The sequence below is a fragment of the Nonomuraea angiospora genome, assembly GCF_014873145.1.
Classification (GTDB): domain Bacteria; phylum Actinomycetota; class Actinomycetes; order Streptosporangiales; family Streptosporangiaceae; genus Nonomuraea; species Nonomuraea angiospora.
On sequence record NZ_JADBEK010000001.1, the window covers coordinates 3,811,992 to 3,924,834 of the forward strand.

Consider the following 112,843-nt stretch of genomic DNA (forward strand, 5'->3'; position numbering starts at 1 on the left):
AGGCCGCGGGCCACGGCCACCCGGCGTTCACGATCAGCAGCAGCGTCATGACGTGCCACAGGCCCAGGCCGTAGCCGAGGGACAGGTCGAAGTTCCCCGTGACGATGGGGATCATCGCGCCCAGCGCCAGGACCGCGGTGATCGAGTAGGCGGAGACGATCGCGGTCAGGTTGGCCATGGTGGGGAACGTGTCCGGCAGGGCGAGCGCGAACGCGGCGAACAGGATGACGGCCAGCGCGAGCAGCCCGTACCCGCCGATCAGCCTGCCGGCGGAGGGCCGTCCGCGGGGCGTGCGGCCGTTCGTCAGCAACGGCCCGTCCCAGGGGTGGCCGTGGCCGCCCGGGTGAGGGCGGCGACGGTGAGGGCGTCGCCGCCCAGCTCGGCCGTCACCGTTCCGCGCGCGAACACGAGCGCCCGGTCGCACAGGTTCGCGACCTCCTCGAAGTCGGCGGAGACCAGGAGCGCGGCGGCCCCGGCCGCCAGGGCCTCGTCGAGCAGCCGGTGGATTTCGGGCTTGGCGCCGACGTCGACGCCGGCCGTGGGCTCCTCGAGGATCAGGAGCCGGCGGCGGGCCCCGAGCCAGCGGCCGATCAGCACCTTCTGCTGGTTTCCGCCGGACAGGGCGGCGAACGGCGCCTCCGGGTCGGCCGGGCGGACGCGCAGGCGCTCGACGATCGCCGCCGTCTCGGCGCGCTCGCGGCGCGGGCTCAGCGGGCTCAGCGGCGACCGGCCGCGCGCGCCGGGGTTGGCCAGCAGGTTCTCCCGCACGCTCAGGTCGGCGGCGGCCCCTTCCTCCTGCCGGTTGCCGGACACGAAACCGACCCCGGCGCCGACGGCCGCCGCGACCGAGGGCGGCCGGTACGGGCTGCCGGCCAGCAGCACCCGGCCCGCAGCCATGGGGTACGCGCCGGCCAGCGCCCGGCCGAGGTCCACGTGCCCGGCTCCGGCGAGCCCGACCAGGCCGAGCGCCTCGCCGGACCGCAGGTCGAACTCCACCGGGCCCGCCCGTCCCGCGCGCACGCCGTCCAGGCTCAGCAGGACCTCTCCCTTTGTTCCGCGGGCCCGGCGCGGGTGGACCCTTTGCTCTCGCCCCACGATGTCGCGCACCAGCTCGGCCGGCTCGCGGCCGGCGAGCGGGCCCTGGCTGACCAGGCGCCCGTCGCGCAGGACGGCGACCCGGTCGGCGACCCGGTAGACCTCGTCCAGCCGGTGGCTGACGTACAGGATCCCGTGGCCCCGATCGCGGAGCGTGCGCAGGACGCCGAAGAGGCGTTCGCGCTCGGCGGCGGACAGAGCGGCGGTCGGCTCGTCCAGCACGATGATCCGCGCGTGCGTGGCCAGCGCGCGGGCGATGGCGACCAGCGAGCGCTCCGCCCGCGTCAGGTGGGCGACCGGCTCGTCCGGGTCGAGGCGGGCGGCGACGATCCGGAGGGCGTCCACGCAGCGGCGGCGTACCGCGCGCCAGGAGATGAGGCCGCCGCGCCGGGCGTACCCCATGCCGAGGGCGATGTTCTCGGCGACGGTCATCCACTCCACGAGGCCGAGGTCCTGGTGGATGAACGCCATGTCGGCGGAGGCGGCCTGGCTGCCCAGGGGGTGGCCGGCCACGACGACCTCTCCCCCGTCGGCGTGGTGGACGCCGGCCAGGATCTTGATCAGCGTCGACTTGCCCGCGCCGTTGGCGCCGAGCAGGGCGAGCACGTCGCCGCGGCGGAGGTCGAGATCCACGCCCCGCAGGGCGTGGATGCCGCCGAAGCGCTTGCGCAGCCCCCGGATCCGGACGAGCGGTTCCGGCTCCGCCGCTCGGGGGCGCGGGTCACTCGCCATCGGGCCGGCGCGATTCCCACGCCTTGACGATCTGCGACCTGGAGGAGAAGTTCAGCTTGCGCAGGACGTTCTCGACGTGGCACTCCGCGGTGCGCTGGGCGATGACCAGCGTCTCGGCGATCTGCTTGTTGCTCAGGCCCTTCGCGACCAGCTCGGCGATCTCCCGCTCCCTGCGGGTCAGGATGGACGTGGCGTCGGACTCGGGCTGGGCGCTCTCCGCGCGCCGCGCGGGCTTCTCGTCCAGCGCGTACGCGGCGGCCTGCTCGGGGGTGAGCTCCGCGCCGCGGTCGAAGGCCGCCTTGAACGCCCGCTCCGTGAGATGCCGCCGCAGGCCGGACTCGCACCGGTCGTGGGCCCCGGTCAGGTGCCCGAGCCCGGGCAGCGACGTCCCGATCGACTTCCAGACCATGTGGGCGGCGCCCAGCATCTGGGCGGCCTGCTCGTACTGCTCGTCGTCGGTCAGGATCCAGGCCAGCCCCTCCAGGCACTGCGCCAGGCCGAGGTGGTCGTTGCAGCGCACCTTGAGCCGCATGGCGTCCCGAATCATGGTCACGGCCTCCCGCAGGGCGCCCTGGCGCCGCCGGTCGAGGGCCGCGACCCACAGCGCGTACGAGATCGACCATTCGGCGTTCGCGCGCTCGGCCGCCTCCAGCACCTCTTCGCAGAGGGCCGTGGAGCGCGGGTGGTCCATGAGGACGGCGGTCATGGCCAGCTGGAAGAGGGCCACCCACGCGTGTCCCCGGTGGCCGAGGGCGCGGCGGCGGGTCAGCGCCTCGTCCAGGAGCTCCATGGCCCGGGAGAAGTCGCCGGCCAGCAACGCGGCGAACCCGGTGATGTGCAGCGCGCCGGCGAGCTGGGCCTCGTCCCCGAGCCGCTCCGACAGCGCCTGGCACTCCTCCAGCAGCGGCTTGGCGGCCTGCGGGTCGCCCCGCAGCAGGACGAGCCACGCGTCGACCCACAGGGCCTTGGCCCGCCCGGCGCTGGGGCCGGACTCCTGCGCCAGCGCCCGTTCCAGCCAGTGGTGGCCCTCGCTGGGGGAGCTCCACGAGAGCCGGTGGCTCCACATCGCGGCGGCGATCTCGAGCGCGGCCCAGGCCTCGCCCGGCTCGCCCAGGCAGAACTCCAGCGCGGAGCGCACGTTCCCCTGCTCCTGGCTGAGGCGCCCGAGCCAGTCCATCTGGTGCTCGCCGAACCACTCCTCCTCCGCCCGCGCCGCCAGCCGGCGGCACCAGTCGCGGTGACGCCGCCGCAGGGCCTGGTCCTGGCCGGAGGCGACGAGCCGCTTCCATCCGTACTGGCGCAGCGTGTCGAGCATCTCGAAGCGCACGTCGGTGGCCTGGCCGCGGCGCTGCACGATCGACTTGTCCACCAGCTGGGTCAGCAGGTCCATGAGGCTTTCCGGGGCGATCCCGTCCTCCGAGCACACGTGCTCGATCGCGTCCAGGCCGCAGCCGCCGGAGAAGACCGACAGCCGCTCCCACAGCGTCCGCTCCTCCTCGGAGCAGAGGTCATAGCTCCAGTCCACCAGCGCGCGGAGCGTCTTCTGGCGCGGCGGCGCGGTGGTGGGCCCGGTCGTCAGCAGCCGGAACCGGTCGTCGAGGCGCTCCAGGATCTGCTCCACTGACAGGACCAGCACCCGTACCGCCGCGAGCTCGATGGCCAGGGGGATGCCGTCCAGCCGCCGGCACAGCCGCGCCACCGCCGCGCTGTTGGCGTCGGTGACCCTGAACTCGTGCACGGCCGAGGCGGCCCGGTCCTCGAACAGGCGCACCGCCTCGTTCTCCAGCGCGCCGTCCATCGAGATCTCGGCCGCCCCAGGCACGTTCAGCGGCGGGACCTCCAGCACCAGCTCCCCCGGGACGTGCAGCGCCTGCCGGCTGGTGGCCAGGACGCGCAGCTCGGGGGCCATCGCCAGCAGGTCGCCGGCCAGCGCGGCGACCTGGGGCAGCAGGTGCTCGCAGTTGTCCAGCACCAGCAGCAGCCGCTTGTCGTGCAGGTATTCGGCGAGGGAGGCCGGGTCCTGCCTGGGGCATCCGACGGCGTCGGCGACCGTCTCGGTGAGCAGCGCGCCCGCCACCAGCGGGGCCAGGTCGACCAGCCAGACCCCGTCGCCGAACTCCCGCGCCATCTCGGCGGCGATCCGCCGCGCCAGCCGCGTCTTGCCCACCCCGCCGACGCCGGTGAGCGTCAGGAACCGGCCGGTGGTGAGCAAGCGCTTGCCCTCGGCGATCTCGTTCCTGCGACCGACGAAGCTCGTGAGCTCCAGTGGCAGATTCCCCGCACGTGACCGCGCCATCGCCCCCATAGCTTCCACAAACCTCGTCACCCGTGCGCGCCCTCGCAGGCCTCGGCTTATTGCTACCCGTGGTGGGCAACGTCATGGCACTGAAGACGCAAACCCTGCGCCAGTGGTGAGCGGGCCGGTCATGCCCGGCCCAAGCGCCCTTGGGCCGGGGCCGACCTGCGGGTTCGGGCCTGTTTCATGAGCTCCGTACGGGGAGGCCGGTCAGGCCGTGCATGAGCAGCCCCGGACGCCACGACAGCCGCTCCTCGGGGACGGCGAGCCGCAGACCGGGGAAACGCTCCAGCAGGTGGCGGAAGGCCACCACGCCCTCGGTCCTGGCCAGCGGGGCGCCCAGGCAGTAGTGGATGCCGTGGCCGAACGCGACGTGCTGGCCCGCAGGCCGGGTGACATCGAGGCGATCGGCGTCGGCGAACTGCGCCGCGTCCCGGTTGGCCGACAGGAACGACACCAGCACGAGCTGCCCCGCCGGGATCTCCGTGCCGCCGATGGTGACGCGCTCCTTGGTGAACCTGAGGGTGGACGTGCTGACCGGCCCGTCGTAACGGAGGAACTCCTCGACCGCCGCCGGCAGCAGCCCGGGGTCCGCCCGGAGCTTGGCGAGCTGGTCGGGGTGGCGCAGGAGCGCGAGCGCCCCGTTGCAGATCAGGTGCACGGTCGTCTCGTGGCCGGCGACCGTGAGCAGGAACGCGGTGTCGACGAGCTCCCGCCCGCTCAGCGCGCCCTCCTCGTCCTGGGCCTGCACCATGGCGCTGAGCAGGTCGTCGGCCGGCGCGGCCCGCCTGGCCTCGCAGAGCTCGGCGAGGTAGGTGGTGAACTCGGTGGCGGCCCGCACGACCACCTCCGGATCCAGTACGGCGCCCTCGATGGTGGTGTTGGACCACTTGATGAGCTGCGGCCAGTCCTCCTCGGGGATGCCGAGCAGCTCCCCGATCACCATGGCGGGCAGGGGCACGGCGTAGTCGTGCAGCAGGTCGAACTCCGGCCCCAGCTTGTCGAGGAGGCCCGCGCTGATCTGCTCGACACGGGGACGCAACGCCTGGACGCGGCCCGCCGTGAACACCTTGCCCACCAGCCGCCGCAGGCGCGCGTGGTCGGGCGGGTCGACGAAGAGCATGTTGTGGGGCACCACGGCCTCGTAGCCGCTGCTGTCGCCGCCCTCCAGCTCGTTCGACTTGATCATGTCCGGGTTGTTCGTGAAGTCCTTGCTGAGGCGGGGGTCGGTGCAGGCCGCCTTGACGTCCTCGTACCGGCTCACCACCCAGACCCGTACGCCCTGCGGGGTCGCGGTGCGAAAGACCGGGCGCCCTTCGCGGAGCCCCGCGAACACGGAATGCGGGTCACGCAAATAGTCCTCATCGAACAACGTCTCGATCATCGTCACCCTTTCGCGCACGGAATGGCAGGCGTCCACCTTATGTTCGGGCTCCGTCCCCTGCCATTTCCGTTTTCCACCCCCTAATTTCGGCCACCCGAAAACAGGGGCTCGGCCTGGCGAACCCCGCCCACCAGCGGCACCACCGGGCCCGGAGATACCGCGTCCTCGTGGTAATAGCCGTGGCTTCCGTATATCCAGGTCACGACACAGATGAGGTGAGCCCGGAACGCGATTTCCGGGCCTCAGCGGCGCCCGCGAAAAGCCGCAAGCTCCCGGGAGACCAAGGCTCCGGAGCCGAGCACGCGCGCGGCCGCGCCGTGATCCTGATCAGGGCCTGCCGGCACCGGGTGCGGAAACGGCGAGGGTCAGGATCTGTCCGGTGCGAGGTCCGGTGGTCAGCCGCTGGAGGTTGTCCGTGACGCCGTCGGACCCGCGCCACTCGGCCGTCATGACGAACAAGGTACGCCGGTCCGGGCCCCCGAGCATCAACGCGAACGGGGCCTGGTCCTCGGAGAGTTCGACGCGTTCGAGGATGCCGCCGCCCTCGGCGACGCGGACGATCGCGGACGCGCCGGTGGAGACCCATACCGCGCCCTCGGCATCCAGGCAGATGCCGTCCGGGGCGACTCCGTCGGCGAAGATCCGCCGGTTGGACAGCCCTCCGTCCGCGTCGATGTCGAACGCGGTGAGCCGCCCGGCGAACGACTCGGCGATGATCAGCGTCCGGTCGTCGGGCGTGATGACCATGCCGTTGGGGAACTGGATGTCGTCGGCGACCTGGCGCAGTTCGCCCTCTGGCGTGACGAGCTTGATGTAGCCGGGCTTGGGCGCGCCGCCACCGGCGAAGTCGAAGTCCGCCCCGTTGATGTAGATGTTGCCGCGCCCGTCCACGACGATCTCGTTGCCGCCCTGATCGGCGACGGTGACCATAGACCCGTCCGGCTCTTGACGGCGCAGCTTGTCCCCGGTCATCAGCAGCCTGCCGTCGGGCAGCCAGTCGATGGAGTACCCCATCGGGACCGGGCCCCGTACGGATGCGACCTCTGACTTGCCGTCAAGATCGACGGCCACGACCTCCCGGTCGATCCAGTTGCAGAACCACAGCCGGTCCTCGTGCCACCGCGGCGACTCAGGAATTCCCAGGCCCGTCAGCAGAACCTTCGGCTTGGACATGACGCCTCCTCACTTCGCCCGACTGCGCCGACCGCAGCCCGGCTTTCCTGCTTTTCACACGAACAGCCCCCTCCCCGATCGACACGATGACCGCGAACGTGCGAATTTTTCTGGGAGCTCTGCCGGCAGCCGCTCGACGGGCCGGCCGTTCAGGCGGGTCCGTCCCGTCGGTCCCGCCGGTCGCGGCGCGCCGCGGCGCGATCAGCCAGGCGGCCCCGGCCGTCCCGTCCCGTACGCGCTGCCCCTCATCGGCGATCGGCGGGTGAGCCTCGCAGGCAGGCCGAACGTCCGATGCCCCTCCTCCCGCCGGCTCGCATCGCCGCGGACGTCGAGCCTCCGCTGCCCTCCGGAAGCCGGTCAGCGGGGGTTTTCGTCCTGTGTCACCTTCTCCGCTCGCCGCCGCGGATCGGCGGTGGCACGCCGCCTACGATCCCGAGCCGCCCATGGAGCAGGCGGGATTCGGGCCCCTGGCGGACGCCGCCTCGGGTCATGATCCCGACCCCGGCTGTTCGACGGCATCGGCTCGATCACGCGCGCCCGCGGCATTGAGGCGAGCCACATTCCCCGGCGCCTCACCTCGACGAGCCGCCGGTCCGGCCCCCGTCCGCGAGGAGATCGCCTCGGCTCCGGCCGCGTCGACATGCTGCTGAGCGAGCGAAAAAGACCTGCCCCGACACCGTCGCGCCAGGCTCGAAACTGTCGGTGCCGACCGGCATGGTGGTGCCATGACCGAGACGCTCCCCTTCACCGTCCTCGCCGATGACACGGCCTACGCCGAGGCCGTCCAGCTCGCCGTCGACTCCGCCGCCGCCTACTACGCCGACGGCACCTCCACGCTTGACGACGACGCCTACGACCGGCTGGTCCGCGGCATCCAGGCGTACGAGGAGGAGCATCCCGAGGCGGTGCTGCCGTCGTCGCCGACCGGCAAGGTGGCAGGCGGGGCCGTGGTGGGCGACGTGCCGCACACCGTGCCGATGCTGAGCCTGGACAACGTGTTCGGCGCCGAGCAGCTCGCCGACTGGGCGGCCGGGCTGGAGCGGCGGCTGGGCCGGCCGGTGACGGCGTGGAGCGTGGAGCCCAAGCTCGACGGCCTGGCGATCTCGGCCCGCTACCGGCACGGGCGGCTCGCGCAGCTGGTCACGCGGGGCGACGGCAGCGCGGGCGAGGACGTCTCGCACGCCATCGGCACCATCGTCGGGCTGCCCGACCGGCTGGCCGACGCGGTCACGGTGGAGCTGCGCGGCGAGGTCATGATGACCACGGCCCAGTTCGAGGAGGCCTGCGCCAAGCGGCAGGCGCACGACGGCACCACGTTCGCCAACCCGCGCAGCGCCGCCGCGGGCACGCTGCGCGCGCAGGACCGGCCGTACGTGTGCGAGCTGACCTTCTTCGGCTACGGCGTCGTGCCGGCGCCCGACGACCACTCCGAGCTGGCGGTGCGGCTGCGCGAGCTGCCGCACAGCCAGATCATGGACTGGGTGGCCACCCAGGGCGTGCAGACCACCGCCGCCACGCCGGTCGCCGGGATCGTGGCCGCCGGTCTTGAGCGCGTGCAGGAGCGGGTGGGGGAGATCGCGGCGGTCCGCGCCGAGCTGCCGTTCGGCATCGACGGCATCGTGATCAAGTGCGACCTCGCGGCCGACCAGGCCGAGGCCGGGTTCAGCTCCCGCGCGCCCCGCTGGGCCATCGCCTACAAGCTGCCCGCCACGGAGAAGATCACCAAGCTGATCGCCGTGGAGTGGAACACCGGCCGCACCGGCATCATCGCCCCGCGCGCCGTGCTGGAGCCGGTCGAGCTCGACGGCAGCATCGTCACCTACGCCACCCTGCACAACGTCGCCGACATCACCCGGCGCGGTCTCATGCTGGGCGACAGCGTGACCGTCTACAAGGCAGGCGACGTCATCCCGAGGGTCGAGGCACCGGTCGTCCACCTGCGCACCGGCGACGAGCAGCCGATCGAGATCCCGCAGGTCTGCCCGTCGTGCGGTGACGGGATCGACAGCTCGCAGGAGCGGTGGCGGTGCGTGCGCGGGCGCGGCTGCCGCGCGATCGCCTCCATCATCTACGCGGTCGGCCGCGACCAGCTCGACATCGAGGGGCTGGCGGAAAACCGCGTCAAGCAGATGCTCGACGCCGGCCTCATCGCCGACTTCGCCGACCTGTTCTTCCTGACCCGCGAGCAGTTGCTCGGCCTGGAGCGCATGGGCGAGACCAGCACCGACAACCTGCTGGCCGCCATCGAGCAGGCCAAGACCAGGCCGCTCAGCAGGGTGTTCGCGGCGCTCGGGGTGCGCGGCACCGGCCGGTCCATGAGCCGCCGCCTCGCCCGCCACTTCGCCACGATGGACGCCATCCGCACCGCCGACGCCGAGGCGATCCAGCACGTGGACGGCATCGGCCCGGAGAAGGCACCGGTCGTGGTGGCCGAGCTGATCGAGCTGGCCCCGCTCATCGACAAGCTCGTCCAGGCCGGCGTCAACATGACCGAGCCCGGCGCCACACCGCCCGCCGAAGGCGAGGAGCCCAAGGTCGAGCTTCCGCTGGCGTCGATGTCGGTGGTGGTCACCGGCACGATGACCGGGCCGCTGGCGGCGCTGTCGCGCAACGAGGTCAACGAGCTGATCGAACGCGCGGGCGGCAAGTCGTCCTCCAGCGTCTCGGCCAAGACGTCCCTGCTGGTGGCGGGCGAGAAGGCCGGCTCGAAGCGGGCCAAGGCCGAGTCGCTCGGGATCCGCATCCTCACGCCGGAGGAGTTCGCCACCCAGGTCCACGCCTTCCTGTAGGCGCCCTGCCCTGAGGGCACGCAGCGCAGGGACGCGGGGTCCCGGCCGGTCAGCTCCAGGGCCGCACGGCTCTTGGCGCCGCGGCGTCGGCGGCCACGACCGGCTGGATCCTCAACGAGCACGCCGCGCGCAACCCGGTCATCGGCAGGGCGAGCTGGAGCATCGGCGTCGCCCTCACCGAGGGCGTCACCCCGTGACTTCCTACTGGGCCGCGTCGTCGCCCCGCACCCGTCCGCCTACCTGGTGCCCGTCAACGCTGAAGTGCCCGATATGGGCATGAGCCTGCCCTCCTTTGGTGATCTCGATGGCCCGTGCCAGGCTGGAGCGCTCGGGCGGCGTGGGGGTTGCTGGGCGCGGGTTGGCGGGCGAGGGTGCCGTGTGCCACCGCGCCACATGAACGTGATGCACTGAGTAGCGCCGCCCGCAACGGGGAGTTACCGGGTATGGATGGAACCATGATCCTTTTGAGTCGGACAGTCCACGTGGCCGTGCTCACCTTCTTGGTCCTCCCGATCGTCGCCGTCCCGCCGGCGGCGGCCGACACCCGCAAGCAACCGCAGGCCGAAGCCGGCGCCGCGCTCGCCCGCCATATGTTGTCCCAGTTGAAGGTGGCCAGGGCATTATCGATCCGCGGCTATGCCCACCATCGCTTCCTGCCCCGATGGGCGCACCACAAGGGCGCGTGCGACACCCGGGAGACGGTGCTGGCCCGCGACGGGCGACGTGTGCGCAAGAACGCCGCGTGCCATCCCGTCAAGGGCTTCTGGTACAGCCCGTACGACGGCAAGTGGCTGAAGAGCGAGAAGCATGTGGACGTCGACCACATAGTGCCGCTGTCGTACGCCTGGCGTTCCGGCGCCAGCAGATGGAGCCAGGCACGCAGGCGCGCCTTCGCCAACGACCTCACCCGGCCCGAACTGATCGTCGTCAGCCACTCCGCCAACATCGCCAAGGGCGGCCAGGGGCCGCAGAGCTGGCGTCCTGCGCGCCGCGCCTATTGGTGCCGCTACGCGACCTCATGGATCACCGTGAAGCACCACTACCGGCTCTTCGTGACGAAGAAGGAGAAGAAGGCGCTGCTCAACATGCTCCGCACCTGCCGAGGACGCTGACAGACCGCCCGTTCGGGGTTCGGGATCGCGGACGAGGTGGGGCTGCCGCTGCCGGGACCACCGGCGGCGGCCGGTGTTAGCCTGCTCGTCATGTCCAGCGGCGATCATGACTTACCCGGCCCCGGCCGGGCACGTACCTCGGATGAGGCGTCGGCCGACGGGACGCTGAGCGATGCGCGTTTCTTGATCCACGGCGACCCCGACGAGACGCTGAGCGATCCGCGTTTCCTGATCCACGCCGACCCCGACGAGGTGATGGCGCTCGCGTCGCGAGCACGCGGCGGCGAGGCGCGGCTGGCCGCGGCGGTCTACCGCACGTCCGCCGGCCGGCATCGTGACCTGCCTCCCGCCGAGCGCCGTCAGATCCTGGCCGTGGACGCCGCCCGGTGGCAGGCCGCCGATCTGGGGCGACGGCTCGCCGAAGTGCCGGACGAGCACGGCGCGGCCGCTCCGTACCGGGTGGAGTGGGCGACGGGCACGTCGCTGGAGGGCGCGCTGCTGTGGTCGGCCGATCTGCCGGACCACGACAGGCTCGGGCCGGCCGGGGTCTGGGCGATGGCGGCCGGCGGGCCGCCGGGCCGAGCCGTGGTGACGGTCGCGGCCTTCGGCCGTGACGGCTGGACCTGGGACCTGGCCTCGGGCAGCTGCGTCGGCAGGCCCGTGTTCGGCGACGGAGGAGTCGAAGCCCTGGAGAGCGTGGTGCTCGACGGTCGCCGGTCGCTGGTCGTCAGCGGGTACAGCGTCGTGGGCGACCTCGTACGGGCGAGCGTGTGGGTGATGGACGCCGGCTCCGGGCAGCGCGTCGGCTCGCCGTTCGTGACCGAGGGTCACGTACGCGATCCGCTGGCCGTCGCCACGGTGGCGGGCCGTCCGGTGGCGATCTCCGCCGGGTCGGCGGTGAGAGCCTGGGATCTGCTCGCGCAGCGCCCGCTGGGCACGCCGTTCGAGGCGCACGGCGGCACGAGCGTGATCTCGATCGCCACGACGACCCTGGACGGCCGCGCGGTCGCGGTCACCGGTGACTACGACGGCCTCGTGCGGGTGTGGGACCCCATCGACGGGACGGAGGCCGCGGCGCCGATCGAGACTTCCGGCAGGCCGGAAAGCCTGCTCGCCCTGTCTCTCGACGGCCGGCCTGTCGTGGTCGCCGGCGGCTACGACGGGCCGGTCGAGGTGCGGGATCTGCGCGAGGGGACTCTCGTCCACGAGCTGCTGCCCGAGGACGTGGCGGCGAGGGGCGGCGGTTCGCTCGCCGCCGCCGAACTCGACGGCCGCCCGATCGTGGTCGCCCTCGACCGCGACGGGCGCGTACGAGTGCTGGACCTCGCCACGGGCGAGCCGCTGTGCGCGCCCCTGCCTCCAGGGCGCGGAAGACCCGACGCGATCCGCGTGGCCGAGGCCGGCGGCCGTCCGATCGCCGTCACCAGCGGGTTGCACTCGTCCGTGGTGCAGGCGTGGGACCTGGCCGCCGCGTGCGCCGCACCGGCCGTCGGAGCGCCGCGCAGCCTGTCGGGCGACCTCACCGCCCTGGCGGTCGGCGAGGTCAACGGCCGCGAGGTCATCGTCACGGCTCATCACGACGGCCCCGCCGACGAGCCCAGATGGGGCGAGGGGTACGTGTGTGTCACCGACCTGGCCGACGGCACGGCGATGGCACCCGCCATCCCCACCGGAGAAGGACGTACGCAGCTCGCCCTGGCCGACCTCCACGGGGACCCCGTCGCGGTGATCACCTGCAACGAGCGATTCGTGCCGCGGCTGCTGCGCTTGCCTGAGGGTCAGGAACTGGACGTCACGTTCACCACCTCGGACCACCGGCAGGACCACAACGGCCGGATCACCGCGCTCGCCACCGGCCGGCTGGGCGACCGCCCCGTGGTGGTGACCGGCGGAAGGCACAACCAGGCGCGCACGTGGTACCTGGACAGCGGCGCCATGCGCACGGCCGTCAGCGGGCGGGGCGACGGGTACACCCATGTCACCGCCGCAGCCGTCGGCTCGCTTCGAGGCCGCGCCGTGGCGGTCACCGCCGGACACGGATCCGGCACGCCCGAGATCCGCGTGTGGTGGCTGTCCAGCGGCCGCCCGGTCTGTCAGCCGGAGCCAGGTCACAGCGGAGCCGTGAACGCCGTCGCGATCAGTGACCTGGACGGCTCCCCGGTCGCGGTGACCGCCGGCGCGGATCAGACGGTCCGGGTGTGGGACCTGGACAGCGGAAAACTGATCAGAGACCCCCTGATCGGGCATACGGCACCGGTGCTGGCCGTGGCCGTGACCGAGCTGGACGGCCGCCCCGCCGTGGTGACCGGCGGCGCGGATCGGACCGTCCTGATGTGGGACCTGGACAGCGGACGCCACCTGCGACGGGTGGACCTGCCCGGCGCGGTCTCGCAGGTCGCCGTCGCGTCGGGCGGCCGGCTGGTCGTCGCGTTTGATGACGACCTCGCCGTCATGTCCCCCCAGCACCTGATGGCGGAGCGGTGAGATGTGAGATGCGAGACGTGAGGAACCGCGGATCAGCGCCGACGACCGCCGCCGGACCGTGGCCGCCACCTGCGGGATGTCCGGCAGCCGTGGTCTCCGTCCGCAGGAAGTCCGACAGCCGTGGCCGCCACCTGAAGCGAGCCCGGCAGCCGTGGTTGCCACCTGCAGCGAGTCCGACAGCCCTGGCCGCCACCTCCAGCGAGTCCGGCAGCCGCCTGGCGGGCATGTCCTCGGTCAGTGCCCCACCGGAGCGAGCGCGTGGCCGGGCGTCATGAGGCTTTGGTGCCCCAGCCAGCTCCCCGGGCTGGGGCATGTCGAGATTATGGCCTTAAGTCCGATTTGTATAGCTTTGGTGAGTAATTTTCCTTGACGAGCCTTGCAAGGACGCCCCGAGGCCCCGCCACGGCAGGTATGACTAGATCATGACCGCGCGTTATGACGGCCAGGCCGAGTGGTACGACGAGTACATCGGCTCCAGCGCCCACGTCACCACGCAGGACATCGTCGACCTCCTCGGCCCCGGCGAGGGGCCGTGCCTGGACCTCGGCTGCGGCACCGGCCTCTATCTCGACGCCATCCGCTCCACCGGCCGGACCGTCATCGGCCTCGACCGCTCCGCCGACCAGCTGCGCCTGGCCCGCCGCCGGGACCCCGCTCCCCTCCTCCAGGGCGACGCCACGGCCCTGCCGTTCGCCGCGGGCACGTTCGGCACCGTCACCGCGATCTGGGTCTCGACCGACATCCCCGACTTCGCCGGGCTGCTGCGGGAGGGGGCCAGGGTCCTGCGCCCGGGCGGCCGGCTGCTGTTCTACGGGGTGCATCCGTGCTTCAACGGCCCCCACATCGAATCCCGCGAGGACGGCGCGGTGATCATCCATCCCACGTACCGGATCAAAGGGTGGCACAAGCGCTCTCCGTGGTGGCGCGAGGGCGGGGTCCGGGACCGGGTCGGGATGAGCCACGTGCCGCTGTCCGACCTGATGAACGCCTTCGTCGACGCCGGGCTGGCCATCGAGCGCGTGTACGAGCCGCAGGAGCGCCCCGTACCGTCCGTCCTGGCCGTCCGGGCGTTCCGGCCGGGCCGAGGTCAGCGGCCGGGCACCGGCAGCAGGGCCAGGTGCTCGCCGGTCACCAGGTCGAACCTCAGCGCCAGCGACACCAGCGCGTGCCGCTGCCAGTCGGCCTTGCCCGCACCACCCTGCGGGCTTTTGACGTGCAGCTTCTTCTCGGCCAGGTAGCCGATGTGGAAGCCGATGGCGGTACGGCTCAACTCCAGGTCGGGGAGCCTCTCGGCGATCTCGGGGATCGTCGGTATGCGCGACGTCGAGGGGTCGCGCAGGCGCGGCTCGCACAGGGCCACGAGGATGCGGAAGTACTTGGCGTTCCGGTCGAGCGGGTAGGCGACCCGCGTGGCCGCTCCCCCGTCGGCGCGGTGCGGCGGCACGTGTACGTGCTGCGGCGCGAACACCAGGAACGAGACCGTGCCGTCGACCGCCGGCAGGCTCACCCTGGAGAACTCGAACGGGATCGGCGCCCCCATCCGCCCCGGCGGCACCTTGACGAACTCCCCGCCCCCTTCCGGGTTCTCCACGACGTACGTCTTCGACGTGCTGAGGTTGGACAGCAGCCAGTAGTCCCCCACCGCGACGATCTCGCCGGCGCGCCGCGAGACCGCGGCGTCGTCCAGCCGGAGGTCCACGGGAGAGCCGGGAGCCCCGCGCCCGAAGAGCGCCTGCTCCCCGGGCGCGAGCTCCAGCGAGTACGGCCGGTCGTCGGTCGGCGCCGCCGCCATCTGGATCAAGATGGTGCTGTGCATCCGCGGGACCCTACTCGCGTGCCGGTGAAGGTGTCCAGGTCATACGGGCAACGTCCTGCCACCCGGGCGCCCGCACTCCCGCAGGCCGCCGTCGGACTCGTCGTTGCCGCCCCCGCGGAAGTAGACCTCGCTGACGTACCCCCACCTGTCGTTGTCGGCCATGGTGGCCGCCCACCAGTAGTTCCGGTACGAGCCCAGCGTGTAGCTCGCCCCGGCCTTCTCGCACAGGTACCAGTCGTCCCCCGCCGGGTCGATGTAGCCGACGATCTTGCCCTTGGCCGGCGACTCGTAAACCGGGATGCCCCCGCTCGGCGACCAGTCGGGGCACGTCTGAACCGTGTAGTCAGCGTGCCGGTACGGCTTCCCGCACGGGCTTGCATCGCCCGCGGCGGCCCCCACAGCTGGGCCGGCGACCCCCGCGATCGCCAGCCCCAAGGCCGCGACGAACGCGGCCCGTCGGATACTCATCATGCTTTTCCTCCCGATGTCGGTATCCGCGTCGATCCTCCGGGACCCCGGGCCGTTTCCGTAACCTGGTAGCTTCCAGGGCGCGTGGACGGATCCACGATGATCGGCGATGATGAGCTGAATGACGGCTCCGTCCCAAGCAGGTCGCTACCGGATCGAGCAGCTCATCGGTGTCGGGGGGTTCGCCTCCGTCTATCTCGCCCATGACGACGAGTTGCGCTCGCCGGTGGCGGTCAAGATCCTCGCCGACAACTGGGCCCGCCGGCCCGACGTGCGCGAGCGGTTCCTCCAGGAGGCGCGGCTGCTGCGCAGGGCCGACTCCCATCTGCTCGTGCAGGTCTTCGACGTGGGCGAGCTCGACGACGGCCGCCCGTACTTCGTGATGACCTACGCCGACCGCGGCACGCTGGAGGAGCGCCTGTCCGGCGGGGCGCTCGCCGTCGAGGAGGCGCTCGGCCTGATGCGCGACATCTGCCAGGGCGTGGCCGTGCTGCACAGCATCCGGGTCGTCCACCGCGATCTGAAGCCGTCGAACGTGCTGTTCTGCTCGCGTCCCGAGGGCGGTGAGCGGGTGATGGTGGCCGACCTCGGCATCGCGCGGTCCACCGACCACCTGAGCGGGCTGACGCTGCCCGCGGGTTCGCCCGGCTACCAGGCCCCGGAGCAGCTCTACTTCGACGGCGCGCCGGACGCGCGCGCCGACGTCCACGGCCTGGGCGCGCTGACCTATCACATGCTCACCGGCAGGGTGCCCGCCAAGCCGGAGCAGCGGGTGCCGCCGAGCGCGCTGCGCCCCGAGGTGCCGGAGGCGGTCGACGCCGCCGTGATGCGCGCCCTGGATCCCGGCAGGGAGGCACGCTGGCCCGACGCCGCCGCCTACGCCGCCGCCCTGTCGTCGTCCACCGCCGTACCGCCACCGGGCGGGGAACCGCAGCTGCGGCCATCCAGCGAGGAAGCGCAGGTGCGGGTGCCCGAAGGGGGCCGCCGGCCGGGCCGGCGCCGGGCGATCGCCGGGGGCGCGGCGGCCGTGGTGGCCGCGGCGGCCGTCACCGCCGTGGCCGTCAACGTCGCCCAGAGCCCCCAAGCGCCCGGCGGAACCCATGCGCCCGGCGGCACCCGCGCGACCGCGAGCCCGTCGCCCGCGGGCGGCTCGACCAGCCAGTGGCTACGGGACGACTCCGACATCCCGGGCCAGTACCGCGACCTGATCGTGCGGGCGGGCACGTACTGCCAGGAGCCCGGCCTCAGCCCCGCCCTGATCGCCGCGATGCTCAAGGCGGAGTCCGGCTACGACCCCGGCCTGTCCGATCCGGTGAAGGACGAGTACGGCATCTCCAGGTGGACCCCGTCGGTGCTGTGGTACTGGCAGCCGGGCGGACTGCAGAGCCCGAAGCCCACGCCGCCGTTCAGCCCGGAGCTGTCGATCCTGTCGATGGGGCGGTTCCTGTGCACGCTGGGCCCCAGGGTCGCGGACCTGCCCGGCGACCCGGCGCTGAAGCTCGCCGCCCTCTACCGCAGCGGCGTCGACCCGCTGAGGCGGGCGGGCGGCATCCCCGAACGGTGGCGCGACTACACCGAGAAGGTCTCCCGCTACCTGCGCGACTACCGGCCGGTCTGAGCGCGCTCGACACATGCTCAACGCGGGCTCAACACTCCTTGATCGACTCTTCCACCCGTGACCGACCGCGCCGCCGCCACCCCGTCCATCGCATTGCGTACGCCCGCCGAGTTCGTGTGTCAGGAGTGCTCGGGCACCGGGAAGACGGCCACGAAGCGGGCGCCCGGTGAGTGGTCGGCGAGGTTGAGGGTGCCGTCATGGGCCGCGGCGATGTCGCGGGACAGGGCCAGGCCGAGGCCGCTGCCGCCCTTGTCCTTGGCCCTGGCGGGGGCGAGACGGGTGAAGCGTTCGAAGACCCGCTCCCTGTCCTGCGGCGGGATGCCGTCGCCGTCGTCGGTCACCGTGACGATCACCTTGTCGCCTGCCACCGCCACCTCCAGGTCGATCCGGGTGGCGGCGTGCCGGGCGGCGTTGTCGAGCAGGTTGGTCAGCAGCCGGTCGAGCTGCATGGGCGAGCCGTAGACCGGCGCCGAGGCGCACAGGTCGGCGACGATCGGCACCCGGCCGCCCGCGCGGCGGCGGATCTGGTCCTCGGCGACGCGGACCAGGTCCACCACGCGGCGCTCGCTGAACGCGCCGGCGTCCAGCCGGGCCAGCATCAGCAGCTCGTCGATGATCCCGGCCAGGCGGTCGGCGGCGGCCAGCGCCTGCTCGCCGGTGGCCCGCCAGTCCGTATCGTCGGGATAGGCGCTGGCCACCTCCAGCTGGGTGCGCAGGGCCGAGATGGGGCTGCGCAGCTCGTGGGAGGCGTCGGCGACGAAGCGGCGCTGGGTCTCGACCGTGCGTTCGAGGCGGTCGAGGGTGTGGTTGGTGGTGGTGGCCAGATCGGTGATCTCGTCGCCGGTGTCGGGCACCGGCACGCGCCTGGTGAGGTCCTGACCGGTGATCTCGGCCAGCTCGGCCCGTACGCGCTCGACCGGGCGCAGGGCGGCCCCGACCACGGCCCACGCGACGCCGGCCACGCTCAGCAGGATGAGCGGGATGCCGAGGAACATCAGGACTTCCACCCACTTGAGAGCCTTGTCCACGTCGGTCAGCGAGGCCGCCCCGTAGACCGTGGTGACGCCGATCGGCGAGCTCACCTTCATGGCCATGACCAGGTAGTGGGCCTCGGGCTCGGTGAGGTGGCGGGACAGCGTGAGCTCGGTCGTGTAGATCTTTTCGGGCTGGTCCGCCCGGAACCTCATCAAGGTCGGGATCTCGCTCACGCCGGGGCTGGTCGCGACCACGTTGCCGCGGGCCGAGACCACCTGCAGGAGCTGGACCCGCGACGGCGTCCGCAGCACCGTGTGGAACTCTCCCGACTGCAGCTCGCCGGCCACCCGGCGGACGGCCAGCTCCAGTCTGGTCTGCACGGCTCCGCGCAGATTGACGGGCGCGGTGGCGAGCGTGATGGCGGCCGTGATGGTGAAGACGACCGCCGCCGCCAGGGTCGCGACGGTGGTCAGCCGCGCCCGGATCGAACGTGGAAACAGCCGTTTCGCCATCTCATTCCGACCTCCCCGTATCACCACGAGTGACGCTCACCCGTGGATCCCCTCAGAACATGATGGCTGATCTGCGGATATACGGGTACCCGGGCCGCTTGCGAATACTCTCCGTATTCAGGAGTGGCCGGCCATCGCGCGCTCCCGCCAGGGCAGGAGGGCGCCGGTGCCGATCAGCAGGATCCCGGCCACCGCGATCGCCGTGCGCGGGCTCGTCAGCCAGGCCAGCCCGCCCCACAGGGCCGTGGCGGCGGCGGTGACCGCGCGCCCGCTGATGGTCCAGGCGGTGAGGACGCGGGCCAGCGCGTCGTTCGGGGCGCTGCGCAGCCGGTAGGTGACGTAGACCGGGTTGTAGACACCCATGCAGAAGATCATCGCCAGCTCGACCGCGATCACGACGAGGAGCCCGCCCGTGCCGGGCCCCACGAAGACGAGCCCGACGAGCCACAGGGCCCTGGCCACGCCGAAGCCGAGCAGGATCCGGCGCTGCCCGAAGCGCCGGACCAGCGGCGCGGACAACCGTGAGCCCGCCAGTCCGCCCAGGCAGGGAATGCCGAAGCCGAGCCCGTACTCCAGGGGCGTGAAGTGCAGGTCGTTCAGCATCAGGTACGTCAGCAGCGGCGCGGTCGCCATGATGAGCGCGGAGACGAGCGCGGTGTTGGCGAACAGCAGGCGCAGCACGGGGTCCCTGGCGATGACGCGCCAGCCCTCGACGACCTCGGCCAGGCGCGACGCGCCGGCGACGCGCTCGGGTGGCGCCGGCTCGGGCGCGGAGATCGCGCGCAGGCCCAGCGCGGACAGCAGGTAGCTGGTGGCGTTCAGAACGGTCGTGACGACGGGTCCCAGCATCCCGACGAGCGCGCCGCCCGCCGGCGGTCCGATCGCCGTCGAGATCCACGTGACGGCCTCGAACCGGCTGTTGGCCCGCGTCAGGTGCCGCTCGGGGACGAGGGCCTTCAGATGCGCCCCGCCGGCACCGACGAAGACGATGTCGGCCGCGGCGACGAGCATGGCCACCACCAGCAGTTGTACGTAGCTCAGCACCCCCAGGCCGTAGGCGGCGGGCACGGTCATCAGGGCGAGGAAGCGCACCAGGTCGGCCCGGATCATCAGCGGCCGCTTGGGCCGGAACTCGACCCAGGGCCCCAGCGGGACCGCGAGCAGGGCGCCGGCCGCCCCGCCGGCCGCCGAGATCCAGGACACCTGGGTCGCGCTGACGTCGAGGGCGAGGATGGCGATCAGCGGAATGGCGTCCAGCGCCAGCCACGTCCCCAGGCTGCTGACCGCGTAGGCCCGCCACAGCCACCCGAAGTCGCGCCCGAGCCCGGTGTCTTCTGCCACTCCGCCCCCTTTGCCGGAGGCGATCCAACACCCGGGGCTGCCCGGGAAACAAACAACCGACGCGCCCGATGGACAACCGCCGGTTGTACGTCAGCTGCGGGCCCCCGGATCAGCAGCGTCCACTGGTCGCCGATCGCCGGCAGCGCCTGCCCGATCGCGCCCGTCCGCGTGCGGTACGCACCTTGAGGTGCGCACTTCCCAATGGAGAGCAACTCTCCCTAGGTTTGTGGCAACGAAACCTGATGAGGGAGTCATCGATGCGCGCAGTCGTCATTCACGTTTTCGGCGGACCCGAGGTGCTGCGGATCGCGGACGTACCGGTGCCCGCGGTCCGGGAGCGGCAGGTCCGCATCCGGGTCGAGGCCGCGACGGTCAATCCCGTCGATCTGGCCACCCGGTCCGGGGCGCTCAGCGAGGCGGGCCTGCTGCCGGCCCGGGACGTGATCGGCATCGGCTGGGACGTGGCCGGGACCGTGGACGAGGTGGGCGCCGGCGTGACCGGCGTCGTGCCGGGCGAGCGGGTGATCGGCCTGAAGGACCGCCTCGACGTGCCGCTCGGCGCCCAGGCCGAGTACGTCGTCCTCGACGCGGACGCGGTCACCCGCGCGCCGTCAGGACATTCGCCGGTGCAGGCCGCGACGTTGCCGCTCAACGGGCTCACCGCGGTGCAGGCGCTCGACCGGCTGGAGCCGGCCGCCGGGCGGACGCTGCTGGTCACCGGCGCGGCCGGGGCCGTGGGCGGGTTCGCCGTGCAGCTGGCCGCCGCGCGCGGGCTGCGGGTGGTCGCGGTGGCCGGCGCCGAGGACGAGGCGCTGGTGCGCGGGCTCGGCGCCGAGTGGTTCGTGCCGCGTACGGCGCGGCTGGGCGAGGCCGTACGCGCTCTCGTGCCGGGCGGCGTGGACGGGGCGCTGGACGCCGCGGTGACCGGGGCGGCGGCCCTGGACGCCGTCCGCTCGGGCGGCGTCTTCGCCGCGCTGGTCGCGGGCGGAGCGCCGCTGCCGTTGCGCGGCACCCAGGTGTTCAACCACTGGATCCGCGCCGACGGCGCCCGCCTCGCGGACCTGGTCGCGCTGGTCGAGGCCGGCTCCCTCACCCTGCGCGTGGCCGAGACCCTACCCCTGGACGAGGTCGCCGCCGCCCACCACCGCCTGACCAAGGGCGGCCTGCGCGGCCGCCTGATCCTCGTCCCCTGACACCCGCCGGGCCCCGACCGCGCTCAGGCGCGGGAGCGGCCGGCGGTGAGGGTGAGAGCGGCGGCGAGGGCGGCGATGACGGCGTAGGCGACCGTGGTGACGTCGGTGCCGTGCCGCCAGCCGAGCGCGCCGATCGTGGTGGCCATGGCGGCCACGCCCAGGGAGGAGCCGACGTAACGGGCGGTGTTGTTGGCGCCCGACCCCATGCTCGCCCTGGCGAGCGGCACGCTCTCGATGGCCAGATGGGTCAGCGAGGCGTTGATGAGCCCGCTGCCGACGCCGCCCACCACCAGGCCCGCCACGACCCGCGTCCAGGGGGCGGCGTCCGCGACCCCGAGCGTGAGCAGGGCCCCGGCGGCGGACAGGAGCAGGCCGAGCGCGAGGCGGACCCCCGAGTGGACGCGCAGGTGCCGGGCCAGCAGGGAGGCCAGGAACGACATGCCCGACCACAGCGAGAACAGCACGGCGCTGGTGAGCGGGGTGAGCGAGCGGGTCACCTGGAGCACGGTGGGCAGGTAGCTCATCATCCCGATGACGGCGATCCCGGTGACGAACGCGCCCGAGGTGGCCACCAGGAAGAGCGGGCGGCGCAGCAGGCCGAGCTCGACGAGGGGCTCGCGGCGGCGGTTCTCGATCAGCGTGAACGCGGCCAGCAGCACGAGCGCGGCGGCGAACGACACGTACACGACGGGCCGGTTCCAGCCCAGCCGGCCCTCGGTGACCCCGGCGAGCAGCGCGGCGGTGCCGAGCGCCAGGGTGATCGCGCCGGGCAGGTCGTGCGGGCGGCGGCGGTCGCCGCGCGACTCCGGCAGCACCCGGCCGGCCGCCACGGCCAGGACCGCGCCGGCGACGGCGATCAGGACGTGCACGCCGCGCCAGCTCCAGGCGGCGGCGATCGAGCCGGACAGCAGCGGCCCCAGGGCGATGCCCAGCCCCAGCATCGCGCCGTAGCGGCCGGTCACCCGGACGCGGTCCGGGCCGCCCGGGTAGGCGTGGCCGAGCATGCCGAGGCTGCCCGCCAGCATGGCCGCGCTCGCCCCGCCCTGCACCAGCCTGGCCACGACGAACATCGCGGTGTTCATGGAGAGCGCCGCCAGCAGGGCTCCGGCGGCCAGCGCCCAGGTGCCGGCGACGTAGGCGCGACGGCGGCCGTGGTCGTCGGCGAGGCCGCCGGCGACCAGCAGGAGCGCGGACAGGCCGAGCGAGATCGAGTTGAGCATCCAGGCGGGACCGGTGGGGCCCGAGCCGAGGTCGGCGGCGGTCTGGGACAGCGTGACCATCGGCACCGTGTAGTTGACCAGGGCGAGCAGCGCGGCGGCGCAGGCCGCCACGGCCACCGTGCCCGCGGTGTGCTGGGCCGCCGGGGCGGGAGCCGATCTGGTGAGTGTCACGGCATCTCCTTGGTTCATTCATTGAACTGTGGAGGCACACGCTAACACGCCAAGGTTCAATGAATGAATTACCCTGGAGGTCATGGCGCTCGGCAAGAACTACGACGGCCAGGACTGCTCGCTCGCCCGCTCCCTGGAGCTGGTCGGCGAGCGCTGGACGATGCTCGTCATCCGCGACGCCCTGTACGGCGTGCGCCGCTACGGCGACTTCCTGGCCCACCTGGACATCCCGCGGGCCGTGCTGTCCCAGCGCCTCACCACGCTCGTGGACGCCGGGGTCCTGCGCCGCCACCGCTACCAGGACTCGCCACCGCGCGAGGAGTACGTCCTGACCGCGATGGGCCAGGAGCTCTGGCCGGCCGTCCTCGTCCTGAGCAGCTGGGGCGAACGCCACCTGTCGACCAAGCCACGGCGGATCTTCTGCCACATGCCCTGCGACACCAGGATCGACGGCTACGGCATGTGCCCGGCCTGCGGCCTGCGCCCCGAGCTGACGGAGATCGAGGTACGCCCAGGCCCCGACGCCGACCTCCTCCGGGACGACCCCGTCAGCCGCGCCCTCCGGCGACCGCACCGCATGCTCGACCCCCTGCCGCACACCGCCTGACCACGCGCCTCACCGCACGTCCGCGAGCCGCTCGGCGCCGTCGATACCGAGCGGAGCCGGCGCCGCGTGCCCGGGGTCGCTGAAGGTGCCCTCCCGTCGTACGGTGTGCCAGCGCAGCCGCACGCCCAGCAGGGCCGTCGCCAGGGACTGGATGACCACGAGGTACATGAGCTGGCGGTAGACGAACTGCTGGAGCGGCAGCACCCAGAGCGCGGAGGCGCGTTCGCCGTCCAGGCGGAGGGCGTACCAGCCCGTCAGCGCCTGCACCACCACGAAACCGGCCCATACCGCGACGACCGGGAGCGGGTCGCCCAGGACCGTGTTGTAGATCGCCATGAGGTCGACGACGGGGGCCAGCAAGGGCAGCAGCACCTGGAACAGCGTCAGGTAGCCGAGGCAGCGGCGGCCGAACGGGCCCGGCTCGAGGACGGCGCGCCGATGCTTCCACATCGCCTGCACGGTGCCGTAGCACCAGCGGTAGCGCTGCTTCCACAGCTGGCCGAGCGAGGTCGGGGCCTCGGTCCAGGCCAGCGCCTTCTCCTCGTAGACCACGCGCCATCCGGCCCGGCACAGCGCCATCGTGAGGTCGGTGTCCTCCGCCAGCGTGTCCGCGCTCACGCCGCCCAGCGCCACGAGCGCCGAACGCCGGAACGCCCCGATCGCGCCGGGCACGGTGGCCATGCAGTCGAGCAGCTCGAAGGCGCGCCGATCGAGGTTGAAGCCGATGACGTACTCGATGTGCTGCCAGCGCCCGATCATGCCGCGCCGGTTGCCGACCTTGGTGTTGCCGCTCACCGCGCCGACCGCGGGGTCGGCGAGCTGGCGGACCAGGTGGCCGATCGTGGCGGGTTCGAAGACGGTGTCGCCGTCCACCATGATGAGCAGCTCATGGGCGGCCTGGGCGATGCCGGTGTTGAGCGCGGCCGGCTTGCCGCCGTTGGGCCGGCGGATCACCCGTACGCCGGGCAGCCCCAGCGACTGCGCCAGCTCGGCGGTGCCGTCGGTCGAGCCGTCGTCGACGACGAGGATCTCGAGCGGGCCCCGGTACGTGGTCTCGACCAGCGAGCGCACCGTCGCCTGGATCCCGGCCGCCTCGTTGTAGGCGGGCACGATCACGGTCACCGGCGGGGGCGCGGACCACACGGGCGCGCGGCCCTTGCGCCGCTTGCCGCCCCTGTTGCGGGCCGCGTGCACCCAGGCGAGCACGGCGAAGAAGCCGAGCCGCCCCACCGTGAGCGCTCCCGCGGCCAGCAGCACCCATGACAGCACGCCGGCGAACGTCTCCGAAGCCCGCTGGGCCAGGTTGAGCGCGGAGCCGGCGAACTGTTCCACGCCACCGGCCGGCTGGTGCGCCGAGGGCATGCCGAGCGCCCTGGTCACCGTGACGGCGCGGTAGCCCTCGCCGGTCAGCTTCCGCAGGACGGCGCCGACGGCCTCGACGGTCTGCCGCCGGTCGCCACCCGAGTCGTGCATCATGACGACGGCGCCCCGGCCGTTGGCCGGGAGCGAGGAGGCCACGATGTTCGCCGTGCCGGGGCGGTTCCAGTCCCTGGTGTCGAGGTCCGTCAGCGTGACGAGGTAGCCCTCGGCCGCCAGCGCCTTCATGCCGGCCCACTGCGGTCCGGAGATCGCGGCGGGGGTCGAGGAGTACGGCGGTCGGGCCAGCGTCGTGTGCAGCCCGGTGGCCCCGGCCAGCGCCCGCTGCGTCAGCGACAGCTCCAGCTTGAGCCGCCAGGCGGGCAGCGCCGCGAGGTCGGCGTGCGAGTAGGTGTGGTTGCCCAGCTCGTGCCCCTCGGCGACGATGCGCCGCGCCAGCTCGGGGTATTTCGCCACCTTGGAGCCGACGGTGAAGAAGGTCGCCTTGGCTCCGTACTTCTTCAGCATGTCGAGCACCTGCGGCGTCCACGCCGGGTCGGGGCCGTCGTCGAACGTCAGCGCGACGGTCCTGGCCGGCAGGCGGGCGCTGGCGGGCCCGTTCGCCGTGATGTTGAGTACGGGGCCGCCGCGCCGCACCTTCTCCAGCTCCGGGGACGGGGAGCCCGTGGCGGGCGGGGGCGCCTGCGTCTCTCCGACGACGTTGGTCACATATCCGTTGAGCACCAGCGCGGCGGCGGCCAGCAGCATGCAGACGGCGAGCGGGAACCAGTGGCCCTTGGGGTCGGCCGGGGGTCTCGCGGTCGGCGCGGCCGGGTCGTGCGGCCGCTCGTTCCCCTGCCGGGCGGTGTGGTCCTGCCAGGCGGGGAGCGGCGCGGCCGGCCAGACCAGCTTGTCGTACTGGTGCGGGCCGCTCACTTCTTCGGGCCCTTCGTCCGGTTCGGGTCGAGTCCCGGCGGCGTCTTCGCCTGGCCGGGCGGCTCGCTGTCCGTGGGGCCGCCGGTGGGATCCGCGGTGGGATCGGCTGTGGGATCGGCCGCGGGATCCGTGGCGGGACGGGTGCTCGGCGCCGGATCCGTGCTCGGCCGGGGCGTGGGCCGTGCCTGCTGCGGCGCTGCCTGCCCGGACGTCGCCGACGGCCGGGCCTGGCGGGTGACCGTGGGGGTCGGCCGGCGCGACGGCGGGCGCGTCACCTCCGGGCGCGTCACGGAGGGGGTCGGCCGCTCGGACCGCTTCGGCGAAGGCGAGGGCGTGCGATCCGGCGAAGCCGTGCCGTCGGCCGCTCCCGAGCGGTCGCCCGGCCAGCCGTTCACCGAGAGCGTCGTGCTGGAGAACATTCCGGCGATCACGACGGCGAGCAGCGCGAGAGCCAGGACGCTCGCGCCGATCGAGCCGATCATGATCAGCCTTCGACGCCGTCCACTCTGGTTGACGAAGACGGCTGTCGGGTTCTGTTGCTCAGGAGGCACGCGGAAATCGTAGTGACAGGGAGCAAACTAGAGAAACTAGGGCATTTCTTGACATCGACCCCAAATTCGCCAGACACGCCTGGTCAAGCGGTCAGGGCCTCAGCCACGCGCCAAGGGCGGCCGTCAGCGTGACCGTGTCGGCGGGACCGGGGCCGGACACCCACGCGAGCGCCCCGTCCGGCCGGACGAGCGCCGCCGCCAGGTCGTCGCGATCCTTCACGGTCGCCGCGACCACCTCCAGCACCTCGCGCCAGGGCTCCGCCACCTGCGCGACCTCCGGCTGCGACGGCGCGTGGACGAGCAGCGCCCGCCCGCTCCCGCACAACTCCGAGATCGTGCGGGTCTGCCCCGGACTCGTCACCAGCCGCAGGTCCGGACAGGCGCGGCCGGTCAGCGGGTGCGTGGCGGGGTACGGGAACGCGTACCGGGTGCCGAGCCCGTTCAGCATCCGGCCGAAGTGGCGGTTGACGTCCGGGAGGTCGAGCAGGTCCGACACGATGTCGCGCATGGCCGCCGCGTGCTCCCCCGGCAGCGACAGCGCGGACTGGGCGCGCGTGTTGTGCAGGACGGCGGCGCCGACGGGGTGGCGTTCCGCGGTGTAGGTGTCGAGCAGGCCCTCGGGGGCGCGCCCGGCCACCGTGGCGGCGAGCTTCCAGCCCAGGTTGACGGCGTCCATGAGGCCGAGGTTGAGCCCCTGGCCGCCGTTCGGCGAGTGGACGTGCGCGGCGTCGCCGGCCAGCAGGACCCGGCCGATCCGGTACGTGGCCGCCTGGCGCGCGCCGTCGGTGAACCGCAGCGGGCCGCGCACCCGCGGAAGCTCGACGTCCACGCCCGTCACCCGGAGCAGGCTCTGGCGCATCTCCTCGGCGGTCAGCGGCAGCCCGCGATCCTCGGGGAACCCGTCGAACTCGATCGTGGCCACCATCCCGGGCGCCCGCATCAGCCGGCCCGTGGCGGTCCAGCCCGACGGGGGGAGCCGGTCGAGGCCGGGGGCGTCGGTCAGGACCCGCCGTACGACGCTCGTGGGCTCGGTGCCGGGGAAGCCGAACCCGGCCAGCTTGCGCACCGCCGAACGCCCCCCGTCGCAGCCGACCAGGTACGGCGCGGAGAACCGCCGTTCCCCGGCCGGGGTGGCGACGGTGACGGTGACGCCCTGGTCGTCCTGCGCCAGGGCTGTGACCTCGCACGCCCGCCTCACGACCTCCTCCCCTCCGGCGAGCGAGGCGAGGTGCTCGGCGAGGACCCGTTCGAGGTCGCGCTGCCAGATCAGCGCGCCGACCCGGTCCGGCTCCTCCTGCAAAGCGGGGTCGATCTTGAAGATCTGGGCGAAGTGCCCCTTCTCGCTGCCGTGGTCGCGCGCCTTGTCGGCGAGCCCCTGCTCCCGGTACGCGTCCAGGGCCTCCCCCAGCCCCCGGCGGCGCAGCGCCTCGGCGGCCAGCGGGCCGATCCCGCGCGCCTTGGGCTCGGCGCTCGGCTCGGCGAGCCGTTCCAGCACCAGCGGCCTGGCTCCGGCGAGCCGTAACTCGGCGGCGAGCAGCAGCCCCACGGGCCCGGCCCCCACCACGATGACGTCGGCGTCCATCGTCGCTCCCTAAACTAGACTAGACCGTCTCGTCTCGTAGACTAACCCCCATCCGAAGAAAGTGGGTACGGACCATGGCCGAGCACGGCCCCCGACGCTCCCCGGCCAAGCGCCGGGCCATCCTCGACGCCGCGATCAAGGTGTTCACCGACCAGGGGTACGCCCGGGCCAGCGTGGACGCCATCGCCGCGGTGGCGGGGGTGGGCAAGCAGACGGTGTACGGCCATTTCGGGGACAAGGAGCAGCTGTTCCTCGCCGCGATCCAGGAGGCCAGGTCGGCGGTGAGCGCAGGCGACGCGGAGGGCACACCGGGCGTCGCCCTGAGCGGCGATCCTCGCGAGGACCTCACCGCGCTCGGCGGGCGGATCCTCGACATCGCGCTCTCACCTCGCGTGTCGGCGCTGCACCGGCTGACCATCGCGGAGGTGGCGCACCATCCGGAGCTCCAGCGCACCTGGCGCGAGAGCTCGGCGTCGGCGGACCGCGCGGTGGCCGACTACCTGCGCGACCGCGACGCCGACGGCCGGCTGCGGGTCCCGGACCCGGCCAGGGCGGCGCGCCAGTTCTCGCACCTGGTGATCACCGAGGGACGGGTCGAGACGGCGTACGGCATGCTGCCGCTGCGACCCGAACGGCGGCACGCCATCGCCGCCGACGCCGCCGACCTCATCATCCGCGCCCACCACCCTTGACAAGAAATGCCCTTTATGTCGGTTTTGCGAGTCAAGTGAATGATGGGGCTGGCGTGACCGGCGGATTCATCCGTCGCTCAATCGCCGCCTGACCCGCCATTTCTCCCTTTAGGATGGCAACATGTCTGCGTCGAAGTCGAATTCCGGACCCCATTAACCAGATTTATATTGCGTCCATAACTGCGGCCGAAACTTCTCACACCCTCTCTCCGTTCTGCGGATAGGTAAAACGGCAACTGTGAGGAAATGTGCGCGTCACTTCATCCCTCAGGTCCCTTCTCGCCCTGGCCGTGACCGCTGCCGTGGTGCTGTTACCGACGGCCGCGAGCGCTTCGCAGCCCTCTGACGTCAAACCCGTCCGCGTGGTCGTCCTGGTCGACGAGTCGGGCAGCCTGTCCGGCCCGGACGTCGCCCGCGAACGGGCCGCCTCCCAGCTCATCGCCCTCAGCGAGCTCTCGCCCCAGTCGCAGGTGGCCGTGGTCGGCTTCGGCAGCTCCAACGGCCCGGGACAGGCGGCCGTGGACATCGCCTGCCCGCTGACCGGCGTGCAGACGGCCCAGGACCGCGAGTCGCTGAGCCGGTGCGTGGAGAAGCTGCGCCGCCGCAACAGCGGCGAGGGCGGCGACACCGACCACGCCGCCGCCCTGGAGCAGGCGCTCGACATCATGAACACGCCCGACGACCAGCAGCGGGCGAAGATCGTCTTCTTGCTGACCGACGGCGTCCTCGACGTCAGGAACAGCCCCCAGTACGGCGCCGACGCCCAGGCCCGCAACCGCAACGCCCGGGCGCAGATCGACCGGAGCCTGCGGGACGCCGAGAAGGCGCGCGTGCAGATCTGGCCGCTGGGCTTCGGCTCGGCCGACAAGACGAGCCTCGACGCCTTCGCCGCGGGCGGCTGGCGGCAGCCCTGCGGCGACCAGGAGACGGCCACGCCCCGCGCGAGGGTGGTCGCGACCTCGGCCGACGTGGAGCGATCACTGCTCGAGGCGTTCGCCTACGCCCGCTGCGCGGGCATCGAACAGTCGGTCACCGACTCCCTGGAGCCCAACGCCACCGTCGACCTCCAGGTCAACATCCCGATCATCGCGACCGACGGCTCGATCGTGGTGGTCAAGCGCGACCGGCGCATCCGGGTGACCTACTTCGACCCCGACGGCAACCAGGTGCCCAAGCAGGGCGAGCAGAACGACTCGACCTTCCAGGTCGCCGGCGAGGCCGGCCCGGTGGAGTCGCTGCGCATCCGCAACCCGCTGCCCGGCAAGTGGCGGGTCCAGCTCACGTCGCCGCCGGGCGTCAGCCGCCAGGACGTCAGCGCGACCGTCGTCTGGCAGGGCGCGCTGCGCGCCTCGATCTCCCTGAGCAATCCCCGGCCGCGTCCGGGCGAGCAGGTGGCCGTACGGCTGCGCCTGCAGACCAGGACCGGCACGATCACCGATCCGGCGGCGCTGGAGGGCCTGCGCTTCACCGCCCGGATGTCCGGCGACGGCTTCCAGGAGCTCCCCGTCGACCTGCGCGACGCGGGTGACGGCCCGGACCGCGCCCAGGGCGACGGCGAATACTCCGGCCAGGTCGCCATCCCCGCCTCCGCGACCGGCGACCTGTCCTTCCTGGGCAAGGTCACCGGCCCGGGCGTCGCCGGCGACGAGCGCCCGTACGCGACCCGCGTCGCCGGGCCCGCCGACCGGCTCCGCGCCCAGGTGCAGCTCGACGCGGCCACCGTCGAGCCGGGCGGGGAGGTCTCCGGCACCGTGCGCGTGACCAACGACGCCGAGCCCGCCCAGCTCGCCCTGCGGCTCATCGACGTCCCCGGCACCGTGAGCCTGTCCCTCCAGCGCTTCCAGGCGCCGGCGGGCGCCTCCGAGCACGCCCTCAAGCTGCGGATCGGCGCGGACGCTCCCAAGGGCCCGGTCGGCGGCTCCGTCCAGGTGGTCGACGCGGCCGGGCAGGTGGTGGCCGAGGAGTTCGTCGACGTCGACGTGGAGCCGCCCACGCCGCTGTGGCAGCGGCTGCTCCAGGCCCTCCTGGTCCTCCTGCTGATCCTGGCGGTGGCCCTGCCGCTGCTGTTCCTCAGGAGGCGCGCGCGGATGCGGGCGGCCGATCCGAGCGAGCTGACCTTCTACCTCTTCGAACGGCCGGGCGAGCCGTACGTCAGCAAGATGCAGGCGCCCCTCGGCGAGGGGCCCGAGTTCACCTTCGAGATCTCCGCCGGCCGCCTGGTGCGCACGTTCGGCACCGGCTACACGGCCCGGCGGGGCGGCGGCCAGACCGTCCTGGTCCGCGACCCGTCCGGACAGGAGCTGGAGCCGCTGCGCCCGGGCCGCCCGGTCCCGCTGCCCGGCGGCATGTTCCTCGGCGTCGACGACGCCCGGGTCAAGGGCGCGGAATCCGTGTACGGCGCGCGGGAGCCGCACCAGAGCAGGACCCACAGACCGATGCCAGGCGACGACCTGTTGTGAGGGGCGCATGAGGATCTTCGATCCGATGATGTTCGTGGGACTCGGCGGCACCGGCTGCCGGGTCGGAGTGGAGCTGGAGCGGCGGCTGCGGGACGAGCTGTGCGGTCCGGACGGCATGGACCTGATCCGAAACTTCAGCTGGCAGAACTACCAACCCTACGAATTGCCCTCCTGCCTGCAGTTCGTCTACGTCGACCTCAACGAGGCGGAGCTGACCCGCACCCGGCGCCGGGTGGTGCCGACCGAGCGGGAGTTCGCGGCGGCCGGCCGGACCGCCCACCTGATCCACGACGTGGTGCCCGCGTTCGACTCCTACCCGGACGTGGCCCGCAGCCTGCGGGCGACGTCGAGCGACCACGTCAAGGACTGGCTGCCGCCGCGCGAGCAGGAGCCGCTGGTCTCCCCGCTGATGCGCGGCGCAGGGCAGCTGCCCACGGTGGCCAGGGCGGCGCTGTTCGAGCGGATGCGGCACGGCCCCGGGCCGGTGGTGCAGGGCATCGACGACGCCATCGGCGCGATCAGCAACTCGGGCAGCGAGCTCGCCGCGCTGGGCGGCCGGCTCAGACGCAGCTGCGACGTCTTCGTGGCCTTCTCGGTGGCGGGCGGCACCGGCAGCGGCATCTTCTACGACTACCTGCACCTGATCGGCGACGCCTTCGCCCGCAACCACATCAGGGCGCGGATCCACCCGCTGGTCGTCATGCCGTCGGCCTTCGCCGAGGGTAAGGGCGGCGGCCGCCGCGCCCGGCTCAACGCCGGCTCCAGCCTGCTCGACCTGTTCCGCCTGGTCGACGACCAGAACGCGCCGCACGCCGGCACGCAGGTCGACGAGCAGGGCATCGCCGGCGAGCTGGGCGTGCGCTACCCGGTCAAGGGCGAGGTGCGGCTGGCCACCGGCACCGTGCAGACGGCGTTCCTGTTCACCATGCCGCCCGGCGTCGAGCGGGACGACCTGCACCGCTCGATCGCCTCGCTGATCGTCTCGCTGGCCGGCACCCAGCCGCGCGCCTCGGGCGACGGCGGCGGCATGGAGGACCGCGGCGAGTCGTCCTTCGCCGACGACTTCATCAACCGAGCCGTGGAACGCGAGGTGCCGGCCGCCTCCGGCATCGGCAACCGGGGCGTCTCGACGGCCTTCGTCTCCTCCATGACCGTCCCCGTGGAGGAGCTGGCCGACCTGGTCAGCTCCCGGCTGCTGGCCCGCGCGGTGGCGCAGCTCGAAGCCGTGCCGCCGGGCGCCGCCGAGAGCAACGTCGAGGAGATCCGGCGCATGTTCACCACCACCAACCTGGAGGCGCTCAACACCCGCGAGCCGCTGCCGCTGCCGGAGGTGCGCCCCGCCACCGGCGCGGCCGAGATCCAGAAGTCGCTGGCCAACCGGATGCGGGCGATGGAGGACAACCTGGCCTCACTCGAACGCCAGCTCAACCGGGTCGTGCCGACCCTGGCCCAGGAGCTGGACGTGCGCCGCGGCGCGCTCGAAGCGCTCGGCCAGGTCGACCCGTTCCGGCTGCGGCGGGTGGTGGTCGGCCTGCCCGGCGACGTGCACGAGGCCGACCGGCTGGGCTTCGCCGGGCTCCTGGACCACCGCAGGGCGCAGCCGCGCAAGCCGTACGACAACATGACCGAGGCGCCGCCGCAACCGCGGCCGATGCGCGACCGGCTGCTGCGCAAGACGCAGTGGACCGACCCCGAGGTCCAGGCCTCGATCGCCGACCAGGACACCTGGTACCTGTGGCGCAGCCAGGGGCTCTGGCACCGGGCGTGGGCCGACCAGATGCCCCGCTGGGAGCCGCGCCGCAAGCAGCTCATCCGCGAGGTGCGCGAGTTCACGCAGGTCTTCGTCGAGCACGCCGAGGCCGACGCCGAGCGCTTCGCGCGCCGGGCCGGCGAGCTCTACGAGACCCGCGTGGGCGTCTACCACCTGCTGCCGCCCGCGGGCGCGGAGTCCTTCTACGACGCGGTCGTCCGCCGCTTCGTCGACGTCTTCGTCGCCCGGCAGCAGTTGCGCCCCACCGACGGGGAGGCCGCCGTGGCCAACGCGCTGATCGGCCCGGACGGCTGGCGGCACGCCTACGACCTGGCCTGGCGCACGGGCAAGCCGGCCGACGCGCTCACCTGGGTGCGCGACCGGCTCAAGCTGGAGGTGAAGAAGCTCTTCAAGGACCAGGACGAGGCCGCCGCGCTGGGCGAGCGGCCGCTGCTGCCCTCCCTGGCCGACATCCTCGCCCAGGCCGCCTCTGGCGGCGGCGACGACCCGCACGTGCGGCAGTTCCAGCTCAAGCTGGCCGACCTGGTGCCGGGCGGCTTCACCCCCGACGGCACCGGCGACCTGAAGGTGCTGGTCTCGTATCCGGCGCCGGCCAAGGACCCGGCCCTCGAACGGTTCCTCAAGGACCGGATCGACCTGCCGGGCGTGCCCGACTTCCGCAACATCGACGCCGACTCGGTGACCGTGGTGCAGCTGCGCACCTCGATGAGCGTCACCCAGGTCCGCGAGCTGCGCGAAGTGCTGCACAGCTGGGCCGACGCGCTGCGCGACGAACGGCCGCAGGACCACCTGAAGTGGCGCCAGCGGCTCGGCTACGACTTCGGCTACCTGGCCACGACCGAGGAGCACCGCGTCCGGATCCTGCACCGGCTGCTCTGCCTGCTGTGGAACGGCCGGGTCAGCGTGGTGGAGGGCGAGCCGAGCTCGCCGTCGCGGATCCGGATCGACGTCGAGGGCGGGTCGATGACGCTCCCGCTGACCGGGTACGGCAAGGCCTCCTCCTGGCCGAGCATGCTGCGGGCCTACGAGCAGTGGGTGATCGCCGGCGACGAGGAGTTCCGCAGCCTGGTCAGCGAGCAGCTCATGGACGCCACGCCGAAGGGCCTGGCGGGCGCCCCCAGCGCGCCGGACCCGCTCTACCACCTCGTCACCGGCATGTCCGCCGACCAGCTCGGCCTGCTGGAGATCATGGTGCCCAAGCTGCCGTCGGGCGCGCGCAACCGCGCCGACCAGCTGATCGCCTTCTGGGCGCACACCCTGCCCGCCGCCCTCGACCTGCCCTTCGAGCGGGTCGCCGAGGCGGTCGCCTACAACCTGCGCGACCTGGACGCGCTCCTCGGGGAGTGAGCATGGTCGTCGTGCTCGACCTGCGCAAGGGTGAGCTGGAGCGGCTCGGCGCCCAGGTCCTGGTGGTGGCCGACACCGAACGCCTGGCCGGCGCCCAGCAGGTGCTCCAGGACGTCTTCAGCTCACGCCTGGTCAGGTCGGTGCTCGTCCTGGCGGTGGGGCCCGACCTGCGCCTGCCCCCCGTCCTCGGCGGGGAGAGCCGCAGGGTGCTCTGGGTGAGCGACCCCTGCGGCATCCTGTGGAACGCCGACACCGGCGAGGCCGCCCACGGGCCCGGGGTGAGCGCGGAGGCCATCCTGATCGACCTGCTCACCCAGCCGGAGGTCTTCGACGAGGTGGTCAACAGCCTGGGCGACATCCCATACGGCACCGCCTCGCCCGGCTGGCGCATCGTGGCCGGGCGGATCGACCCCGAGGTGCTCGGCCAGGCCTTCCGCGAGGTGGCGGAACGCTTCGACGGGCCCGTCCAGCAGGACACGGCCACCTTCAGCTCGCCGCTGGCCACCGCGCTCCCCGTGCTCAGCGGCACCGTCGACCTGCCCTCCGACCTCCTCGACGCGCTCGTACCGGACGGCCCGCTGCACCGGCTCCACCGTGACGCCGCCGAGCGGATCGACCAGGCGGTCCGCGCCCTGGACGACCTCGGCTACGTCCACGACGCCCGCGCCCGGGCCGCGGTCGTCGACAAGGTGATCGCCGCCGGGCGGGCGCTCGCCGAGTTCCGTGACACCGTCGCGCGGCTCTTCGAGGAGATCGACCACACCGACGAGAACGCCGCCGAGCGGCTGGCCGCGCACGGGATCAGGTTCACCGTCCCCGCCGACATGGGCCACGCCCAGATCGCCGGCGAGCTGCGCGCCGACCTGGAGGCGGCCCTGGCCGAGCGCAAGAGCGTGCCGCGGATGGTCTCCCGCTTCCGCCTGCTGGCCGACCACAGCGCGCCCATCGGCAGCCGCGCCTTCGTCGCCGACCTCTGGCGGGCCTGCCCGGACGAGCTGCTCAACGCGCTGCACGCACCCGCCGAGTTCCCCGCCACGTTCCTGCCCCGCTTCGTCTTCTGGCGGCGCTCGCGGGCGTGGTGGCGCGAGCAGCTCTCACTCGGGCCGGCCAGGACCGCCCTCGACGACCTGCGCTCGATGCTCGAACGGGTCGCGGCCAGCGAGTGGATGCTCGGCCAGGCCCGCATGCACACCTCCGACGCCTCCCGCACGCTGGCGGCGGCGCTGAACGAGATCTGCGCGCAGGTGTCCTGGACGCTGACCGACTGGAGCAAGGCCGAGACCGGCCAGGCCGCCGCGAGCCCGGCGCTCGACGAGGAGGTCACCGTACGATTGCGCGACCGCGGCGGCCAGCTGCGCGAGGTCGTCACCGGCGACCTCGTCGACGCGGTCGCGAGCTGGCTGGAGCCCGCCTGGACCTCCCTCGAGCAGGGCGCCTACCGGGACGCGCAGGTGGGGCTGGAGCGCCGGGTCGACGAGACGCTGCGGCAGTACCGCTACCACCTGACCCACCGGGGCGTCCAGGAACGCCCCGACTTCGGCACCGGCGACACGGGCCGCCAGGAGCTCGTCGACGCGGTCTGGCGGCAGTCCCAGCAGGTCGTGCGCGCGCTGCGGGCCCAGGCCAACGGCCAGATGCTGCAACTGTGCGGCGACCGCGACCTGGCGATGCTGCTGCGGCAGGCGTACGCGGTGCGCTTCGCGCCCAGGGCCGTGCGGGGGCAGGGCAACCCGCCCGACGTCGTGTGGACCCGGTCAGGACAGTACGCCGGCACCCTGCGGCTGGTGCCGCTGCGCCCCGGGACGGTCGAGGAGAACTGGAGCGAGGATGGAACCTGAGCCGCTGACCTTCTTCACTCCCGACGGCGACCGCGTGACCTGGGAGGTGGAGGCGGAGCCGGACCACGACCCCTTCGAGCGCCGGCTGACCCTCGTCGTCCAGGGCGCCAAGATCGTGCAGCGGCGGGTGCCCCGCGCGGAGGGGCGCGACCGCGACCACCTCTACGAGCTGCTGGAGAACGAGGCCCGGATGGGCGCCAGGCTGCTCACCCGGCTGCGGCGGGCCTACCCCGTCGAGCTGCCCCGGCTGATGGGCTACAGCCTGGACGAGGAGGAGCCGTTCGTGCTGCTCTCCGACTACCGGGGCGAGCCGGTCACCCGCTTCGCCGGGGCGCTCCTGATCGCCGAGCAGCGGGCCCTGCAGGCGAGCCTCTTCCGCGCCGTGCGCATCCTGTCGGCCTGCGACATCGTCCACCGGCGCATCGACCCCGGCACCGTGCGCTGGGACGGCACCGCCGTGCAGCTCACCGACCTCAGCCACGCCACGCTGGCCGGCAGCCGCCGGCTGCGGCTGGGAGAGGCCCCCTACGCCGCTCCGGAGCAGCGCGCGGGCACCGGCCGCGCCGCCACCGCCGACGACCTCTGGAGCGCCGGCATGGTGATCTACCGCACCGTCACCGGGCGCGAGGTCGCCGACCGACCCGACCTCTCCGCCGCCCCGGCGCTGCAGCCCATCCACGACGTCTTCTCCGGCCAACCGCCGTCGGCGCTGGAGGTGCTCGACCGGCTGCGGGAGCCGGACCCGATGCGCTCCATCCCCGCCGAACCGGACCTGCGGCTCGAGGAGGGCCGCGTCGCCTTCGACCGGGCCCACGAAGCCAAGCGCGAGACCGAGGCCGAACCACCTCCGGCCGTCACCCGGATCGAGCAGGTGCCGCAGGAGCAGCCGCGGAAGTGGTGGGCCCGCTGGCTTCCGCTGGCCGTGCTGGCCGCCCTCGTCGTGGTCGTCTGGATGGTGATCCGGTGATCCTCTGCCCCATCTGCCTGCACGAGTTCGCCTGGAGCGAGGACGAGCTCTACGAACGCACCCCGGCGGGCCACTACCAGCGGCTCTCCCTGGAGAACGCGAGCGGGGCCCGCCGAGAGGACCTGCTGCGCGCCGCCCACGTCCGCTGCCCGGCGCCGGTGGCGGACCCGAGCCTCGAACACCACCTGCCCTACACCTACGTACGGCACGGCCGCCCGCTGGTGATCGGGCTGGTCGGCGGGCCGGAGACGGGCAAGACCCACCTGCTGGCCTCGATGATCGGCGCCATCGAGCAGGGCGGCCTGCGGCCGTACGGGCTGACCGCGGACGCGGTGGACATCGAGCGGCACGCCGAGTACGTCAACACGTACGTGCATCCGCTGATGGTGGAGCGGACCGCGCTCTCGCGCACCACCCACCGGGCCACCGCCGAGCCCGCCGACGCGCTGCTCGTCAACGACGGCCGGCACACCACCGCGGTGGCGTTCTTCGACATCGCCGGCGAGCTGCTGCGCAGCTCCACCCACGAGGCGACCAGGTTCGTGCCGGCCGTCGGCGGGCTGCTCTTCGTGATCGACGCCGCCACCAGGTCGGCCAGGATGGGCGACGAGTCCTTCCGGGCCGTGCTCGACCGGCTGCCCAAGAGCGGCGGCCGGCTCGACATCCCCGCCGTCATCGCGGTCACCAAGAGCGACTCGGTGCGCTTCGAGGCGCCGGTCGACACGTGGCTGTACGACGAGCCCGACCGGCTGGACCAGGTGGACGTCCTGCGGGAGAGCCGCGACGTCTACGCCTTCCTGCACCGGCGCGGCGCGCAGGCGTGGCTCAGCCCTTACGACAAATGCCGCAAGTGCACCCTGCATTTCGTCTCGGCGACAGGCTCCGCCCCGGCCGACGGGCGCTTCCCCAGGGGCGTGCGGCCGCGACGCGTCCTGGCGCCCCTGATCTCGCTCCTCGCGATGACCGGTGTCCTGCGCGGCTATCCGGAGGTGGGGATCTGATGGGGCGTTACTCCAGCGTCGACTGGATCCTGTTCGAGTGGGACGAGCGCCGCACCGGCCTCGGCCCCGTGCGCTCCTCCCTGGAGGACACCCGGGGCTGGTACCACCAGCTCGGGCCCTGGCTCGACCCCGGTCCCGCGCCCGGGGTCAGCCTCTGCCGGCTCATGGTCGACGGGCGCGTGGTGGTGCTGTCGCGCACGCGCACCGGCGGCTCGGACAGCAGGCGGACCATCCGGGTCCAGGCGTACCTGGGCGGCTCGGCCGCCAACGCCTCGGCGATGCCGAACGTCCGCCAGGCGCTCGCGCTCGCCCCCGGCTGGGGCTCGTTGCTGCCCGCCGACCCGGAGCCGCTCGACCTGGCCGTGCTGCTGCGCCCCTATGCCGACGCGAGCGCGGCACTCGACCGGCGGGCCCGCGCCGAGGCGGCGGCGCTCGCGCCGATCGTCTCCGAAGCGCTGCGCGGGCACCGGGAACCGCTGTCGGTGGCGGCCCAGGGGGAGGCCGTCGTGCAGCTGTGGGGGCTGGTGGACATCCTGGACCTGGTGCTCGGGCGCTATCCGGAGACCTTCTCCACCTACGAGAGCGACGACCTCAAGCAGGGGGCCGAGGTCATCTTCCTGCAGCAGTGGCCGGGGCCGTCGTCGCGGGCCGCGCACCGGCGGCGCGTGGATCTGCGGGCGCCCGACCAGAGCGACCTGTACGGCGAGATCGCGGCCATGGTCGTCGCGGCGTACGCGGACCGGCGGCTGCCGGGGCTGGTCAAGCGGCTGCGGATCCACGACGGGATGGCGCTGGAGGAGCGGGTCGAGCTGCTCGGGGCCGCCCTGCGCGAGCCGCCGAAGCCCGTACCGGCCGAGCCCCGGACACCTCCCCCTCCCGAGCCCGCAGAACCGGCGCCCGCTCCCCCGCCCTCGGCGTCCTCTCCCCCGCCACCGCCCCCGGCGTCGGCGGTGGCGTCGGGTCCGCGCAGGCGGGTGCCCTCGGAACGGCCCGGCCCCACGCCCGTGCCGCGGGAGGAGACGCCCGCGCCCGGGCCCAGCGCGCCGGTCTCGCCGCTGGCCCGCCCCGAGGCGCAGCCCGTCGCGGTGCGCGACGCCTTCGACTACTTCCTGGCGGAGCTGGCGGAGGCGACCACCGCCGGCGCGGCCCGGGGCATCCTGAGGGACGTCCACGCCTGGGCGCGGACGCGCCCGCCCGCCGACGTACGCTCCCGGCTGCACGCCCTGGTGCCCCAGCTGGAGCGGCTGCTGCCCGACGACGAGGTCAACCCGATCCTGCGCGACCTGCTGGACCCCGACGCCCCCGCCGAGGCCGTCAGGTCCGCCTGGCTCGATCCCCGCTGGCTCGTCCTGGCCGCGGTCCTGCTGGTCGTGCTCGTCCTCCAGGTCGTGACCACGGTCCTGCGGTGACCGCCGGTCAACCGGCCGGCCGGTTCAGGAGGGCGTCCAGGGCGGCGCGGTCGTTCACCCCGGTCTTGTCGTAGACGGCGTACAGGGTGTTGGCCACGGTGCGGACGGACACGAAGAGCCGCGCGGCGATCTCGCGGTTGGTCAGCCCCTGCGCGGCCAGCACCGCGATCTCGCGCTGCCGCGGCGTCAGGCTGGGCACGTCGAGGTCCATCAGCGCGAGCGTGCGGGCGCCCTGGCAGCGGTGCGCGAGCCGCCAGGCCCGGGTCTGCGCCGCCCGCGCCCCGCGCGCCAGCCCGGACTCGCGGTAGCGGGCCGCCGCCCGCGCCGCCGCCTCGGCCGCGTAGAGCAGCAGGCCGAGCCGCTCGAAACCCTCCGAGACCGCGTCGAGCTCCGCGCCGTCGCGAGCGGCGGCGTGCCGCGCGAACAGCGCCACCAGCGGGCCGTCCACGTCGAGCGCGGCCAGCCGCGCGGACACCAGGTCGGCGCGGCCCAGCCGGACGACGTCGTGCAGCAGGAACGGCACGTCGCACGGCAGCGCGCCCTCGGCGCTCTCCAGGCAGAGCTCGACGGCCCCGGCCGCGTCTCCGCGACCGGCCAGCGTCCACGCCCGGGCCAGGCGCAGCGGCACGACGACGGACGGACCGATCGGCGTCCCCGTCGCCTCCGCCCGCTCCAGCGCCTGCTCGGCCGCCGCGACCTCGCCGAGCAGCGCGTACGCGTGCGCCAGCTCGCCCAGGCACGACCCCGCCAGCACGCTGCGATCGGGCAGCCGCGCGGCGGTGTCGCGCGCCCACGCGAGGGCGTCGGTCACCCGGCCGCGCAGCCGCAGCACGCGGGCCGTCCACGTGCCGAACTCCAGGTTCGCCCGCGTCCAGGTGTGGAAAGGCCCCTCCAGGCCGTACCCCTGCCCGGCGAACCGCTCGGCGGTGTCCAGATCGCCGAGCAGCAGCGCGGCGTGCGTGGCATGGCCGGTCAAGGCGGCCGAGAGGCTGCGCATGGCGACCGGCTCCTTCGCCAGGCCCGCGCCCATCTCCGCAGCGTGGGCCAGGCATTCCGCGGCCCGCCCCTGCGCCACCAGGACGGCCGCCTCGGCCCCGCTGATCATTCGCCTGCCGTGCGGGCTGAACGGGCCCATGTCCCGCGCCCGCGCCATCAGGTCCTCAGAGACGGCGATGTCGCCGGTCAGCGTGGCCAGGACGGCCCGCATGATGAGCGCCGCCTGCCGCGACTGAACCTCGTGGACGAGCCCGCTGGTCTCCTCCAGGACGGCCCGCGCCCGTGCGACGTCCCCGAGCCCGACGGCCAGGTTCATGGCCCGCTGCACCCCGAGATCGGTCCGGGCCGTCTCGCCCATCTCCGCCGCCCACGCGGTGGCGAACACCTCCTCGGCCTCGGCGTACCGGTCGGTGTAGAACAGCACCGTGCCCAGCGCGGCCAGCGCGGGAGTCCCGCCGCCCGCGGCCACCGCCGCGCGCCCCAGCCGTACGGCCAGCTCCAGGTCCCGGATGACCCGGGCGCGCTCGCAGCCGGCCAACAGCAGCCCGGGATCGCCGGGCAGGCCGCCGTCCAGCCGCCAGACCGCCACCCTGAGCACGTCCTCGTGCCGCCGCAGCCCGGCCTCCGAGACCGCCTGCGCCAGGCGGCGCACCATCGTGCGGGCGCGCAGCACGCCGCAGCCGTCCCTGATGACCTCGCCGTACAGGGGGTGCGCGAGCCGCACCTGGAGCCGCCGGCCGTCCGGCTGCACCGTGACGAGCTGCCGGTCCTCCAGGTGCTGGACGGCGTCGAGCGACCCGAGTGCGGCCAGCAGGTCGGCGCCGAGCGGCTCGCCGTACGCCAGCAGCTCCAGCACCTCCCGCTCCCGCGCGGTCACCTCGCCGATGCGGCCCGCGACGGTCTCGCGCAGCGTGGGCGTGATCGTCAGCGGCCCGCTCCACCGCCACACGCCCCCGTCGGCGGCGAGCATGCCCGACAGCACGAGTTCGCGCAGGTAGAGGGCGTTGCCCTGGCTGACGCGCCACAGCCGGGCCACGGTCGCCGACTCCACCCGGCCGCCCAGCGCGGCCTCCAGGACGGCCGCCGTCTCCTCCAGGGAGAACGGCTCCAGCTCCAGCCGCGGCACCAGATCGTCCTTCCACAGCGCGAGCACCGCGTCCGGCACGGGCGTCCGGCTGCGCAGCGTCGCGATCACCCGGGTGCCGTCCCGCGTCACGAGATGGTGGACGAGCGCGGCGGAGACCGGATCGAGCAGGTGGGCGTCGTCCACCACCAGCACCGGCACGCGCAGCGCGGCGGCCGCCCAGCCCAGCGGGTTCCCTGCGGGCGGTGTGGCGGGGAGCAGCGGGGCGAAGGCGCCCAGCGGGACCTCCGCCGCGGCCGTGGTGGCCCGCGCCCAGGCGACCCCGTCCAGACCGCGCACCGCCTGCGCCGCCAGCCGGCTCTTGCCCGTGCCCGGCGGACCGGCCACGACCACGCCCCTGGAGGCGGACCTGATCTCCGACAATTGCGCCGCACGCCCGATGAACGGCCAGGAGCCTGCCACGGCGAAAGCGTATTTGAGTAGGCCATGCTCATGCGAGCGAGTTGTCCCGCCCGCCATGCTGGGGCCCATGACCATGGCGCCGACCACCGGCCTGACGGACCTCGTACGCGAGAGCCTCGGCGACCCCCTCGCCGAGATCGCCGACCAGCACGTCGACCTCCTCGACTCCGGCCCGGGGGCGTTGTCGACGACCTCGCTCCACCGCGTGCGCGGCACCACGACCGGCGGCATGAGCTGGTCGTTCTTCGTCAAGGCGATCCACGAGATCAGGCACTCGCCCGGGTACGCGGACATCCCCGAACCGCTGCGCGCCACCGCGCTCGCGCACTTCCCCTGGCGGGCCGACGCGGACATCTACCTGGCCCGCCCCCGGCTCCCCGGCGGGCTGCGCCTGCCCCGGATGTACCGGCTGGACGACCTGGGCGACGACCGGCTCGTCATGTGGCTGGAGGACGTGCGGGTCGCGCCCGCCGCCTGGGACCTGGACCGCTACCGCGCCGCCGCCCGCCGGCTCGGCGACCTGGCCGCCGCACAGCCCGTCGCGGGCCGTACGTCCGCGCCGCGCGAGCCGCTCAACCGCGGCCTGCGCTACTACTGCGGGGGCCCGCTCGCCAACCTGTTCCTGCCCACCCTGCGCGACCCGGCGACGTGGCGGCACCCGCTGATCGCCGCGAACGCCGACCCCCTGCTGCAGGCCGACCTGCTGGCCCTCGCCGACCACATCGACCCGCTGCTGGACGCCCTGGACCGCCTCCCCCACACCCTCGTCCACGGCGACGCGAGCCCCTCGAACCTGCTGATCCCGGCCGACGGCTCGGCGGAGTTCGTGGCCATCGACTGGAGCTGGCCGTACCCGGCGGCCGTCGGCTTCGACCTCGGCCAGCTCCTCGTCGGCCGCGCCCACACCGGCGAACTCGACCCCGCAGACCTGCCCGCCGTCCACGAGACGATCGAGGCCGCGTACACCGCCGCGGTGGCCGGCCTCGCCGACCCCGCCGAGGTCTCCTTCGGCTACGCCGCCACCCTCGTGCTGCGCAGCGCCTGGACCGCGATCCCCTTTGAACGCCTGGGCCAGGCGCCCACCCCCGAGCTGCACGACCTGTTCCGCAAGCGGGCCCGGCTCGCGCGGTTCGTCGTCGACCTGGGCCGCTCCCTGCTCCCTTAGACGCGCCGCCGCTGTCGTCACGGCGAAAGGATCGCGCTCGCGCCGCGCAGCAGCTCCTCACGGAGCTCGTCGTCCGGGACGTCCGGGAGGTGGCTGATCGGGTCGGTGGCGGCGGCGAACGCCTGGGCGGCCCGTACGCGGCCGCGCCAGTCCGGATCGGGGCCGGCCAGCAGCTCGACGGCCCGGCTGGTGACGCCCGCCACGCGCGACATGACCTCCGTGGTCTCGTCGCCGTGGACGGAAGCGTCGCGGAGCAGCAGCACCATGGTCTCGCGGTGGCCGAGCATGACGTCGACGCAGCCGCCGAGCACGCGTTGCCGGACCTCGGCGAGGGTGGGCGCGGCGGCGGCGTCCTGGATCGCGGCGTCGAGCCGGTCGATCGGTGGCCGCACCACCCCGATTGCCGACCGTCCGGTCGGTAGGCTAGCGTCCCGGCCGGTAGGTCGGCTCCGTGTCCTGGCGGCGCGACACCATCGCCCCCACCTGTAAGACGTTCGCCACGGGCGCGGCGCTCGTGCTGGCCGGACGCGGCGAGGTGGACCTGGAGGCCCCGTGGCCCTACTGGCCCGAGTTCGGCAAGGACGAGATCACCGTACGGACGCTGCTACCGCGCCGGCCTGCCCACTCTGGACACCCACCCCATCACCTGGGAGGACCTGCGCGACCGACCCCCATCACCGACGCCCTCGCGGCCGCCGCCCCCGAATCCCGCAGCCCGACGGGATCGACCAGACCCTGCGGGTGCACACCGCCTTCGGCTACGTCGCCAACCGCGGCTCAGAGCTGCTGGAAGGCGGCGACTTCCGCGTCCGCTCCCTGATCGAGGCGCTGTACTCCGCCCTGGACGACGTTCGATGACCGAGCCGGGCGGCCGGCCGGAACCCGGCCGCCCCTGCTCATTTCCTGAAAAGACCTACCGGAAGCCGGATCGCTCCCTCAGTGGGCCGCCTCGTACTGCTCCACGACAGTGGCGGCGATGCGGCCACGCTCGCTCACCGGCAGCCCCTGAGCCTTCGCCCACCGCCTGATCTCAGTGGACTTCTCACGGGTGACGGCCCGCGAAGTGCCGGCGCCACCGCGCCTGCCGCGAACACCTCGCTCGGCGCGGACCGCGCGAGCCTTGGTGATAAAGGGAGCGAGAGCCTTCTCCAGCTTCTCCCGGTTAGAGCCCGACAGGTCGATCTCGTAGCTGGTGCCGTCGAGAGCGAACCTTGTGGTCCCCTCGGCGTCACTGCCGTCGATGTCATCGACAAAGGACTCAACAATGCGTTTCGCCATGATGCTGCTCCGATTACGTTATGGTTGCAGGTACTGTAGCCCCCTTCAGCAGATCACGCACCTCCTTGCGGCGCCGTGCTGACACAATCGAAGTTCACGATCGGATCTCGCTCTACAACGCCTTTCGCTGTTGTGACGCGGTTTTCGCGCTTCTCGTGCCCGGCATTCACCGGCGCCGCCCCGGCGCACGGCCGGGCACGGAACACATCAGGGCCCGACCTGCGCGAGGCTCGCCCAAAGACCTGCACGAGATCCCTTCTGCCCTTCTCACCAGTGATAAGCCATCCACAACCGGCGACCTCCCCGGCGTCGCGGGCCTACGGCCGCCATCCCGCCTCCTCCCGCGCACAGCGCGCTCCCGCGAGCGCGAGACGCCCTTGCCCCGGACCGCCCGTACCCGCGCCGATCCCGCGCCCCGGCTCCGCTGTCAGCAACCTAGTCGCAAGTACGTCCGTCCCGCGGTCAATAGCTATGAATCCGCTATGTTGAAGTTCGATTCAAAGGTTTGCCGGGCCATATCAGGTATTGGCCAAGAACCGCAACTCGATCCTGGCGCATCGCACCGACGTTTACCAGATTCGCATCCGCCGGCTCAGCCGGATCCGCCCTTTACAAAGTAGATTTCCAGTCGTTTCGGGCGGCGCGCCCGAAAGCCGCCCGAAACGATCATGGTTGACGGCAGCGTGGCCGTTGAGCGGGAAGCGGTGGAACCTGCGCCGGGAGCCCGGTACGGTCTTCCGCTCTGACGGGCCTACTCTCGAAGTATGGGAGGGAGGCCATTATGGTTACCGAGATCATCCTGGGTTTCCTCGCGGCCATCGCCATATTGACCGGGTTCGGGGGCGTCAGGATCGTCAATCAGGTCGAGCGCGGCATCGTGTTCCGCTTCGGCCGGGCGCAGAAGGAGATCCGCCGGCCGGGCGTCACCTTTCTCATCCCGGTGGTGGACCGGCTGAAGAAGGTCAACGTCCAGATTGTCACGATGCCCGTGCCCACGCAGGAGGGCATCACCCGCGACAACGTGTCGGTCCAGGTCGACGCCGTCGCCTACTTCCGCGTCCAGGACCCGCTGCGGGCGGCCGTCGAGGTGCAGAACTACCTGTTCGCGGTGGAGCAGGTGGCCCAGACGTCGTTGCGCTCCATCATCGGCAAGAGCGAGCTGGACGATCTGCTCTCCAACCGCGAGGAGCTGAACAAGGGTCTCGCACTCATGATCGACAGCCCGGCGCTCGGCTGGGGCATCCACATCGACCGCGTGGAGATCAAGGACGTGCAGCTGCCCGAGTCCATGAAGCGCTCCGTGGCCCGCCAGGCCGAGGCCGAGCGGGAGCGCCGCGCCCGCGTGATCACCGCGGACGGGGAGTTCCAGGCCGCCCAGAAGCTCGCCGACGCCTCCGCGATCATGGCTCAGACGCCGAGCGCCCTGCAGCTGCGGCTCCTGCAGACGGTCGTCGAGGTGGCGGCCGAGAAGACGTCCACGCTGGTGATGCCGCTGCCGGTGGAGGTGCTGCGCTTCTTCGACCGGGGCACGCAGGGTTCCGCGGCGCGGGAGGGGTCGAAGGAGCCGGTCGCGGCAGAGAAGAGCGTGCCGCCTGCGCAGCTGCCGCCGCCGTCCGACGAGCTCACCAAGATCCTCGGCCTGCACGAGACGGCGAACCGCCCCGATTCCTGACCTCCGACCGCCGTCATACCGCCGCCGCGTTGCCACCGTCACCGCCACCAGCACCAGCCGGCACCACGCGTATCGGGGGCGTAGGGCGAGCCCTCGCAGCCGCTGCCGGTCGTGTCCGGGGCGAGTCGAAGCCTCGGGGAGAAGCTCAGGCGGCTCGGACGGCGAGGCCCGGGTAGTCGAGGACGAGGCCGGACCCGTCGTAGACCAGGCGGCAGGCGACGTCGAAGACCGGCGCCGCGTAGTCGTAGCGCTGCCGCCCCTCCTCGTCGGGCAGCCGGGCATAGCGCTGCTCGAGCCGCTCGACGGCCAGATCGGCGGCCCGGACGAAGGCCGCCGGAGCCGGTGAGGCGGCGCCGACGCCGAGGCGCATCCGGTGCACGGGGAACGCGTTGGTCAGGGCCGACGACTCGAGGTCGACGTCGAGGCAGCCGTCCAGCCAGGACGCCGACGCGCCGTCCACGCGCCAGCGGCCCGCGCCGTCGGTCTCCAGGAGGATCTGGCGCCCGCCCTCGGCGGAGCGGCTCGCGAGCCGGGCCGAGCGGGTGGCCCAGCTCGCGTCGAGCTCGATGACGTAGTCGACGACCCAGGTGCGCCCCTCCTCGACCGCGGTCGTGCACCCCTCGGCCCGGTGCCCGTCCGGCAGCGGCCGGAAGTGGACCACCTCGAAGCCGGTGCGGGCGTCGAGGTGCCGCCAGGCCGCGGCGCCGGGCGGTGGCGCGAAGGTCGTCATGGCCGGATCATGTCATCGCCCACCGACAAAAAAAGCTCGTCAGCCGGTGGACAGGCGGCGCAGGGTCTGCTCGGCCGCGCGGGTCATCTCGGCGGGCACGCCGAGGACGTCCAGGTAGGCGCCGGTGTCACGCATCTCCATGGCCCGCCGTACGGCATGCGTACGGGTGCCCGTCAGGAACCGGTCGATGACGGCCTGCCCGTCACCCGCGAGCTGCTTGGCGATCTCGCCCCTGATCCAGTCCTCATCCCCGGCCGCCCGCCCCGCCGCGACGGCCTCGCAGACCACGGAGGCCAGCCCCTTCATGAACACGCTGCGCAGCAGCTTGCGGGCCATGGCCGCACCCGGAGGCCCGTCGAGGACCTCCACGGAGACCTCGCGCGGGCCGCCGAGCGGGCGGACGAGCCGGGCGAGCGCCTCCGCCCCCGGCCCGCTGGCCAGCAGCGGCACCAGGTGCCCGTGCAACGGCACCGGGCCCAGGATCGCCACGTCGGCGAAGCCGGCGCGCTCGCCGACCATCCGGCCGAGCCGCTCCATGACCTCCGGGGAGGCCGAGGTGAAGTCGGCGTAGCAGGCGCCGGGCGCCAGGTGGGGCAGGCACTGCTCGGCCACGGCGGGAGCCGCGGCGGCCCCGGTCAGGACGAGCACGTACGCGGCCTGTTCGACGGCCTCCCGCAGGGTCGCCGTCCTGGTGACGCCTTCGGGGGTGGGGGTGTCGCCGGGGTCGTACCCGAGCACTTCGTGCCCGGCGGCGGCGAGCGCGGCGGCATAGACGCCGCCCGCCTCGCCCAGTCCGATGACGGCGCAACGCATGATCAATCTCTTCAGTCCTCTTGTGTCTGAACCATGGCTAAAGGTCGCTCGCCCGGCCGAGTGCCGCGGCGGCGCGGCGCAGCTCGGGCACCCAGCCGAGCATCTCGCTCTCGGGGTGGCGCTCGGCGGGGCCGGAGATGCCCACCGACGCCATGGGGTGGCCGTCCGGGGCCGGCACGGGGGCGCTGATGCCCGAGCTGCCGAGCACGCGTTCGTTCATGGAGAAGTGGTAGCCGCGTTCCCTGATCTGCTGCAGCTCGGCCCGCAGGTCCGCCTCGCTGACCGGCTTGCCGCCGGCGGTGCCCAGGTCGCGGACCTCGGCCATCAGGGCGTCGAGCTCGTCGTCCGGCATGGCGGCCGCGAGCACCTTGCCCGCGCCCAGGTGCAGCGGCAGCCGGCGGCCGATGGGGAGCTGGTAGCGCAGCGGGTCGGCGCCGTCGACGCGGGCGATGACGATGCGCTCCAGGCCCGACCTGATGTGCAGCGTCGTGGTCAGGCCGGTGGTGGCGGCCAGCTCCTGGAGCACGGGAGTGGCCGCGCGGCTGAGGCCGTCGGTGACGAGGAAGCCGTGGGCGATGGACAGGGCGGCCGGGCCGAGGTGGTAGGCCTGCTGCCCGGCGACCACGAACCCGCGCCGCTGCAGCACCCCGAGCAGGCGCAGCGTCGTGGCCGGGGACAGCCCGGCCCGCCGCGCGACCTCCGACAGCCGCAGCGGCTTGTCGCTGCGCTCCAGCACCTCGATCACGTCGAACGCGCGCTCGACCGAGCGCATGGACGGCTGCGGCTGTCCGGCGGTCATCGGCGGAACCCTTTCTCGCACGCGGATGAACCTGTCGTCACGCGGATTCAAGGATGGCAGCCCGTTTGCCCTCCTCGGTCACGAAGACGGCCTCGGCGGCCCGCGCGACCCGCTCGGCCTCGGCGAGCGGGACGACGACCACGCCGTCGGCGTCGCCGAGGATCAGGTCGCCCGGCGCGACGGCGACGCCGCCGACCGCGACGGTGCGGCCGAGGTGGCCGGGCCCGTTCTTGTACGGCCCCGCGGGCGTCACCGCGCGGGCGAAGACGGGCATGCCCATCTCCCCGAGCCCGTCGGCGTCCCTGACGGCCCCGTCGATGACGAACCCGGCCACGCCCTTGTTCTTGGCGCGCTGCCCGATCAGCTCGCCGATCAGCGCCCGGGACTCGTCGCCGCCGCCGTTGACCACGATGACGTCGCCGGGTTCGACGACGTCGAGCGCCTGGTGGATGAGCGCGTTGTCACCCGACCGGGTCCAGATGGTGAAGGCGCGCCCGGCCACGCGGGCGCCCGGCCAGATGGGGCGGATCCGGGAGTCGAGGACGCCGAGGCGGTCCATGGCGTCGCCGATGTTGGCGGTGGGCAGGGCGGCCAGCCGGGCCAGCGCGTCCTGGGAGGTCTCGCTCATTGAGGGCGCCTTTCAGCTCTTGGTGTTGCGGACGAGGGGGAGGGCCTGCTTGACCGTGGTCTCCTGGTCGGCCCAGTACGTGCTGTAGTCCTGGCCGGACTTGTAGGCGGTGGCCAGGCCGAGGTCCTTCATCTTGGCGACGACCGCCGGGTCCTCGATCGCCTTCTTCAGGGCCCCTTCGAGCTTGACGCGGACCGCGTCGGGCAGCCCGGCGGGCGCCGAGTAGCCGCGGGCGGTCGCCGCCTCGACCTGGTAGCCCTGCTCGGCGAAGGTCGGCGCGTCGGGCAGGAACGGGCTCCGCTCGGCCGACATGACGCCGAGCACCTGGATCTTGCCCTGGGCGACGAGGTCCTTGACGTCGCTGACGTTGCCGACGTACACCTCGACGTGCTTGCCGAGGAAGGCGGCGACGGCCGACGCCGCGCCCTCCGAGAAGTGCACGGTGGCGAACTCGGCCCCGGTCTTCTGCTGGATGTCGGCCAGGGCGAAGTGCTCGCCGGTCTGCACCCCGGTCGTGGTCGCGGTGACGCTCTTCGGCTTGGCCTTGACGGCCTCGATCAGGGCTTTCAGATCCTTGTACGGGCTGCCGGGCGCGACCCCGACCAGCATCGGGTCGAGCACCTGCATGCCCAGCGGCAGGAAGCTCTGCCGGGTGTAGGTGGCGCCCCGGCTCGGGTCGAGGGGCGAGACGACGACGGACGGCGAGCCGGTGGCGCCGATGGTGTAGCCGTCGGGCTTGGCCTTGGTGAGCGCGGTGTAGCCGATCTGGCCTCCGGCGCCCGGCTTGTTGAGGACTTCGACGTTCGTACCCAGCTCCTTCTCCAGGACGGGTGCGACCACGCGGGCCGCCGCGTCGACGGCCGCCCCGGGCGCGAACGAGACGATCAGCGTGACCGGCTTCCCCTTGCGCGGCCAGGCGTCCGCGCCGCCGCCGGGCTGCTGGGCGCCGCACGCGGCGAGCGCCGTCGCCACGGCCACGGCCGTAGCTGCGATCTTGACTTTCACGATGGCTCCTCTTTCGGGGGGTGGTGGCCTCAGGCCTCGGGGTCCTCGGCCAGGACGGCGGGCTTGCGCAGCCCCAGCAGCCGGCTCAGCAGCGGGCTCGCGGCGATGGCGAGCGCGATCACCAGCAGGACGACGCAGATCGGACGGGTCAGGAAGACGGTGAGGTCGCCTTGCGACAGCTCCAGCGACTCGCGCAGGGAACGCTCCATGAGGGGCCCGAGCACCAGGGTGAGCACCAGGGGCGCCAGGGGGATGTCCAGGCGGCGCAGCACGAGGCCGAGCAGCCCGAAGGCGACCATGACGAACACGTCGAAGACGGAGAAGTTGATCGTGTACGCGCCCACGACCATGAACGTGAGGATCAGCGCGGTCAGCACCGGGTACGGGATGCGCAGGATCGACGTCCACACCCGGACCAGCGGCACGTTGAGCACCAGCAGGATGACGTTGCCGACGAACAGGCTGGCGATGATCCCCCAGGCGACGTCGGCGTGCTCGGCGAACAGGGTCGGGCCCGGCGTCAGCCCCTGCTGCAGGAACGCGCCCATGAGCACGGCGATCGTCGGTGAGGCCGGGATGCCGAGGGTGAACAGGGGCACGAGCGCGCCGTTGGCGTGCGCGTTGTTGGCGGTCTCCGGCCCCGCGACGCCCTCCACCGCGCCCGACCCCAGCTCGGCGCGGTGCCTGCTGAACCTGCGCTCCGCGCCGTAGGCGAGCAGCGAGGAGACCGAGCCGGTCATCCCGGGGACGAGCCCGAGCGCGAACCCGATCCCGGTGCCCCTGGCGATCGCCGGGACGCTGCGCCGCAGGTCGGCGCGGCCCGGCAGGAGCGCCCGCAGCCCGGGGGCCACCGTCTGGGCGGTTCCGCCCCTGGCCGCCACGAGGATCTCCGACAGGCCGAAGAGCCCGATGATGACGGCGACGAAGCTGATGCCGTCGAGCAGGCGTTCGCTGCCGAAGGTGAACCTCGGCGCCCCGGCCACCGGGTCGATGCCGACCATCGAGATCAGCAGGCCGAGCACGCCGGAGATGAGCGCCTTGGTCATCGAGCGGCCGGCGAGCGCGACGAGCAGGGAGATGCCGAGCACCATGAGCGCGAAGAACTCCGGCGGCCCGATCCGCAGGCCCAGGTCGCCGAGCGGCTTGGCGGCGACGACCAGGCCGACGGTGGCGACGGTGCCGCCGACGAACGAGCCGAGCGCCGCGATGGTGAGCGCCACTCCCGCGCGGCCCCGCTTGGTCATGGCGTAGCCGTCGATCGTGGTGATCGCGGAGGCGGCCTCGCCCGGGGTGTTGAGCAGGACGCTGGTGATGGTGCCGCCGTACTGGGTGCCGTAGAAGATGGCGGCCAGCATGATGATGGCGCTGGTCGGGTCCAGGTTGAGGGTGAGCGGGATGAGCAGCGCCACCCCGGCGACGGGCCCGATGCCCGGCAGCACTCCGATCAGGGTGCCGAGCAGGCAGCCGATGAACGCGTACAGGAGGTTCTGCGGCGACAGGGCCGTGGCGAGCCCGCCAAGCAGGTCGGCCAGGACGTCCATCACAGGCCCCAGCCGGCCAGGAGGGGGAGCGCCGACGGTGGCAGCTGCACCATCAGCCCCTGGTCGAAGCCGTGGTAGACGCCGACGCTGCCGGCGAGGGAGAGCACGAGCGACAGCGCCCAGCTCCGGCCCGCGCGCCACTTGAGGTGGAACATGAGGAACGCGAACACGCTGATCTGGTAGCCGGCCAGGTCCATGACGGCCGCGAGCACCACCAGGCTGCCGAGCACGGCGGCGGCGTGGCCCACGTCGGTGCGCTCGGCCGGGCCGCCCTCCCCCGCCCGGGCCCGCCGCGTCTGGGCGGCCCAGGCCAGCGCGAGCAGCCCGAGCGCGATGGCCAGCACGAACGGGAAGAACCCCGGCCCGGGACCGAACGAGGTCCACAGGCCGAGGCCCAGGGACTCGACGGCGACGTAGAACGAGAGCGCGACGAGGACCACCTGCGCGCCCGCTCTCAGCCTCGCGTCGGAAGCTCGCGCGGCCGCGGCGTGGTCGTCTGGAGCGGGGGCGGGGGCGTGCTCGGCGAACGCCTGTTCATGGCTCATGGGGGTGTTGCCGCCTTCCAGTCTTTTCACACAGTGAAAAGTCTTTCCATTTCATGACAAGCGTGCTGGGAGGCGGGCGGGCGTGTCAAGGGTTACGGGGAGGTTTCCACCGATGACCGGACGGTGACGTAACGCGTCAGGCGGTGACACCCGCGTCGACGGAGATGGCCGCGCCCGTGATGGCGCGGCCCCCGTCACCCGCCAGATGGGCGACGGTGGCGGCGATGTCGTCGGGCGAGCAGTAGCGGCCGAGTGCCGTGTGGCGCCGCTCCTCGTCCGCGTCCGGCCCGTCCGCCGGGTTCATCTCGGTGTCCGTGGATCCGGGGTGGACCACGTTCGCGGTGATGCCGCGCGGCCCCAGGTCCCTGGCCAGCCCCTTGACGAGCCCGGTCAGCGCCGACTTGCTCATCGCGTACGCCGTCCAGCCGGGATAGGGCACGCGTTCGGCCAGGCTGCTGCCGATGAGGACGATCCGGCCGCCGTCCCGCATGTGCCGCGCCGCCGCCTGCGCCAGCACGAACGAGGCCCTGGGGTGGACGGCCAGCAGCCGGTCGACCTCCTCCAGCGTCACCTCCTCCAGCGCCCCGTACGGCGCGATGCCCGCGTTACCGACCACGACGTCCAGCCGGCCCAGCTCGCGGACCGTCCGCTCCACGGCCGCGACCAGCGCCCCGGCGTCGGCGGCCTCCACCCGCAGCCCGAGCGCCCGCCCTCCGGCCGCCTCGACCTCCTTGACGATCGCCGCCGCCCGGTCGCCCGCGCTCCGGTACGTGAGAGCCACGTCGAACCCGTCACCCGCCAGCCGTCGTGCGACCGCCGCGCCGATCCCCCTGCTGCCCCCGGTGACCAGGGCGACTTTCCGTGTCATACATGCCTCCCGAACTAACCGGAATCAATTCCGTTTCAACGTAACCGGAATTGGTTCCGCTTGACAAGGGGTGCCAGGATGGGAGCCGTGACACGCGAGCGCACCGACGCGGCCCGCAATCGCGCGAAGATCCTCGCCGCCGCCGAGGGCATCGTGGCCGCCCGCGGCGTGCAGGGCCTGCAGATGGCGGACGTGGCCGCGGCCGCCGGGGTCGGCGTCGGCACGCTCTACCGGCGCTTCGGCGACCGCTCCGGGCTGGCGTACGCGCTGATCGACCGGCGGGAGCGCGAGTTCCAGGCGGCGTTCATCGAGGGGCCGCCGCCGCTCGGCCCCGGCGCGGAGCCGGCCGCGCGGGCCAAGGCGTTCCTGCGGGCGCTGGCGGACCGGACGGTCGAGCAGCTCGACCTGCTGCTCATGGCCGAGACGGCGAGCCCGCTGGCCCGCTTCGGCGGCGCGTACGACGCCTACCACGGCCACCTGTCCATGCTGATCGGCCGGCTCCGCCCCGGCGCGGACGCCCACTGCCTCGCCGACGCCCTCCTCGCGCCCCTGGCCGCCCCGCTGCTGGCCCACCGGCTCGGGGAGACGGGCATAGAACGGGTGAAGTCCGCCCTGGACGACCTCCTGGACGGCCTCGCCGGCTGAGCCGTCCGTCTCCTCGAAGTTCGCCGCTTGCCCGACTATTCACGCCTGAGACAGGCGCGCAGCCGGCGGCGAGACCACCTTCGCCACCACGGCCGAGCTCCTGGTGACCGAGGCCGAGGCGGTGCCCGCCTTCAGACAGATGCCGGACAGCCGACTGCGTCCCTTTCTCCACCAGGAGACGGGACGCAGTCGGCGGCGTGCCGCTTCTCGATGCGGACCGGCGGTCCGCCCGGAGGCGTCAACGCCGATGTAGGGACATCGTGCCCAGCATCACGCAGGCCAGGCCGCATGCGACGATGACGATCCCCGTGATGACGTTGTTGATGATCGTCCCGGCGCTGGCCGTGTGCGGAGGCAGCACCCACGGGGCGATGATCGTCCACACTCCGATGACCGGTACGACGAACGCCAGCCCGTGGATCCGGCCGTACGCCGCGGCTATCCCGGCCGCCAGCAGCGCCAGGGCGATACCGGTGATCAGATTGTTGACGGTCAGGGTCGAGCGCCCGAAGAACCCCACCACCCATGGCGAGATGGCGAGATAGAGACCGCTCAGGAACGTCAGCCCGCTGACGGACTGTCCCGACGGGCTCTGCGCAGCCATGTCGTACTGAGCTCTCAGGGCCGCTATGTCTGGGTGCTGACCCATGTCTAGTTTCGGATGGAGTGGACTATCAGCCATGTCCCACACCACCTTCCCCATACCGCGTGGAGGTTTGAATACGTAACCCCTTCCCCCACGGTCACGCCAACGCGCCCGCCCGGGTCAACCTTTCCCCAAATCGCTTGGGGCGCCTATGACGGTGAGCAGCAGCCGTCCGCGCAACCGTCCGGCGCGGCGCCGGCGGGCACGGCGCAGCAGGCGTCCCCGCGCCAGGCGCCGCGCCCTTCCCTGACCGCGACCGCGGCGATGACGAGGGCGGCGATCGGGTCGGCCCAGGACCAGCCGAAGGCGCTGTTGAGCGCGAGCCCGGCCAGGAGCACCCCCGACAGGTAGGTGCACAGCAGGGTCTGCTTGGAGCCGGCCACGGCCGAGGCCGAGCCCAGCTCACGACCGGCGCGGCGCTGGGCGTACGACAGGAACGGCATGACGACCAGGGACAGGGCGGCCAGGATCAGGCCCGGGGTGGAGTGCCCGGCCTCCCCCGCGCCGAGCAGGGAGCGCACGGCGTCGACGGTGACGTAGGCGGCCAGGGCGAAGAAGGAGATCGCGATGACGCGCAGCGCGGCCCGCTCGCGACGTTCGTGGTCGGCGGCGGAGAACTGCCAGGCCACCGCGGCGGCGGAGGCGACCTCGACGATCGAGTCCAGCCCGAAGCCGATGAGCGCGGTGGAGGAGGCGATGGTCCCCGCGGTGATGGCGACGACGGCCTCGATCACGTTGTAGGTGATGGTGGCGGCGACCAGCAGCCGGATCCGGCGCCGGAGCACGGCGCGGCGGGCCGGCGCCGGGCCCAGGCTCTGTGCGGTCACGCCGGCTTCTCCCCTGCCCGGGCGGGGCGCAGGGTGACCGCGTGGCCCGTGGCGGCCAGCAGCTGCTCGGCGGAGGCCAGCAGGTCCATCAGCTCGGGCCGGGTCAGGGAGTAGAACGACTGGCGGCCTTCGGCCCGATAGTCCACCAGGTCGCAGTCGCGCAGGCAGGCCAGGTGCTTGGAGACCGTGGACTGGGCCAGCCCGAGCTCGGCCGTCAGGTCCACCACGCGCGCCTCGCCCCTGGCCAGGCGCTGCACGATGCGCAGCCGGGTCTCGTCGGCCAGCGAGTGGAACAGCGCCGCCGCCGGCGGGACCCCGGCGGCGATGTCGGTGCTGACACAGCGGCCACCGTCAGTATCAATCGCCATATCGCGATGATAGCGCCGAATCGCGATCGCAGTAAGCGCTGGGCACCGCCGGCAAGCTCGCCGTCACGATCCGAGCGAGCAGGCGGCCCTGGTGGGCAGGGGTCCCTCATGCCGGAACTCCCCGACGTGGAGGGCTTCCGCCAGGTGCTGTCGGAGCACACCGGCGAGCCGATCAGGGCCGTACGCGTCCGCGACCCCGGGGTCCTGCGCGGCGTCGGCGCCGGGCGGCTTGCAGCCGCGCTGTGCGGGCACCGGTTCGAGCGGCCGCGGCGGCACGGCAAGTGGCTGATCGCGCCCGCCGGCGGGCCGGTGCTGATGCTGCACTTCGGCATGACGGGCTCGCTGTCCTGGCACTCCCCCGAGGAGCCGTGGCACCGGCACGACCGGGTCGTCTGGCGGTTCGACGACGGCGAGCTGCGCTACCGCGACATGCGCAAACTCCAGGGCATCCGCCTCGCCGACGACGAGGCCCAGGCCGAGCGGGTGCTCGGCGGGCTCGGCCCGGACGCGCGCGAGGTGTCGTACGCGTGCTTCGGCAGGCTGCTGTCGGGCCGCCGGGGACGGCTCAAGCCGGCCCTTCTCGACCAGGCGTTCCTCGCCGGGCTGGGCAACCTGCTCGCCGACGAGATCTGCTGGCACGCCGGCGTCAATCCCCTGCGCGCCGCGGGCGGTCTGGACGAGGCCGAACGCGCCGCGTTGTACGGGGCGATGCGCCGGGTCCTGCGCGTGTCGATCAGGGCCCGATGCGTGCCCGCGCGCGACACCTGGCTGACCGGGGCCCGCGACGAGCCCGGCGGCCCCTGCCCGCGCTGCGGCACGCCCCTGTCCCGCGGCCGGGTCGGTGGCCGCACGACCGTCTGGTGCCCGGGCTGCCAGCCTCTGTGAAGGCATGAAGCTTTCACCGGGCACGCGCCGCCGACCTGCCCGGACCCGCGCGACGCGGACGATCTCGTTGACGGCCGTTCCTGACCTCGAGTCCACTGGAGCGCAAGCCCTCTGCCGGCCCTTCCCCCAGGAGGCAAGGCATGAAGCAGGTCCTGGCCGTGATGCTCGCCGCCGTCACCCTCACCGCGGCCGCGACGGGCGACGGCTCCCCCACCGACGCCAACATCTCCTTCACCGGGCGGTGGGACACCTCCACCGCCACCGCGTACGTGCCGTACTGGGCGGGCGCCTATTTCACCACCGGTTTCACCGGCAGGACGGTCAGGCTCAACCAGCGCAACACCATCGACCTGTACTACAGCATCGACGGCGGCGCGTGGGTCTACATCCAGAACGTACGCGGCGCCGTCAACCTCACCCCCACGCCGCTGGCCGCGGGGAACCACACCTTACGCGTCTCCTACCGGGTCGTCGCCGGGTCCTACCACGGCGACGCCGTCTTCCAGGGCCTCGTGCTCGACCCGGGGGCCACGACGTACGCGGTCGCGCCCCCGTCCAAGCTGATCGAGTTCGTCGGCGACTCCATCACCGTCGGCACGACCACCTCCAAGAACGCCCTGACCGCGTACGGCTGGCTCATCGGCGAGCGCCTCGGCGCCCGGCACACCCAGATCGCCCAGGGCGGCGCCTGCCTGGTGGCGACCGCGGACGGCTGCGTCGGCCTGGAGGCGCGCTTCCCCAAGCTCAACCCCAACGCCGCCACCCCGGACTGGAGCTTCTCCCGCTACCAGGCCAACGCGGTCGTGATCAACCTGGGCACCAACGACGTGGGGCACGGCGTGAGCACCACCACCTTCCAGGCGTCCTACACGCACCTGCTGCAGGAGGTGCGGGCGGCCTACCCCGGGGCGGCGATCTTCGCGCTGGAGACCTTCACCAAGCGGTACGCCACGCAGACGCGGGCCGCGGTCACCGCCCGCAACTCCGCGGGCGACGCCAAGGTCTACTACGTGCCCACCGAGGGCTGGCTGACCAGCGCGAACATGTCCGACAACGTCCACCCGAACGACAGCGGCCACGTGGTCATCGCCGATCGCCTCGCGCCGATCATCAGCGCCAGGCTCTGAGGGCCGGCTCCCGCCCGGCGAGCAGGCGGGCGAGGCGCGCCGGTCCCGGCGGCGAACTGGATCCGGGCGCCCGGCCGGCGATCGGGGACGCTCAGGCGGTGGCGGGATCGTCGTCGAAGCTGGCGTAGTAGGCGGCGGCCATGTCCTCGTCGCCGTGGCCCTGGGCGGCGGCACGCTCGAAGCGCGCGGCGCCGGCGGCGGCGACGTCGAGGCGGACGCCGTGCTGCTCCCCCGCCTCGACGATCAGGCGGGCGTCCTTGGCGGCGGTGGTGACCGCGAAGCTGGGCGGCGTGAGGCGGTCCTCCAGCACCAGGCCGGTCTTGGCGCGCAGGTAGCCCATGTCCAGGGGGCCGCCCTCGATGGCGTCGAAGAAGCTCCGCGGGTCCACGCCCAGCGCCTTGGCCAGGGCCAGGACCTCGCCGCCCGCAGTGGTGGCGGCGAGGACCCAGCTGTTGGCCACGAGCTTGAGCCGGGTGGCGCCGGCGGCGGCGCCGTCCTCGCCGGTCCACACGGTGCGGGAGCCGACGGCGTCGAACACCGGGGTCACGCTCCGCCGGCTCTCGCCGGGTCCCGCCGCCAGGACGAGCAGTTGCCCGCCCTCCGCGGGCTGGCGGGTGCCGAGCACGGGCGCGTCGTAGAAGACCAGCCCGTGCTCGCGGGCGAAGGCGGCCAGCTCGCCGATCGCGTCGAGGCCCGCGGTGGTCGACTGCACCCAGGCGGTGCCGGGGCGCAGGGCGGGCGCGGCCTGCCGCATCACCTCCAGCACGGCGGCGCCGTCGTAGAGCATGGTGAGGACGACGTCGGCGTCGCGCACGGCGTCGGCGGGGGTGCCGGCGACGTGCACCCCCTCGGCGGCCAGCGGTTCGGCCTTGTCCCTGGAGCGGTTCCAGGCGCGCACGGCGTGCCCGGCGCGGGCGAGGTTGCGGGCCATCGCGGCACCCATGATCCCGGTGCCCAGAACGCTCACGGTGAGGTGGTCGGTCATGACGTCGCCTTTCGCTCTTGTCGTGCTCCGGCTGGTCATCGCCGTCCCCATGGTAGGCGCCTGCCGGGAGGTCAGGATTCGCGGAGGTCGCGCAGCGCGGCCACCAGCCGGTCGACGTCCGCCGCGGACGTGAACAGGGCGGGCGTGACGCGGACGGCGCCACCGCCCGACATGCCCGTCCGGGCGACGGTGAAGATCCGGTGCTCGCGCATCAGGCGGTCGGCGAGGGCGGTGTTGGCGGCCTCCGTGGTGAGCCCGCGCAGGCGGAAGGCGGTGATGGCGCCGTACGCGCCGGGCTCGTCCGGGGTGAGGATCTCCACGTTCGGGAGGTCGCGAAGCGGGCGCACCCAGCGGTCGCGCAGGAACCGCAGCCGGGCCTGCTTGACCCGCGCCCCGAGGGCCTCGTGGAAGTCCAGGGCGGCCTCGACGGTGAGGAAGGGCGCGACGTTCATGGTGCCGGAGTGGACGCGCGAGCGGAGGTCGGTGGCGGGGTAGGTCTCGTCGGCGTAGAGCGGGTCGATGTCGCCCAGGCGCTGCTCGCGGACGTAGAGGAAGCCGGCGCCCAGCGGCGCGCCCATCCACTTGTGCAGCGAGAAGACGGCGAAGTCGGCGTCGAGGTCGGGGAGGGTGAAGTCGAGCTGCCCCCAGGAGTGCGCGGCGTCCACGATCACGTCGACGCCCCGGCCGCGGGCCATGGACACGATCCGGCGCACCGGCGTGACCAGGCCGGTGCGGTTGTTCATGTGGCTGAGCAGGAGCAGCTTCGCCTTCGGGTGCTCGCGCAGGGCGCGCTCGTAGGTGTCCAGCACCGCCTGGCGGGTCGCGGGCTCGGGCATGACGATCCGCGCGACCTCGGCGCCACGCCGGTCCTTCAGCCAGTTCATGGCGTACTGGCCGCTGTGATAGTCCAGGTCCGCGTACATCACCTGGTCCCCGGGGCGCAGGCGGCGGTAGCCGGAGATCAGGCTCTGCAGGGCCTCGGTGCCGCCCCGGGTGAGCGCGATCTCGTCCCGGGTGACGCCGAGCAGGCCCGCGAGGCGATCGCGGACCCTGTCGGCGGCGGCCTTGTACGTGGTGCGCAGCAGGTGCGAGTTCTGCTCGTTGAGCAGGTCCACGTTGCGGTGGTAGGCCTGCCGTACGGGCTCCGGCATGACGCCGTAGTAGCCGTTCTCCAGGTTGACGAAGTCCGGGCTCACCCGGAACCGGCGGGCGACGGCGGCCCAGAACTCCTCGTCCCGGGCCAGCCGCTCGGCGGTGACGCCGCGCGGGACGGCCGGCGGCCCGGCGACGGCCAGCGCACCGAGCCCGGCGACGACCCGGCGTCTCGACACGGTCATGGCAGACCTCCACCACCTGACGTCAATGGGAAACGCGAATCCCCAGTGTGGCGTCGGCCGCCGCGCAATGCGGGTTCATTTCCCCGTGTCGGCGGGAGGTGCGGCGGATTGCCCCGCACTCTCCATAAAGCGCCCCACGGCTTTACCGGAATCTTTGAATTCTCCGGGCGCGACCGGCTGCCTCGCGGGCATTATCACCGGTGATGCTCACGACCCTGACCACCCGTTGCCGCCGTCCGCCCGGCCGGCCGGCGGCGCATGCGGTGCTGGCGCTCGTGCTGCTCCTCGGCGTGGTGTTCGCCCATGGCGGCGCGTGCGCGGCCGTGGAGCTGTCCGAGCCGGTCGCCCACAGCGTCGACCTGAAGGACACGGCCGTCTACAGCGCGCGATGCCTGCACCGCGAGCTGCCGCCGCGCCACCAGCACGGCACCGAGCAGGACTGCTCGGCGACCAACCCGGCCGACACGCCGATCTTCGCGGCGATGTCCACGGCCTCCTCCGCCCCGTCGGCGCAGGCCGCCGCGGCGGCGACGACAGTCCCGGCGCGCGCGGCCCGGGCCGCCGCGCCGTATACCGAAAATCTCTGCGTGATGCGCATATAGGACCGCGACGTCCATCAGCCGTCCCATATCCGTCCGGATTCGCGGCCATTTGACCATGCCGCGAATCGCGCCACTCACTTCGGGGATTCACCAATGTCATCACCAGCTACTTTCGCGCGCCCGCAGAAGACGCCGCCCGCCGGTTTCTCGTCGCTTTCCCTCGCCGTCGGCAATACGCCGCTGGCATTCATCTCAGAGCCGTTCGTACCGGGAGGAGGGTTCTGGGCCAAGCTGGAAGGGTTCAATCCGGGCGGCATCAAGGACCGCCCGGCCCTGCACATGGTGCGCCAGGCGCGGGCCCGCGGGGACCTCCGGCCGGGGGCGACGATCGTCGAGTCCACCAGCGGCACCCTGGGGCTAGGCCTGGCGCTGGCCGGGATCGTCTTCGGCCATCCGGTCGTGCTGGTGACCGACGCCGGCATGGAACCGCTCATGTGCCGGCTGCTCTCCTCCTACGGCGTACGCCTCGAGATCGTCCGCGAGCCGCACCCGGCCGGCGGCTGGCAGGAGGCCCGCCGGGAGCGGGTGCGGCGCCTGCTGGCCGACATTCCCGGCTCGTACTGCCCTGACCAGTACAACAACCCGGACAACGCCGACGCCTACGCGGGGCTCGCCCACGAGTTGCTGAGCCGGTTGCCGCACATCGACACGCTGGTGTGCTCCGTCGGCACCGGCGGGCACAGTGCCGGCATCCACGGCGTGCTGCGCCGCCACTTCCCCCGGCTGAAGCTCGTCGGCGTCGACACCGTCGGCTCGACCATCTTCGGCCAGCCCGCCCGGCCCCGCCTGATGCGCGGGCTCGGCTCCAGCATCCATCCCCGCAACGTCGCCTACGACGCCTTCAGCGAGGTGCACTGGGTCAGCCCGGCCGAAGCGGTCTGGGCCTGCCGCGCCCTGGCCGCCCGCCACTACGTCTCGGGCGGCTGGAGCACGGGCGCGGTCACCCTGGTGGCCCGCTGGCTGGCCCGCACCGCCCCTGACCAGACCGTGGTGGCGATCTTCCCCGACGGGCCGTGGCGCTACTGGAACAGCATCTTCGACGACGACTACTGCCACGCCAACGGCCTGCTCGGCACGGTCCCGGCCGACGAGCCCGACCTCCTGCGCGAGCCGGCCGAGCGGGAGGTGCACCGCTGGACGCGCTGCGCCACCGTGACGGACCCGCTGGCGGGCCGGCGATGAGGGACACGCTGCGGCAGTTCCGCTCCTTCGACCGGCCGATCCAGCTCCTGCAGATCAACCAGGCGGGCATCAACCTCGGCTTCTACATGCTCATGCCCTACCTCGCCCAGCACCTCTCGACCGGCGCCGGCCTGGCCGCCTGGACGATCGGGCTGGTCCTGGGCCTGCGGAACCTGAGCCAGCAGGGCATGTTCCTGATCGGCGGGACCCTGGCCGACCGGCTCGGCCACAAGCCGATGATCATGCTCGGGTGCGCGCTGCGGACCGTCGGATTCGCCCTGTTCGGGCTGACCACCTCGCTGCCCCTGCTGGTCCTGGCCGCCGCCGTGACGGGCTTCGCGGGCGCGCTGTTCAACCCGGCCGCGCGGGCGTATCTGGCCTGCGCGGCCGGGGAGCGCAAGGTCGCCGCCTTCGCCGTGTTCAACGTCTTCTACCAGGGCGGCATCCTGCTGGGCCCGCTGGCCGGCCTCGCCCTGCTGCATACGGGGTTCACCGCCGTGTGCCTGGCCGCCGCGGCGATCTTCGCGGTGCTGACCGTCCTGCAGGGACTGTGCCTCCCGGCCCGGCGTCCTCCCGTGCGGGAGGAGCGGCAGCCGGTGCTGCGGGAGTGGCGGCGGGCGTTCGGGGACCGGGCGTTCGTGTCCTTCGCCGCGGCGATGATCGCCTCGTACGCGCTGTCGTACCAGATGTATCTGGCCCTGCCGCTCGAGGTGCAGCGCCTCGGCGGCGGCGAGGCCGGGGTGATGGCCCTGTACGCCCTCTCGGCGCTGCTCGGCATCGCCGGCCAGGTCCGCCTGACCGCCTGGAGCTCGGCCCGATGGACCCGAGGCCAGGCGATCAGCCGCGGCCTGGCGCTCATGGGGGTCGCCTTCCTGCCGCCCGCGGCGCTCGCCCAGCTCGCGCTGGCGCCGGGGTGGGCGATGGTGCCCGTCGTGTCATGCGTGCTCCTGCTCACGCTGGGCACGCTGGTCGCCTTCCCGTTCGAGATGGCCACCATCGCCGACATGGCGGGAGATCGTCTGATCGGCACCTATTACGGCCTGTACAACCTGCTGTCCGGGCTGGGGATCCTGGCCGGCAACCTCGTGGCCGGCGCCCTGGTGGACACGGCCCGCTCCACCGGGTGGGCCGGCCTGCCTTGGCTGCTCCTGGCCGTCGCGGGGCTGGCCTCCGCCGCGGCGGTCGGGCGGCTGGACCGGCGCGGCCGGCTCTCCCCCACCGGCCGGACCGCCGCGCTCGGCGACCGGCCGCAGGCGGCATCGGGGCGGTAACCTGCCAGGGCACACCTCTACAAGGCCGCCGCCGGCAAGGACGCGTTCGTCGCCGAGGCCATGCGGGCCGCGCTGGACGAGGCGGGCGACGTCTCCGCGGCCGTGCAGCGCTTCGTCGGCACGGTGACGCCGGCCGGGCGCACGGCACGCTGCCGCCGGCCCGCGCTCTCGTCCGGATGGCGGCCTGCGCGCCGGGCCCGGGCCCCGCCTCGTTCGCCCTGGCCGCCGGCGGGGTGACCGGGCGCCGCGCCGCGCCCGGTCGGGCGGCTGGCCGTCAGCGCTCGATGAACACCGGGTTGGAGTAGAACCACAGGTCGGCCCACGGGTCGGAGCCGTGCGGGTCGGGCTGGGGCTCGAGCTCGTCGGTGTTGGTGCCGCGGACGCGTACGTACATGGGACCGTCGATGTCGCGCAACGTGTGCCGGACGACGATCTCGTCACCGTCGCGCCGCCACTGGCCGGCGCCGTAGCGGGCCTCGACCTTGGTGGTGGGGTTGGTGTCGGAGGAGCGGTCCTTGGCCGGGCCGGTGACCCGGCCGGTGACGATGTCGACCCGCTTCACCTGCGGGCGCTCGCCCTTGGCGTTGGCCGTACGGGGCACGCGGAAGCGGACCTCGACCTCGGCGTCACGGTCGCGGCCGCGCAGCGTGAGGGTCTCGCCGACGCTGACGGTGTTGCCCTCGGCCTGGCCCTGCGCCTGACCGGCGCGGGAGACCGTGAGGTCGAGCTGGTCGATCAGGTCGCCGATGACGACGAAGATCCGGCCGCTGCGCAGCCCGTCGAGGATGTCGGCGTAGTCCCAGCCGGCGTGCACGTACGTCTTGGAGTACTCGCCCGGCCAGAAGTCGCTGCCGCCCTCGCTGTAGTGCCGGTGGGAGTCGGACGTGGAGGTGATCCACCAGCGGCGTCCCTCGCCCAGCAGCGAGTCCCACAGGCCGCCGAGCCGGGCGGTCATCTGGTCGAAGCCACCCATCGTGGGGTAGTTGCCGTAGCCGCCGCGCTCGCCGTCCGGGTCGATGCTGCCGTCCTTCCTGAGCGAGCCGGCCTGGTGGCCGGGGGCGCCCTCGAAGCCGTGCGCGATCTCCGGCGCGGTGTCGTTCCAGTTGCGGAACTCCGCGGGGGTGTCCTGGCCGTAGACGCCCAGCCCGGTGGCGGAGCGGGCGGGGTGGTTGGCGAACAGCAGCGGCTTGTGCGGGAGCTGCCGCATCACGCGCAGCGCCTCCAGCATCTTCTGCTCGGTGTCGAACGACGGGTCCGCGGGGAACGGGTCCCGCTTGGAGAAGCGGCTCTCCAGCTGGAAAAGGATGTCGCGCTCGGTGGACACCTTCGGGATGATCAGGCTGGAGTGGTCGGCCGCGGGCGTGTCCAGCTCCATGCCGTAGAACTGCAGCACCCGCGGCACGGACCGGCGCGCCTCCAGCAGGCTCGGGTACCTCTGCTCGGCGTCCAGCTTGGAGTGCAGCGGGCCCCCGTGGTCGGTCGACACGATCCAGGCGAGGCCGAACTGCTGCGCGTGCGTGGCGTTGACCGACAACGGGTAGATCGCGTCCCCGCCGATGATCGGCTTGGGCGGGGTGGTGGAGTTGTCGTACCCCACGCTGAACTCGCTGTGCACATGGTGGTCGCCGGGCAGCCAGCGCCGGCGGCCCGCGCCGGGCCGCCGGTCGTCGGCCCAGGCCGGACCGGTCAGGCCGCCGACGGCGACCGCGCCGACCAGTCCACCGGTGACGGCGAGCAGCCGCCGTCGTGTCACGAGCTCGTTCTCTGGAGAAGCGGACATCGAGGATAGTTCCTCTCAAAAGGGCGCTATAGGTCCGCACGAGTCCATCCGTCACACGTGACGCGCCATCAACGGGTCCCCGGCCTCGAGAAGAACAGTCGGAGACCGGCGGCTGCCCGATTCAGGTCTTCCCGAAGGCGGGCATTGCGGTCTACGTTCTCCTAATGCCGCCGATTCGGGCACAATGCACCGATTCCTGCGAGTCAGAAGGAGCTCATATGCGCATCACCTCGCGCCGAGGTGCGTACCGCGTCCTCACCGTGGCAGCGGCGCTCGCCTTACCCCTCGCGCTCGTCCCCGCCGCGGCGCAGGCAGACCCGGCGCCGAACGTGACGCAGAAGAAGCTGATCGACTCCATCACCGCGCCCGCCGTCAAGAAGCACCTGCAAGCCCTGCAGACCATCGCCGACGCCAACGGCGGCAACCGGGCGGCCGGCACGAGCGGGCACGCGGCCTCGCGCGACTACGTCGTGGGCAAGCTCAAGAAGGCCGGCTACACCGTGACCGTGCAGCCGTTCGACTTCGCCTACTTCGAGGAGAAGTCGACCGCCCTGATGGAGCGGACCTCCCCCAACCCGCGGGTCTTCACCCCGACCCCGCCCGACGGCTCCACGACCGGCGAGTTCGCCACCATGACCTACTCCGGCTCGGGCGAGGTGACCGGGACCCTGCAGAACGTCGACCTGGTCCTGCCGCCCGGCCCGACGCCCAGCAGCTCGAACTCCGGCTGCGAGGCCGCCGACTTCGCCGGCTTCACCGCCGGCAACATCGCCCTGCTCCAGCGCGGCACCTGCGACTTCGTCGTCAAGGCGCGCAACGCCCAGGCCGCCGGAGCCGCCGCCGCGATCATCTTCAACGAGGGCCAGCCCGGCCGCACCGACACCCTGCTCGGCAACCTCGGCGAACCCGTGTCGATCCCCGTCCTGGGCACCAGCTTCGCCGTCGGCCAGGAACTGGCCTCGGCCACCAGCGTGGTGCACCTCAAGACCGACACCGTCAGCGAGATCCGCACCACCCACAACGTGATCGCCGACTCCAAGTGGGGCGACCCGAACAAGGTCGTCATGTCCGGCGCCCACCTCGACTCCGTGCCGGCCGGGCCCGGCATCAACGACGACGGCTCCGGCAGCGCCGCGACGCTCGCGGTGGCCGAGGCGCTCGGCAAGGTCCCCACCCGCAACAAGCTCCGCTTCGCCTGGTGGAGCGCCGAAGAGCTGGGCCTGCTCGGCTCCATCCACTACGTGGAAACCCTGCCGGCCGCCGACCTGGCCAAGATCAAGCTGTACCTCAACTACGACATGATCGGCTCCCCCAACTACGCGTTCAAGATCTACGACGGTGACGACAGCGACGCCGAGGGCGCGCCCGCCGGCCCGCCCGGATCCGACGAGATCGAGAAGCTCTTCGAAAAGTACTTCGACACGCTGCGCCAGGGCCACAACGGGACCGACTTCGACGGCCGCTCCGACTACGGACCGTTCATCGAGACCGGCATCCCGGCGGGCGGGCTGTTCACCGGCGCCGAGGGCATCAAGACCGCCGAAGAGGCCGCGCTGTTCGGCGGCACCGCCGGCGAGCCGTACGACCCCTGCTACCACCAGGCCTGCGACACCATCGTCAACATCAGCGACAAGGCGCTCGCGCTGAACACCGGCGCCATCGCCACGGCGACCGTCGTCTACGGCTTCACCTCCGACCTGCCCGGCCCCGACACCCGCGCGGCGGCCACCACCAAGCGCGCCGCCACCAGCACCGGCGCCGACCTCCAGGGCCGGTCGAAGGGCTGAGCGAACGGGCTCACCGTCCCCAGGCCGAGCGAGGCCGTCCTGGGGGCGGCGCCTCACTCCAGCGAGGCGAACGGTGACGCCGCCGCGGAGGACGCCGTCACCGGGGCTTCGGAGGAGCGGTGCTGCCGCGGACGATGAGCTCCGTGGCGAATTCGACGCGGTGCTGCGGCAGCGGCGTGCCCTGGGCGAGTGCCACCACCATCCTGGCGGCCGCCATGGCCATCTCGGCGAGCGGTTGGCGGATCGTGGTCAGCGGCGGGACGGCCCAGCGGATCGAGGGCAGGTCGTCGAAGCCCACGACGCTGAGGTCGTCCGGGATGCGCAGCCCCAGCTCGTGGGCCGCGCGGTAGACGCCCAGGGCCTCGCCGTCGTTGCAGGTGAAGATGGCGGTGGGCGGGTCGGGCAGGCGCAGCAGCCGATGGGTGCAGGCCAGGCCGTCCTCGATCTGGAAGTCGCCCCGGCAGATCAGCTCCGGGTCCACGGGCACGCGCTCGGCGTCCAGCGCGGCGCGGTAGCCGTCGAGCCGGGCCCGGCTGGACAGGGCGTGGTCGGGGCCGGTGATGACGGCGATCCGGCGGTGCCCGAGCTCCAGTAAGTGCCGGGTGGCCGCGAGCCCGCCGGTCCAGTTGCCCGCGCCGACGGACGGCACCCGGTGACCGGGGTCGCCGGTCGGATCGAGCAGGACGAGGGGGATCTCGCGGCGGGCCAGCCGCTCCCGCTGGAGGTCGGTCAGGCCGGAGAAGACCGCGATGACGCCGGTCGGGCGGTGGCTGAGCACGCCCTCGAGCCAGCCGCTCTCGGGGACGTGGCTGCCCTGCAGCTCGGAGACCGACACGGACAGCTGGTGCTCGCGCGCCACCTGCCCGACTCCCCTGATGATCTCCGTCGGGTATTCGCCCGCGAGTTCGTGGAAGACCAGCTCCACCGCGGCGGCCGGGTCGACCCGTCGCCGCTGTCTGCGGTAGCCGTGCTCGCGGATGAGGCCCTCCACCAGCGCGCGCGTCTCGGGCGCCACCGCCGGGCGGCCGTTGACCACCTTAGAGACCGTCGCCGCGGACACCCCGGCGAGCTGGGCCAGCTCCGCCAACGTCAGCGGCTGTGCGCCGGACTCCCCGGTGGCGGTCATGGCCGTAGTTTAGGGTATCGGCGCGGCCGAGCCGGTGGTGCGGTGCGGCAGGTCCAGCCGCCGAAGCTCGCCCGCGACGGCGCTGCCAACAAAACCCGCGTGAGGCTCATCCAACAGAGCATGAAGCGATTCAAACGGGCCGGATCGGCGATGGCGGCGGGCGCACTGCTGACCCTGGCCGTGTGCGGCCTCCCGGCGTCCGGTGAGGCCACCGCGGTCAGCGCCCAGGGCACGAACCTCGGCCTCACGGCGGTCTCCGCCCGCGGAGAGGGGTCGGCGCCCAAGCGCTGCCGTACCGACGCCCTCTCGGCGCGGCTCGGGCGGCAGGATCCGGGGGCGGGGAACGTGTACGCGCCGCTGGTGCTGACCAACACCTCCGCGCAGACCTGCTGGGTGTACGGCTTCGTCGGGCTGATCATGTTCGACGGCAACGGCGACGCCCTGCGTACGCGGGTGCGCAGGGAGGACATCCGGCCCCAACGGGTGGTGCTGAAGCCGCGCGCCTCCGCCCACGCCCTGCTGCACTGGGTGACGGTGGAGACCGGAGCCGAGAAGCGATGCCCGGCGTCGGCCCGCCTGATGATCATCGCTCCGGACGAGGTGGCCCACCTGGAGATCCCGTTCACGGCGAGGCCGTGCGACGACGGGCGGATCGACGTGCGGCCGCTCGCTCCCGGCGTGCGCCCCTGACACCCCGTTCGCGCCCTCGCCACGGGGGCAGAGACCCAGGGTGCGAGCTCCACCGTCGCCCCGCGTCCGCCGGCCGGTGATGTACCACCATTGGTCGCGGATGACCTTCATCCACTGGCGCTATCCGCCCGCGTGCGTGCAGGCCCTGGTGCCGGACGGCCTGACGGTGGAGACCTTCGACGGGGCGGCGTGGGTCGGCCTCACGCCCTTTCTCATGCGAGGGGTCCGCTTTCCCGGCCTGCCCGCCCTCCCGCGGCTGTCCACCTTCCCGGAGACGAACCTGCGCACGTACGTCCGCGACGCTCGTGGCCGTACCGGGATCTGGTTCCTGTCCCTGGACGCCGGGCGCCTGCCCGCGGCCCTCACCGGCCGCGCCGGCTACGGGCTGCCCTACTTCTGGTCGGACATGTCGGTGGACACCCGGGCCGGCCACACCCGCTACCGCTGCCGCCGGCGCTGGCCGGGCCCGGCCGGCGCGCGGTGCGACGCGGAGGCGGAGCTCGGCGTGCCCCTGGCCGAACGCGAACGCGACGAACTCGCCCACTTCCTGACCGCCCGCCACCGGCTGTTCACCGTCGTCGCCGGCCGGCTGGCCGCCGCGCGGGTGGAGCATCCGCCGTGGCCGCTGCACCGCTCCCGCCTCACCGGCCTGGACCAGGACCTGGTCCAGGCCGCCGGGCTACCCGCCCGCGACGACCCTCCCGTCCTGCACGCCTCCCCCGGAGTGCCGGTACGGGTGGGGATGTGGACCTGGTGACCGCGCGACGGCCGCGGCTCACGCCGCTTCTGCGGCTTCTCCGGCCTGCTGCAGGCTCGGGTGGCGGTGCTGGCCGGCCAGCAGATGGCCGACGGCGACGATGCCCACGATGGGCCACTCCACGATCTCCAATACCCCCAGAGCGACCAGGACCGCGTAGAAGGCGAGGTGCTGGGGCTCCGGCAGGGGCACCGTACCGACCACGGGCAAGGAGATCCGCCTGCCGCGCTCGCTCCTGATGGGCTTGACGACCATGATGTCCCCTCCTTCGGTCAACGACCCACCTGCCCTCCACCAGGCCCGATAACCCGCTCAGCCGGGCAGGGTCTCCCCGCCGATGGGGGCCAGGACCTCGCCCGTGTAGTACGACGAGAGGCGCCCGGCCGCGAAGAACACGTACGACGGGGCGATCTCGTCGGGGTCGGCGGCCCGCTGCATCGGGACCTGCTTGCCGAACTGCTCCACCTTCTCCTCCGGCATGGTCGCCGGGATGAGAGGGGTCCAGACGGGGCCCGGGGCCACCGCGTTGACCCTGATGCCGCGCTCTACGAGGCTCTGCGCCATCGAATAGGTGAAGACGTTGATCGCGCCCTTGGTCGTGGCGTAGTCGATGAGCGCCTTGTTGCCGCGCAGCCCGTTGACCGACGACGTGTTGATGATCGCCGAGCCCTCGCGCAGGTGGGGCAGCGCCGCTTTGGTGATGCGGAAGTAGCTGTGGATGTTGACGTCGAAGGTGTGCTGCCACTGCTCCTCGGACAGCTCCTCCAGCGATTCGACGGGCGCCTGATAGGCGACGTTGTTCACCACGATGTCCAGGCCGCCCAGGTCCGAGACCGTCCGCTCGACGACGGAGGCGCAGTGGTCGCGGTCGGCGAGGTCGCCCGGGATGAGCACGCATCGCCGGCCCTCCGCCTCGACCAGCTTCAGCGTGTGCGCGGCGTCCTCGTGCTCGCTCAGGTACGCGATCGCGACGTCGGCGCCCTCCTTGGCGAAGGCCACGGCCACCGCCCGGCCGATCCCGGAGTCGCCTCCGGTGATCAGGGCGCGCTTGCCGTCCAGCAGTCCGCTGCCGGTGTAGTGACGCATCTCGTCACGCGGCTCGGGCTCCATGCGTTCGGTGTGTCCGGGATATGGCTGCTTCTGTGCGGGTGGCGTGCTGTCCGGTTGTTCTGGCATGGCTCGCGCATGCCCTGACTCGCCCGGGACTAACGTACGCGCAGTCAATGGCCCCGGCCCGGACCGGCTCAAGGTCACGGCAACTGCGACTTGACCGCTCCGAGGGCGAGAGATCCCCGCGAATCCTCCGGGTAAGGCCGACGCCTTTTCCCGGCCGGACGTTTCCGCAGGTGATCCCTGGAATGCCGAGCGATTGGGCAACTCGGGCATCTGGTAGTTCAAAGGTCACTCAAAGTGAGACACTTTCGGACTGTGGCGATTTGGTTGCAAAGGTTGGGACTGCGGGGTTAGGTGTGACTCAACAGACTCCGGAACGGCGACCCGGATCGGGAGAGCGGTGGCAACCGGCCACCACTTCTTCGCGACGGTCGGGGTAACCGGGAGGAGGCATGTCACGGCTCGCTGCCGGATACCGCCCCATGCGCCACTAATGAGGCGAAATGTCCGAAGCGGGCCTTTTCTCGTTATCGGACGAAATCGTCTGACGAAAAAGTTGAAAGGAGAACAATGCCGGAAACGCCACCCGAATCTGGCTCGGGCCGCAGCCGCGAGCCCGAGCCGGCGAGTCCCGAGCCACCTCCACCCTCCACCTGGATCGGGGAGGTGGCGCGGATGGTCCGGGATGTAGTTGACAGCACGCCCCGGACCATCCGCCTGTGCATCGTGATCGCGGTTGCCGCCGCGGCGTGGTTCCTGATCAAGTAACCACTTGATGCACGGGTGATGCAGGCCCCAGGCTAATCGCCACCCGAGACCGGATGCCCGGTTTATCAAGATCGCGAGCTTCCTGTCCACAAAAGTGGTGACTTGTCCTGGGGCCTTTGCGTCCCGTTCACCCGTGGCGTACGAGAGAAAGAGCCTGCCCCCCGCGGCCAACGGACAAACATTCCGCCGTGATCGCACAGCGTACGATGCGCCGTCGCCGCCTCCCAACCCTCCCGGGCAATTTGGTGAAATTCGCAAATGCACATGCATCTGAGATGTGCAGGGCGAATGATCAGCGTTCTCCCGGCCCGACCGGCGTCCGGAGCGGTCCGGCGGCGGGTTCAGCCGCCCGGGAGCTGCGGAGGCTCGCGGCCGTCCCGCAGCGCCGACTCGATCTGCCTGGCCAGGTCGAGCGTCTGTGCCGGGCTCAGCGCTCTCAGGCCGGTGGCGGTCACCTGCACCTCGGGCCCGTCCTTGCGCCGCTTCACGGTGATCTTCACGTCGGTCCTGCGGTAGCGCAGCCAGGCGATCACCATGCTGGCCACGGCCGCCACCACCTCCGGCGCGTCGGCCAGCACCCGCACCGCCTCGGCCACCGGCCCCAGCGCCCCGTCGGGAGGCGGCTGCTCGACCAGCCGGAGCGCGGCCCGCAGCTCGGGCTCCCGGCGTAGCCAGGCGTACAGGTCCCGCACCTCGTCCGGCGAGTCCGCCACCAGCAGCGCGCCCCTGTCACCGCCGTCAGGTCGTTGCGCCATCATGGCCCCCTCCAGGCTCGCGGGCGCGGCCGCCGCACCACGACCGGTATCCGGATATCGCCCCGCCCTGGCGCTTCGCTACGCTCGCCGCGCGCTCGCACAGCGGCCGATCGACGGCGCGTGAAAGCGGATGCAACCGGGTGCCGGCCCGGCCACCCGCGTGCGGGGCGAGGTGGCTGAGCCGGCGTGTCAGGGTCCGGCCACCCGCCCGCCGAGAGAGGCGGCCGGGCCGGTGTGTCGGGGTGCGGCCACCCGCCTGCGGAGAGAGGCGGCCGGGCGGGTGTGTCAGGGGTGCGTGCGCCGGTCGATGCCGAGCGTGGCGATGAGATCTTCGTGGAGCTCGAACCAGACCCGATGGCAGGAGTCGACGTCGGTGCGGTCGACCCAGGCGTTCTCCCCGGCCCGGGCGCGCGCCAGGGCCGCGGCGAATCGGGTGTCGTATCCGCGGAACCGGGTCAGGACGCTCCCGAGCCGGTCCGCGAGTGGCGCGAGTGCGCGGTCGACGCCGGCGAGCTCGTAGAGGATCCGGGCGTCCCAGGCGAAGTCGGAGTGGTCGTTGGCGGCGAGCCGATCGCCGTCGGCGGGCCTGAGCTGCCAGTCGGTGCAGGCTCGTAGCAGGAGGGCGTTCAGCGGGAGGAACTCGCGGTAGACGCCGTGGACCTCGTCGCCGCCGCCGACGCGGGCAAGCTCGGCCGCGAGCTGGCGCTCGTTCTCGGCCCGGCCTGATTCGGTCAGCGACCAGCCTCCGGAGCCGGCGAAGGCGGTGTGCCGAACCCAGCCACGCGCCTCGGCGTCGTAAAGCGCCTCTTGCGCCTCGGCCACGTCGAGACCGTACCGGCCGGCGATCACCGGAGTGTCCCCGAACCCGGTGATGCGCACGGCGTGCAGGGTCAGGAGGTCGGGCGAGGAGTCGCGCGTCACGAGCCGTCCTCCTGCCGGGCCGACAGGCGGTTGTAGTGCTGCTGGCACGCCTGCGGCGAGTTGAACCCCATCGCCTGCGCCATCTGCGCCCAGGTCAGCCCCGCGCTCCGGGCCATGAACAGCAGGCCGGACTCGAGCCCTTCGACCTCGGCGCGTGCTGCGGACAGGAGGGAGAGCGCGCTCAGGACGTCCTCCGGGCCCAGGTCGGCGTGGCGCCAGACGGCGAACTGCAGGAGATCGACCGCCGACGGCGGCGCGGGCGGGGGCCGCCACGGGCGGGCGTCGAGCGCGTCCGCGCCCAAGCTCAGAAGACGCTCACTCGCGTCCTGCTCACGCCGGGCCTGGACGTGGTCGAAGTCCCCGGTGTGAGCGATGTCGTCCTTGCGAACCATGCGACTCATGATGCAGAATCAACGAAATGTTGTCAATAATTTGTTGAAGGGTGGAACGGTTGATCGTACCCCTGGTGGAGGCCGTCTCCGACACGTGCGGGGGCAAGGCCGGCGCGCTCGGCGCGTTGCTCCGCGCGGGTCTGCCGGTTCCTGACGGCTTCGTCGTCCCGTACGCCGCCTACCTCGCCGCCGTGCGCGACCTGGACCTCGGCGAGTCGGACGGTCCCGACGCGATGCGGCCGGCGATCGAGGCCCGGCCCGTCGACGCCTCCGTGATCGACGCGCTGGGGCGCGCGCTGGACGAGCTCGGCGATCCGCCCGTGGCGGTGAGGTCGTCGGCGTCGAACGAGGACACCGGCCGGGCCTCGGCGGCCGGCCAGCACGAGAGCTTCCTGGCCGTGCGCGGGGTCGGCGGGGTCGCCGATGCCGTACGCGCCTGCTGGGCCTCGCTGTTCTCGCCACGAGCCATCGACTATCGCCGCGAGGACCGGCCCGATGACCGCCGCGACGACCGCCCCGGCGACCGGCCGCCGGGCGATCTCCCCGACGACCGCCCGGATGACCGGCCCGATGACCGGCCCGACGATCGCCCCGACGATCGCCGCGAAGACCGGTCGTCGAGCGATCTGGCGATGGCCGTCATCGTCCAGCGCCAGCTGGACGCCGAGGTGTCCGGGGTCATGTTCACCCCCGCGGACCCGTACGGCGCGACCGAGATCGAGGCGTCCTGGGGCCTCGGCCCCAGCATCGTCGGGGGCACGGTCACCCCCGACGCCTACCGCGTCGCCGGGGACGGGTCGGTCACCCGCACCATCGCCGACAAACGCACCCGCCTTGACCGGCACGGCACGCGGCTCGTCGTCCGCGACGTGCCCGCCCCCGCCCGGGACCGGGCGGCGATCGACGACGCGACCGCCACGCGGCTCGCCGAGCTGGGCGAGGAGATCGCCGCCGTGCTCGGTGGACCGCAGGACATCGAGTGGGCGATCACCGACGGCCGCACCTGGATCCTGCAGGCACGGCCGGTCACCGCCGCGCCCCCACCGCCGCCGTCCCCTTCCGCCGCCCCGGACGCCCCGGCGGGCGCCCTCGCCGGGACACCGGGCAGCCGTGGGACCGCGACCGGCGCGGCGAGGATCGTCCGGGGTCCCGGCGACTTCGCGCGCGTGCACCCGGGCGACATCCTCGTCTGCCCCTTCACCGACCCGGCCTGGACGCCGCTGCTGCGCATCGCCGCCGGCGTCGTCACCGAGACCGGAGGCGTGCTCTCGCACGCCGCGATCGTCGCCCGCGAGCTCGGCATCCCCGCCGTCCTCGGCGTCCCGGACGCGACGGGCAGGCTCCACGACGACACCGTCATCACCATCGACGGCACCACCGGAGCCGTCATGACGAGGGACGCGTAACCGTTCACTCCGTCGACGGCACCACCGGCGCCGTCACGGCGGCGGACGCCTGACCGTTCACTTGATCGAAAGGAGACGGGGAACGGGCCCGTACGGGCGCCGCCCCCACTGCTCATGGCGACACGACACCTCTACCTGGCACGCCACGGCGCGGCCGACGCGTTCGGGAAGCTCACCGACGCCGGTCACCGGCAGTCGAGCCTGCTGGGCGAACGGCTCGCCGGCCTCCCGGTCGACGCCGTGTGGCACTCCCCGCTGCCTCGCGCCACGGCGAGCGCGCACGAGCTCGCCCGGCATCTCCCGGACGTCCCCATGGAAGAGGCCGCCGAACTCATCGACCACGTCCCCTACGTTCCCAGCCCGGCCGAGACACCCCGGTCCTGGGCCGGCTTCTTCGACGGCTACGACGAGGCCGAGGCGGCCTCCGGCCAGAGGCTCGCCGAGGCCCTGGTCGCCCGGTTCGCGAGGGTCGCCAGCCATGGGCCCGGCCCCGACACCCACGAGGTCCTGGTGACGCACGCCTACCCGATCGCGTGGCTGGTGCGGCACGCGCTGGACGCGCCGCCATCCCGGTGGCTCGGGCTGAACAGCGCCAACACCGCGCTGACGGTCATCGAGTACCGCGACGGCCTGCCGCCCACGATGGTGATGTTCAACGACATGAGCCACCTCCCGCCCGACCTGCGCTGGACCGGGTTCCCCGGCAACATGCGGCCGTAGCGGTCAGGCCGGCGGAGGAGAGATCTAGCGGCGCGGGACAGGGGCCTCGGCGGGCGCGCTCATGTAGTGCCTGATCGGCAGCAGCAGCCGGAAGGCGTCCCCCTCGTGCTGCACCATCGAGTGGTCCACCTCCAGCATGAATGACGACCGGCCACGAAGGGGGATGGCACGGCGCGAACATCGCAGAGATTGAAGATCACTGTCAGGCGCGGCCAATATGCGGAGTTTGTCGTTTTTCGGATTCCTGTCCCGTTCCAGAGGAATTCCAGTCAGGGCTTTCGGCGAGGCGTGCCGCTTGACTCTGACACCGTGTCAGGCGGCACCGTACGGGCCATGTCTGTCACCTATGTCGGCTCCGGGCCGTACTGCTACGCCAACTCCCTCGCCATGCTCCTCGGTGCCGAGTCGCCGCCTCCCGCCGTGATCGAGGTCCTGACGGGCTCCCCCTACGGGATGCAGCTGATCGGCGGGCGCCTACCGGAGTTCGACCCGTTCGGCTGGGATCCCGAGATCGGGCTCGACGCCGCGATCGGCCTGCTCGGCCATGAGTGCGAGCGCGTGGACGGGGGAACGGCCGCGGCGGCGCTCGACCGGCTGCGCCGGGCCTGCCAGGACGGCCCGGTGCTGGCCGGGCCGCTCGATCTCGGCCTGCTGTCCTTCCAGCCCGGGTCGGGCAAGGCGATCGGCGCCGACCACTACGTGGTGGTGCTGGAGGTGGACGGCGACACCGTCCTCCTCCACGACCCGGAGGGCTACCCGTACGCCACGCTGCACGTCGACGCCTTCGCCGCGGCGTGGCGCGGAGAGCTGATCGACTACCTGAAGCGGCCGTTCCGGATGCGGTACGGGTTCACCCGGCGGGAGCCGGTCACCCCGGAGGAGGCGCTGCGCCGCTCCCTGCCCGCCGGGGCGGCCTGGCTGGCCGGCCGGACGGACGTGGAGGTCCCGCCCGGCACGCTGGGGCAGGCGGAAGCCGCCGAGCGGACGGCCCGGCTGGTCGAGGAAGGGCTGGATCCCGAGATCAGGGTGTTGTGGCAGGAGTTCGCGGTGCGGGTGGGCGCCCGCCGTCTCAACGACCTGGCCGCCTGCCTGTCCTCCCTCGGCCTCGACGCGGGCGCGGCCGTCGCCACCGAGCAGGCCCGCCTCGTGGGGGGGCTGCAGGGTCCGCTCATGTCGGGCGACGACGCGGCGCTCGCGGCCGGCCTGCGCCGCCTCGCTCCGACGTACGAACGGCTGCGCGCCGCCCTGACCGCCGGCGACGGGGCTTCTTGAAGGGGTTGACCGCGCTCCTACCGCTGCGGTCCCGTCGTCCACGGCCGGAGCTTGTCGGGGTTACGTACCGCCCAGATGCGCTTGATCCGGTCGTCCACGATGTCGAACGCCATCACCACCACGATGGCGCCGTCCTGCAGGGCGATCAGGCCGGGCTGGCCGTTGACCGTGCGCTCCAGGATCGTCAGGTTGCCGAGCCTGCCGGTGAAAGTGACCAGGGGGCGTACGATCTGCTCCGCCCCCTGGACCGGGCGCAGCACGGCGCTGACGACGCCGCCGCCGTCGGCGATCGCCGTGGCGTCGGGGTCGAGGAGGTCGATGAGGGCCTTGATGTCCTTGGCCTCCCATGCCTGCTTGAAGTTCCTGACGATGCCGGCCTGCCGGGCCGCCGGCGTCGCGGGAGCCCGCGAGGCGCCGATGCGGCGGCGGGCCGAGGAGGCCAGCTGCCGGCAGGCCGCCGGGGTACGGCCGACGATCTCGGCCACTTCGGCGAAGGAGTAGCGGAAGACGTCGTGCAGGATGAACGCGACGCGCTCGGCCGGGGTCATCGACTCCAGCACGACCAGGAAGGCCATGTTGACCGACTCGTCGAGGGTGACGCGGTCGGCCGGGTCGACGGTGATGCCGTCCGACCGCCCGTTGATCCACTCCGCGGGTTCGGGTAGCGGCTCGGGGATCCATTCGCCCACGTAGGTCTCCCGCCGGGCCCGCGCCGAGGAGAGCACGTTGAGGCAGATGCGGCTGGCGACCTTGGTCAGCCAGGCGCCGGGAGCGGCGATGGCGTCCTGCTCCTGCCGGGACATGGCGTACCAGCGGGCGTAGGTCTCCTGGACGACGTCCTCGGCATCGGCCAGGGAGCCGAGCAGCCGGTACGCCAGATTGATCAGCTGCCGCCGCTCGCTCATGATCGCGCTCAGGCCCGGATCGAGCCGGCCGCCTCCTGGCTCGGACTGGATGGTCATGGTGTCGCCGGCTCCCTTGGTCGCGTTCCGCCCTTACCGGTCCGACAAGACAGCGCGGCGAACTGTGAGGTGGGCGGGCCGCCTCACATTCCTGGGTGCTGCGCTGTCGGATCAGTGAGCCACGGAGAAGGGAAACCTCGCCATGTCCACACCCGAACACCGCACCCTCAACAAGGTCGTCGTCATCGGCGGCGGCTATGCCGGAACGCTGGCGGCCAACCATCTGCGGTTGCGCTCCGACGTCGAGATCACGCTGGTCAATCCGCGCCCGGAGTTCGTCGAACGAGTGCGGCTGCACCAGTTCGTGGCCGGCACCAGGGAGGCCACGGTGGACTACGGCACGCTGCTCGGCGACGGCATCCGGCTGGTCGTCGACAGCGCCACGCGCATCGACGCCGCCACCCGTACGGTGCGGCTGGCGTCGGGCCGCGCGCTGGACTACGACTACGTCATCTACGCCGTCGGCAGCACCGGGGCGATACCGTCCTCGGTGCCCGGGGCGGCCGAGTTCGCGTTCGACCTCGCGGAGTTCGAGCCCGCGCGGCGGCTGCGCGCCAGGCTGGCGGAGGTGCCCCTCGACGCGCCGGTCACCGTGGTCGGCGGCGGGTTGACCGGCATCGAGACGGCCGCCGAGCTGGCCGAGCAAGGGCGCGCGGTCACGCTGGTGTGCGGCCGGGCCCTGGCGCCGTCGTTCGGCGCGCCCGCGCGCCGGGCCATGGCCACGTGGCTGTCCCGGCACCGGGTGGAGGTGCTCGAGGACGACCTGGTGCGCGAGGTCCGGCCGGACGCGGTCGTCCTCGCCGGCGGCGGGGTACGCGCGAGCGAGCTGACCATCTGGGCGGGCGGCTTCGGCGTGCCGCGGCTGGCGGCCGCGAGCGGGCTGCGTACCGACGAGCTCGGCCGGCTGCTCACCGACGAGACGCTGACCAGCGTCGACGACGACCGCATCGTCGCGACCGGCGACGCCGCCGCACCCTCCGGCCGGCCGCTGCGGATGAGCTGCTACGCCGCAGGCCCGCTCGGCGCGCAGGCCGCCGACACCGTGCTGAGCCGCATCGCCGGCACCGAACCGGCGGTGATCGGCCTGGCCTTCTCGGGGGCGTGCGTCAGCCTCGGCCGGAGCGCCGGCATCCGGCAGCTCGCCCGCAAGGACGACACCGCGGTGAACCTGTACGTCGGCGGCCGCATGGGCGCGGCGATCAAGGAGGTGACCTGCAACTTCGCGGTGAAGAGGATCCGCCGCGAGGCCCGCAGGCCGGGCTCTCTCTTCTGGGTGAAGGGCGGCCCGCGTCCGGAGCAGCCGGAGCCCGCTCCGCGAGGGCTCACGACCCCGTGAACGCCGCTACCCGCTGGGGCGTCTTCCTCGGCCACCCACGGGCTGCCGCCGATCGCGCGGGCTTATGGGGCTGGGATGCCCAGCAGGTGGTCCGCCCGTTCCGTGCGCAGGTGAAGCGCCGTCCGGCCCTGGCGCCGCGTCGACACGAGACCCGCCCCTCGCAGCGCGCCCAGATGTTGCGAGACCGCGCTCGGGGTGATGCCCAGGCGGGCGGCCAGTGCCGCGGTCGTCCGGGGCTCGGCCAGGGCGGCGAGCAGCTCCGTCCTCGTGCGCCCCAGCACCGGGGCCAGGCCCGCCGGCGTCGGCGGGGGCGCCTCCCAGAGCAGGCCGACGCCCACCGCCGGATAGCGGATCGACGCGGCGGCGACGGGGGACTTGTCGACGCCCACGTCCGGCCAGTTGAAGATGCTCGGCAGCAGGACCAGGCCCTGCCCACCGGTGTCCACGGTGTAGACGGCGGGCGAGGCGCGGCGGCCGTGCACCACCAGCTGGCCGCCGTCCCAGGCGAGGTCCCGGTGCAGCTCGGCGAACAGCGCCTGCACTCCGCCGTCCACCAGCGTGAGCGCCCGCTTGGCGACGTCGGCCTCCAGCACCGCCCGCATCCGCCCCCACTGCGGAGCGATCAGCAGCTCGTGGCAGCGGTGGAGCGCTTGCGCCAGCCGGGGCAGGACCGTCGCCGGCTCGGGGGCCTCCTCGTCCGGCACGCCCAGAACCGCGCCGTACTCACGCCGGAAGAAGCGCTCCCCCGTGGCCCGCAGCAGCTCCAGCTCCATGGCCATCGAAGGCAGCCGCTCCTGCGGCACCGGGAACAGGAACGACGGCATGGGCCCCGCGACAAGCGCCCGCAGCAGCGGCAGCTCGCGCTCGTCCGCGATCAGCGGGCGTGCCCGGCGCACCCAGGACCGGTGCACCGCGTGCCCGCCCGTGCCCAGCAGGATCCGCAGCGCCAGCACCGTCTCCCCCAGCGGCGAGACCGCGAACCGCACCCTGGCCACCGACGCCGCGGTGAACCTGATCTCGACCGCCATCCGTCCCACCCATCATGTAGCTGTGGCTGAACGATAGCCACCGCCGCCGTCACCCCCCAGGCTGCGGGGCATGGAATTCTTCACCTCCTACGACGGGACCGAGCTGAGCTACCACGTGTCCGGGGACGGCGCGCCGGTGGTCTGCCTGCCCGGCGGGCCGACGGCCTCCGCCTACCTCGGCGACCTCGGCGGCCTGTCCGGGCACCGGCAGTTGATCATGCTGGACCCGCGCGGCACCGGCCGGTCCGCGAAGCCTCGAGACAGCGCGTCCTTGCGCTGTGACCGGCTCGTCGCCGACGTGGAGGCCCTGCGCGCGCACCTGGGCCTGGACCGGATGGACCTGCTCGCGCACTGCGCCGGTGCGAATCCGGCCACGCAGTACGCGGCCCGCCATCCGCGGCGCGTCAGCCGGCTCGCGCTGATCACACCGAGCGTGCGAGCCGTCGGCATCGCGATCTCGGGTGACCTCCGGCGCGAGACGGCTCGGCTGCGCCGCGGCGAGCCGTGGTTCCCGGAGGCGTTCGCGGCCCTTGAGGCGATCGTGGCGGGCCGGGCCACGGACGGCAACTGGCACGCCGTCGCGCCGTTCTCCTACGGCCGGTGGGACGAGGCGGCGCGGGCCCATCACGCGGCGGATGCGGAGCAGCAGGACCCGGAGGTCATGGCGGCCTTCGGCGCCCCGGGCGCCTTCGACCCGGACGCCACGCGCGCCGCGCTCGCCCGGTTCGCGCCGCCCGTACTGGTGCTCGCCGGAGAGGTCGATCTGGCGGCGCCTCCGCCGGCCATGGCAGAGTTCGCCGGGCTGTTCCCGGACGCCGGACTCGTCATACAGCCGCGAGCCGGGCACTTCCCGTGGCTCGACGACGCCGACGGCTTCAGGTCCGCCGTCGCGGCGTTCCTGGAGTAGGCGACGCGTCAGGCCGGCGGCGGGCCGCTGCTCTCCCGCACGATGAGCTCCGGCTCGTTCCAGGCCGGGAGGGACAGTGCGGCCTCCGGCTGCAGCCGGCGGAGCAGCAGGCCGAAGCACGCGCGGCCCAGGCCCTCGAAGTCGAGCCGTACGGTGGTGAGCGAGGGGTGCAGGTAGGCCGACGCCGGGGTGTCATCGAAGCCGACCACACTGAGGTCGCCCGGAATGTCCCGGCCGGCTTCGCGCGCGGCCCGCATGACGCCCAGGGCGAGGTCGTCGTTGCCGCACAGGATGGCGGTCACCGAGCGGTCCGCCAGCAGGGAGCGCACCGCGAGGTATCCGGAGCGGGGAGTCCAGCCGCCGCGCAGAGGCTCGGGCACGGGGCGTCCGGCGGCCCGCAGCGCGTCCTGCCAGCCACGGGTCCGCTGCGGAAGCGCGCTGGTGGAGGACGGGATGGCCACGTAGTGGACGGTCTGGTGTCCCAGACTCAGCAGGTGGCGCGTCGCGTGGGCCGCCGCGGCCCGGTCGTCCAGCCAGACCTGCCACGGGTCGCCGCCCGAGCCGTCGTCGGGGCGTTCGACGGCGGCCGTCACCGGCACGTCCGGCGGCAGCTCGCGGAGCGCCCGCTCGCCGGGGTCGTCGTAGGCGATCACCATGACGGGCTCCTGGGGCCGGTTGAGCCGCAGGGCGACGTCCGTGTTGCTCGTGCCGGGCCCCAGCACGCTGATGCCCACCGAGAAGCCGGCCGCCCTGGCCGCCTCCTCCATGCCGCGCAGCGTGGCCGCCGCGCCGAACAGGGCGGTGTCGGAGGTCAGCACGGTGACCGAGCTCACCGGGCCACCGGCCAGCGTGCGGGCGAGCCGGTTGGGGCGGTAGCCGAGCTCGGCGATGACCTGCATCACCTTGGCCCGGGTCGACTCGCTCACGCGGGTCTTGCCGTTGATGACGCGGGAGACCGTCTGCTGGGAGACGCCGGCCACCCGGGCGACGTCCCAGATGCTCGCGGACCGGGCGGGAGGAGTGTCGTTCGGTGGCGTGTGACCGGTAACTCCCATGGTCCGAAGCCTACTTGATGGCGGTGTCCCGCGCCCTCGACGAGCCCGGCCGGCCCGCGATGCCGGTGCCGGCGGGCGGTTCATCGTCCGATGGAGGTCGCCGTCCCGTTCAGGGTGAGCTTGAGGATCGGGGCGATGGTGCCGCCGAAGCCGGCTCGTGCCTGCGCGGCCGGCGCGGATCGGAGGTCCACGCCCGGGAAGGACCGGTAGTTGGCGAAGCTGACCACGTGGAGATCCGGCAGCACCAGCCAGGCGTAGGCCTGGTCCGGCTCGGCGCGGGGGTTACGGAGCACGAGCCCGGACCCGTTGAGCGGCTCGTACGGCCCCGTCAGGCTGGGCGCGGCGAAGCCGTAGAGCCCGGTGGGCGCGGAGCCGTCCGGGTGGAAGGTGTGGCGCTGGGTGGAGAAGAAGAGGTAGTACCGCGACCGGTGGACGACGATGTGCGGCCGTTCCAGCTCGTGGTTGATGCCCTCGGCCACGAGCAGCGGCGGCAGCAGGGACCAGGCGCCGTCCCGGGTCCCGGCCAGGGCGATGGCGCCGCCGAAACGGTCGCCTTCCGCGACGGACGCGGCGATGAGCAGGTATTCGCGCCCGTCCGCCGGGTCGCGGAACCAGCCAGGATCGCGAAATGCCCGGATACGTCCCGGTGCCCCGGTGGTCTCCTCGGCCGGCAGGTACATGAGGCCGTCCGAGCGGAGGAGCTCACGGTGCCCGGCGCCGGGGTCCAGCAGGATTTCGCGCCCGTCGGCGACCAGGGCGGGACGGGTCTCGACGACGCGCTGCCGGAACGTCGGGGGCGTCTCCCCTCGCCGTCCGGCGGCCGTGTAGAACACCGACACGGTGCCGTCGGGGCGGCGGACCGCCGACCCCGACCATTCGCGGCTGCCCGGCGAGGCCCCGTCGGCGAACGCGTGTCCCAGGTCCGCCCACCTGTCGCCGTCCTTGGCGAGCAGGCGGATGCGGGCCTGGTCGTGGCGTTCCTCGGGGTGACCGAGGATCGGCGCCGACAGCGCCATCCACAGCTCCTGGCCGCTGATCACGCAGGTCGAGCCGTCTTCCTCCTGGACGGGCCACAGGTCCCACAGGTCGTGGTCCGGCAGGATCCGGGGCATGGCCGCGAAGTCGATGACGGGTGCCGTGGTCGCGGCGGCGTCGGCGAGCAGCTCCAGGTGGCGCCGCGTCCAGCGGGCCGGCCGGCCGGCGCTCATGCGGCTCCCGGCCCACGGCGCGGGCCCGTTTCCGTCGGATCCGGCACAGCGTTGAGTCGCCCTGGTGTGGGCATGCTTACAACCTTCCTTTCAGCAGTGTCGCGTTTCATCGCCGTCAGCCCTTCAGTGAGCCCTGGAGCAGGGCCTTGACGAAGTGCCGCTGGAAGATGAGGAAGATCACGAGCGTGGGGGTCAGGATCAGCAGCGACCCGGCGCACAGCAGCGGGATGTCGGTGCCCCACTGTCCCTGGAAGGCGCCCAGGGCGCCGGACATCGTGCGCTTGGTCGGGTCGTCGACCAGGACGATGGCCAGCAGGAACTGGTTCCAGGTCCACAGGAACAGCAGGATGCCCAGGGACGAGATCGCCGGCATGGCCAGGGGGACGTGGATGCGCCGGAACAACTGCCAGACGTTGGCCCCGTCCATCCGCGCGCTCTCCGACAGCTCCCCGGGCATGTTGACGAAGTGCGCGCGCATCCAGAAGACGGAGAACGGCATGAACAGGCCGATGAGCGGCAGGATGATCGCCCAGCGCGTGTTGAGCAGGCCCATGTCGCGGATCTGGTAGTACAGCGGCGTGATGATGCCCTCGAAGGGCAGCGTCAGGCCGAGCACGAACAGCAGGAAGATCACCCGGCCGCCGATGACGCGCAGGTGGCCGATGGCGAAGCCGGCCATCGTCGCCAGCACGATGGAGATCGGGACCACGCCCAGCACGATGAGGACGCTCGACTTCAGCAGCTCGCCCATGTTCGCGGCCCGGAAGGCGGCCAGGAAGTTGCCCCACTGGGGGTCGGCCGGCCAGGCCAGCCCGGCCGGGTAGCTGCCCGAGGGGTGCAGGGCGGTGACGAACAGGCTGAGGAACGGCAGGAGGGTGATCGCCATCATGGCGATGAGCAGCAGCCTGCCGGTCCAGGACTCCCGACCCGAGGTGATCATCGCTCGCCCTCCTTGGTGAACCACTGGATGGGAAGGGCACAGGCGATCACGAGGACCATGAGCACCAGGGCCAGGGCCGAGGCCATGCCGACCTCGCGTTCGGAGAAGGCCAGGTAGTAGATCTGCAGGCCGGGCACCATGGTCGTGTTGCCGGGGCCGCCCTGGGTGGAGATGTAGATGATGTCGAAGCTGGCCAGGGCCGCGATCACGGTCACGGTGACGCAGACCGCGATCTCCTGCCGCAGGCTGGGGACGGTGATCGAGACGAACTCCCGCCACGGGCCGGCGCCGTCCAGCCGGGCGGCCTCGTACAGCGCCGGGTCGATCTTGCTCATCCCGGCCAGGAGCAGCAGCGTGCACAGGCCGAGGAGCACCCACGCGCCGATCATCCCGACCGCCGGCAGGGCGGTGGAGAAGTCGCCCAGCCAGGCGCGGGTGATCCCGCCGAGGCCGACGAGCGAGAGGAGCTGGTTGATCACCCCGGTGGAGGCCAGCAGCCAGCTCCAGGCGATGCCGGCGGCCACCAGCGGGATGACCTGCGGCAGGAAGAGAACGGTCCGCGCCACGAGGGCGAGCCGGCTTTCGGCGATGCGCCGGATCGTGGCGGCGATGGCCAGGCCCAGCAGGACCGGGATCGCGCTGAAGAAGACGATGAGCTTGACGGCGTTGATCAGCGAGTCGTACAGGTCCGGGTCGGTGAAGACCTTCCCGAAGTTGGCCAGACCGACCCAGGTGGACGGGCCGATGCCGTCCCACTCGTAGAGCGAGTACTGGAACGTCAGGGCGATCGGGCGCAGGACGAAGACCGCGTAGAAGGCGAGCGCCGGCGCGACGAACAGCCAGCCGACCAGGCCGCGCGCGCCGCGCAGCCTGGCCGCGACCGGCCGCCGGTGCGAGGCTCGGGCGCCGGCGGGGCGGGTCACCACCTGCCTCAGTTCCCTTCGAGCTGGCTGGTGTAGTCGGCCTGGACCGCCTTCAGCAGCTCCTGCGGCTTCTGCTGTCCGGCCACCAGCTTCTGCAGCTGGGGCGTCCAGCTCTTGGCGTAGATGGCGCCGGTGGCGTTGGCGATGAAGTCCATCGCGCCGTTGTCCTTGGAGATGTCCGCTCCGGCGGCCAGCGTGGCGGCGGTGACCTTGTCCGCGGCCACCTCGGGCATGTACGCGTCGGCGGGACCCATCGGGCGCGAGCCGCCGACCTCGACGCCGATCTCGCGGGCCCGCTTGTCGGTGGCCACCCAGTTGAGGAAGAAGGCGGCGCAGTCGGCGTTCTTGGCGTTCGCGGCGATCCCGAAGGTGAGGGGCGCCGACATGGCGGCCCGCTTGCCGCCCTCCTGCGCCGGCGGCATCAGGGAGAAGCCGACATCGCCTGGCAGCTGCTTGTCGAGGTTGCCCGACTCCCAGTCGCCGTTGAACATGAACAGGCCCTGGCCGTCGATGAAGCGGCTCATCATCGTCGCGTAGTCGACCGCGTTGACGTCCTTCTGGAAGTACCCCGCCTTGATCCACCGCTCCAGGTGCTGGACCGCCTGCAGGTTGGACGGGGTGTCGATCGTGGCGCCGGGCTTCTGGAAGATCCAGTCGTTGATGGGGGCGGCCGGGCCGTAGGAGGCCATGAGGTCCTGCAGCGGGAAGGCCAGGCCGCCGGTGGCGCCGCCGTTGAACTGCACGATGGGCGTGATGCCCGCCTTCTTGGCCTTGTCCATCGCCGCGTCGAGCTCGGCCAGCGTGGCGGGCGGCGCGGACATCCCGATCTTGGCGGCGAGCTTCTTGTTGTAGAAGATCCCGGTCATGCTGGAGTTGAGGCCCAGGGCGTACAGCGAGCCCTCGCCGCGCGGCCGCCCGCCCGGGCCGAGGCGCAGCTGCTCGAGCTGGGAGGCCGGCCACTTGTCCCAGCCGAACACCTTCGCGTAGCCGTCGAGGTTCTTCAGCAGGTTGTCCTTGACCAGCTCGGAGACCTGGGGAAGGCGCATCAGGTCGGGCGGGTTGTCCGCCAGCACGCGGGGGGCGTTCTGCGTGATCACCGCGAACTGGTCCTCGCGGACGTTCCACGTGACGTTCGGGTGCTGCTTGGTGAACTCGGTGGTCAGCGCCTTGGGCAGCGGGAAGCCCGTCTCGAAGTAGCCGTTCATCGTGATCGGCGCCGTGCCGCAGGTGGGCGCCGTGGACGGGGCCGCCGCGCTGGTGGCCGCGGGCTGCGGGCTGTTGCTGCCGGGAGCCGCGCAGGCGGCGGCCAGCGTCCCCATGGCGATCACCAGCGCGGCCCCGGAGCGACCTCGACGAGCCATGTGCATCTCCTCTGTTGCCTGGGACAATCGGCACAGGCTGATGTCCCAACTCCGTTGCTAAATCGGGTTAGCGCCCGTTAGTCTCACGGTGCGTGTCGCACGATGTCAACCCCCCGTAACCCACTCTTGACGATCGGAGGTCCTGGGTGAGCCCACGACGGGTCACCTTGGCGGACGTGGCCAAGGCTGCCGGTGTCTCCCGCACGACCGCATCGCTGGTCCTGTCCGGCCGCGGCCGCGAGCTGCGCATCTCTCAGGACGTCGAGCAGCGGGTGCTGAAGGCGGCCGACGAGTTGCAGTACCGGCCCAACATCGTCTCCGTCGGCCTACGCACGGGCACCACCCGGACGATCGGCTTCATCTCCGACACCATCGCCACCACCCGGCTGGCCGGTGACATGATCAAGGGAGCGCTCGAGGCCGCCCGTGACCGCGGCTTCATGCTGTTCATCGGTGAGACCGAGGGCGACGCCGAGCTCGAAAGCCTGCTGCTGCAGGCCATGCACGACCGCCAGGTGGACGGGCTCGTCCTGGCCTCGATGTTCACCAGGACCATCAAGGTGCCCAAGACCATCACGGCCACGCCCGCCGTGCTGCTCAACGCGCTGCCCAAGCAGCCCGCTCCCCTGCCCGCCGTCCTTCCCGACGAGGTCGAGGCCGGCCGCCGCGCCGCCCGCATCCTGCTCGAGGCCGGCCACCGCGACGGCATCTACCTGATCGGCGCCGGTCCGGGCAAGCGCGACGTGCCCGCGGAGAGCGTCGCGGCGGTGGAACGGCTCGTCGGCATCCGCGAAGCGCTCGGCGAGATGGGGGTCAAGGTGGCGGGCGCTCGCACCTGCCCCGACTGGCAGCCCGAGTACGGCCTCGCCGCGACGCGCGACCTCCTGCGCACCGCCCGGCCGCGCGCGCTGATCTGCTTCAACGACCGCATCGCCATGGGCGCCTACCAGGCGCTCGACGACTTCGGGCTCAAGGTGCCCGCCGACGTCTCCGTCGTCTCCTTCGACGACCATCCCATCGCGTCGTGGGTGCGTCCCAAGCTGACCACCGTGGCGCTTCCCCATTACGAGCTGGGGCGCAAGGCCGTCGACGTGCTGTTCGCCGAGATCGACCGCGACCGCGCGGACGCCGACCGGGTGGGCGAGGTGCACCGGGTCCCGATGCCCGTACGCAGCCGCGAGTCCGTCGCGCCGGCCACCCCGGAGTCCTGACCGCGGCCCTGCCGAGCAGCATCGGGCGTTGACACCCCGGCGCGATCGAAACTAAGTTGGCCGAGAAAAGTGATCGATCACTTTTTGGGTCGTCAGAGGGAGTGTTCCATGCCTGCGTTTCCGTCCCCGGTTCGCGTCGCCGTCGTCGGCGCCGGGGGCATCGCGAGAATCAGCCACCTTCCCGCCCTGGCCGCGGCCGGCGACGCGGTGGAGGTCGTGGCCGTCTGCGACGTCGACTCCGCCCGCGCGAACGAGCTGGCCGAGTCCCACGGCATCCCCGGGCGCCACACGGATGTGGCGGACATGCTGGCGCGGGAGAGCCCCGATCTGGTCGTCGTCGCGACCCCGCCGGTGGCGCACCGCGAGGCGGTGATCGCCGGCCTGGACGCCGGCGCGTGGGTCTGGTGCGAGAAGCCGCCGACGCTGTCATTGGCCGAGTACGACGAGATCACCACCCACGAGAAGGACGGCGGCCCGTACGCCAGTTATGTCTTCCAGCACCGCTTCGGCAGCGCGGCGCGACGGCTGCGCGAGCACATCGCCGACGGCGAGCTGGGCGCGCCGCTCGTCGCCGTGTGCAACACGCTGTGGTACCGCGGCCACGACTACTTCGAGGTGCCGTGGCGCGGCAAGTGGGAGACCGAGGGCGGCGGCCCGACCATGGGACACGGCATCCACCAGATGGACCTCCTGCTCAGCCTGCTCGGCGACTGGCACGAGGTGCACGCCGTGGCGGCCACGCTCGGCCGCCGGGTGGAGACCGAGGACGTGTCGTTCGCGATCGTCCGGTTCGCCTCCGGCGCCGTCGGCTCGATCGTGAACAGCGTCCTGTCCCCCCGCGAGACGAGCTATCTGCGCTTCGACTTCGGCGACGCCACCGTCGAGGTCGAGCACCTCTACGGCTACGACAACTCCCACTGGCGCTGGACGCCCGCGCCACATGTCACCGACCAGGACAGGATCGCCGGCTGGGCGCCGGCCGAGAACACCGGCAGCTCCCACCGCGCCCAGCTCGCCACGCTGCTGACCGCCATGTCGGCCGGGGAGCGCCCACCGGTGAGCGGCGCCGACGGCAGGCGCGTCATGGAGCTGATCACGGCCATGTACCAGTCGGCCATCACGGGGCGTCCCGTCACCCGGGCCGAGCTCGACGAGACGAACCCCTTCTACCACTCCCTCAACGGCGGCGACCTGCCGACCGCCCTCAGCCGCCTCCAGCACCAGGAGTCCAGCCATGCCTGAAACCAAGCTCAGCGTCCGCGACGAGGACGCCTCCCTGATCGTCACCGCCGGCGACGTGGACATCGCGCAGTACGTCTACCGTCCGGACGCGCCCGACGCCGAGGCGCCCAAGCCGTACCTCCATCCGATCCGCAGCCTCACCGGCGCCCCCATGTCGGTCTACCGCCCGCACGACCACCGCTGGCACAAGGGCCTGCAGATGACCTGGGCCCACCTGTCCGGGCAGAACTTCTGGGGCGGCCCCACGTTCTCGGTGGAGAAGAACTACCACTGGCGCGACAACCTCGGGCACATGAACCACATCGACTTCACCGGCGTCTCCGCCGACGGGGAGCGGGTGACGGTCGGCGAGAGCCTGCACTGGGTCTCGTCAGCGGGCGAGCACTGGATCACCGAGCAGCGCGAGCTGGCCTTCCACGGCGTGGACGCCGAGCGCGGCATCTGGGCGCTGGACTTCTCGACGAAGCTGCTCAACGTCCGCGGCGCCACCCTGGAGTTCGGCAGCCCCACCACGCACGGCCGCCCGCTGGCCGGATACGCGGGCTTCTTCTGGCGCGGCCCCCGGTCCTGGACCGGCGGGACGATCATCGCCGCCGGCGGGAAGGGCGGCGAGGAGATGATGGGCGCCGAGGCGCCCTGGCTGGCCATCACCGGACAGCACGACGAGATCGACGGCGGCGGCACCGTGCTGGCCGTCGCCGGCCACTCCAGCGCGTCGGTGCCGATCAAGTGGTTCGTCCGCAAGGAGGCGTTCGCCGTGATCAGCCCCTCCCCGTCCTTCGACGAGGAGATCGCGCTGGCCGACGGCGACACTCTCGAACTGACCCACCGCTACGTCTTCATCGACCACATCTGCGAGCGCGCCGAACTCGACGACCTCGGCGCGGAGTTCGCCCTGTGACCCCGCTCTTCCCCGGCGGCACCTCGATCAGCGACCTGGCGGTCTACGACTGGGAATGCGCCGACGGCGTCCATGGCGGCACCCCGCACCTGCACACCGTCTCCACGGAGGCCTACGTCGTGACCGCGGGCCGCGGGGAGGTGCACACCCTCAGCGCCGCGGGCTTCGCCCGGGACCGGCTCGAAGCGGGCACGGTGCTGTGGTTCTCCCCCGGCACGATCCACCGCCTGGTCAACGAGGAGGAGCTGCGGCTGGTCGTGATCATGCAGAACGCGGGGCTGCCCGAGGCCGGCGACGCCGTCCTCACCTTCCCCGCCGACGTCCTGCGCGACCGCGACGCCTACCTCGCCGCCGCCACGCTGCCGGCGGAGGGGCCGGAGGCCGAGCGCGCGGCCGCCGCCCGGACCCGGCGCGACCTCGCCGTCACCGGCTTCCAGCAGCTCCTGAAGGAGGTGGACGAGCGCGGCGGCCAGGCGCTGGCGGACTTCCACCGGCTCGCCGCCGCGCTCGTCCGCCCACGGGCCGCTGCGTGGGCGGAGCTGTGGAGCGGGACCGTCGAGGCCGAGACCGAACGCACCCGCCGGCAGCTCGCGGCCATCGCCGACGGCGACCCCGCCCACCTCGGGCAGGCCGCCGTCGTCCGTACCACGCCGAGACCCGGACCCCGGGCGTTCGGCATGTGCGGACGGCTGCGCACCTGGACTCCCCTGAGCTGAATCCATCGAGCCTTCGCCGCCCGCCGACGGCTCAGCGAAGGACGATCGTGGTCAGGGCGCGTGGCGGCAGCGTCACCGCCCCGTCCGTCACGGGGACGGGTCCGAGCGACTCGTCCCCGTCGGTCAGGTAGGCCGCGACCTCGCCGTGCAGTCCGTCCCAGGTCACGGGGGCCATGCCGGTGTTGAGGACCGCGACGACCTGGGAGCCGTCGGGGTTGCGGAACGCGGACGCCTTCAGGGCGGGCTTGGCGACCGCCGTTTCGAGCCTGACCGCGCCCGGCCGGACGAACCGGCTGTAGGCGGCCAGCGCCCACAGCCGCTTGGAGACCCGGTAGGTCTTGGCCGCCTCGTCGATCAGCAGTAGCGCCCTAGTGTTCCCGACGGAGGCGCCCAGCCAGTAGACATAGCCGGAGACCTGGCCGAGGGTGAGCGCGTCGTGTACGGCCAGGGCGATCGTGAAGCCGTCGGAGCCGCTGCCGTCGTACCAGTTCTCGTTCCAGCTGGTGCCGTTGGGATGCCACTCCGACATCCACGTCGGCCGCTCCGTCGGCAGCGGGGAGTCCACCGGGGTGGCGTAGCTGTGCCCGGTGTGGACCTTCACCCAGCGACGGGCCTCGGCGTCGGCCTCGATCGCGGCCGTGTACGCCCTGGCCTCCGTCCAGCCGACCGACTCGCAGCACACCACCCGCATCCCCGAGGCGATGGGACCGAGCACCTTGGCGAACTGGGCGGCCTCCTCGGGGGTGAAGCGCATAGAGGCGTACGGGGCCGTCCAGTCGGGCTCGTTCGCGAACCCCAGGTCGGTGATCTGGATGCCTTCCCGCGCGTAGAACCTCGTGTACTGCACCAGGTAGTTCGCGTAGGCCTGCCGCCACTCCGGCTTCAGCCTGCCGCCGTTCCTGTCCTGGCCGGTGTCCTTCATGTAGCCGGGCGCGCTCCAGGCCACGGCGAAGAAGCGCCGCACGCCGTACTCCTGCGCGGCCCTGGCCAGCCAGACCTGACCGTTGTCGTCGCCGTCCCACACGTACGCGGGCGGGGCGTCCGGGCCGCCGGGGTCCTCGGGCTGGATCGACACCATCTCGTCGTACGGGCTGCCCGCCGGGGCCGAGCCGATGCCGAGCCGCACGATGCTCAGCCCGGCGCCCTTCTCGCGGCTGAACCACAGGTCGAGGATCTCGCGCTGCTTGTCCTCCGGGAGGGCCCTGACCAGCTCGTTGCGCCGGAACGCCATGGAGAGCCCGAACCCGTCGATGGTCTGGTGCCGGACTCCATCGTTGATCGTGATCGCCGGTGGACCGGCCGACCGGGGTTCGTTCATCAGGGGAACTCCGAGCATGTGACTGCGACGACCTTGTTGGCGACCATCCTGCCCGAACCCTGGATCCGGTGTGGATGCCGCGGGGGGCCGCAGCGGGACCGGCCAGTGCGACCGCATATTAGTGATCGATCACTTTAGCGTCAACGCTAGGCTGTCCCGCAAGGAGCGAGGAAAGGGGGTCCCCTTGGGCGAGGCCGAGACGCCGCGCGTCACGATCCACGAGGTGGCCCGGCGCGCGGGCGTTTCCCACCAGACGGTTTCCCGATATTTCCGTCACAACGAAGGCTTGAAGCCGGAGACCCGCAGGAAGATCGACCTGGTCGTCCAGGAGCTCAACTACCGGCCCAACCTGGTCGCGCGTTCCATGCGCACCCGGCGCACCAACCGGCTGGCGATCACCCTTCCCGCCTCCACCTACCTGTGGCCGGTACGCCTGCTCGGCGCCGCCTCCGCGGCCGCCCACGCCGAAGGCTTCCAGCTGGAGGTCGTCAGCATGGAGGGCGGCCCCCGCGACAGGGCGGAGCGGATCCTGGAGCTCGCGGGCTCGGGGCAGGTGGAGGGCATCCTGTCCTTGACGCCCCTGGAGATCGACCCGGGCGCGTCGCCGGTCCCCATCGTCGTCACGGGCGACTACGACGACAACCTCCGCGGCGTCAACGAGCTCGCGGACGCCTCTCCGATCCGCGAGATCATCCAACACCTCGCCTCGTTGGGGCACAGGGTCTTCTTCCACATCGCCGGCACGCAGACGTTCGCCTCCGCCCGCAATCGCAAACTCCTCTACGAGCAGACGATCAGGCACCACGGGCTCACGTCGTACGGCATCGCCCTCGGGGACTGGAGCCCGCAGTCCGGCTACGACGCCGTCCGGGGCCTGCCCGAAGGGAGCGGCGTGACCGCGATCGTCGCCGCCAACGACCACGTGGCCATGGGCGCCGTACGAGGAGCGCTCTCGCGGGGCTGGCGCGTTCCCGGCGACGTCAGCGTGTTCGGCTGGGACGACGAGGAGCTGGGCCGCTTCGCCACCCCGTCGCTCTCCACGGTGGCCGTCGACCGCGAGGTCCAGGGGCGGGAGGCCATGGCCAAGCTCATCGCGGAGGTCCGGGGCGAGCCGGTGCCGCCGTCCCCCTCGCGGTCGATCAACCGGGTGATCGTGCGCGAGACGGTGGGGCCGCCACCGCACGCGTGCGGCGAACAGCCGGTTTAACCTCGCGTTATGGTTGCCCCAACCCTCCGCTATCCCACGTTTTCGCAGACTGACGGGGTCAGTACGACATCTATGCATCGGAGATATCTCAATGCGTAAGTCCATGCTCATCCCCGGGCTCGCCACCGTGGCCGTCCTCGTCGCGGGCGGCGGAGCCGCCGCGTTCGCCTCCTCCACCGACCAGAGCCCCGCCCCCGCCTCCACCCAGTCCTCCACCGACCAGAGCGCCGCCCCCGCCGAGAACGAGGCCGCCACGCCCCAGGAGAGCGCGGAGCCGAACGAGGGCACCAAGGAGGACGAGCACGGCCAGGAGGCCGAGGACGGGAACGACGACCAGGCCGGCGAGCAGTCCGAGGCTGAGGACGGCCAGGACGACCAGGGCGGCGAGCAGTCCGAAGCCGAGGACGGCCAGGACGACAACGGCCAGGAGGCCGCCTCCGAGGCCCAGGAAGGCAAGCAGGACCAGGCCGGCGACCAGAACGAGCAAGAGGGCAAGGGCGACGCCGCCGAGCCCGAGGACGACTGAACCACGCGCCGGGCGCCCCGCCGGGGTGCCCGGCCCGGTCGTGAGCGCACGGTGCCACCTGATGGCACTTCCAGGAAAAACTTCGCGTGTTTTCGCGCGTTCACCGGGTGCCCGGGGCGCCGTCCGCGACATGATGCCGCATGTCGAATGCGCAGCTCAGAGGCCGATTTCCAGCCGAAATAGGGCGTAACGGGCTGCTGGTGATCGCAGCCCGCGCCCTGCGGACCTTCGGGTACGGCTGCACCAGCGTGCTCCTGGCCGAGCTGCTCGCCCAGGACGGCGACGCCCCCTGGCAGACCGGGCTGCTGCTGGCCGTGGCCGCCGCCGGTTCGGTGTTCGCGAGCCTGATGCTGGGCCTGTTCGCCGACGTATGGGGACGGCGGCGAACGCTGATCGCGTGCGGCTGCCTGATGGCGGTGACCGGCGTCGTGTTCGCGCTCAGCGAGTCCTACCCCGTGCTGGTCGCCGCCGCCTTCATCGGGACGATCTCGCCCTCCACCAACGACAACACCCCGTTCTCCGGGGTGGAGCAGGCGATCCTCGCCCAGGACTGTCCCCCCGCCCGCCATACGGCCGTCTTCACCTGCTACAACGTCACCGCCATGGCCTCCGGCGCACTGGGCGGGCTGGCCGCCGCCGCCCTCGGCCTCCAGTCGTGGACCTCGGCCCCGGACGCCGCCTTCGCCCTGTACGCGGTCCTGGCGGCCGGCACCGTGACGCTGTTCTGGCGCCTGTCGCCGCAGGCCGAGGCCCCCGGGACCGCGCGGCCTGACCGCGGCGGGCACCGCGAGCGGGTGCCGGGCCAGGTCCGCCTGCTGGCCGGGCTGTCCGCCCTGGACGCCCTGTCCGGCGGGCTGGCCGTCCAGGCCGTGCTGGCCTGGTGGTTCGCCCACCGCTACGGCGCCACCACCACGCAGCTGGGCCTGGTGTTCTTCGCCGCCAACCTGCTCCCGGCCCTGGCCCAGCTCACCGCGCCGCTGCTGGCCGCCCGGCGCGGTCTGCTGGCCACCATGCTCCTCCCGCACACCGTGGCCAACCTGCTGCTGGCCTGCATCCCGTTCGCCCAGGACCTCGCCACCGCCGTCACCCTGCTGCTGCTGCGCCAGACGGTCTCCAAGATCGACGTACCGGCGCGGCAGGCCTTCACGGCCGCGGTCGTCCCCTCCGCGCACCGCACGGCCGCCGCCAGCATGACCAGCCTGGCCCGCAGCGTCGCCGTCTCGGCCGCGCCCATCGCCGCCACCACCCTGCTGACCGGCACCCTGGCCGCGCTGGGAGCTCCGCTGCTGCTCGGCGCGGCCCTGGGCCTGGGCTACGACCTCGCCCTGTGGCGTGCCTACCGGGGCGCGCCCCTGCCCGAAGGCTGAGCGGCCCGCGGTCCGGCGATGACGCCGGCCTGGATCCGGGTCACAGGGGCCGGCGGGCGAAGGACCGTCCGGTCCGGGTGATCAGCGCCGCCGCGCTCGCCAGAACGGGCAGCCCCACCACCACGGCGACGAGGAACGGCCACGGCATCGCGATCGTGGCGGGATCTCCGGCGCCGTGCGTCGTCATCGGCCGGGTCAGGGCCAGGCCCGTCACCGTTCCCGCGAGCAGCCCCACCAGCGCGCCGAGCCCGGAGATGTAGAGGGCCTGGCCGGCCACGAGCGCCCGCAACGTCCTGGGCGGGGCGCCGATGGCCACCATCGTCGCCTGCTCGGGCCGCATGTCGGCGGCCGCCAGGCGGGTGGCGGTCAGCGTGCCGCCGACGACGAGGACGAGAGCGCCGCCGAGCCAGCCCCACAGGCTGGGGTCGGGCACGTTGCGATAGCCCTCCTCGGAGGCGACCGTGACGCGGGGGGTCACCTTGGCCAGATCACGCGCCAGCGTCGAGCCCGCCGACGGCCGGTACATGGCGTAGAGCTGGCGCTCGGCCGTCGAGAAACCGGCCTGCTCCACCAGGGCACGTGGCAGCAGGGCGCCGCCCTGGTGCTCGTCGGCGGGGGTGGCCAGCACCGCGGGCACGTCGAGCCGGCGCGCGGGGCCGGACGTGGAGCCCGCCCGCAGGGCGAGTTTGCCGTCCCGCAGCGCGGCCGCGTCGAACACCACGGCCTTGCCGCTCGCCAGCGCCGCGGCCGCCCGCGGATCATGGCGCCCCTGCAGGAGCGTGAGCAGGGCCTGGTCTCCGATGGCCGCCGTGCGGCGCGTGCGGGTGCCGTTCCAGCGCACCGTGTACCGCAACGCGTAGCGGTGGCCCTGGGCGTCCCTCGCCTGGTAGCCGGCGGCCAGCGGCACGCCCGGCAACTGGCGGGCGGCCTCGGCGCGAAGCCTGCTCCAGGCCGCGTCGCCGATGTTGCCGGCCCAGATCGCCAGCGTGCCGGTCGGGCGCGCCGAGGTGTAGGCGTTGCGCCGGTCCATGTACTCGCTGTAGGTGCCGATGCCCATCGCCACGACCGTGGCCGTCACCGCCATGACGGCCGCCACGGCGCTGGCCGTACGGGATCGGTGGCGGACCGCGTCGCGTACGGACATCCGCAGCGGGAGCCGCAGCCGCGCGGCCAGCCCGCCCGTGCGCTGGACCAGCCACGGCGTCAGCACCACCAGCCCGAGCAGGACCAGCACCGCGGAGGCGAGCACCCACACCGAGCCCGGCTGGCGCCGCGCCACCACGGTCGCCCCCAGCCCGGCCAGCACCAGCGCGGCCCCCGCCAGCGGCCATCCCGGCCGATCGGCCACCGCGGGCGCCCGTCCGGCCAGCACGGCCGCGCTGTTCTGGCGAGCCGCCTGTACGGCGGGCACCAGCGCCGCCACGATCCCGGCGACCAGGCCCAGCGCGGCGACGGCCAGGACCGGCGCCCACGGCACTCCCGGCGGGCCGGCCTCGCCTCCCCATCGGGCCACGATCGGGGCGCCGAGCGCGCCTGCCCCGATGCCCAGCACCGTCGCCACGACGGTGGCGGCGCCGCCGAGGACCAGTCCGTCGGCCAGCACGATCGTCCGCAGGTGAGCGGCCGAGCCTCCCTGGGCCGCGATCTCGGCCAGTTCCCGGCGCCGCCTCCTGAGCCCGACCGCGAAAGCGGGTCCGGCCAGCAGCACGGTCTCCAGCACCACCATGATCACCATGGCGCCGATCCCGACCGTGCCCTGGACGCTCATGGCACGGGCACGGGTCCACGAGCGGGGGTCGGCCATCAGGGCGCGCGAGGTGACGTACAGACCGGACCCGTTCAGCGCGGTCACGCCGGTCCAGGACACGGGCCCGGCGGTGTCGGCGAGCCATCCGGGGCCGTGCTCGCCCGGAGACCAGAACTCCTCCACCGACGCCAGCGGGAGATCGGGACCCACGACCTGGCGGAGAGAGGGCCGGAACGGGTGCTCGACCACACCCACCACCGTCAGCGGCGCCGCGCCGGCCGGCCGCAGGAGATCGCCGGGCCGCAGGCCGAACGCGGAGGTCACCGCGACCTCGCGGGCGGCCGAGGGCAGCCTGCCCTCGCTCAGCGTCCGCATCCCCTTGGTGAGGGGATCGCGCAGGTCGGTCCGCAGCGCCTCGACCCGCTCGGCGCCCAGCCGGAGCACGCCGGTGTCGAAGGGGATCACCCGGGTGCCCGGTCCGAGCAGCGCCTCCACGTCGGCGTTGCTGCGCCGGGGCCCGGTCGCCGCGTCGCCGGTCGTGCTCCAGGTCGCCCCGTTGGGCTGCTGGCGGAGCACCGTACCCTCGGGTAGCTGCATGAGGCGGGCGTCGGCCGCGCCGAGCTCGGCCACCAGCCCCTCCTGCGGGCTGACGTTCATGGTCTCGGTGAGGGTGAGCACCGTCGTGATCACCAGGACGGGCAGGCCGATCATCACCATGATGAGCGCGCTTCGCCCCCGGGAGCGCCACGCGTTGCGGCGGGCGATGCGCAGCGCGGCCAGCGCGGCGCTCATCGGGCGCTCTCCAGTGCCCCGTCCGTGGAATCCGCGACCATCCCGTCACGGAGGAACACCACCCGATCGGCCCAGGCGGCGTAGCGCGGCTCGTGGGTGACGAGGAGCACCGCCGCGCCCACGTCACAGCGGGCGCGTAAGACCTGAAGGATGTCATCGCCGGTGCGGGTGTCGAGCGCGCCGGTCGGCTCGTCGGCCAGCACCAGGCACCGCTCCCCCACCAGCGCGCGGGCGATCGCCACCCGCTGGCGCTGGCCGCCGGACAGCTCGTCGGGGAAGCGGTCGGCCAGCTCCTCCACGCCGATCTCCGCCAGCACGACCATGGCCTGCTCGCGGGCCAGGCGCGGGCGCACGCCGTCGAGCTCGCGCGGCAGCATCACGTTCTCCACCGCCGTCAGCGACGGGATCAGATTGAGGTCCTGGAAGACGTAGCCGACACTGCGCCGCCGTAACGCGGCCAGATCGCGTACGTCGGCCAGGTCCTGATCGTCGATGCGCACCGTGCCCGACGTGGGCCGCTCCAGCCCGCCCACGAGGTTGAGCAGGGTCGACTTGCCCGATCCGGACGGGCCCATGACCGCGACCAGCTCCCCCGCGTCGACCTCCAGGCTCACGCCCTTGAGAGCGTGTACGGCTGTCGCCCCTTCGCCGTGGACCCTGGCCACCTCGGCCAGCCGTACGAGCGTCATGTTTCCTCCTTGAGAACGGCCTCGCAGTGGTCCAGCCACCGCTGCTCGGCCTCGGCCCGGAAAATCATCGAATCGAGCACCAGCCGCTGCGCCGCGCCTCCTGTCACGGCCCGCTTGGCCCTGGTCAGCTGCTGGAGGGCGCGCATGGTCGCCGTACGCTGCCGGCGGATGACCTCGGCGACGTCCATCTCCTTCGCCTCGACGGCCATGGCCAGCTTGATGACCAGCTCGTCGCGTGGCCGGTCGGACTGGACGATGGGGGTGCTGAACCATCGCGCCAGCTCCGCCCGGCCGGCCGCGGTGAGCGTGTAGACGACCCGGCCCTGCTCGTCCGACTCGCCCGGCTCGACGAGGCCGTCGCGCTCCATGCGGGACAGCGTCGTGTAGACCTGACCGATGTTGAGCGGCCAGGTCGCCCCGGTCGAGGCCTCGAACTCCACCCGCAGCTGATAGCCGTGCCGAGGCCCTCTGCTGAGCAGCGCTAGCAAGCCGTGCCTGATCGACATGGATACCAAGTATGCATATGCGGTATGCATCGCTCAAGCGGATCCGCCGCATTCGGCAGACCCGCGGGATGCAACCCGCGCCCGGGCCGGAGGCATCTCCTGGGTGTGAAGTCATCTATCGGGGAGACCAATGAGCCTTGACGAGGAGTACACCGCCTATGTGAGTGGCCGGCTGTCCTGGCTGAGGAAGATCGCATACCCGTTGTGCCAGGACTGGCACCGCGCCGACGATCTGGTGCAGACGGCGATCACGCGGCTCTACGTCAAATGGCGCCAGGCGCGGGCCGCGGACGACCTCGACGCCTACGTGCGCACGATGCTGGTCCGGGTCTTCCTCGCCGAACAGCGAAGGAGCTGGTTCTCCCGGGTACGGCTGACGGCCACCCTGTCCGACCGGCCGGCCGAGGGCGGCGACCGGGACCTGATCATGGACATCAACCGGGCTCTGGCCGCCGTTCCCGCGCGCCAGCGCGCCACCCTGGTGCTGCGCTTCCACTGCGACCTGAGCGTGGAGCAGACCGCCCACGCGCTGGGCTGCTCCACCGGAACCGTCAAGAGCCAGACCGCCCGCGGCCTGGCCACCCTGCGCTCGCTGCTCGACGCGCCGGAGTCCCGTCTCGCACGTACGGAGGAATCATGATGGATGTCAAAGAGGCGTTCGACTCGCTGGCGCGGCAGGAGGGGCCGCCGAGCACGACGAACGTGCACCGGGCCATGGCGGCGGGACGCGCCGTCCGCAGACGCCGTCGTGCCGCAGCCGCCGCGACGTCGGCGGCGGGGGTGGCCGCGGCCGTTCTCCTGGCCTGGTCGGTGCAACCATGGGCGGAGCGCCAGAACGGCGTCGTCGCCAGTGCGCCCACCCCGCCCACCGCGCCGGTCACGATCACGGTCACGCCACGGCCCGCCTACAAGGGATTCGCGGAACTGAAGAAGAAGCATCCCCCCAAGGGGAAGATCGCCTCTGTGCCGCCGCTGTTGATGTGGGTGAGCGACGCGCCCCGCAAGGGCCACCTCCTCCTGTGCGAGAGCGGCCCGAACGGTGGCTCCTGCTCCAGCTTTCCGCCGCTCACCAAGGAGTTCGCCCGTATCCAGGGCCGGGGCAAGGACGTCCGGTTCGGGATCGCCAACGACGACGTTCACGCAGTGACGGCCGTCACCAAGGACGGGCGGAGGTTTCAGGCGAACCTCGCCCGGAACGTCGGCCCGGAGCTCGGGCTCTGGGCCATCGAGTATCCCCCGGGAACGGACGTGCTGAGGCTCGTCATCACCGACGCCAAGGGGAAGACCCTGCAGAAGATCGCCGGGTGACGGACCTGGTTCAGACGGCGCGCAGGTACTGCCGGGGATAGCGGTCCCGGAGGGTGGCCGGTTCGAGGCGCGCGGCCGCGCGCAGCGGCCACGACGGATCGCGCAGCGCCTCCCGGCCCAGCAGGACGACGTCGGCGGAGCCCTCGCCGAGCACGGTCTCGGCCTGGTCCGGGTCGGTGATCAGGCCGACCGCGCCGACCGGCAGCACCGCCTTGTCCCGCACCTGCCGGGCGAACGGTACCTGGTAGCCGGGCCCGACCGGGATCCGCTGGTCCGGATCCAGCCCGCCCGTGCTGACGTCGAGCAGGTCCACCCCGTGCTCGTGCAGGAGCCGGGCGAGCTCGACCGTCTCCTCCGGCGTCCAGCCGCCGTCCACCCAGTCGGTGGCCGAGACCCGGACGAGCAGCGGGCGCCCGGCCGGCCATGCCCCGCGTACGGCGTCGACCACCTCCAGCAGCAGCCGGACCCGGTTGTCGAAGCCGCCGCCGTAACGGTCCGTCCGCCGGTTGGCGCGCGGCGAGAGGAACTGGTGCAACAGGTACCCGTGCCCGGCGTGGATCTCGACGACGTCGAAGCCGGCCTCCGCCGCGCGCCGGGTCGCGGCGGCGAAGTCCGCCACGATCCGGCCGAGGTCGGCGGCGCTCGCCTGCGCGGGGGTGGCGTAGCCGCGGTAGGCGAGCGGCGATGGCCCCAGCGCGGTCCAGCCGCCGTCCGCCGCAGGGATCGAGCCGCTCCCGAGCCCGGGCGGGAACGTCGACGCCTTGCGGCCGGCGTGGCCGAGTTGCACGCCGATCGGCGTGCCGTGCGCACGCGCGAACGCCGTGATCCGCCGCCAGCCCGCGACCTGCTCGTCCGACCACAGCCCGGTGTCCCGCGGGCTGATCCGCCCCTCCGGCGAGACCGCGGTGGACTCGGTGAGCACCAGGCCGAAGCCGCCCGTCACCCGGGCGCCGAGATGGACGAGGTGCCAGTCGGTCGGCACGCCGTCGGGGCCCGCGCTGTACTGGCACATCGGCGACAGCCACACCCGGTTCGGCAGGGTGAGCTCGCGCAGCGTCAGCGGGCTCAGGAGCGCGCTCATGCCGGCACCCCCAGGAAGGCGCGGGCGTTGGCGGCGAGCGTGGCCGCGTCGAGGCCGGCCGCCTCGGCGAAACCGACGGGGTCGCGCTGTGCCATGTCGAAGGGATGGTCGCTGCCGCACACCACGGCCTGCTTCCCCGCCTTCGCGGTGAGCAGGCCGAGCAGCGCGGGGTCGTGGGTGACGGTGTCGAACCACAACGAGCGTACGCTCTCGCCCGGCGGCCGGGACGAGTCGCGCCGCACGTCCGCGCGGGTCCGCCACCCGTGGTCCCAGCGGCCGAGCAGGCCGGGCGCGCATCCGCCGCCGTGCACGAAGCAGATCCGCAGGTCCGGCAGTTGCTCGACGACCCCGCCGAGCAGCAGCGCCGCGACCGCGGTGGCCGTCTCGACCGGGTTGCCGACCAGGTTCGCGAGGTAGTGGTCGCGCCACTCCGGGCGCGGGAGTTGCATGGGATGCACCAGTACGGACAGCCCCTCCGCGGCGGCGACGCCGAGGACGTGCCGCAGGACGCCGCGGTCGAGGGACGCGCCGGCGAGCACGGGCGGGACGGCCACGCCGGCGATCCCGGGCACCGCGGCGAGCCGCCTGAGCTGTTCCGTCGCCGTGCCGGCGGCGTCGAGGGACACCAGGCCCAGCCCGGCCAGGGCCCCGCCCGAGCCGCTCACGACCCGGGCCAGGGCGTCGTTGAAGGCGTCCACGTACGGTGCGGCGGGGCCGGCGACCGGGAAGGCGAACGGAGGGGCCGAGAGCACCCGGACCCCGATCCCGGCGGCGGCCATGTCGTCCAGGATCGCCGGCACGTCGCTCATCGCCCGAGCCGGGATGGACAGCGGGACGTCGCCGAGATGGAGTTCGCCGTCGCGGTCGTGCAACGGGCCGTACGGCGCCCCCGGCGGGAGGTCGAACAACTCGGGTGGCAGCCAGTGCGCGTGGACGTCGATCGGGCCGTCCGCGAGGGTGCCGATCATCGATCGGCCCCGGGCAGCGGGAGCGGCGCGTTCGCGCCGTCGAGGTGCTCCACGGTGGTGAAGACGAGGTCGGTGTCGCCGATGTTCTCGATGTCGTGCAACAGGTACTGCCCCGCCCCGAAGACGAAGTGCCGCGTCTCCCCGGCGGAGTAGGAGACCTCGCGCGTGGTCCCGTCACTGGTGTGCTGGCGGCTGCGGCCGGCGTTCACCGCGGTCCAGAAGTAGTCCAGGACGTGCCGGTGGGCGTGCCAGCGCTCGCCGGGCGCGAGCCTGATCTCCCAGACCCGGACCCGGTCGGTCGCGCTGAGCAGCCGCGAGCCCACCTCGCCGTCGTGGGCGTGCGCGTCGAACTCGGCGCGCAGCTCGTCGGACCAGCCGTCGAAACCGGTGGCCACCAGGTCGCCGGCCAGCGGCAGGTCGGACAGGAAGGCGGTGTCGGACATCTCATCTCCTCATCTGGTTTGGGGTCAGCGGCCGGGGCCGTAGAGCCCGAAGCGCAGGCTCGGGTCCCCGGGCGTCCAGGTGTTGTGGATCTGTGAGCGTTCCCCCATCGCCACCACGCGCTCCAGCAGCCGGGCGCTGAGCTCGAGCTGCCCGGGCTCCCATTTGCGCAGGGCGGCGGGGATGTCGCCGTCGGCGGCGGCGAGGGCGTCGGCGAGCGCCCAGGCGTCCGCGGCCGCCTTGGCGGTGCCCGCGGCGGCGTGCGGGCGGGCCGCCGCGGCCGCGTCGCCTATCAGGGCCACCCTGCCGTCGGCCATCCGCGTGGAGCGGATGTCGGAGACGACCTGGATGAAGGGGTGTTCGGTGGCCGCGACGACCTCGGCCGCGGCGGGCGCGAGCAGCCGGGAGGCCGCCTCGCGCATGTCCTCGACGTAGCGGTCCTGGACCTGGCCCGGGTGCAGGGACACGGTGCCGGTGAAGCCGCGCTTGTCGATGAGCATCTCCGCGAGCTCCTCGCCGGCCGGTACGTTGCGGTACCAGACGTAGTTCATCAGCCGCTCCCGCGGGCCGGTGCCGCGCTCGCCGGGGATCGGGTAGAGCGTGATGTGCGAGTGCGGCACCACGCTGTAGGAGATGGCGTCGCCGAGCAGGGCGCGGGTCGTGCCGCTCAGCTCGTGCTCCGGTACGGTGCCCCGCCAGCCGATGTAGCCGGAGTATTCGAGCCGGGCGCCGGGGTCGAGCAGGGGACGGCCGGTCGAGGTGATGCCGTCGGCGAAGACGACCAGCTCGGCCTCGGCCCGCCGGCCGCTGACGAACCGGACGGTGGCCCGCTCGGCCTCCTGCGCGACACCACAGGCGAACTCCCCGAGGTGGTAGTGGTCGGTGCCGAAGTCCGCGAGCAGGCCCCGGTAGAACGTGCCCCATGAGGTATGGGTCCAGCGGCGGCGGTCGCGGTGCACGATCCCGTTGTCGCGGCCGAGGTACTGGACGTACTCGGTCGCGGTGCTCAGGGCGTCGAGGCTCTGCGTGCTGCGCTCGGTGAACCAGCGTACGGTGTCGGGCTGCAGGACGATCCCGCCGCCCCGCCCGTCCAGCGGGGTGGGGGTGCGCTCGAACACCTCGACCGAGAACCCGAGGTCGCGCAGCAGCAGGGCGGTGGTCAGCCCGCCGATGGAGCCGCCGATGACGGCGGCGCGGGCACCTTCGTAGCGGGAGGTCACCGGGTCTCCTCTCCTGCGCCGACCGCGTCGCGGCCGGGATGGTTCGGCAAGGCGGGCACGGGATCGTCCGGGAGCGGGGCGCCGCGGGTCTCGGGCGCGGCGAACAGGGCGAGCGAGCCCAGCATCCCGACGGCGACGACGCAGGTCGTGGCGAGCCCGAGGTCGCCGCCGAACCAGGAGGCGGCGACGACGCCGGCGACCAGCGGGCCGCTCGCGGTGATGTAGCGCCCGATCCCGTTGTAGAGGGCCATGCCGGTCGCCCGCACGCTCGGCGGGAAGAGCTCGGGCCCGTAGACCAGGATCCCCGACAGGGCGCCGTACAGGCCGAACCCGACGACCGGGAGGACCAGCAGGAACGTGGTGTGGGTGTGGGGGAAGGGGAACAGGAACAGGACGCTCGCGCCGGAGATCGCGAAGCTGACGGCGAAGGACCTGCGGCGGCCGATCGCGTCGGCGAGGAAGCCCCAGCTGGCGTAGCCGAGGATGCCGCCCGCGTTGAACAGCATCGACGCGACCGCGACGCGCTCGTTGGCGACGGCGGCGGGCAGGTCCGCCGCGGCGGCCGCCTGCCGGATCACCTGCGGGTACCAGGTCGAGACGCTCCAGAAGGCGATCAGGGCGCCGGTGGCCAGCCCCGTCCCGATCAGCGTGTGCCGCAGCAACGGGCGGGTCAGCAGCCGTCGCAGCACGAACCGGTCCTGCGCGGTGCGATGGCCGCGGGCCTTGCGCTCCCGGCGCGCGGCGATGCTGCCGCTGATCTCCGGCGGCTCGGGCACGTGCCGGCGGATGAAGTACACGAGCAGCGCGGGGACGACGGCGATGCCCATCATCAGCCGCCAGCCGTGCCCGCCGAGGACGGCGTAGGCCAGCGCGGCGATGAAGAATCCCATGGCGTAACCGGACATCATCACGCCGCACGCCCGGGCCCGGTAGCGGTTGCGCCAGGCCTCGGCGACCAGCGCGGTGCCGACCGGGGCCTCCACGCCGGACCCGAGCCCGGCGACGAACCGGAACACGCCGAGCTGCCACCAGGTGTCGGCGAACGCGGCCAGCGCGGTGAACACGGCGTACGTCACGATGCCGGCCGACAGCACTTTGACGCGTCCGAAGTGGTCGGCCAGCATGCCGAACAGGATGCCGCCCGTGCCCCATCCGAACAGGAACAGCGCGACGGTGAGGCCGCCGTAGAGGCCGAGGCCCGCGGCGTCCGGGGCGATGCCGCTGTGCGGCAGCAGCTCGGTCATCGCCGGGCCCAGGACCAGCGCGTACAGGCTGCCGGCGAACCCGTCGAGGGCCCAGCCCATCGTCGTGCCCACCAGGACCAGCCACTGCGTGCGGGTGATCTCGGCGCGCCAGTGGCGGGGCGGCGATTCGTACGTTTCTTTCGGCATGGACGTTCTCCTTGGCCGGGGGGTGTGCGGAGCTCAGTTGAGGCGGCCGGGCGTGTCCGCGCCGTACCAGTCGACGTCGTCGGGCGCGGTGCGGGCCACGACGGTCTTGATCCAGGTGAAGTCGTCGAAGGACTCGGCGCCCGCGTCGCGGCCGGTGCCGGACTCCTTGATCCCGCCCCAGGGCAGCGAGGGCTCCAGGCGGTGGTGGTCGTTGACCCAGACCATCCCGGCCGCGATCCGGTCCGCGACGCGGTGTCCCCGGGCGAGGTCGCGGGTCCAGACGCCGGCGCCGAGGCCGTACCGGTTGTCGTTGGCCTTCGCGACGGCGTCGGCCTCGTCCTCGAACGGCACGACGACGGCGACCGGGCCGAAGATCTCCTCCTGGGCCACCCGCATGTCGTTCGAGGCATCGGCCAGGACGGTGGGGCGGACGAAGAAGCCGCCGCTCAGCGGCTCGGGCAGGTCGGGGACGCCGCCGCCCGCGACGAGCCGCGCGCCCTCCTCGACGCCCACGGCGATCATCCGCAGGACCTTGTCCCGCTGCGCGGCGCTCACCATCGGGCCGAGCTGCGTGCGCGCGTCGGACGGGTCGCCGATCCGGATCGCCTCGGCGCGGCGGGCCAGCGCCGCGACGAAGCGGTCATAGGCGCTTCGCTGCACGAGGAACCGGGATCCGGCCACGCAGGACTGGCCCGCCGCGACGAAGGCCGCGAACGCGGCGCCCTCCGCGGCCACCTCCGGATCGACGTCGTCGAAGACCACGATCGGCGTCTTGCCGCCGAGCTCGGCGGTGACGCGCGCGAACCGCGCCGCGGTCGCCACGGCGGCGGCGCGCCCGGCCTCGGTGCCGCCGGTCAACGTGATCTTGGCGATGTCCGGGTGCCCGGTGAGCCGCTCGCCGACCTCGCGACCGCCGGTCACGACGGTGACCACGTCCTCCGGCAGGCCCGCCTTGTGCAGGAGGCCGGCCAGTTCGAGCGTGGACAGCGGGGTCAGCTCGGACGGCTTCACCACGACCGTGTTGCCCGTGGCCAGGGCGGCGGAGAGGCTGCGCGCCAGGATGAGCAGCGGGTGGTTGAAGGGCGTGATGACGCCGCACACGCCCAGCGGCGCCCTGCGCTGGTAGGTGAGGTAGGGGCCGTCGGACGGCAGCACCGCGTCGCGCTGCGCGGCGAGCAGGCCGGCGTTGTAGCGGAACCACTCGGGGACCCGGGAGAGCTGGGCGCGCGTCTCGGTGACCGGCCGGCCGTTGTTGCGGGTCTCCAGCCGGTACAGCGACTCCGCGGCCTCCTCGATCACGTCGGCCGCGCGGAGCAGCAGCCGGCCCCGCTGGGTCCGGGTCAGCGCCGGCCACGGCCCGTCCAGGAACGCCGCCCGCGCCCGGCGGACCGCCGCGTCGACCTCGCCGGGGGTGCTGTCCGGCACCGTACGGATCACGGCGCCGGTGGCCGGATCGACGATCGGCCGGTCCCTGGGTTCCTGGGGGGAGTTCGACATGCCATGACCTCCGGTGGTGCGACTTCGATGAACTCAGTGTTACGGCGAAGTGTCGCCACGGCCATGTTCGGGATGACACTGTTTCCGGCATCGAGTGTGGCGCGGTACATTCGCCGGATGGACGGCGAAGATGCCACGGAGCTGCGCAGCTGGCTGGCGGCGGTCAGCGCCCTGACGGCGGCGGTCAACGCGGGCCGGGGGCTGCGGGACGTCCTCGACCTCGTCGCGGCGACCGCCCGGGAGCTGCTCGGGCTCGACTTCTGCGGCGTGCTCGTGCCGGACCCCGCGGAGCGGAACCTCGTGATCGCCGGCTGGAGCGGGCTCACCGAGGAGTACGTCGCCCGGGTCAACTCCGACCGGCCGGTCCGGCTGGAGGCCGACGCGTCCGGCGGCGCCCCGTCCAGCCGGGCGTACCGGTCGGGCCGGCCGTGCGCGGTCGCCGACATCTCCCGCGAGCCCGACTTCATCTGGGGCGGGGTCGCCCGCGAGCAGGGCTACCGGTCCATGCTGTCGGTCCCCCTGGTCACCGCCTCCGGCGTGATCGGCACGCTGAACAGCTACCGCTCGGCCGTGCACGAGTTCGGCCGCGAGGAGGTCGACCGGCTGCAGTTGCTCGCCGAGCACGCGGCCCTCGCCATCAGCTCGGCCCGGGTGCTGGACGATCTGCGCGACCAGCGCGACCTCGTGATGCGCTCGGAGGAGATCCACGAACGCCTGCTGCGCGTCGCCGTACGCGCGGGCGGGGTCGAGGGCATCGCCGGCGCCCTGCACGATCTCCTCGGCGCTCCCGTGCTGGTCCAGGGCATACGCGGCGAGCTCCTCGCGCAGGCCGGCCACCCGCCCACCCCGGAGGGCCTGCTCGACGCCGGCCGCCCACCCACCCCGGAGAGCCCACCCACCCCGGAGGACCTGCTCGACGCCGGAGCCGGTCCGCTCGCCCCGGAGGCCGGGCTCGTCCGCGAGCGGGGCCCGCACGTCGTCGCCGACGTCGTCCTCGAAGGGGAGGTGGCCGCCCGGGTCTGGGTGCCCGGCCGGGCCGGCGCGCTCGCGCCCCTGGACCGCCGGGCCCTCGAGCACGCCTCCATCGTGCTCTCCCTCGAGCTCCTGCGCCGGCGCACCGCCCTCGAGGTCGAGCAGAACCTGCGCGGCGACCTCCTCGCCGACCTCCTCGCCGGCGCCGACCCCATGTCACCCTCCGTACGCGACCGCGCCGGTCTGCTCGGCCACGACCTGGCCCGGGACCATCTCACCCTGGTCGCCCAGGTGACCGCGGGCGGGCGCCCGGCTCCGGCGGGCGCGATCCAGCGCGCGCTGGCCGAGGCCGTCGCGCTCGCGGCCGGGGTGCGTCCCCGCCCGCTCGTCGCGGTGCACCGCGACGTCATCGTCGCCCTGTGGCCCGTCGCCGCCACCGGCCCCGCGGCCGGCAGACCCGCCGGCGACGCGCTGCGGCGGAGCGTGCGTTCGGCCCGCGGGGTCGACGACGCCACCGTCGCCGTGTCCGACCCGGCCCAGCGCGACGTCCTGAACGCCTACCGCACGGCACGCGGCGCGCTCACCGTCGCCGGCCATGCCGGGCGGAGCGGCAGCACGATCACCCTCGACGATCTCGGGGTCGCGGGGCTGCTCCTGCAACTCGGCGACCCCGTGCGGCTGCGCGCGTACGCCGGCCGTACGCTCGGGGCCCTGATCAGGTACGACCACGACCACGGAGCCGCGCTGCTGCGGACCCTGCGCACCTACCTCGACTCGGGCATGGACCGCCACCTCACGGCCCGCGCCCTCACCCTGCACCCGAACACCGTGAGCCAGCGCCTGCGCCGCATCGAAGCGCTCACCGGCCTCGACCTGCGCTCCTCCCAGGCGGTGGTCGACGCCCGTGCCGCCCTCATCGTGCTCGACGTGGCGGAAGGAGCCGACGCCGCCCGCGACCGGGCGTGAAACCGGCGGCGGAGCCCCTTACCCGGCGGCGGCGAGCGGCGTCCGGGCGGTGGGCAGGAGGACCTGGCCGGTCACGAACTCGCTCCACAGTCCGAAGGCGAGCCCGTCCCCCGGCCGGGCGCCGGTCTCGGCGAAACCGACGGTGCGGCCCCGGTACTGCCGGGTGGCGCCGAAGGAGAGCTGGAACCGCGTGGTGCCGGCACGGTCCTGCGGCGGCACGGCCGTAGGCGGCAGGATCTCGTCCAGCGCCCACCGGTAGTCCTCGCGGTACGGATCCGAGACGCGTTCCAGCGTCTGCTCCAGGATCACCCCGGATCCGGGCAGCACCACCAGCACCCCGGGCAGCCGCCCCACCCGCGTGTTGAAGGCCAGCACCTCCTGCGACTGCCCGTTCGCGAACTCGCCGCGCCCGCCGCCGATCCGCGAGCCCGCCGGGCACGCCTGCGCCCCCAGCTTCTCGATCACGGTGCGCGCGCAGGTGGGAAAGGCTTCGGGGTGGAAGCTCACCGAGCGGTCGAACAGGAACACGAACCTGCGCGCCCCGGCCGGGACCTCCCCCGTCGCGGCCCGGCTGCGCCGGTCGAAGGCGATCGTCACGCTCCGGCCGGCCCCGCGGGTCGCCGTCACCGACAGCGAGTCGATGTTCTCCGTCCCCTCGGCATCGGGCTCGTAGGGGCGCTGCGGCCCGCCGGGTGCGGGATCGGGCGGGGCCACGCCCGCGGCCGCGGCCGGTACGGGCATGGACAGGAAAGCGAGCACGGTCACCGCGGCCAGCACGTTCTTCACCTTCACGGGCACTCCCAGAAGTGATCGACAATGTCGGCCACCACACAATCAACGAACCCCGAAAGATCATGTAAAGCCCGGGTGACCCGTCACATGTGGGCGCCTCCGTCGATGCGGATCTCGGTGCCGGTGATGAACGCGCCGTCGTCGGAGACGAGCATGGCCACGACTCCGGCGACGTTCTCCGGGCCGGGCAGGCCGTCGCCGATGGCGGCGGTCAGCTTGAGGAAGAGGTTCCAGTCGGTGTCGGCGGGGACGAGCGAGCCGATGTTGTCGGTGATGCCGCTGCTGATGCCGCCGGGCACGATGTTCACCGCGCGCAGCCCCTGCTTGCTGTACTCCAGGGCGAGGCTGTGGGTGAAGGAGGCGATGCCGCCCTTGCTGGCGGAGTAGGCGGCCATGAACGGGTGGGCGAAGAAGGCGGCGGTGGAGCTGAAGTTCACCACGACGCCCTTGCCGGTCTCCAGCAGGGCGGGCAGGGCGGCGCGGGTCATCAGGAAGGTGCCGGTCAGGTTGACGCCGATGATCCGGTTCCACAGGTCCAGGGAACAGTCGTGGGTGTGCGCGCCGCGCAGCACGGCCGCGGCGTTCACCAGGGCATCCAGCCCGCCCAGCTCGGAGATCGCGGCCGGGACCACGTCGCCGACCGAGCCCTCGTCGGAGATGTCGAGGGCCCGGGTGGTCAGCCTGCCGGCGCTCCCCTGCGCCGCGGCCAGGGCGAGGGTCTCCTTGAGGCCGTCCCCGTCGAGGTCGGCGGCGACCACGCGGGCGCCTTCGGACAGCAGCCGCAGGGCGGTGGCCCGGCCGATGCCGGAGGCTGCTCCGGTGACGAGCACGCGGCGGTCGGTGAGTCGATGCATCAGGTTCCCCTCCAAGGGGCGCGGATCAGTCGTTGTGGAGCCGGGCGAAGCCTGACTCGATCTCGGTGGGCAGGTCGCCGGCGTTGGGGATGAGGGCGACGGCCTCGCGGACGGTCAGGTTCTGGCCGGCGGCGCCGAGACCGGCCTCCACGTGCTCGGCGAACTCGGGCAGGCGCCGGACGACGGCGTCGGTGACGACCCGCAGCGCGCCGGGCCGGTCGGCGACCTCCGCCAGCGTGCTGTCCAGGGTGAGCGGCGCGGCGGGAGGGCCGGCCGCCGCGTGGGGCGCCGTCCAGCGGTGGGTGCCGGAGCCGACCGTGACCCGCTCCCCTCCGGGCAGCGTGACGTGGGCGGTGGTGTTGGGCGGGACGACGGCCTCCACGGTGATCTGCCCGCCGTCGATCCGCCAGGAGGAGGCGGCCAGGCCGTAGGGGGTGCGCAGGCGGGCCCGCGCGTGGGAGAGGCCGCCGCCGGGCCGGGGCCGGATGGCCAGCTCGCGGTAGCCGGGGGCGGCGGGCGCGAGCCCGGCGACGGTACGGTGCAGCCAGTCGGCGACCGCGCCGAAGGCGTAGTGGTTGAAGGACGTCATGCCGCTGGGGTTGACCGTGCCGTCGGGCAGCAGGCTGTCCCAGCGTTCCCAGATGGTCGTCGCGCCCATGGTGAGCGGGTACAGCCACGACGGGCACTCGCGCTCCAGCAGCAGCCGGTAGGCGGCCTCCGGCTCGCCCGCCTCGGCCAGGGCGTCGCAGACGAGCGGGGTGCCGACGAACCCGGTAGCGATCTTGTAGCCGTTCGCGCGGACCAGCTCCAGCAGGCGGGCGGCGGCGCGGCGGCGGCGCCGCTCGTCCGGCAGCAGGGCGAACTCCAGGGCCAGGGCGTAGGCGGTGGGCGAGTCGCTGAGCAGCCGGCCTGAGGCGGTGGTGTACTCGTCGGCGAACGCCCGGCGCACCTCGTCGGCCAGACTCCGGTAGGGGCCGTCGTCCTCGCCGAGGACGGCGGCGGTGCGGGCGAGCAGGTCGGCCGAGCGGGCGAAATAGGCGGTGGCCACGATCTCGGGGTACGTGCGGGCCTGATCGGGCCGGCCGGCGGGGGCCGCCGGATCCAGCCAGTCGCCGAACTGGAAGCCGCTGTCCCAGAGCCGTCGCGGGCCCGCGAGCCGGGTGACGTGCTCGACCCAGCCGCGCATGCTGGCGAACTGCCGTCCGAGGATGCCGGTGTCGCCGTAGCGGCGGTACAGCACCCACGGGACGATGACGGCGGCGTCGCCCCACGCGGCGGCCGCGTGGGAGGCGGAGGTGACATCGGGTACGACGTGCGGCACCGATCCGTCCTCGCCCTGCTCGGCGGCCAGGTCGGCGAGCCAGGAGGACAGGAGTCCGGCGCTGTCGTACAGGAAGGCGGCGGTGGGCGCGAAGACCTGCAGGTCACCGGTCCAGCCGAGGCGCTCGTCGCGCTGCGGGCAGTCGGTGGGGACGTCGAGGAAGTTGCCGCGCATCGACCAGAGGACGTTCTCGTGCAGCCGGTCGACCAGGGGGTCGGAGCAGTCGAACCAGCCGGTGCGCTCAAGGTCGGAATGGCACACCACGGCGACGGCGTCCGTGACCGGGCCGGAGATCTCCGCGTAGCGGAAGCCGTGGAAGGTGAAGCGCGGCTCCCACGTCTCCCCGCCGGCGTCGCCGCGCAGGACGTAGGTGTCCGTGGCCTCGGCGGTGCGCAGCGGGGCCACGCACAGCTCGCCGTCCTGCAGGACCTCGGCGTGGCGCAGCACCACCCGCTCGCCCGGCGCTCCGGACGCGGTGATCCGCAGGCGGCCGACCAGGTTCTGGCCGAAGTCGTAGATCGTGGTGCCGCTCGGGCCGGGGCGCCGCTCGACGGGTTCGAGGGTCTCGGTACGGCGCACCGGCGGTCCTTCCTGTGCCACCAGCGTGGCCAGGTCGCGCTCCACCAGCCGCACCGGGGACCAGCCGGAGTCGTCGTGGCCGGGCAGCGACCAGCCCGGAGGCTCCAGGCGGGCGTCGTGGGTCTCGCCGTCGTACAGGTCGGCGCGGACCAGCGGTCCGGACGCCGCCCGCCAGGAGGCGTCGGTGCCGAACCGCTCGGTCGTGCCGTCGTCGTAGGCGATCTCCAGCTGGGCGAGCCAGGCGAGCGCGTCGCCGTAGTGCGCGCGCTTGCCCTCGAAGCCGAGCCGTCCCCGGTACCAGCCGTCGCCGAGCGTCGCGCCCAGGCAGTTGGCGCCCTCGCGCAGGAGATCGGTGACGTCGTGGGTCTGGTAGCGCAGCCGGTGCCGGTAGGCGGTCCAGCCGGGCGCCAGCACGTGGTCGCCGACGATCCGGCCGTTCAGCTCCGCCTCGTAGACGCCCAGCGCGGTGGCGTACAGGCGGGCGCCGCGCACGCCCGGCCGTACCAGGAACTCTCCGCGCAGCAGCGAGCCCTCACCGGGACTGACGAACCGGGCCGACCAGTCGCGCGGCGTCAGCAGCCCCGCCTCGACCGGGGTCTCCCGGCTCCACGGCGACCAGCCGCCGGGACCGCGCACGCGCACCCGGACCGCCACCCGCTCGCGGCTGGCCAGCGCCGCGAACGGCCACGGCACCAGCACCGAATCGCCGGACTCGACCCGCACGCGCTCGCCACGGGCCTCCACCTCGTAGGCCGTCTGCCGCCAGTCCGGCGTGTCCGTCTCGACGATCCAGGACAGGCGGGGGCGGGCGGTGCCGATGCCCAGCGGCTCCCGCAGGTGCTCGAACCTGAGCGAGATCACGTCGGTCTCTCCTCCCGACTTACACGTGTCAGTGACGCTCACCTTACCCCGTTGCCGAGCCGGATCGTCAAACCGCCGCAAGCGCGTGCTCGCGGCCGCCGCCCGCCTGGCCGTCCCGCCCCCGACGGCCGTCTCCATCGACAGCGGTCATCTGGGGGCGGGCTGCGGATCCTGGACGGCCACCCCCGCCGACCTCGCCCTCACCCTGGACGGCGTGCGGGTGATCGAGCGAACCTCCGTCTGACCGGGTCACCGCCTCGCATCGCCGGCCTCGTGCATTGCGACCCGTCGGCCGTTCACAGCTCCCGGGGGCGGCAAGTCAACTCCCCATGCGCCGCAAACAGTCCGAGCCGGGCTCAACCGTTGGGGTCCGCGGTCAGGGCCCGCTGCATGAGGTCGGTGTCGATCCAGCGGCCGTGCTTGTATCCGACGCCGTTCAGCCGGCCGGCGTGGGCGAAGCCGAAACGCTTGTGCAAAGCGGTGGAGGCCGCGTTTCCGGTGTCCGCGATGACCGCGATCATCTGACGCATGCCCGCCTGCGCGCACCGGGGCAGCAACGCGTCGAGCAGCACGCCGCCCAGCCCTCGCCCGGTCCGGTCAGGGGCGAGATAGATCGAGTCCTCCACGGTGTGCCGATAGGCCGGCTTGGGACGCCATGGACCGGCGTAGGCGTACCCGGCCACCTCGCCGTCGAGGTCGGCGACCAGGAAGGGCAGGCCCCGGCCGGCCAGGTCGTCGAGCCGTAGCCGCCACTCGGCGACCGTCGGCGGGGTCTGCTCAAAGGTGATCACGGTGTGGGAGACGTAG

The 112,843-nt window shown here is 72.9% G+C and carries 98 protein-coding genes (2 of these 98 only partly in view); 41 read left to right on the forward strand and 57 right to left on the reverse strand.

Annotated elements, in window-relative coordinates; genetic code table 11:
* From H4W80_RS17270 to H4W80_RS17290, 5 genes are all read right to left on the reverse strand, one after another.
* Positions 1-310: the beginning of an ABC transporter permease gene (locus tag H4W80_RS17270; protein WP_225963495.1), read on the reverse strand. Its footprint begins 704 nt before the window's first position; only the first 310 of its 1,014 coding nucleotides appear in the window; it begins with the start codon at positions 308-310; its stop codon lies off the left edge, out of view.
* The gene (locus H4W80_RS17275; protein WP_192786029.1) at positions 304-1,827 is read right to left on the reverse strand and encodes a sugar ABC transporter ATP-binding protein; all 1,524 of its coding nucleotides are present in this window, start codon (positions 1,825-1,827) and stop codon (positions 304-306) included. The genes H4W80_RS17270 and H4W80_RS17275 overlap by 7 nt, the downstream gene beginning before the upstream one ends.
* Positions 1,817-4,123 carry a LuxR C-terminal-related transcriptional regulator gene (locus H4W80_RS17280; protein WP_192786030.1) on the reverse strand — a complete coding sequence of 769 codons (2,307 nt, stop codon included), beginning with the start codon at positions 4,121-4,123 and terminating at the stop codon, positions 1,817-1,819. The genes H4W80_RS17275 and H4W80_RS17280 overlap by 11 nt, the downstream gene beginning before the upstream one ends.
* Positions 4,124-4,307: 184 nt before the next feature.
* Complete coding sequence (locus H4W80_RS17285; RefSeq protein ID WP_192786031.1) at positions 4,308-5,507, reverse strand: cytochrome P450 family protein; 1,200 nt, start codon at positions 5,505-5,507, stop codon at positions 4,308-4,310.
* 327 nt (positions 5,508-5,834) lie between these two features.
* Positions 5,835-6,680, reverse strand: a complete 846-nt coding sequence (locus H4W80_RS17290) for an SMP-30/gluconolactonase/LRE family protein (protein WP_192786032.1) — start codon at positions 6,678-6,680, stop codon at positions 5,835-5,837.
* Between the two features lie 725 nt (positions 6,681-7,405).
* Here H4W80_RS17290 and ligA point away from each other — a divergent pair.
* Positions 7,406-9,469 carry an NAD-dependent DNA ligase LigA gene (gene ligA / locus H4W80_RS17295; protein WP_192786033.1) on the forward strand — a complete coding sequence of 688 codons (2,064 nt, stop codon included), beginning with the start codon at positions 7,406-7,408 and terminating at the stop codon, positions 9,467-9,469.
* Between the two features lie 49 nt (positions 9,470-9,518).
* Here the strand turns inward: ligA and H4W80_RS17300 are convergent, their stop codons facing one another.
* A complete protein-coding gene (locus tag H4W80_RS17300) occupies positions 9,519-9,659 on the reverse strand; it encodes a hypothetical protein (protein WP_192786034.1) in 141 nt (46 codons plus the stop codon).
* A 265-nt stretch (positions 9,660-9,924) separates the two neighbouring features.
* Here H4W80_RS17300 and H4W80_RS17305 point away from each other — a divergent pair, with 265 nt between their 5' ends.
* The 3 genes from H4W80_RS17305 to H4W80_RS17315 all read left to right on the forward strand — a co-directional run bounded on the left by H4W80_RS17305 (position 9,925) and on the right by H4W80_RS17315 (position 14,303).
* A complete protein-coding gene (locus H4W80_RS17305; protein WP_192786035.1) occupies positions 9,925-10,581 on the forward strand; it encodes an HNH endonuclease family protein in 657 nt (218 codons plus the stop codon).
* Between the two features lie 90 nt (positions 10,582-10,671).
* A complete protein-coding gene (locus H4W80_RS17310) occupies positions 10,672-13,065 on the forward strand; it encodes a WD40 repeat domain-containing protein (RefSeq protein WP_192786036.1) in 2,394 nt (797 codons plus the stop codon).
* 422 nt (positions 13,066-13,487) lie between these two features.
* Positions 13,488-14,303: a class I SAM-dependent methyltransferase gene (locus tag H4W80_RS17315; RefSeq protein WP_225963496.1), complete on the forward strand. Its 816-nt coding sequence runs from the start codon at positions 13,488-13,490 to the stop codon at positions 14,301-14,303.
* A gap of 617 nt (positions 14,304-14,920) precedes the next feature.
* On the opposite strand, the gene H4W80_RS17325 is transcribed toward H4W80_RS17315, so the two are convergent.
* A complete protein-coding gene (locus tag H4W80_RS17325) occupies positions 14,921-15,352 on the reverse strand; it encodes a hypothetical protein (protein WP_192786037.1) in 432 nt (143 codons plus the stop codon).
* Positions 15,353-15,470: 118 nt separating this feature from the next.
* On the opposite strand from H4W80_RS17325, the gene H4W80_RS17330 reads away from it, so the two are divergent.
* Positions 15,471-16,967, forward strand: a complete 1,497-nt coding sequence (locus H4W80_RS17330; protein ID WP_192786038.1) for a serine/threonine-protein kinase — start codon at positions 15,471-15,473, stop codon at positions 16,965-16,967.
* 119 nt (positions 16,968-17,086) lie between these two features.
* Here H4W80_RS17330 and H4W80_RS17335 read toward each other — a convergent pair whose 3' ends face one another.
* Together H4W80_RS17335 and H4W80_RS17340 are read right to left on the reverse strand one after the other, a co-directional pair.
* Positions 17,087-18,454: a sensor histidine kinase gene (locus H4W80_RS17335; RefSeq protein WP_192786039.1), complete on the reverse strand. Its 1,368-nt coding sequence runs from the start codon at positions 18,452-18,454 to the stop codon at positions 17,087-17,089.
* A 117-nt stretch (positions 18,455-18,571) separates the two neighbouring features.
* A complete protein-coding gene (locus tag H4W80_RS17340) occupies positions 18,572-19,795 on the reverse strand; it encodes an MFS transporter (protein WP_192786040.1) in 1,224 nt (407 codons plus the stop codon).
* A 257-nt stretch (positions 19,796-20,052) separates the two neighbouring features.
* Between H4W80_RS17340 and H4W80_RS17345 the strand changes: the two genes are divergently transcribed.
* On the forward strand, positions 20,053-20,988 hold the full coding sequence (locus H4W80_RS17345) for an NADP-dependent oxidoreductase (RefSeq protein ID WP_192786041.1): 936 nt from the start codon (positions 20,053-20,055) through the stop codon (positions 20,986-20,988).
* Between the two features lie 23 nt (positions 20,989-21,011).
* Here H4W80_RS17345 and H4W80_RS17350 read toward each other — a convergent pair whose 3' ends face one another.
* Positions 21,012-22,379 (reverse strand): MFS transporter, encoded by a 1,368-nt coding sequence (locus H4W80_RS17350; protein ID WP_318786913.1) that lies wholly within the window; start codon positions 22,377-22,379, stop codon positions 21,012-21,014.
* An 82-nt stretch (positions 22,380-22,461) separates the two neighbouring features.
* Here H4W80_RS17350 and H4W80_RS17355 point away from each other — a divergent pair, with 82 nt between their 5' ends.
* Positions 22,462-22,986 carry a winged helix-turn-helix transcriptional regulator gene (locus tag H4W80_RS17355; protein ID WP_192786043.1) on the forward strand — a complete coding sequence of 175 codons (525 nt, stop codon included), beginning with the start codon at positions 22,462-22,464 and terminating at the stop codon, positions 22,984-22,986.
* A gap of 9 nt (positions 22,987-22,995) precedes the next feature.
* Here the strand turns inward: H4W80_RS17355 and H4W80_RS17360 are convergent, their stop codons facing one another.
* The 3 genes from H4W80_RS17360 to H4W80_RS17370 all read right to left on the reverse strand — a co-directional run bounded on the left by H4W80_RS17360 (position 22,996) and on the right by H4W80_RS17370 (position 27,411).
* Positions 22,996-25,278 carry a bifunctional polysaccharide deacetylase/glycosyltransferase family 2 protein gene (locus H4W80_RS17360; protein WP_318786914.1) on the reverse strand — a complete coding sequence of 761 codons (2,283 nt, stop codon included), beginning with the start codon at positions 25,276-25,278 and terminating at the stop codon, positions 22,996-22,998.
* On the reverse strand, positions 25,275-25,829 hold the full coding sequence (locus H4W80_RS17365; protein WP_192786044.1) for a hypothetical protein: 555 nt from the start codon (positions 25,827-25,829) through the stop codon (positions 25,275-25,277). The genes H4W80_RS17360 and H4W80_RS17365 overlap by 4 nt, the downstream gene beginning before the upstream one ends.
* Positions 25,830-25,920: 91 nt before the next feature.
* On the reverse strand, positions 25,921-27,411 hold the full coding sequence (locus H4W80_RS17370; RefSeq protein ID WP_192786045.1) for an FAD-dependent monooxygenase: 1,491 nt from the start codon (positions 27,409-27,411) through the stop codon (positions 25,921-25,923).
* A gap of 74 nt (positions 27,412-27,485) precedes the next feature.
* Between H4W80_RS17370 and H4W80_RS17375 the strand changes: the two genes are divergently transcribed.
* The 7 genes from H4W80_RS17375 to H4W80_RS17405 all read left to right on the forward strand — a co-directional run bounded on the left by H4W80_RS17375 (position 27,486) and on the right by H4W80_RS17405 (position 38,895).
* Complete coding sequence (locus H4W80_RS17375) at positions 27,486-28,103, forward strand: TetR/AcrR family transcriptional regulator (protein ID WP_192786046.1); 618 nt, start codon at positions 27,486-27,488, stop codon at positions 28,101-28,103.
* Between the two features lie 290 nt (positions 28,104-28,393).
* The gene (locus tag H4W80_RS17380; RefSeq protein WP_192786047.1) at positions 28,394-30,562 is read left to right on the forward strand and encodes a vWA domain-containing protein; all 2,169 of its coding nucleotides are present in this window, start codon (positions 28,394-28,396) and stop codon (positions 30,560-30,562) included.
* A 7-nt stretch (positions 30,563-30,569) separates the two neighbouring features.
* Positions 30,570-33,680, forward strand: coding sequence for a tubulin-like doman-containing protein (locus H4W80_RS17385; protein ID WP_192786048.1), 3,111 nt, complete (start codon positions 30,570-30,572; stop codon positions 33,678-33,680).
* Positions 33,681-33,682: 2 nt separating this feature from the next.
* Positions 33,683-35,518, forward strand: a complete 1,836-nt coding sequence (locus H4W80_RS17390; protein WP_192786049.1) for a hypothetical protein — start codon at positions 33,683-33,685, stop codon at positions 35,516-35,518.
* Positions 35,508-36,485, forward strand: coding sequence for a protein kinase family protein (locus tag H4W80_RS17395; RefSeq protein ID WP_192786050.1), 978 nt, complete (start codon positions 35,508-35,510; stop codon positions 36,483-36,485). Before H4W80_RS17390 ends, H4W80_RS17395 begins: the two co-directional genes overlap by 11 nt.
* On the forward strand, positions 36,482-37,486 hold the full coding sequence (locus tag H4W80_RS17400) for a hypothetical protein (protein WP_192786051.1): 1,005 nt from the start codon (positions 36,482-36,484) through the stop codon (positions 37,484-37,486). Before H4W80_RS17395 ends, H4W80_RS17400 begins: the two co-directional genes overlap by 4 nt.
* Complete coding sequence (locus H4W80_RS17405; protein WP_192786052.1) at positions 37,486-38,895, forward strand: hypothetical protein; 1,410 nt, start codon at positions 37,486-37,488, stop codon at positions 38,893-38,895. Before H4W80_RS17400 ends, H4W80_RS17405 begins: the two co-directional genes overlap by 1 nt.
* Positions 38,896-38,902: 7 nt before the next feature.
* Here the strand turns inward: H4W80_RS17405 and H4W80_RS63620 are convergent, their stop codons facing one another.
* Positions 38,903-41,437, reverse strand: coding sequence for a LuxR C-terminal-related transcriptional regulator (locus H4W80_RS63620; RefSeq protein WP_192786053.1), 2,535 nt, complete (start codon positions 41,435-41,437; stop codon positions 38,903-38,905).
* A gap of 67 nt (positions 41,438-41,504) precedes the next feature.
* On the opposite strand from H4W80_RS63620, the gene H4W80_RS17415 reads away from it, so the two are divergent.
* Positions 41,505-42,602, forward strand: coding sequence for a phosphotransferase (locus H4W80_RS17415; RefSeq protein ID WP_192786054.1), 1,098 nt, complete (start codon positions 41,505-41,507; stop codon positions 42,600-42,602).
* Positions 42,603-42,619: 17 nt separating this feature from the next.
* Here the strand turns inward: H4W80_RS17415 and H4W80_RS17420 are convergent, their stop codons facing one another.
* Both H4W80_RS17420 and H4W80_RS17430 read right to left on the reverse strand, forming a co-directional pair.
* A complete protein-coding gene (locus H4W80_RS17420; protein ID WP_192786055.1) occupies positions 42,620-42,994 on the reverse strand; it encodes a hypothetical protein in 375 nt (124 codons plus the stop codon).
* A 544-nt stretch (positions 42,995-43,538) separates the two neighbouring features.
* Positions 43,539-43,880: a histone-like nucleoid-structuring protein Lsr2 gene (locus H4W80_RS17430; protein WP_185077364.1), complete on the reverse strand. Its 342-nt coding sequence runs from the start codon at positions 43,878-43,880 to the stop codon at positions 43,539-43,541.
* Between the two features lie 781 nt (positions 43,881-44,661).
* Between H4W80_RS17430 and H4W80_RS17435 the strand changes: the two genes are divergently transcribed.
* Positions 44,662-45,552: a slipin family protein gene (locus H4W80_RS17435; protein ID WP_192786057.1), complete on the forward strand. Its 891-nt coding sequence runs from the start codon at positions 44,662-44,664 to the stop codon at positions 45,550-45,552.
* A gap of 145 nt (positions 45,553-45,697) precedes the next feature.
* On the opposite strand, the gene H4W80_RS17440 is transcribed toward H4W80_RS17435, so the two are convergent.
* The 8 genes from H4W80_RS17440 to H4W80_RS17475 all read right to left on the reverse strand — a co-directional run bounded on the left by H4W80_RS17440 (position 45,698) and on the right by H4W80_RS17475 (position 52,481).
* A complete protein-coding gene (locus H4W80_RS17440; protein ID WP_192786058.1) occupies positions 45,698-46,282 on the reverse strand; it encodes a putative glycolipid-binding domain-containing protein in 585 nt (194 codons plus the stop codon).
* 39 nt (positions 46,283-46,321) lie between these two features.
* Positions 46,322-47,095 (reverse strand): NAD(P)-dependent oxidoreductase, encoded by a 774-nt coding sequence (locus H4W80_RS17445; protein ID WP_225963497.1) that lies wholly within the window; start codon positions 47,093-47,095, stop codon positions 46,322-46,324.
* Between the two features lie 37 nt (positions 47,096-47,132).
* Positions 47,133-47,894: an IclR family transcriptional regulator gene (locus tag H4W80_RS17450; RefSeq protein ID WP_225963498.1), complete on the reverse strand. Its 762-nt coding sequence runs from the start codon at positions 47,892-47,894 to the stop codon at positions 47,133-47,135.
* Between the two features lie 37 nt (positions 47,895-47,931).
* Entirely contained in the window at positions 47,932-48,522 is a 591-nt protein-coding gene (locus H4W80_RS17455) for an RraA family protein (RefSeq protein ID WP_192786059.1), read from the reverse strand.
* A 12-nt stretch (positions 48,523-48,534) separates the two neighbouring features.
* Positions 48,535-49,527 carry a tripartite tricarboxylate transporter substrate binding protein gene (locus H4W80_RS17460; protein ID WP_318786915.1) on the reverse strand — a complete coding sequence of 331 codons (993 nt, stop codon included), beginning with the start codon at positions 49,525-49,527 and terminating at the stop codon, positions 48,535-48,537.
* Positions 49,528-49,556: 29 nt separating this feature from the next.
* The gene (locus tag H4W80_RS17465) at positions 49,557-51,068 is read right to left on the reverse strand and encodes a tripartite tricarboxylate transporter permease (protein WP_192786060.1); all 1,512 of its coding nucleotides are present in this window, start codon (positions 51,066-51,068) and stop codon (positions 49,557-49,559) included.
* Entirely contained in the window at positions 51,068-51,643 is a 576-nt protein-coding gene (locus H4W80_RS17470; protein ID WP_192786061.1) for a tripartite tricarboxylate transporter TctB family protein, read from the reverse strand. The genes H4W80_RS17465 and H4W80_RS17470 overlap by 1 nt, the downstream gene beginning before the upstream one ends.
* 106 nt (positions 51,644-51,749) lie before the next feature.
* Positions 51,750-52,481, reverse strand: a complete 732-nt coding sequence (locus H4W80_RS17475) for an SDR family NAD(P)-dependent oxidoreductase (RefSeq protein WP_192786062.1) — start codon at positions 52,479-52,481, stop codon at positions 51,750-51,752.
* A gap of 78 nt (positions 52,482-52,559) precedes the next feature.
* Between H4W80_RS17475 and H4W80_RS17480 the strand changes: the two genes are divergently transcribed.
* On the forward strand, positions 52,560-53,126 hold the full coding sequence (locus H4W80_RS17480) for a TetR/AcrR family transcriptional regulator (RefSeq protein ID WP_192786063.1): 567 nt from the start codon (positions 52,560-52,562) through the stop codon (positions 53,124-53,126).
* Between the two features lie 238 nt (positions 53,127-53,364).
* Here H4W80_RS17480 and H4W80_RS17485 read toward each other — a convergent pair whose 3' ends face one another.
* The 3 genes from H4W80_RS17485 to H4W80_RS17495 form a co-directional block, all read right to left on the reverse strand.
* Positions 53,365-53,730 carry an SPW repeat protein gene (locus H4W80_RS17485; protein WP_225963499.1) on the reverse strand — a complete coding sequence of 122 codons (366 nt, stop codon included), beginning with the start codon at positions 53,728-53,730 and terminating at the stop codon, positions 53,365-53,367.
* A gap of 191 nt (positions 53,731-53,921) precedes the next feature.
* Positions 53,922-54,599: a cation efflux transmembrane domain-containing protein gene (locus tag H4W80_RS17490; protein WP_192786065.1), complete on the reverse strand. Its 678-nt coding sequence runs from the start codon at positions 54,597-54,599 to the stop codon at positions 53,922-53,924.
* The gene (locus H4W80_RS17495; protein ID WP_192786066.1) at positions 54,596-54,967 is read right to left on the reverse strand and encodes an ArsR/SmtB family transcription factor; all 372 of its coding nucleotides are present in this window, start codon (positions 54,965-54,967) and stop codon (positions 54,596-54,598) included. Before H4W80_RS17495 ends, H4W80_RS17490 begins: the two co-directional genes overlap by 4 nt.
* A 108-nt stretch (positions 54,968-55,075) precedes the next feature.
* Here H4W80_RS17495 and H4W80_RS17500 point away from each other — a divergent pair, with 108 nt between their 5' ends.
* Together H4W80_RS17500 and H4W80_RS17505 are read left to right on the forward strand one after the other, a co-directional pair.
* Positions 55,076-55,852 carry an Fpg/Nei family DNA glycosylase gene (locus H4W80_RS17500; RefSeq protein WP_192786067.1) on the forward strand — a complete coding sequence of 259 codons (777 nt, stop codon included), beginning with the start codon at positions 55,076-55,078 and terminating at the stop codon, positions 55,850-55,852.
* Positions 55,853-55,992: 140 nt separating this feature from the next.
* Positions 55,993-56,979, forward strand: coding sequence for an SGNH/GDSL hydrolase family protein (locus H4W80_RS17505; RefSeq protein WP_192786068.1), 987 nt, complete (start codon positions 55,993-55,995; stop codon positions 56,977-56,979).
* 91 nt (positions 56,980-57,070) lie between these two features.
* Here the strand turns inward: H4W80_RS17505 and H4W80_RS17510 are convergent, their stop codons facing one another.
* Together H4W80_RS17510 and H4W80_RS17515 are read right to left on the reverse strand one after the other, a co-directional pair.
* Complete coding sequence (locus tag H4W80_RS17510) at positions 57,071-57,964, reverse strand: NAD(P)-dependent oxidoreductase (protein WP_192786069.1); 894 nt, start codon at positions 57,962-57,964, stop codon at positions 57,071-57,073.
* Positions 57,965-58,035: 71 nt separating this feature from the next.
* Positions 58,036-59,301 carry an aminotransferase class V-fold PLP-dependent enzyme gene (locus tag H4W80_RS17515; RefSeq protein ID WP_192786070.1) on the reverse strand — a complete coding sequence of 422 codons (1,266 nt, stop codon included), beginning with the start codon at positions 59,299-59,301 and terminating at the stop codon, positions 58,036-58,038.
* Positions 59,302-59,504: 203 nt separating this feature from the next.
* Here H4W80_RS17515 and H4W80_RS17520 point away from each other — a divergent pair, with 203 nt between their 5' ends.
* The 3 genes from H4W80_RS17520 to H4W80_RS17530 all read left to right on the forward strand — a co-directional run bounded on the left by H4W80_RS17520 (position 59,505) and on the right by H4W80_RS17530 (position 62,356).
* Positions 59,505-59,903: a hypothetical protein gene (locus H4W80_RS17520; RefSeq protein WP_192786071.1), complete on the forward strand. Its 399-nt coding sequence runs from the start codon at positions 59,505-59,507 to the stop codon at positions 59,901-59,903.
* Positions 59,904-59,996: 93 nt separating this feature from the next.
* Positions 59,997-61,085, forward strand: a complete 1,089-nt coding sequence (locus tag H4W80_RS17525; protein ID WP_192786072.1) for a PLP-dependent cysteine synthase family protein — start codon at positions 59,997-59,999, stop codon at positions 61,083-61,085.
* Positions 61,082-62,356, forward strand: a complete 1,275-nt coding sequence (locus H4W80_RS17530) for an MFS transporter (RefSeq protein ID WP_192786073.1) — start codon at positions 61,082-61,084, stop codon at positions 62,354-62,356. Before H4W80_RS17525 ends, H4W80_RS17530 begins: the two co-directional genes overlap by 4 nt.
* Positions 62,357-62,630: 274 nt before the next feature.
* Here H4W80_RS17530 and H4W80_RS17535 read toward each other — a convergent pair whose 3' ends face one another.
* Complete coding sequence (locus H4W80_RS17535) at positions 62,631-64,136, reverse strand: CehA/McbA family metallohydrolase domain-containing protein (protein ID WP_192786074.1); 1,506 nt, start codon at positions 64,134-64,136, stop codon at positions 62,631-62,633.
* A gap of 218 nt (positions 64,137-64,354) precedes the next feature.
* Here H4W80_RS17535 and H4W80_RS17540 point away from each other — a divergent pair, with 218 nt between their 5' ends.
* Positions 64,355-65,923: a M28 family metallopeptidase gene (locus H4W80_RS17540; RefSeq protein ID WP_192786075.1), complete on the forward strand. Its 1,569-nt coding sequence runs from the start codon at positions 64,355-64,357 to the stop codon at positions 65,921-65,923.
* Positions 65,924-66,020: 97 nt separating this feature from the next.
* Here H4W80_RS17540 and H4W80_RS17545 read toward each other — a convergent pair whose 3' ends face one another.
* Complete coding sequence (locus H4W80_RS17545; protein WP_192786076.1) at positions 66,021-67,049, reverse strand: LacI family DNA-binding transcriptional regulator; 1,029 nt, start codon at positions 67,047-67,049, stop codon at positions 66,021-66,023.
* A 120-nt stretch (positions 67,050-67,169) separates the two neighbouring features.
* Between H4W80_RS17545 and H4W80_RS17550 the strand changes: the two genes are divergently transcribed.
* Together H4W80_RS17550 and H4W80_RS17555 are read left to right on the forward strand one after the other, a co-directional pair.
* Positions 67,170-67,739: a DUF4232 domain-containing protein gene (locus H4W80_RS17550; protein ID WP_192786077.1), complete on the forward strand. Its 570-nt coding sequence runs from the start codon at positions 67,170-67,172 to the stop codon at positions 67,737-67,739.
* A 100-nt stretch (positions 67,740-67,839) separates the two neighbouring features.
* The gene (locus tag H4W80_RS17555; protein ID WP_225963500.1) at positions 67,840-68,496 is read left to right on the forward strand and encodes a YqjF family protein; all 657 of its coding nucleotides are present in this window, start codon (positions 67,840-67,842) and stop codon (positions 68,494-68,496) included.
* A gap of 18 nt (positions 68,497-68,514) precedes the next feature.
* Here the strand turns inward: H4W80_RS17555 and H4W80_RS17560 are convergent, their stop codons facing one another.
* From H4W80_RS17560 to H4W80_RS17580, 5 genes are all read right to left on the reverse strand, one after another.
* Positions 68,515-68,751, reverse strand: coding sequence for a hypothetical protein (locus H4W80_RS17560; protein ID WP_192786078.1), 237 nt, complete (start codon positions 68,749-68,751; stop codon positions 68,515-68,517).
* Positions 68,752-68,808: 57 nt separating this feature from the next.
* A complete protein-coding gene (locus tag H4W80_RS17565; protein WP_192786079.1) occupies positions 68,809-69,672 on the reverse strand; it encodes an SDR family oxidoreductase in 864 nt (287 codons plus the stop codon).
* Between the two features lie 1,046 nt (positions 69,673-70,718).
* The gene (locus H4W80_RS17570) at positions 70,719-71,135 is read right to left on the reverse strand and encodes an effector-associated constant component EACC1 (RefSeq protein ID WP_192786080.1); all 417 of its coding nucleotides are present in this window, start codon (positions 71,133-71,135) and stop codon (positions 70,719-70,721) included.
* A 282-nt stretch (positions 71,136-71,417) separates the two neighbouring features.
* Positions 71,418-72,053, reverse strand: a complete 636-nt coding sequence (locus H4W80_RS17575) for a transcriptional regulator (protein WP_192786081.1) — start codon at positions 72,051-72,053, stop codon at positions 71,418-71,420.
* Positions 72,050-72,445, reverse strand: coding sequence for a DNA-binding protein (locus tag H4W80_RS17580; RefSeq protein WP_192786082.1), 396 nt, complete (start codon positions 72,443-72,445; stop codon positions 72,050-72,052). Before H4W80_RS17580 ends, H4W80_RS17575 begins: the two co-directional genes overlap by 4 nt.
* A 50-nt stretch (positions 72,446-72,495) precedes the next feature.
* Here H4W80_RS17580 and H4W80_RS17585 point away from each other — a divergent pair, with 50 nt between their 5' ends.
* From H4W80_RS17585 to H4W80_RS17595, 3 genes are all read left to right on the forward strand, one after another.
* Positions 72,496-73,851 (forward strand): PEP/pyruvate-binding domain-containing protein, encoded by a 1,356-nt coding sequence (locus tag H4W80_RS17585; protein WP_420540602.1) that lies wholly within the window; start codon positions 72,496-72,498, stop codon positions 73,849-73,851.
* Between the two features lie 114 nt (positions 73,852-73,965).
* Entirely contained in the window at positions 73,966-74,571 is a 606-nt protein-coding gene (locus H4W80_RS17590) for a histidine phosphatase family protein (protein ID WP_192786084.1), read from the forward strand.
* Positions 74,572-74,904: 333 nt separating this feature from the next.
* Positions 74,905-75,843, forward strand: coding sequence for a cysteine peptidase family C39 domain-containing protein (locus H4W80_RS17595; RefSeq protein WP_192786085.1), 939 nt, complete (start codon positions 74,905-74,907; stop codon positions 75,841-75,843).
* Positions 75,844-75,860: 17 nt separating this feature from the next.
* Here H4W80_RS17595 and sigJ read toward each other — a convergent pair whose 3' ends face one another.
* Positions 75,861-76,805, reverse strand: a complete 945-nt coding sequence (gene sigJ, locus H4W80_RS17600; protein ID WP_192786086.1) for an RNA polymerase sigma factor SigJ — start codon at positions 76,803-76,805, stop codon at positions 75,861-75,863.
* A 142-nt stretch (positions 76,806-76,947) separates the two neighbouring features.
* Here sigJ and H4W80_RS17605 point away from each other — a divergent pair, with 142 nt between their 5' ends.
* Positions 76,948-78,141 (forward strand): NAD(P)/FAD-dependent oxidoreductase, encoded by a 1,194-nt coding sequence (locus tag H4W80_RS17605; protein ID WP_192786087.1) that lies wholly within the window; start codon positions 76,948-76,950, stop codon positions 78,139-78,141.
* Between the two features lie 62 nt (positions 78,142-78,203).
* Here the strand turns inward: H4W80_RS17605 and H4W80_RS17610 are convergent, their stop codons facing one another.
* Entirely contained in the window at positions 78,204-79,169 is a 966-nt protein-coding gene (locus H4W80_RS17610) for an ArsR/SmtB family transcription factor (protein ID WP_192786088.1), read from the reverse strand.
* Between the two features lie 70 nt (positions 79,170-79,239).
* On the opposite strand from H4W80_RS17610, the gene H4W80_RS17615 reads away from it, so the two are divergent.
* Complete coding sequence (locus H4W80_RS17615) at positions 79,240-80,076, forward strand: alpha/beta fold hydrolase (RefSeq protein ID WP_192786089.1); 837 nt, start codon at positions 79,240-79,242, stop codon at positions 80,074-80,076.
* A gap of 8 nt (positions 80,077-80,084) precedes the next feature.
* Here H4W80_RS17615 and H4W80_RS17620 read toward each other — a convergent pair whose 3' ends face one another.
* From H4W80_RS17620 to H4W80_RS17640, 5 genes are all read right to left on the reverse strand, one after another.
* Positions 80,085-81,131 carry a LacI family DNA-binding transcriptional regulator gene (locus tag H4W80_RS17620; RefSeq protein WP_192786090.1) on the reverse strand — a complete coding sequence of 349 codons (1,047 nt, stop codon included), beginning with the start codon at positions 81,129-81,131 and terminating at the stop codon, positions 80,085-80,087.
* A gap of 80 nt (positions 81,132-81,211) precedes the next feature.
* Positions 81,212-82,339 carry a glycoside hydrolase family 68 protein gene (locus H4W80_RS17625; protein ID WP_192786091.1) on the reverse strand — a complete coding sequence of 376 codons (1,128 nt, stop codon included), beginning with the start codon at positions 82,337-82,339 and terminating at the stop codon, positions 81,212-81,214.
* 115 nt (positions 82,340-82,454) lie between these two features.
* Complete coding sequence (locus H4W80_RS17630) at positions 82,455-83,279, reverse strand: carbohydrate ABC transporter permease (RefSeq protein WP_192786092.1); 825 nt, start codon at positions 83,277-83,279, stop codon at positions 82,455-82,457.
* Positions 83,276-84,202 carry a carbohydrate ABC transporter permease gene (locus H4W80_RS17635; protein ID WP_318786917.1) on the reverse strand — a complete coding sequence of 309 codons (927 nt, stop codon included), beginning with the start codon at positions 84,200-84,202 and terminating at the stop codon, positions 83,276-83,278. The genes H4W80_RS17630 and H4W80_RS17635 overlap by 4 nt, the downstream gene beginning before the upstream one ends.
* Before the next feature lie 8 nt (positions 84,203-84,210).
* Complete coding sequence (locus tag H4W80_RS17640; protein ID WP_192786094.1) at positions 84,211-85,563, reverse strand: ABC transporter substrate-binding protein; 1,353 nt, start codon at positions 85,561-85,563, stop codon at positions 84,211-84,213.
* A gap of 146 nt (positions 85,564-85,709) precedes the next feature.
* Here H4W80_RS17640 and H4W80_RS17645 point away from each other — a divergent pair, with 146 nt between their 5' ends.
* The 4 genes from H4W80_RS17645 to H4W80_RS17660 all read left to right on the forward strand — a co-directional run bounded on the left by H4W80_RS17645 (position 85,710) and on the right by H4W80_RS17660 (position 89,633).
* Entirely contained in the window at positions 85,710-86,774 is a 1,065-nt protein-coding gene (locus H4W80_RS17645) for a LacI family DNA-binding transcriptional regulator (RefSeq protein WP_192786095.1), read from the forward strand.
* A gap of 108 nt (positions 86,775-86,882) precedes the next feature.
* Positions 86,883-88,016 carry a Gfo/Idh/MocA family protein gene (locus H4W80_RS17650; protein WP_192786096.1) on the forward strand — a complete coding sequence of 378 codons (1,134 nt, stop codon included), beginning with the start codon at positions 86,883-86,885 and terminating at the stop codon, positions 88,014-88,016.
* Complete coding sequence (locus H4W80_RS17655; RefSeq protein WP_192786097.1) at positions 88,009-88,917, forward strand: DUF6807 domain-containing protein; 909 nt, start codon at positions 88,009-88,011, stop codon at positions 88,915-88,917. The genes H4W80_RS17650 and H4W80_RS17655 overlap by 8 nt, the downstream gene beginning before the upstream one ends.
* Positions 88,914-89,633: a cupin domain-containing protein gene (locus H4W80_RS17660; protein WP_192786098.1), complete on the forward strand. Its 720-nt coding sequence runs from the start codon at positions 88,914-88,916 to the stop codon at positions 89,631-89,633. The genes H4W80_RS17655 and H4W80_RS17660 overlap by 4 nt, the downstream gene beginning before the upstream one ends.
* 31 nt (positions 89,634-89,664) lie before the next feature.
* Here H4W80_RS17660 and H4W80_RS17665 read toward each other — a convergent pair whose 3' ends face one another.
* A complete protein-coding gene (locus H4W80_RS17665; RefSeq protein WP_225963501.1) occupies positions 89,665-90,951 on the reverse strand; it encodes a glycoside hydrolase family 30 protein in 1,287 nt (428 codons plus the stop codon).
* Positions 90,952-91,135: 184 nt separating this feature from the next.
* On the opposite strand from H4W80_RS17665, the gene H4W80_RS17670 reads away from it, so the two are divergent.
* The 3 genes from H4W80_RS17670 to H4W80_RS17680 all read left to right on the forward strand — a co-directional run bounded on the left by H4W80_RS17670 (position 91,136) and on the right by H4W80_RS17680 (position 94,051).
* A complete protein-coding gene (locus tag H4W80_RS17670) occupies positions 91,136-92,158 on the forward strand; it encodes a LacI family DNA-binding transcriptional regulator (RefSeq protein ID WP_192786100.1) in 1,023 nt (340 codons plus the stop codon).
* 91 nt (positions 92,159-92,249) lie between these two features.
* Positions 92,250-92,684 (forward strand): hypothetical protein, encoded by a 435-nt coding sequence (locus H4W80_RS17675; RefSeq protein WP_192786101.1) that lies wholly within the window; start codon positions 92,250-92,252, stop codon positions 92,682-92,684.
* A gap of 200 nt (positions 92,685-92,884) precedes the next feature.
* On the forward strand, positions 92,885-94,051 hold the full coding sequence (locus H4W80_RS17680) for an MFS transporter (RefSeq protein ID WP_192786102.1): 1,167 nt from the start codon (positions 92,885-92,887) through the stop codon (positions 94,049-94,051).
* Between the two features lie 40 nt (positions 94,052-94,091).
* On the opposite strand, the gene H4W80_RS17685 is transcribed toward H4W80_RS17680, so the two are convergent.
* Genes H4W80_RS17685 through H4W80_RS17695 form a run of 3 tightly spaced genes read right to left on the reverse strand, consistent with a single transcriptional unit; the run spans position 94,092 to position 97,785 of the window.
* Positions 94,092-96,590: an FtsX-like permease family protein gene (locus H4W80_RS17685; protein ID WP_192786103.1), complete on the reverse strand. Its 2,499-nt coding sequence runs from the start codon at positions 96,588-96,590 to the stop codon at positions 94,092-94,094.
* Positions 96,587-97,279 carry an ABC transporter ATP-binding protein gene (locus tag H4W80_RS17690; RefSeq protein WP_192786104.1) on the reverse strand — a complete coding sequence of 231 codons (693 nt, stop codon included), beginning with the start codon at positions 97,277-97,279 and terminating at the stop codon, positions 96,587-96,589. Before H4W80_RS17690 ends, H4W80_RS17685 begins: the two co-directional genes overlap by 4 nt.
* Positions 97,276-97,785 (reverse strand): PadR family transcriptional regulator, encoded by a 510-nt coding sequence (locus H4W80_RS17695; protein ID WP_192786105.1) that lies wholly within the window; start codon positions 97,783-97,785, stop codon positions 97,276-97,278. Before H4W80_RS17695 ends, H4W80_RS17690 begins: the two co-directional genes overlap by 4 nt.
* Before the next feature lie 130 nt (positions 97,786-97,915).
* Between H4W80_RS17695 and H4W80_RS17700 the strand changes: the two genes are divergently transcribed.
* Positions 97,916-98,425 (forward strand): SigE family RNA polymerase sigma factor, encoded by a 510-nt coding sequence (locus tag H4W80_RS17700; RefSeq protein ID WP_192786106.1) that lies wholly within the window; start codon positions 97,916-97,918, stop codon positions 98,423-98,425.
* Positions 98,422-99,093 carry a hypothetical protein gene (locus H4W80_RS17705; RefSeq protein WP_192786107.1) on the forward strand — a complete coding sequence of 224 codons (672 nt, stop codon included), beginning with the start codon at positions 98,422-98,424 and terminating at the stop codon, positions 99,091-99,093. Before H4W80_RS17700 ends, H4W80_RS17705 begins: the two co-directional genes overlap by 4 nt.
* Positions 99,094-99,103: 10 nt before the next feature.
* On the opposite strand, the gene H4W80_RS17710 is transcribed toward H4W80_RS17705, so the two are convergent.
* The 6 genes from H4W80_RS17710 to H4W80_RS17735 are packed head-to-tail and all read right to left on the reverse strand — an operon-like array spanning position 99,104 to position 105,691.
* Entirely contained in the window at positions 99,104-100,174 is a 1,071-nt protein-coding gene (locus H4W80_RS17710) for an NADH:flavin oxidoreductase/NADH oxidase (RefSeq protein WP_192786108.1), read from the reverse strand.
* Positions 100,171-101,142 (reverse strand): amidohydrolase family protein, encoded by a 972-nt coding sequence (locus H4W80_RS17715; protein WP_192786109.1) that lies wholly within the window; start codon positions 101,140-101,142, stop codon positions 100,171-100,173. Before H4W80_RS17715 ends, H4W80_RS17710 begins: the two co-directional genes overlap by 4 nt.
* Positions 101,139-101,585 (reverse strand): cupin domain-containing protein, encoded by a 447-nt coding sequence (locus H4W80_RS17720; RefSeq protein WP_192786110.1) that lies wholly within the window; start codon positions 101,583-101,585, stop codon positions 101,139-101,141. The genes H4W80_RS17715 and H4W80_RS17720 overlap by 4 nt, the downstream gene beginning before the upstream one ends.
* A gap of 24 nt (positions 101,586-101,609) precedes the next feature.
* Entirely contained in the window at positions 101,610-102,803 is a 1,194-nt protein-coding gene (locus H4W80_RS17725; protein WP_192786111.1) for an FAD binding domain-containing protein, read from the reverse strand.
* On the reverse strand, positions 102,800-104,194 hold the full coding sequence (locus H4W80_RS17730) for an MFS transporter (RefSeq protein ID WP_192786112.1): 1,395 nt from the start codon (positions 104,192-104,194) through the stop codon (positions 102,800-102,802). Before H4W80_RS17730 ends, H4W80_RS17725 begins: the two co-directional genes overlap by 4 nt.
* A gap of 33 nt (positions 104,195-104,227) precedes the next feature.
* The gene (locus H4W80_RS17735) at positions 104,228-105,691 is read right to left on the reverse strand and encodes an aldehyde dehydrogenase (RefSeq protein ID WP_192786113.1); all 1,464 of its coding nucleotides are present in this window, start codon (positions 105,689-105,691) and stop codon (positions 104,228-104,230) included.
* Between the two features lie 117 nt (positions 105,692-105,808).
* Between H4W80_RS17735 and H4W80_RS17740 the strand changes: the two genes are divergently transcribed.
* On the forward strand, positions 105,809-107,629 hold the full coding sequence (locus H4W80_RS17740) for a helix-turn-helix domain-containing protein (protein ID WP_192786114.1): 1,821 nt from the start codon (positions 105,809-105,811) through the stop codon (positions 107,627-107,629).
* A gap of 18 nt (positions 107,630-107,647) precedes the next feature.
* Here the strand turns inward: H4W80_RS17740 and H4W80_RS17745 are convergent, their stop codons facing one another.
* From H4W80_RS17745 to H4W80_RS17755, 3 genes are all read right to left on the reverse strand, one after another.
* Positions 107,648-108,421, reverse strand: a complete 774-nt coding sequence (locus H4W80_RS17745; protein WP_225963503.1) for a hypothetical protein — start codon at positions 108,419-108,421, stop codon at positions 107,648-107,650.
* A gap of 83 nt (positions 108,422-108,504) precedes the next feature.
* Complete coding sequence (locus H4W80_RS17750; RefSeq protein WP_192786115.1) at positions 108,505-109,275, reverse strand: SDR family NAD(P)-dependent oxidoreductase; 771 nt, start codon at positions 109,273-109,275, stop codon at positions 108,505-108,507.
* A 25-nt stretch (positions 109,276-109,300) separates the two neighbouring features.
* A complete protein-coding gene (locus H4W80_RS17755; protein ID WP_318786918.1) occupies positions 109,301-112,036 on the reverse strand; it encodes a glycoside hydrolase family 78 protein in 2,736 nt (911 codons plus the stop codon).
* Positions 112,037-112,121: 85 nt separating this feature from the next.
* On the opposite strand from H4W80_RS17755, the gene H4W80_RS17760 reads away from it, so the two are divergent.
* Positions 112,122-112,280 carry a hypothetical protein gene (locus tag H4W80_RS17760; RefSeq protein WP_192794443.1) on the forward strand — a complete coding sequence of 53 codons (159 nt, stop codon included), beginning with the start codon at positions 112,122-112,124 and terminating at the stop codon, positions 112,278-112,280.
* 112 nt (positions 112,281-112,392) lie between these two features.
* On the opposite strand, the gene H4W80_RS17765 is transcribed toward H4W80_RS17760, so the two are convergent.
* On the reverse strand, positions 112,393-112,843 hold the 3' portion of the coding sequence (locus H4W80_RS17765; protein ID WP_192786117.1) for a GNAT family N-acetyltransferase. 74 nt of this gene lie beyond the right edge of the window; the window shows 451 of its 525 coding nt (coding positions 75-525); its start codon lies off the right edge, out of view; its stop codon occupies positions 112,393-112,395.

What these genes read in the sequence shown, in the direction of transcription:
- H4W80_RS17385 (WP_192786048.1), top strand. Translation starts at nt 30,570, where the DNA reads ATGAGGATCTTCGATCCGATGATGTTCGTGGGACTCGGCGGCACCGGC.
- H4W80_RS17390 (WP_192786049.1), top strand. Translation starts at nt 33,683, where the DNA reads ATGGTCGTCGTGCTCGACCTGCGCAAGGGTGAGCTGGAGCGGCTCGGC.
- H4W80_RS17615 (WP_192786089.1), top strand. Translation starts at nt 79,240, where the DNA reads ATGGAATTCTTCACCTCCTACGACGGGACCGAGCTGAGCTACCACGTG.
- H4W80_RS17275 (WP_192786029.1), bottom strand. Translation starts at nt 1,827, where the DNA reads ATGGCGAGTGACCCGCGCCCCCGAGCGGCGGAGCCGGAACCGCTCGTC.
- H4W80_RS17530 (WP_192786073.1), top strand. Translation starts at nt 61,082, where the DNA reads ATGAGGGACACGCTGCGGCAGTTCCGCTCCTTCGACCGGCCGATCCAG.
- H4W80_RS17495 (WP_192786066.1), bottom strand. Translation starts at nt 54,967, where the DNA reads ATGGCGATTGATACTGACGGTGGCCGCTGTGTCAGCACCGACATCGCC.
- H4W80_RS17715 (WP_192786109.1), bottom strand. Translation starts at nt 101,142, where the DNA reads ATGATCGGCACCCTCGCGGACGGCCCGATCGACGTCCACGCGCACTGG.
- H4W80_RS17590 (WP_192786084.1), top strand. Translation starts at nt 73,966, where the DNA reads ATGGCGACACGACACCTCTACCTGGCACGCCACGGCGCGGCCGACGCG.
- H4W80_RS17625 (WP_192786091.1), bottom strand. Translation starts at nt 82,339, where the DNA reads ATGAGCGCCGGCCGGCCGGCCCGCTGGACGCGGCGCCACCTGGAGCTG.
- H4W80_RS17540 (WP_192786075.1), top strand. Translation starts at nt 64,355, where the DNA reads ATGCGCATCACCTCGCGCCGAGGTGCGTACCGCGTCCTCACCGTGGCA.
- H4W80_RS17665 (WP_225963501.1), bottom strand. Translation starts at nt 90,951, where the DNA reads ATGAACGAACCCCGGTCGGCCGGTCCACCGGCGATCACGATCAACGAT.
- H4W80_RS17395 (WP_192786050.1), top strand. Translation starts at nt 35,508, where the DNA reads ATGGAACCTGAGCCGCTGACCTTCTTCACTCCCGACGGCGACCGCGTG.
- H4W80_RS17525 (WP_192786072.1), top strand. Translation starts at nt 59,997, where the DNA reads ATGTCATCACCAGCTACTTTCGCGCGCCCGCAGAAGACGCCGCCCGCC.
- H4W80_RS17535 (WP_192786074.1), bottom strand. Translation starts at nt 64,136, where the DNA reads ATGTCCGCTTCTCCAGAGAACGAGCTCGTGACACGACGGCGGCTGCTC.
- H4W80_RS17345 (WP_192786041.1), top strand. Translation starts at nt 20,053, where the DNA reads ATGCGCGCAGTCGTCATTCACGTTTTCGGCGGACCCGAGGTGCTGCGG.
- H4W80_RS17330 (WP_192786038.1), top strand. Translation starts at nt 15,471, where the DNA reads ATGACGGCTCCGTCCCAAGCAGGTCGCTACCGGATCGAGCAGCTCATC.
- H4W80_RS17405 (WP_192786052.1), top strand. Translation starts at nt 37,486, where the DNA reads ATGGGGCGTTACTCCAGCGTCGACTGGATCCTGTTCGAGTGGGACGAG.
- H4W80_RS17485 (WP_225963499.1), bottom strand. Translation starts at nt 53,730, where the DNA reads ATGGCTGCGCAGAGCCCGTCGGGACAGTCCGTCAGCGGGCTGACGTTC.
- H4W80_RS17430 (WP_185077364.1), bottom strand. Translation starts at nt 43,880, where the DNA reads ATGGCGAAACGCATTGTTGAGTCCTTTGTCGATGACATCGACGGCAGT.
- H4W80_RS17370 (WP_192786045.1), bottom strand. Translation starts at nt 27,411, where the DNA reads ATGGACGCCGACGTCATCGTGGTGGGGGCCGGGCCCGTGGGGCTGCTG.
- H4W80_RS17610 (WP_192786088.1), bottom strand. Translation starts at nt 79,169, where the DNA reads ATGGCGGTCGAGATCAGGTTCACCGCGGCGTCGGTGGCCAGGGTGCGG.
- H4W80_RS17305 (WP_192786035.1), top strand. Translation starts at nt 9,925, where the DNA reads ATGATCCTTTTGAGTCGGACAGTCCACGTGGCCGTGCTCACCTTCTTG.
- H4W80_RS17565 (WP_192786079.1), bottom strand. Translation starts at nt 69,672, where the DNA reads ATGCCAGAACAACCGGACAGCACGCCACCCGCACAGAAGCAGCCATAT.
- H4W80_RS17560 (WP_192786078.1), bottom strand. Translation starts at nt 68,751, where the DNA reads ATGGTCGTCAAGCCCATCAGGAGCGAGCGCGGCAGGCGGATCTCCTTG.
- H4W80_RS17595 (WP_192786085.1), top strand. Translation starts at nt 74,905, where the DNA reads ATGTCTGTCACCTATGTCGGCTCCGGGCCGTACTGCTACGCCAACTCC.
- H4W80_RS17720 (WP_192786110.1), bottom strand. Translation starts at nt 101,585, where the DNA reads ATGTCCGACACCGCCTTCCTGTCCGACCTGCCGCTGGCCGGCGACCTG.
- H4W80_RS17675 (WP_192786101.1), top strand. Translation starts at nt 92,250, where the DNA reads ATGCGTAAGTCCATGCTCATCCCCGGGCTCGCCACCGTGGCCGTCCTC.
- H4W80_RS17690 (WP_192786104.1), bottom strand. Translation starts at nt 97,279, where the DNA reads ATGACGCTCGTACGGCTGGCCGAGGTGGCCAGGGTCCACGGCGAAGGG.
- H4W80_RS17605 (WP_192786087.1), top strand. Translation starts at nt 76,948, where the DNA reads ATGTCCACACCCGAACACCGCACCCTCAACAAGGTCGTCGTCATCGGC.
- H4W80_RS17475 (WP_192786062.1), bottom strand. Translation starts at nt 52,481, where the DNA reads ATGACACGGAAAGTCGCCCTGGTCACCGGGGGCAGCAGGGGGATCGGC.
- H4W80_RS17510 (WP_192786069.1), bottom strand. Translation starts at nt 57,964, where the DNA reads ATGACCGACCACCTCACCGTGAGCGTTCTGGGCACCGGGATCATGGGT.
- H4W80_RS17750 (WP_192786115.1), bottom strand. Translation starts at nt 109,275, where the DNA reads ATGCATCGACTCACCGACCGCCGCGTGCTCGTCACCGGAGCAGCCTCC.
- H4W80_RS17465 (WP_192786060.1), bottom strand. Translation starts at nt 51,068, where the DNA reads ATGGACGTCCTGGCCGACCTGCTTGGCGGGCTCGCCACGGCCCTGTCG.
- H4W80_RS17735 (WP_192786113.1), bottom strand. Translation starts at nt 105,691, where the DNA reads ATGTCGAACTCCCCCCAGGAACCCAGGGACCGGCCGATCGTCGATCCG.
- H4W80_RS17740 (WP_192786114.1), top strand. Translation starts at nt 105,809, where the DNA reads ATGGACGGCGAAGATGCCACGGAGCTGCGCAGCTGGCTGGCGGCGGTC.
- H4W80_RS17285 (WP_192786031.1), bottom strand. Translation starts at nt 5,507, where the DNA reads ATGATCGAGACGTTGTTCGATGAGGACTATTTGCGTGACCCGCATTCC.
- H4W80_RS17335 (WP_192786039.1), bottom strand. Translation starts at nt 18,454, where the DNA reads ATGGCGAAACGGCTGTTTCCACGTTCGATCCGGGCGCGGCTGACCACC.
- H4W80_RS17620 (WP_192786090.1), bottom strand. Translation starts at nt 81,131, where the DNA reads ATGGGAGTTACCGGTCACACGCCACCGAACGACACTCCTCCCGCCCGG.
- H4W80_RS17630 (WP_192786092.1), bottom strand. Translation starts at nt 83,279, where the DNA reads ATGATCACCTCGGGTCGGGAGTCCTGGACCGGCAGGCTGCTGCTCATC.
- H4W80_RS17640 (WP_192786094.1), bottom strand. Translation starts at nt 85,563, where the DNA reads ATGGCTCGTCGAGGTCGCTCCGGGGCCGCGCTGGTGATCGCCATGGGG.
- H4W80_RS17580 (WP_192786082.1), bottom strand. Translation starts at nt 72,445, where the DNA reads ATGGTTCGCAAGGACGACATCGCTCACACCGGGGACTTCGACCACGTC.
- H4W80_RS17435 (WP_192786057.1), top strand. Translation starts at nt 44,662, where the DNA reads ATGGTTACCGAGATCATCCTGGGTTTCCTCGCGGCCATCGCCATATTG.
- H4W80_RS17445 (WP_225963497.1), bottom strand. Translation starts at nt 47,095, where the DNA reads ATGCGTTGCGCCGTCATCGGACTGGGCGAGGCGGGCGGCGTCTATGCC.
- H4W80_RS17730 (WP_192786112.1), bottom strand. Translation starts at nt 104,194, where the DNA reads ATGCCGAAAGAAACGTACGAATCGCCGCCCCGCCACTGGCGCGCCGAG.
- H4W80_RS17480 (WP_192786063.1), top strand. Translation starts at nt 52,560, where the DNA reads ATGGGAGCCGTGACACGCGAGCGCACCGACGCGGCCCGCAATCGCGCG.
- H4W80_RS17685 (WP_192786103.1), bottom strand. Translation starts at nt 96,590, where the DNA reads ATGAGCGCCGCGCTGGCCGCGCTGCGCATCGCCCGCCGCAACGCGTGG.
- H4W80_RS17280 (WP_192786030.1), bottom strand. Translation starts at nt 4,123, where the DNA reads ATGGCGCGGTCACGTGCGGGGAATCTGCCACTGGAGCTCACGAGCTTC.
- H4W80_RS17325 (WP_192786037.1), bottom strand. Translation starts at nt 15,352, where the DNA reads ATGATGAGTATCCGACGGGCCGCGTTCGTCGCGGCCTTGGGGCTGGCG.
- sigJ (WP_192786086.1), bottom strand. Translation starts at nt 76,805, where the DNA reads ATGACCATCCAGTCCGAGCCAGGAGGCGGCCGGCTCGATCCGGGCCTG.
- H4W80_RS17415 (WP_192786054.1), top strand. Translation starts at nt 41,505, where the DNA reads ATGACCATGGCGCCGACCACCGGCCTGACGGACCTCGTACGCGAGAGC.
- H4W80_RS17375 (WP_192786046.1), top strand. Translation starts at nt 27,486, where the DNA reads ATGGCCGAGCACGGCCCCCGACGCTCCCCGGCCAAGCGCCGGGCCATC.
- H4W80_RS17290 (WP_192786032.1), bottom strand. Translation starts at nt 6,680, where the DNA reads ATGTCCAAGCCGAAGGTTCTGCTGACGGGCCTGGGAATTCCTGAGTCG.
- H4W80_RS17310 (WP_192786036.1), top strand. Translation starts at nt 10,672, where the DNA reads ATGTCCAGCGGCGATCATGACTTACCCGGCCCCGGCCGGGCACGTACC.
- H4W80_RS17545 (WP_192786076.1), bottom strand. Translation starts at nt 67,049, where the DNA reads ATGACCGCCACCGGGGAGTCCGGCGCACAGCCGCTGACGTTGGCGGAG.
- H4W80_RS17505 (WP_192786068.1), top strand. Translation starts at nt 55,993, where the DNA reads ATGAAGCAGGTCCTGGCCGTGATGCTCGCCGCCGTCACCCTCACCGCG.
- H4W80_RS17655 (WP_192786097.1), top strand. Translation starts at nt 88,009, where the DNA reads ATGCCTGAAACCAAGCTCAGCGTCCGCGACGAGGACGCCTCCCTGATC.
- H4W80_RS17440 (WP_192786058.1), bottom strand. Translation starts at nt 46,282, where the DNA reads ATGACGACCTTCGCGCCACCGCCCGGCGCCGCGGCCTGGCGGCACCTC.
- H4W80_RS17710 (WP_192786108.1), bottom strand. Translation starts at nt 100,174, where the DNA reads ATGAGCGCGCTCCTGAGCCCGCTGACGCTGCGCGAGCTCACCCTGCCG.
- H4W80_RS17500 (WP_192786067.1), top strand. Translation starts at nt 55,076, where the DNA reads ATGCCGGAACTCCCCGACGTGGAGGGCTTCCGCCAGGTGCTGTCGGAG.
- H4W80_RS17705 (WP_192786107.1), top strand. Translation starts at nt 98,422, where the DNA reads ATGATGGATGTCAAAGAGGCGTTCGACTCGCTGGCGCGGCAGGAGGGG.
- H4W80_RS17515 (WP_192786070.1), bottom strand. Translation starts at nt 59,301, where the DNA reads ATGACCGTGTCGAGACGCCGGGTCGTCGCCGGGCTCGGTGCGCTGGCC.
- H4W80_RS17555 (WP_225963500.1), top strand. Translation starts at nt 67,840, where the DNA reads ATGACCTTCATCCACTGGCGCTATCCGCCCGCGTGCGTGCAGGCCCTG.
- ligA (WP_192786033.1), top strand. Translation starts at nt 7,406, where the DNA reads ATGACCGAGACGCTCCCCTTCACCGTCCTCGCCGATGACACGGCCTAC.
- H4W80_RS17695 (WP_192786105.1), bottom strand. Translation starts at nt 97,785, where the DNA reads ATGTCGATCAGGCACGGCTTGCTAGCGCTGCTCAGCAGAGGGCCTCGG.
- H4W80_RS17570 (WP_192786080.1), bottom strand. Translation starts at nt 71,135, where the DNA reads ATGATGGCGCAACGACCTGACGGCGGTGACAGGGGCGCGCTGCTGGTG.
- H4W80_RS17315 (WP_225963496.1), top strand. Translation starts at nt 13,488, where the DNA reads ATGACCGCGCGTTATGACGGCCAGGCCGAGTGGTACGACGAGTACATC.
- H4W80_RS17355 (WP_192786043.1), top strand. Translation starts at nt 22,462, where the DNA reads ATGGCGCTCGGCAAGAACTACGACGGCCAGGACTGCTCGCTCGCCCGC.
- H4W80_RS17450 (WP_225963498.1), bottom strand. Translation starts at nt 47,894, where the DNA reads ATGACCGCCGGACAGCCGCAGCCGTCCATGCGCTCGGTCGAGCGCGCG.
- H4W80_RS17455 (WP_192786059.1), bottom strand. Translation starts at nt 48,522, where the DNA reads ATGAGCGAGACCTCCCAGGACGCGCTGGCCCGGCTGGCCGCCCTGCCC.
- H4W80_RS17550 (WP_192786077.1), top strand. Translation starts at nt 67,170, where the DNA reads ATGAAGCGATTCAAACGGGCCGGATCGGCGATGGCGGCGGGCGCACTG.
- H4W80_RS17700 (WP_192786106.1), top strand. Translation starts at nt 97,916, where the DNA reads ATGAGCCTTGACGAGGAGTACACCGCCTATGTGAGTGGCCGGCTGTCC.
- H4W80_RS17520 (WP_192786071.1), top strand. Translation starts at nt 59,505, where the DNA reads ATGCTCACGACCCTGACCACCCGTTGCCGCCGTCCGCCCGGCCGGCCG.
- H4W80_RS17650 (WP_192786096.1), top strand. Translation starts at nt 86,883, where the DNA reads ATGCCTGCGTTTCCGTCCCCGGTTCGCGTCGCCGTCGTCGGCGCCGGG.